Below are 115343 nucleotides of genomic sequence, written 5' to 3'. Positions count from 1 at the left end.
GAATGGGAGAATCCGATAGAGCCGACAAAAACATCAGATGAGCGTGATAAAGAACAGATACTAAGGCAATACAAGGAAGCCAAACGCAGGAAGGATAACCTTACCGAAGACGACGACGATAAAAAGAAGAATTAAAGAAACTTAAAATACACAAAAACTAAAACTATGAAAAGTACCAAAAAACCATCAATCAGTAAATTAGTTGCCAATTTTGATAACCAGTTAAGAAAGATCATCATGAACGATCTGAAAGCTATTAAAAGCAGAACACCTTTATTGCCAACTGCCGCTTAATCATTACAAACTAAACACTTACCTACAACACCAACACAAGCTATGAAAAATTATAAAACACCATCTGCAAGTAAATTGATAACCCGCTTTGATAACCAGTTGTTAGATATTTTATTAGAAGATCTTAGAAATTTCAGAGCGAAGAACAGATTTAAACAAAGCAATCAACAGACAGCCACACGACAAACATTGTCAGCTGCCTGATCAACATATATACATCATACCTATGAAAAGATAAAGCCCTGTGTAAGCAGGGCTTTATTTGTTTTGAGCGTATTTAACGATCAGGCCGGCTGTTTTTTCTGAGGCGCCTGGCTGGCCCATGCGCTGGTCCAGTTCGTTATAATCGGCCAGTACTTTTTGGCGGTATGCTTTATTATTGATCAGCAGGTTAACCTCCTCGCTGATCCTGGCAGCTGTACAATCTTCCTGTATCAGCTCTTTAATAATGCCACGGCCAACAATCAAATTTGCCAGCGATAAGAATTCTACCTTGATTACCATGCGGCCAACGGCTATGGTTAGCGGATTGGCCTTATAAACTACCACCTGTGGTACATGAAACAAGGCCGTTTCTAATGTGGCTGTGCCCGAGGCTACCACTGCGGCCTGGGCATGGCTCAATAAATTGTACGTAGTATTAAACAGCACCGGGATATTTTTACCTCCTAAAAACTGATCGTAATAATCCTGTTTAAAGGATGGCGCACCGGCTATTACTAACTGGTGATCCGGAAAACGATTGGCAATGCCTATCATTTCGGGCAGCAGGTTGCTGATCTCCTGCTTACGGCTGCCGGGTAGCAACGCGATGATCTTTTTGCCGTTGAGCTGATGCTGCTGCAAAAAGTCGGGATCGGGTTTAAAAGCGGCGATAGCATCCAGCAGCGGATTGCCCACATAATCAACCTCCATGCCCCAGCTTTTGTAAAAATCAACCTCAAAAGGCAGTATGCAGAAAAGATGGTTCACTAGCTTTTTGATCTTTAACACCCTTTTCTGGTTCCAGGCCCAAACCTTGGGCGATATGTAGTAATTTACCTTTAACCCGATGGTTTGTGCATAAGCGGCAATTTTAAGGTTAAAGCCGGGTATATCAATAAGGATAAGCACATCGGGCTGCCAGTCATGAATATCCTGCTTGCACTCTTTGATGTTTTTGAGAATGGCCGGCAAATTTACGATCACTTCTACCAGGCCCATATAGGCCATTTCGCGGTAGTGTTTTACCAGGGTGCCGCCTTCGGCGAGCATCAGGTCGCCGCCAAAAAATCGGAACTCCGCATCGGGGTCGAGCGTTTTTAGGGCCTTCATTAAATTGGCCCCATGCATATCGCCCGAGGCTTCGCCGGCTACCAGGTAATATCTCATCGTATAGGCTGCAGTTTAAATACAAATATGGCCAGCATAAATATAAAAGTAACGGCTGCTATACCGATCACGGTTTTATCCAACTTTTTTCTGGCATACCATCTGATAATCAACAAATTTAAAGCAATAGCTATCAGATACGGCGTACCTGGTTTATTGAACAATAAAAAATTGCCTTTTAACAGGTACAGAAAAATGAACAGACTTATGGCCGGTAATATGGCGCCATAAATGGTGCCTGCCGTTACGGTATTGTGCTTAAACATTGAATTTCCAATTATTTAGATAAGGAATAGCATGGTGCGCCGTCATATCAAACTGAACAGGGACTACCGATACATAGTTGTGCTCCAGTGCCCAAACGTCGGTATCTTCGCCACCATCATTTAGTTGAAAAACACCGGTTAGCCAATAGTATGGTCGTTTATGCGGATCAACCCTTTCGTCAAATTCCTCGGCCCATTTGGCAGCCGCCTGGCGGCATACTTTAATTCCTTTTAGGTGAGGGGTATTCGGAAAATTTACATTGAGCAGGGTAGCCTGCGGCAGGCCATTGGCCAGAACCTGTAAGGCTAATTCCTTAATATATTTTACGCAGTGACTAAAATCGGCCTGTAGGGTATAGTCATCTAAAGAAAAACCTATGGAAGGGATGCCTTCTATTGCGCCTTCCACAGCGGCCGACATGGTGCCGGAGTACAATACATTGATGGAGTTATTTAAACCATGGTTGATGCCGGATACACACAGATCGGGCTTTTGACCTTTAAATATTTTATTTACGGCCAGCTTTACACAATCAACTGGGGTGCCCGAACAGCGGTACATTTCAATACCTTCGTACAGATCCACCTTATCCAAACGCAGTGGCTTACCTATAGTAATGGCGTGACCCATGCCCGATTGCGGACTATCAGGTGCTACTACCACTACCCGGCCTATCTCGCCCATGGCTTCCATCAGCACTTTTATACCAGGGGCAGTTATGCCATCGTCGTTTACAACAAGTATGGTTGGTTTCGCTTTATTCATGCTGCGAAATTACTGATATTTGAGGGAAAACCTCTCCTAAATCCTCTCCAAAGGAGAGGACTTTAAACGTTAACCGTAATAAACTTTGTCATCCTGAACGCAGTGAAGAATCTGCTTACCGCTATACTTATTCAATAATAGATCCTTCGTTCCTCAGGATGACAAATGAATTTTTCCCCTGTCGTCTGTGCCCTCACAGACAACAATGCAAATCGTTTGTGAGGACACAGACGATGGTTAAAGCTTTAAAACGTTAACCCAAATAAACTTGTCATTCTGAACACAGTGAAGAATCTACTAACCGCTATGCTTATGCAAGAATAGATCCTTCGTTCCTCAGGATGACAAATGAATTTAGCTGTTAGCCGTTTTACTCCTCCGTCAGGATAGTAAACACAAAGTCAAGCGGTTCAAAATGGCGTACGAGTTCATCAACAAATGATTGTCCCCATTTTACATACATTAAACCAAAATTTTCGGTACGTTCCTGCAGGCTGTCTTTAGGGAAAAGCTCGGCTTTTACTACGGATAGCTGCTCCAGTCGAACATCATAATTGCGCTTTTCGGCACGGATGAGTTTCTTTTCCAGGTTATCAACGGCGTGTTTCAGGCGGGCCTGCACGGCAGCTGCTGAGGGCGATAGTGTTGGGTCGATCTTATAAGAGCGCAGTTTGATCTTTTCAAAAACGGCGGTCAGTTCGCGCCATTCACCTTCCAGCGAAAGATTATGATCGCTGTGTTTTTTGATCCATTCGGTTTGCAGGGCATCTGTTTGTTTAAACAGCGCCGCCACATCCAGATCCATGCGCTCAATTTTGGCAGCCTGCTCTTTACGAACCACCAGGGCCGAGTTACGCAAGATGAGAATAGGAAAGTCAACCTTATAAAAATCAAAATTTGATTTCAGTTCCAGCCAGTACACCACTTCGGCGCCACCACCGATGTAGGCGATGTTGGGTAAAATACACTCCTGGTAAAGCGGACGCATCACCACATTGGGACTAAAGCGTTCGGGTGCTGTCGCGATCTCCTCCTTGAGCTCGGCCTCGGTAAAGCGAATATCGGTATTCATTACCTGGTAGCTATCCTGTTCAAAAACAATACGTTCGCGCAGTTGGTCCTTCAGGTAAAAAAAGTTGATCTCGCGTGGATTAACCTGTATATGTACCCCCAGTTTCTGCAATTGCTCGTTGGTGGTGCTTATATTTTTAAAGCTGTTTTGGTGGATGATATCCTGCTCCATGATGGGAGCGAACTGCTGTTTAAACTCATGATCGTCGGCATCAATGATCACCAGGCCGTACTGGCCAAACAGCGCATTGACCAGATAGCGGGTGGCATCGGCCAGTTTATCAAATTTGGTGTAGGCGGTTTCTACAATTTCGGCCAGTTCTTTGGAGTGACCTTCCATGCCCAAAACACCTTTATATTGGTTGAGGGCCTGCCGCATAGTATCGGGGTTGATGCGTCCGGTAGCGCCGGAAGCCTCGTACCACCAGTGTACCTTTTTGCCGCCAATGTTGGTATAATTGATCTCGGCAAAGTCATGATCTTCGCTGGCCATCCAGTAAACGGGTACAAAGTTTTTATCGGGATGGGCTACTTTTAATTGCTGGGCCAGTTTTATAGCGGTAGCAATTTTGTACAAAAAATATAAGGGACCGGCAAAAATATTAAGCTGATGACCTGTGGTTATGGTATAGGTATTATCCTCTTTCAGCAGATCGAGGTTGTGTTTTACGATGGATGGATAAGGCTCGTTATGGTTATACTGCTTTGATAGCACACGATGCAGGATCTCCCGGTTGGCAACAACTTTTTTGTTTTTCAACAGCTCGGCAAAACCGGTCATATCCGGGCGGTAGCTGTAAAAAGGTTTCAGGTCTGCCCGGTTTTCGAGGTAATCAATAACCGTTGGCGAAAAAAAGCCGGTGTTTTTATAACTTGTACAGGAAGCTTCCATCTGTAAGCAATTGTTGAATTAGTGATTTAGCGAATTAGTGATTTAACTAACTCTCCGTATACGTCAAAAAACGTATGGAAGCCAAATGTAAAATCATTAGTGGTAACGCACCACAAATTAACATTATTTTACAATTTGTCCATAAAGATCAAAGTCTTCGGCGCTGTTAACTTTCACATTTACAAAGCTTCCAACGGTGGCATAATCAATGCTGGCATCAATCAATACTTCGTTATCCACCTCTGGCGAATCAAATTCGGTACGGCCCACAAAGTAATCACCATCTTTTTTATCGATCAGTACTTTGAAGGTTTGACCCACTTTTTCCTGGTTCTTATCAAACGAAATACCCTGTTGAATTTCCATAATGGCATCGGCACGGTCCTGTTTAACTTCTGCAGGTACGTCATCCACTAAAGAGAAAGCATGTGTTTTTTCTTCGTGCGAGTAAGTAAAGCAGCCCAGGCGGTCGAACTTGGTTTCCTCTACCCATTCCATCATTTCTTCAAAATCGCGCTCGGTTTCGCCGGGATAGCCGGTGATAAGCGTGGTACGCATAGCTATGCCCGGTACCCTGTCGCGGATCTCGTTGACTACGTCGATAGTTTTTTGTTTGGTAAGCCCACGGCGCATAGATTTCAGCATATTATCGCTGATGTGCTGCAAAGGCATATCCATGTATTTGCAAATATTGTCGCGCTCGTTCATCACATCCAAAATTTCCATCGGGAAACCAGAAGGGTAGGCGTACTGCAGCCTGATCCATTCTACACCGTTTACATCACTCAGGCGGCGCAGCAACTCATCAAGGTTACGTTTGCCGTACAAATCCAGACCGTAATAGGTGAGGTCCTGGGCAATCAGTATCAGTTCCTTGGTGCCGTTTTTAACCAGGGCCTGCGCATCTTTAACCAATTGGTCGATAGGCGTGCTCAGGTGCTTGCCGCGCATCAAGGGGATAGCGCAGAACGAGCAGGGACGGTTACAGCCTTCGGCAATTTTAAAATAAGCGAAGTGTGATGGTGTGGTGAGCAAACGCTCACCAATGAGTTCGTGTTTATAATCGGCTCCTACGGAGGTTAATAAATTCTGCAGGTCGTTGGTGCCGAAATAGGCATCCACGTTGGTGATCTCGGCTTCCAGCTCGGGTTTGTAGCGCTCGCTGAGGCAGCCGGTTACAATTACTTTGCCTACTTTGCCTTGTTCTTTCAGTTCGCTGTATTGCAAAATGGTATCGATAGATTCCTGCTTGGCATTATCAATAAAGCCGCAGGTATTGATCACCACGATATCGTTTTTACCAACTTTATCCGCCTCATGCACCACATCAAACTGATTGCCCTTAAGCTGACCCATCAATATCTCCGAGTCGTATATATTTTTGGAGCAGCCCAAAGTAACTACGTTTACACGTTGTTTAACAGCTTTAGCTATCGGCTTTGAAATTTCTTTTGTTTTCATAACACACTAATCATTGCAATAACCATAATGTCATTGCGAGGAACGAAGCAATCGCGAACTATGTATAAGAATGCAAGGGAGGAGATTGCTTCGTCGTTCCTCCTCGCAATGACATATTTTATATTATTGTTTGAATAGAGAGTCCACGAAGGCCTGCCTGTCAAACAACTGCAAATGTTCTACGCCTTCACCTACACCTATATACTTTACGGGAATCTTAAATTGATCCGATATGCCGATCACCACACCGCCTTTGGCTGTACCATCCAATTTGGTTAAGGCCAGGGCGTTTACATTGGTGGCTTCGGTAAATTGCTTGCATTGCTCAATGGCATTTTGCCCGGTTGAGGCATCCAGCACCAGCAGTATCTCATGCGGAGCGCCGGGAATTACCTTTTGCATTACGTTTTTGATCTTGGTGAGCTCGTTCATCAGGCCAACTTTATTGTGCAAACGGCCTGCGGTATCTATAATGGCTACATCATCGCCTGCCGCCACTGCCGAACGCAGGGTATCGTAAGCTACAGAAGCCGGATCGGAACCCATGGCTTGTGCCACTACTTTTACACCAACACGCTCGCCCCAAAGTTTGATCTGATCCACCGCAGCGGCACGGAAGGTATCCGCAGCGCCTAAAACCACCTGGTTACCTGCTTGCTTTAGCTTGTGGGCCAGCTTGCCGATGGTGGTAGTTTTACCAACACCGTTAACACCAACCACCATAATAACGTATGGTTTGTGGTTACCATATTCAAAATTCCGGAAATCGTTGCTGTTGTTTTCGGCCAGGAGTTGTTGTATCTCGTCTTTCAGCAGGTTGTTCAGCTCGCCGGCGCCTACATATTTATCGCGGGCCACGCGGGCTTGTATACGCTCGATGATTTTGAGGGTGGTGCTTACACCTACGTCTGATGTTACCAGAACCTCTTCCAGCTCATCCAAAACGTCGTCGTCAACGGTTGATTTACCGGCAATTACCTTGGTGATCTTTGAAAAAAAGTTATCCTTGGTTTTTTCTAAACTGGTATCAAGCGCCTGCTGTTCCTGCTGCGTATTTTCCTTTTTCTTAAAAAAATCAAATAATCCCATAGTGATCAGAATTTTCAGAATTCTAGAATTCTCAGAATTAAAATATATTACTCAGGATAAAAGAATCAACTTACTTGACATTCTGTCAATTCATTAATTCTGTAAATCCTGATTCAGACTAGCCTCAACAAAAAAAGCCCTCTCGTAAAAACAAGACGGCTTCGTATATTTTGATCGGCAGTGATTACAGTGTTTTACCTGCAATTGCATCCTTAACAAAATCGTTAGGGACAATTTGTGTTTTGAATGAATAAGCACCAGTTTTTGGTGATTTATTCATGGTGATCACTTTTGAATATTCTTTGCCTTTACCTGCTACTTTCAGTGTTGCAACTACTTTCTTTGCCATGTTGTTTAATTATTGAGTTAGTGAATTATTGAATTAGTGATTTCAGCTTAAAGCTTAATCAATCATCAATTGAATCAACTAATTATTTAATCTCTTTGTGAACGGTTACTTTACGTAAAACCGGGTTGAATTTTTTCAATTCTAACCTTTCAGTTGTATTTTTTTTGTTTTTGGTGGTAATATAGCGAGACATGCCTGGCATACCGCTTGTTTTGTGTTCAGTACACTCTAAAATTACCTGAACCCTGTTGCCTTTTTTTGCCATTTTCTTTTTATGTTGTACGTGTAGCCTCACGGCTTACGCAATTTTTCAAATTATTCTGCACGCTTTCCATTTCACGTATAACGCAAAACCTCAAACGTACAACCTACTAAATGTATCCTTTTTTAACAAATTTATTGATACAGGCAGTAATACCGTTTTTGCTGATAGTTTTAACAGCTGATGTAGATACCTTTAAGGTAATCCATTTATCTTCTTCAGGGATATAAAACTTTTTAAGTTTTAAGTTAGGATGAAACCTGCGTTTTGTTTTAACGTTTGAGTTAGAAACGTTATTACCTACAATAGATCCTTTTCCTGTTAGATCACAAATTCTTGACATGACAAATATTTTTAATTATCAACCCTTTATTCAAAAAGAGTTTGCAAATATCAGACTTTTAAATCAAATATTCAAGCACGTTTTTAAAATATTTCAAATTCTTTTAAAAAGAGGGCATTGGCTTTGATCTCAACCCGTTACCGGCCATGAAATTACTTCTTAAATTTTTTTAATAAGTAGTGATTTTAATTTATACTTAACACATAAATTACTAATTTACGCCCTCCATTAAACCATTATGAAGATTACATCATTTGACGAATACAAGCAGGTTTACCAGCAGAGTGTTGAACAGCCTGAGCAGTTTTGGGCCGGCATTGCCGATAATTTTTACTGGCACAAAAAGTGGGATAAGGTGCTTGACTGGAACTTTAAAGAACCAAACGTAAAATGGTTCCAGGGTGCCAAACTCAATATTACTGAAAACTGTTTGGACCGTCACCTGGAAACCCAGGGCGATAAACCCGCTATTATATGGGAGCCCAATGATCCGCAGGAAGATCACCGCGTATTAACCTACCGTCAGTTGCATGATAAGGTTTGCCAGTTTGCCAACGTGCTCAAAAACAACGGCGCTAAAAAAGGCGACCGTATCTGTATCTACATGCCCATGGTACCCGAGCTGGCCATCGCTGTTTTGGCCTGTGCCCGTATTGGTGCTATTCACTCTGTAGTATTTGGTGGCTTTTCGGCCCAGTCTATTGCCGACAGGATCAATGATGCCGAATGTAATATCGTGATCACTGCCGACGGCGGTTTTCGTGGTAATAAGGATATCCCTTTAAAAAATGTAATTGATGATGCCCTGGTTCAATGCAAATCCGTTAAAAAAGTAATTGTATTAACCCGCAGCCGCACACCGGTATCCATGATCAAGGGCCGCGATGTATGGTGGGAGGATGAAGTAAAAAAGGTAGAAACCCAGGGCAATCCACAATGCCCGGTTGAAATAATGGATGCCGAGGATATGCTGTTCATCCTGTATACTTCGGGCTCAACCGGTAAACCCAAAGGTGTAGTGCATACCTGCGGCGGATACATGGTGTATGCCGGTTATACTTTTGCCAACGTGTTCCAGTATAATAAAGGAGAGGTGTATTTTTGTACTGCCGATATAGGCTGGATCACCGGGCACTCTTATATAGCCTACGGGCCGCTATCACAAGGTGCTACTACCTTGATGTTTGAAGGAGTGCCTACCTACCCGGATGCAGGCCGTTTCTGGGAAATAGTTGATAAATACAAAGTAAACATATTATATACCGCGCCAACCGCCATCCGCTCCTTAATGAGCTTTGGCGAAGAGCCTTTGAAGGGTAAAGATCTGAGCTCATTGAAAAAACTGGGATCCGTAGGTGAGCCTATTAATGAAGAGGCCTGGCATTGGTTTGATGAAAAAATTGGTCATGGTAAATGCCCCATTGCCGATACCTGGTGGCAAACAGAAACCGGTGGTTTAATGATATCGCCTATTTGTAATGTAACCCCAACTAAACCGGGTTATGCTACCTTGCCGCTGCCTGGCATTCAGCCCATATTGGTTGATGAAAATGGTAAAGAGGTGGAAGGTAACGGCGTAAGCGGTAACCTGTGTATAAAATTCCCGTGGCCCGGTATGCTGCGCACTACTTATGGCGATCATGAGCGTTGCCGCACCACTTATTTCGCTACTTACGAAAACCTGTATTTTACCGGTGACGGCTGTTTGCGTGATGAGGATGGTTATTACCGTATCACAGGTCGTGTGGATGATGTGCTGAACGTATCCGGTCACCGTATTGGTACTGCCGAAGTGGAAAACGCCATCAACATGCACAGCAGTGTGGTGGAGTCGGCTGTGGTTGGCTATCCGCATGATATCAAAGGACAGGGTATTTACGCTTTTGTAGTATGCCCTAAGCATCATGCCGATGATGACCTCACCCGTAAAGATATCATGATGACCGTATCGCGTATCATTGGCGCTATTGCCAAACCCGATAAGATCCAGTTTGTAACCGGGTTGCCTAAAACACGCTCGGGCAAGATCATGCGCCGCATATTGCGCAAGATTGCCGAAGGCGATACCTCTAATTTAGGCGATACTTCTACACTGCTTGATCCGGCGGTGGTTGATGAGATTAAGGCAGGAGCTTTGTAGCATTTTGAGAAGCAAGAAATAAGAATCAGGAATCAAGACAAAACAAATGCAAATGTAATACTGCCGCGGGCTTTCAGCCCGTGGTGATCATGGCTCAGCTTCCTGCTGATGTAGGCTGGAAGCTTACTACATACCCCCACGAGATACGCTACACTAATCTCGCGGGAGCGAAAGATAAAAAAACAGATTTGTCATGCTGAACGAAGTGAAGCATCTATTATTAAACTTTTCAATTTGTAGAATAGATCCTTCGCTCCTCAGGATGACAAAAATAAAATGCAAACCCCTCTATGCGCGAAGCGGAGAGAGGGGTGACGAGCGCAGCGATGTCGGGGTGAGTCGATGTGGTCAAGGAACAAGGACTCTTTTGAAAATCAGAAATTAAAGACAGATGCAAGGAATCAGGAGCAATAGATCGGTAAAAATAAAGCGCTGGGCTTTTCTCCTGGTTCCTTGCATCCTTATTTTTTTATCATTTTCTAACCTGGCATTTACGGCAAAGCCATCCGGCAAGTACCGGCTTGATTTTTTTACCAAAAGCAACCAGTTTTACCTTTGCGATTCGGCTTATAAAAGTAATACGGGTTCCAATACCTTCTGGACACCCGAAGCTTATCACGACAGATTAGGCGTTGACTATGACATCCTCGGCATCAGTATCGAAAGCTATGGACATGTAAAAGCCGACCTGGAAATATTGGACAGTGCCGATCCTGAAAACGATTTTAGCCGGTATGATCATGTGGTTGAGGCTGGCATCACCGTACAATCGGGCCTGTTGCAGGTGCTCAACTTTCCGGATTATAAATCATATCTCAAGCTCATCGTCACTCCCGGAAAATACCGGGTACGGGTTTATTCTTCAGGATTAAACAACGTAGATCCCGAAGCCGACGAAGGCCAGGATCATTATAAAATTACGATGTGGCCCGATAGCCGCATGGCACGCAAAGTATTAAAGCAGTTTGTGAAAAAATAACTACAGCAAACAGCTCCAGTAAACCCAGGCTATAAACAAAAGCTGTAAGGGTATCCGGAACCATAAGTACTCAGGGCCAGGGCCATCAAACGCGGCTTTTTCCATGTTGAGGTGCTTTATGGCTGCATGTATATTGGCCGGGGTAAGCACCACAAAAAACAGGATAAGGCACCATGCGGTAAGCGTACGGGCAGCAGGAATAAGCAAACCTACGGCGGCTGCTATTTCTATCACCCCGGTAATATATACTATCTGTTTTTTGTAGGGGATAAATGCAGGCAGCATCATGGCCATGCCCTGGGTAAACTTAAAATGCCCAAGAGCGGTAAACGTCGTCATCACGGCCATAGCTATCTGGGCTGATAGTTTTATATTAAAGCCACCGGTTAATTTGGTAACGATGAGGCCTATGCCAAATGTGGCCAGTAGTACGATCAATACTTTCATATGTGTGTTCTCCTGATGCAAAGTTGAGGATATACCCAACAGCAAACAATGAACCTAAGTTAAGTAATGCGGCGGCGTATCCGGCTCAATCCCTGTGGGGTAACGCCTATATATGATGCAATATATTTAAGGGGGATCTGCCTGATGAGATGCGGCTGCTCGGTAAACAAGTTCAGGTAACGCTGTTCGGCGCTGTCATTTAATAAGGATAATTCTCGTTTGGATTTGTTGAGGAAAATGGCTTCGCTGGCATGGCGGCCGATAGTCTGGCCAACTGCTGTTTCTTTATAGATAGTCTGCAAATCATCATAAGTTAGCCGCCATAAAGTGGTATCGGTTAATGCCTGAATCTGGTAGTGCGATGGCTGCCGGGTTAAAAAGGAATCGTATGCGCTGATAAAGTTGTTGGCAAAAACAAAGGTAAAAGTAAGGTCATTCTCTTGTTTGGGGATGTAGTAGCGAACGATGCCTGTTTCCATAAATGAAAGGTAATTCTCAGCTTGCCCCGTTTTTAAAAGCACCGCCTTGTTCGGAAACTCCTGCCTGGTCAGCTTCGACGAAAACAGCTGCCAGTCACCATCGCTCAGGGGAACAATCCGCTCAAAGTATTCCCGTATTTTTTCCATGGGATGAAGATAGGGACTTGGGATTATATTTTGCCATTGTACTGGTGTTATGCTGGGATTTAAAGTTCTTGCTTATTGAAATAAAAAACTGCGGCAATCGCTCGGCAGGAGCCGACAGGTGTTGGGAAGACATAAATTTATACCGAACGTTGTCATTTCGATGAGCAGAAGCTGAGGCCTGGGCGGGAGGGCGAAGAGAAATCTTGTACGATTTGCTTATCTCAGCGTATAAGATTTTTCGCTGCGCTCAAGAGATAGTTTCTCCTCGTACCTCGTCGAAATGACAACTTTTTCTTCTTCCCAACACCTTTGGGCTGGAGCCGAGCGACTGCATGAGGTGTAATGGGAGAGAGGGGTTTCTACGCGCGATGATTATCCTGTTCCATGAACCCCTTCCTCCCCTTCCCGAGGTAAGGAATCGCACAAAGGCCTTGGCTCTTTTGATGGCTGTCATGCTGAGCTCTGTCGAAGCATAGTGGGCAGACCTTTGCGCGCGCGTCTTCGACAGGCTCAGACTGACAAGTCACCCTGAGGCTTACATCATCCAGCCACAGGTTCCATCATATTTTTCATATTGCGCGCCACCTCTATATCAGGGCTGCGGTATTTATACTCAGGAATTGAGGCCAGCGACGAGTCGTGCACCTGTTCTCCCAAGCCGTAAAACTGTTGGAAACTCATGATCAGCGGGCGCCACTTGTCGGGATCAACGCGGTTAGGATCGCCATTCATAATGATGGATTCTTCCAGGTAAACCTGTACTATTTTTAATTCCATGGTTACAATGCGGCCGCGTTGCAGGTCGTTGTCTTCGCCAATGGGATGTATTTGGGCTACATGGGCTTCCATTTGCACCGGACATTCTATGGCGCGTGGGGCGGCTACTTTTTGCGAGGGTACCGGGGTTAGTCCGGCAACGCCAAATTTATCGGGCTCATAATAATAACCGCGGCCTTGTTTGGCCTCAGGCACGGGATTCATGCCGGTTTTCAGGGCCAGGTTATTTACGGCCTGCACTTCATTAACCGATGGCAGGTTTAAAACACACTGGCCGGTGCGTTGAAGGTTCTGTACTGTTTTGGAGGTAGTGGCCATACCGATGATACAACGCCAGCCCAACCAGAAAACCGATGATATAGGCGCTAAATTATAGGATCCATCCTCGTTCAGTGTACTGATGAGTACTACCGGGGTGCCGAAGTACAGGATGGCGGGTTCGCTTATTTTATGCATGATGATACGTTTTGATAATTGTTGAATACGCTTATTTGCTTATTCAAAATTGTCAAATCATACAGCCCAATGAAACCCGGAACTTGCGGTGTTTGGTCAGCCTGGCGTCATGCTGATGATACGTTAAAACAGGGGTGTCATGCTGAGCCCCGTCGAAGCATGGTGGGTAGGCCTCTACGCGCGAGTCTTCGACAAGCTCAGACTGATGTTTTTAATTCCCTCCCCACGGGAGGGGCGCGTAGGGGAGGTGTAATGGGAGGGAGGGGTTTCTACGCGCGATGATTATCCTGTTCCATAAACCCCTTCCTCCCCCTTCCAGAGGGAAGGAATCGCACAAGGCTTTGGCTTTTTGATCGGCTGTCATGCGGAGCCCCGTCGAAGCATGGTTGACTGGCCTCTATGCGCTAGTCTTCGACAAGCTCAGACTGACAGGCTAAAAATCATCCGTGTGCCTGCTTACTATCCTGCGGAGCTTCCTTCCTATCGAACATGCCGTAATCACGTACCACATGAGCTATCCGTAAATGGTAATCTTTAAATACATAGTCGCGGCCTTTGGCCTGGGCATCCCGGTGCATTTCCACATTGCGCCATTGCTTTACGGCTTCCTCGTCGCGCCAAAAGGAGAGGGACAATATTTTACCCGGATCGGTGAGGCTCTGGAACCGCTCTATCGAAATAAAACCATCAATAGTTACCAGCTTGGGTTTCAGATCGGCGGCTATATCCAGATATTCCTGTTTTTTGCCCTCTGCAGGCATCACTTCAAAAATTACGGCTACCATTTTATTTGCTTTTGATGATGTAATAAATGTAAAGGTAGGGTAGTTTGAGGAGGGATATTTCGGGCTGGGATGAAGTGTGGGGGGAATAAAAAGACACGTCAATTGCGAGCGCAGCGTGGCAATCCCCGATATGCAGATCCGCTCTGTAAGTAGGGGATTGCCACATCGTTCCTCATCGCAATGACGTGTGAAGAGAAAGGGAGGCCTCCTTTTCGTATAGGGTACGGACGAGGCGAGTCTTCGCCGTAGGAGCAATCTCCCGGTTTTATCGCGAAGACTTAGTGTATCAATTTTACGCTTGTTTTTGCCGATTTGTTAAAAAGTGTTAAAATGGAGTTTTTTTGAACGTTTTCTATCAAAAAACGGCTGAAAAATAGCCGTTTTGGTGTTAAAAATTGTTAAAAACGCCCTTGTTTACTTAGTTTACAAAAAATCTGCGCATAACTTAAAGTAATCGAAACATCATGCCATCCATTTCCTCGCTGAGGTGGATCTGGCAGGCCAGGCGGCTATCCGGACCGGCGTTGGGCAGGGTGTCTAGCATATCGAGCTCATTGTCGGTCGGCGTAAAATATTGTTCGGGACCTTCCACTACCTGTACATGGCAGGTGGCGCAAAGGGCCATACCGCCGCAGGTAGCCAGTATCTCGTATTCAGATGCTTTGAGCACCTCCATCAAGCTCAGGTTGATACCCTCGGGAATTTCGACCGGAGCACGGTGACCTTCACGGTCTTCAATAATTAAGTTGATCATGGCTAAAACTCGGTTACGCCGTAAACGGTAGTGTATTTAAAAGTTAGTTTTTGTTCTGGATAAACGTATTTGAACGCACCCTGGGCCATCATTGCGGCCTCGTGAAACCCGCAAAGGATCAGCTTTAATTTACCCGGGTAGGTGTTGATATCGCCAATGGCATAGATGCGTTCTACACTGGTGCTGTAATCGCGGGTGTTCACCACAATGGCCGAAAAATCAATATTGAGGCCCCAATTGGCAATTGGTCCGAGTTTTGGGCTCAAGCCAAACAGCGGTATCAGATGATCGGCGGCGATATGGCTTACGTTGTTATTGCGATCTAATAAAGTAACTTCCTGCAGATGCCCTTCGCCGGTTAAGGCTACCACGTTTGATTTGAGCACCAGGTCTATCTTGCCTTGTTTGGCCAGTTCAAAAACCTTTTCGGCAGCGTCGGGTGTACCACGGAAGGTATCGCCGCGGTGCACCAGCGTAACCCGTTCGGCCACATCAGCCAAAAATATGGCCCAGTCCAGCGCCGAATCACCACCACCGGCAATAACCACCTTGTGACCGCGCAGGGCTTCGGGGTTTTTAACCATGTAGGCCACGCCTTTGCCTTCAAATTCCAACAGGCGGTCAATTTCCGGTTTGCGGGGTTCAAAGCAGCCCAGGCCACCGGCAATTACCACCACCTGGCAATGTACGGTAGTGCCATCATTAGTTTGTATGAGGTAGGAGCCATCGTCATTCTTGGTCAGGGTTTCTACCCGCTCGCCCAAACTAAAAGTAGGGTGAAAGGGCGCTCCCTGCTCCATCAGACGGTCAATTAGTTGTTGGGCGGTGATGTCCGGATAACCCGGGATATCGTAAATAGGTTTATGTGGGTATATTTCAGAAAGCTGACCGCCAACCTGCGGTAGCACGTCAATTAAATGGCAGCGCATTTTGAGTAAACCCGCTTCAAAAACAGCAAATAAACCCACAGGACCTGCACCTATAATGCAAATATCGGTATTGATGTGTTCCATAAAAGTGCTTTTTAATAAGCACTCAAATGTGGTTATAGGTCATTCAAAAATCAAATGATATTTAGTAATGTGCGATTACTTTAGGTTATAATTGGCGAGGCAAAAACGCTTAAAAAGATCAATCAGTTTGCTGTTTTTCCCGTGGAGCTGGATGAACTGAAAAGTTCGGAAAATTTCCATTCCTTTTATTTCAATAATGCTTAACTCATTGTATTTCAGTTCGCTTAATACCGATTGGATGGACAAAAAAGCGGCGGTGTCTGAGTAGAGTAAATATTGTTTGATGGCAATGCTGCTTTCCAACTGGATTTCTATATTCAGGTCCTTAGGGTTGATCTGTACATTGGCAAGGGCATTAAATATCACATCCAGTGTTCCCGAACCTGCCTCACGCAGCACCAGCGGAATATCCGGTAACTGTTTAGGACTGATCTCCTGTTTTTTAGAAATTTTATTATTGGCCCGGGTTACTAATACAACCTCATCCTTAGCAAAGGGAGAGTAGGCCAGTTGCGGCGAATGCGCTGCACCCTCTACAATGGCCACATCAATTTTTTCGTCGAGGATAAGTTGCGAAATATGATCGGTATTACCCTGTATAAAATTGAAGGTAACATCGGGGTAGGTCTTTTTGAACAGCGCCAGTATTTTGGGTAAAATAGTTTGGGCCACCGTAGTGCTGGCGCCAATGTGCAGCGTACCAGCTTCCATATTGTTCAACTGGGCCAGTTCGGTTTCAAGTTCGGTATAGGTTTGGAAGATCTTTTCGGCGTATTGAACCAGTACTTTACCGGCTACGGTAAGCGCTATATTATTGCCATTGCGCTTAAATAACTGCACGTTGAGCTGTTGCTCCAGTTCCTTAATATGCTTGGTAACTGCCGGTTGGGTAATGTACAGTTCATGGGCTGCCTTAGTAAAACTAAGCCTTTGAGCTACCGTATAAAAAACCTTTAACCTGAAATCAAAAATCATTGGGCTAAAATTAGCGGTTTTATTCTGAAATCAGGATTTGGCTTCCGCGCATTTAAGCAAACCTGCCAATGGAGTTGCTGTGCAGGCAATAACAGCCATACAACATACCGAAATGATTCTTGTAGTAAGGTAGATGAATGTTTCCATACCAATGAGATTTATTTTGGAGGGAAATGTTACAGGGGAAATTGCTTAATTTTCCCGCTAAACAACCACCCATGCAAAACAACCTGCAGCAAACTTTTGGCAATATCGATATCTATTTATTTGATCAGTTGTTAAAAGGCCGCTTTGACCATTGCGAAACCATATTGGATGCCGGCTGTGGTGGTGGGCGCAACCTGGTATATTTTATGCAGAATGGCTTTGATGTATATGGCATCGACCAAAGTGTGGAAGCTGTGGAGGTGGTAACGCAGCTATCGGCAAAACTTTCATCCACACATGCGCTCAATAAATTTCGGGTATCGGGAGTGGAGGATATGCCCTGGGCTGGTGATTTTTTCGACTTGGTGATCTGCAGCGCCGTATTACATTTCGCCAAGAATGAGCAGCATTTTGATAGCATGGTGCGTTCCCTGTGGCGCGTGCTGAAACCAGGCGGTTATTTGTTCGCGCGACTGGCATCGGATATCGGTATCGAAGAACTGGTAGTAAGCAGAGGCGATGGCCGTTACCTGCTGCCGGATGGCTCCGAACGTTTCCTGGTGAACGAACAAACGCTGCTCAATTATACCGCCGAATTAGGCGGCTCCCTTTACGAGCCCATAAAAACCACCAACGTGCAAAACCTGCGTTGTATGACCACCTGGTGTATCCAAAAGCAATAGAGTTTAATTCAAACTAATAACAAATAACTATTTATACCGATTACTAATCTTAATGCAGGTACATTTATCTTATGCATCACGAACAACATTTACAAAGCTCAGACACCATCAGGGATATTGTTATTGGTATGTCTGATGGGTTAACGGTACCCTTTGCACTGGCCGCGGGTTTAAGCGGGGCGGTAAATTCATCGGGTATTGTGATTACGGCCGGTATAGCCGAAATTGTGGCCGGTTCCATCGCCATGGGGCTGGGTGGGTTCCTGGCCGGTCGGACCGAAGTTGATCATTATGCCTCCGAACTGAAACGGGAGTATGAGGAGGTTGAAAAAGTACCCGAGCAGGAAAAAGCGGAAGTAAAGGAAGTGTTCGCGGCCTTTGGTCTGTCCGAAAAACTACAGAACGAAGTTGCCGAAGAAATGGCGAAAGACAAAGATAAATGGGTTGATTTTATGATGCGCTATGAGCTGGGACTGGAAGAACCCAAAGCCAATCGTGCAACACAAAGTGCCATCACCATTGGCTTATCTTATATTGTTGGTGGCATTATCCCGCTCTCGCCCTATTTTTTTATCGCCGATTCTACACAAGCTTTGTATTACTCCTGCGGTATCACCATGATCTGCCTGTTTGTGTTTGGTTATTTTAAAAGCAAGGTAACCGGGCAACCCGCCATCAAAGGGGCGCTGAAAGTATTATTGATAGGAGCCCTGGCTGCAGCTGCTGCGTTTGGTATGGCGAAGTTGATCAGCGGGTAAGGTTATGATGTAGAGACGCATATTTGCGTCTCCCGATTGCAATGGATACTTGACTTGTTTGGAGACGCAAATATGCGTCTCTACGACTAAATGATGATCAGAACTTAATAAACTTATCTATTTGCTCGTCGGTAAACTTTAAAGTATCGGCATTTAAAAGATTGCCCTCTTTGTCCATTTCTTTATTGATGGAAGCAATATGGATCTTTAACGACATGATATTGAGGTGCATATAATGACAAACCCCTGTAAAATGATCAATTCCCCTGATATTGCCATATTTACCTGATGACAGGCCTACCAGGGCCGCTTTCTTATCATAAAAAGTACCTGGGAAATCGCAGGCATCCATAAACACTTTCAGTACGCCGGGGAAACTGCCGTTGTATTCGGGAATGATAAATATAAATTTATCGGTGCGGTTGATAAGGTCCTGTATGGGTTCAAACTCCGGACTACGTTTGCCGTAAAGATCGGTTTGTATAATGTTTGCTGGCAGATCGGCCAATGAAAATATGCCCGCCTCAACGCCTTTCTCGCTCAATTTTTGCTGATAATAGGTAGCAAGCTTAAGCGTATGGCTCCCGGGGCGATTGGTTGATGATATAATAGTGATCATGTTTTTAATTAATGAATTATTGAATTAGTGATTTAGTGAATTATTTTTTTTTGTTGAAACGGTGATTTTTTAATTAATAATAAATTCAACGTCTTAGGTATTAATAATCAGCCATTAAGGCTATCACTAATTCGCTAAATCACTAATTCACTAATTGAAATTTGTTTGTAAATTGCCAAAACCTGTGGATTTCGGAATAGTTTTAAATCCGTATCTTTACCGTTGGACAAAAACTTTTACGAAAGTAGAAATTTCCGGTTCTATTTTTCGTTGTTATAAATCATAGTAATATAAATTTTGTAAGGATATAGAATGAGTAAAATAATTGCTTTAGCCAACCAGAAAGGTGGCGTAGGAAAAACTACATCATCTATAAATCTGGCCGCAAGTTTGGCCGTATTAGATTTCAAAACCTTGTTGGTTGATGCGGATCCGCAGGCTAATTCAACATCGGGTATCGGTTTCGATCCCCGTAACATCAAGAATAGTATTTACGAGTGTATCATCAACCAGGTTGACCCGCATGAGGCTATCCAGAAAACGGATACCCCTAATCTGGATCTGCTGCCAGCCCATATTGATCTGGTAGGTGCCGAGATAGAGATGATTAACCTGAGTGGCCGCGAGTATAAAATGAAACAGGTATTTGAAGCCATACAAAATGAGTATGACTTTATTATTATCGATTGCTCGCCTTCATTAGGTTTGATCACCATCAACGCGTTAACCGCCGCTAACTCGGTAATTATACCTGTACAATGCGAGTACTTCGCTTTGGAAGGTTTGGGTAAATTGCTCAATACCATCAAAATTGTACAATCACGACTTAATCCGCAGCTGGAAATTGAAGGCATATTATTAACCATGTACGATGTACGTCTGCGTTTATCAAACCAGGTGGTTGATGAGGTGAAAACTCATTTTGAGGATATGGTTTTTGATACTATTATTCAGCGTAACACCCGTTTAAGCGAGGCGCCAAGCTTTGGCGTATCGGTAATTATGCACGATGCCACCTGTAAAGGCGCCATCAATTATTTAAACCTGGCCCGCGAAATTATTGAGAAAAACGGCCTGACTAAGAACGAGTCGGAAGCCGCGACAGCAACAGTGTAACCCATGAGTAGTGAAAGAAGAAATGCCCTGGGCAAAGGATTAAGTGCGCTGTTGAATGACTCTGTAAACGTACAACCTTATAATAAAACTAAGGATAAAGATAAAGAAGCCTCCACATCGGCTGTGGAGGTTAACAGCCTGGGCTCGGTAAATGAGATACAGCTGGCCGAAATTGAGGTAAACCCTTTTCAGCCCCGTACCGATTTTGACGAACAGGCCCTGGCCGAACTGGCCGACTCCATTAAACTGCAAGGGTTAATACAGCCCATTACGGTAAGGCGCATCAACGCGCACAAATACCAGCTTATATCGGGCGAGCGCCGTTTCCGCGCTTCAAAAATAGCCGGGTTAACACAGGTGCCCGCTTATGTGCGCACCGCCAACGACCAGCAAATGCTGGAAATGGCCCTGATCGAGAACATTCAACGCGAAAACCTGAATGCCATTGAAGTGGCACTCAGCTTTCAGCGCATGATAGAAGAGTGTAACCTGAAACAGGAGGAATTGGGCGATAGGGTGAGCAAAAACCGCTCAACCGTAACCAATTACCTGCGCCTGTTAAAGTTGCCGCCAAGCATCCAGGCATCCATCCGCGATGGGGCCTTAACTATGGGCCATGCCAAGGCTTTGATCACCATTGACGACCCCGCCAAACAATTATATTTACATCAACATATCATTCAGCAAGGTTTATCCGTTCGTAAAGCTGAAGAACTGGCTCGCGATATGCAGAAGTCGCCGGTAAAGAAGGAAGGTAAACAACCCGAACCGGTATCATACCAGCTGCAAAAAATACAGGACGATCTGGCTTCAAAGTTTAGTACAAGGGTAAAACTCAAGGTAGGCAGCAAAGGAAGTGGTGTTATCGAAATACCTTTTCTTTCAGATGATGATCTGGGCCGTATCCTCGAGATGCTGGATTGGTAAGACCGAGATCCAAGAAGTTAGAGTCAGGAATCAAGACATGAAGATAAATCTACGATTATCACTTTTTTCTTGATTCTTGTCTCTTGATTCTTGCCTCTTAAATAATATAAAGATGTATAAATTCCTGCTTGTTATTGGTTTGATCACGATATTGGCTGTAACAGCAAAAGCACAAGGGTTTGGGCCAGATACCGTGAAAAGCGGTAAAAATGATACTTTAAAAAAAGCGTCGAACACAGCCCCCGGTTCTTTTGCGCCACCCATCAAAAAAGAAAAAGCTTACCACCCGGATAGCTTACATAGCCCGCACAAAGCGGTAATGCACTCTTTAATGGTACCAGGTTGGGGGCAGCTATACAATCATCGTTGGTGGAAAGTGCCTATTGTTTATGGTGGTATCGGGCTTTTAGTTTCGGCTGTAATATTTAACCAAAAATATTATAACCAGGATATCGCGATATATAATTACCGGAAACAGGGTATAGCCCCTACACCTGGCCAGCCATATTATAAGGAATACCAGTTGTATGCCCAGTATAATGTGCCTGATGCCAGTATCATCAGCGAAATGGATGGTTACCGTCGTAACCGCGACCTGAGCATCCTGGGTATATTAGCTGCCTGGGGTATCCAAACCATCGACGCCTATATTGATGCCAAGTTCATACATTCCTATACGGTTGATAATAACCTGGGCATGAACATGAAAATCACCCCTGGTTTAATGAATCAGCCGCTTTACGCGCAAAGTGCCAATTCTTCTTATATTCCGTCGATAAAAATTACCTTTACGTTTTAATAGAACTGGTGGGTAGTGAGTGGAGAGTTGTGAATAGTGAAACAATCGAAGACTTGGTATAAAAAACGCAGTCATTCGGATATTCATCTCTCATTACTCACCACTCACTACTCTCTACTCACCACTCACTAAATTATGAAAATAGCATTACTGGGTTATGGAAAAATGGGCAAGATCATCGAGAAGATCGCCATTAGCCGCAAACACGAAATTGTATTAACTATTGATCACGATACTATGGATGATCTGACGGTTGAAAACCTGCAGAAAGCCGATGTGGTTATCGATTTTACCATGCCGGCATCGGTATTGGGCAACATTAAGCATTGTTTTGACGCGGGCATACCCATTGTAGTAGGTACAACCGGTTGGTACGATCAGATCCCCCAAATAAAACAACTTTGCGAGCAGGGTAATAATACTTTGCTGTACGGATCAAACTTTAGCGTTGGGGTAAATATATTTTTTCATGTTAACCGCCTGCTGGCCAAAGTAATGAATAACTATCCGTACTATGATGTGCAGGTTGAGGAAATTCACCATACCCAGAAGCTCGATTCGCCAAGTGGTACCGCCATCACCATTGCCGAAGGCATCCTGGATAACCTGGAAACCAAATCGGAGTGGGTTAATGTTTTAACTACGGATGATAAACAGGATGATGATACCGTTTCCAACAACCAGCTACTGATAGAATCTTTACGCATCGATAGTGTGCCGGGCACGCATACCGTTATTTACGATTCGGAAGTAGATACCATCGAATTTAAACATACCGCTCATAGCCGCAACGGCTTTGCCCTGGGCGCGGTGCTGGCCGCCGAGTGGATACAAGGTAAAAAGGGTTTCTACTCGGTTGATGCCATGTTTGATTTTAAATAGCTGGGCTATTTTTAAATGAATATAGCAACCGATATCTTTCTTTTTACCATTACAGCGCCTTTGGGAATATTAATAACCATAGGCTTGTGGAAGCTGTTTCAAAAAGCCGGTCGCCCGGGTTGGGAGTCACTCATTCCGGTTTACAATATTTATATCATACTCAAAATCAGCGGCAGGTCCTGGTGGTTACTGTCGCTATTGCTTATACCCGGCATCAACCTCATTGTGGGTTTGGGTATCATGATTGATTTTATCAAATCATACGGTAAATTCAAAATGAGCCAGAATGCGGCTGTAGTGCTGCTGCCATTCATCTATCTGCCTAAATGGGGCTTTGATAAAAATACCCGTTACCTGGGGCCATCAGCAAGCGACGATTTTTATGAAGAGCATCACGGTGATCTTAAAAAATCGCCCGCCCGCGAGTGGACCGAGGCCATTATTTTTGCCGTGGTTGCCGCTACGCTGATCAGGTCGCTTTTTATCGAGGCTTATACCATCCCTACGCCATCAATGGAAAGCTCACTGCTTGTGGGCGATTTTTTGTTTGTGAGCAAAATAAATTATGGCGCCCGCCTGCCTATGACACCCGTTGCCTTTCCCTTCGCGCACCACACCATGCCGCTTACCGGGGGCAAAGCCTACTGGGACGGCATCAAACTGCCATATTTCAGATTACCCGGTTTTGGCGATATTAAAAAAGGCGATGTGGTGGTATTTAATTACCCTATGGATGCTGATTCGCCCCTTTACCGCCCGGTTGATAAACGCGAAAATTATATCAAACGCTGCCAGGGAATTCCCGGCGATACCCTGAGCCTGCTTAACGCGCGGGTATATGTAAATAACAAGGCTGCTATTACGCCGCCCAGAGGCGAAATGGAATATATGGTGCGTAACAATGGCGGTAGCTTTAACTGGCAACAGGTTTATGATCTGCACCTGTCAGACATTCAGCAATTTACCAACCAGGATTTTATACTGAACACAACCGCGCGATCGGCCGCTTTGCTAAAACAGCAATCCGATGTGCAATCGGTGCGGGCAAACGTTCGGCTCAGAGGCGTTTATGATCCGGAGATATTTCCGCATGATCCTCATTTCCGGTGGAATGTAGATAATTTTGGTCCCATCATTATCCCCAAAAAGGGTTGGACTGTAAAACTCGATAGTCTTAGCCTGCCCATCTATCGCCGTGTCATTGAAGTTTATGAGCATAACAGGCTCCAGGTAAACGGTAATAATATCAGCATCAACGGCAAGGCAGCCAACAGCTACACCTTTAAGCTCAATTATTATTGGATGATGGGCGATAACCGCCATAACTCCGAAGATTCGCGCTTTTGGGGTTTTGTGCCCGAAGACCATATTGTAGGCAAAGCCCTGTTTGTATGGATGAGCTGGGACGCCGAAACCCATCGCATCAGGTGGAGCAGAGTGATGAGGATGATTTATTGATCTGCGAATGTGCAGATGAGGGAATAGATATGCAGATATGCAAATGTGTAAATGAAAAATTATATAGGGGAATTATAGATGTGCAACTCTAAAATCATCTGCACATCGATACCTCATCTGCACATTTGCACATCCGCATATCTGCACATCAGTTTTTAGTAACATATAGCTTACAAAACAGTCATAGGAATAAAAAAATAATTATATACTTTTAAACCAATCTGCACATTTCAAATCTGCACATTTGCACATCCGCATATCTGCACATCTGAAATCTGCACATCAGAAACATATGAACTGGAAATTCTGGAAAAAAGATAAAAGCAAACCCAAAAAGAAAAAGAGCGCGCTGCGCGAATGGGGCGATGCTATTATTTTCGCGGTGATTGCCGCTACGCTGATACGTACCCTTTTTATTGAGGCTTATGTTATCCCCAGCGGATCGATGGAAAGCTCCCTGCTCATCGGCGATTATTTATTTGTAAGCAAGGTTAACTATGGTGCCCGTATGCCTATCACGCCCGTGGCCATACCCTTTATGCATCATACCATACCCTATACTACCAATGCCAAAGCTTATTGGGATGGTATCCAATTACCGTATTATCGCCTGCCGGGATTCAGCGATATTAAAAAGGGCGACATCGTGGTTTTTAACGCGCCGATAGAGGCCGATTCGCCCTACTACCGCCCGGTTGACAAACGTGAAAATATCATTAAACGCTGCCAGGGTACACCCGGCGATACACTGAGCCTGGTGAACGCCCAGGTTTACATCAACGGCAAACCCGAAATAACAGCCCCTAAAGGCGAAATGGCCTATGTGGTAAAAACAGATGGCAGCCAGATAAACCCGCAATTGATCAACGAGCTCCATTTAAGCGATATTGGTATTATCGACAGCACCACATTTAAAACCAATACCACTATCGAGTCGGCTAAAACATTAAAGGGCTATTCCAATATCAAATCGGTTACGGCCGATATTGCCCCAAAAGGTATTGCCGACGATCTGAACCCGGTTTACCCCGCCAAATATCCGCGTTATAAAAACACACCCAACTTTCCGCATTATATCTGGAATGTAGATAACTTCGGGCCCATCATTATCCCCAAAAAAGGCTGGACAGTAAAGTTGGATAGTTTAACTTTTCCGGTTTATGGACGTGCTATTGAGATTTATGAGCATAATAAAGTAAAAGTAGTAGGCCATGATATTTATATAAACGATAAAAAAGCCGATACTTACACTTTTAAACTCAACTACTACTGGATGATGGGCGATAACCGCCATAACTCCGAAGATTCGCGTTACTGGGGCTTTTTACCCGAAGATCACGTAGTAGGCAAGGCCTTATTTACCTGGTTGAGTGTTGACAGTACTGCATCATTTGTAAATAAAATACGCTGGAGCAGGTTGTTTAGAGGGATACATTGAGCGTGCTCATAAGGGAGGGTGTCACCCTGAGCTCCGTCGAAGGGTAGAGCGCAGAGGCCTGCCACCATGCTTCGACGGGGCTCAGCATGACACCCTGTTAGAAATGACGTTATTAATAATTAGAATTTAAATACAAAAAAGTGAACATTATACTTGCTATTATACTACTGGTTATACTGCCTTATGTAGGGTTATGGAAATTGTTTGAAAAAGCCGGCAGGCCAGGCTGGGAGGGCGTTGTGCCTTTATATAATATTTATGGCATGATTAAACTGAGCGGCAGGCCCGCCTGGTGGTTTGTGCTGGTATTGATACCGGGCCTGAACCTGCTGGTGCTGATTGGCCTCACCGTTGATTTTATCAAGTCGTTTGGTAAATTCAGCCTGCTCGATCATATTTTGGGCGTGGCTCTGCCTTTTATCTATCTACCCAAATGGGGTTTTGATAAGGATACCAAATATCTGGGCAAATCGGCCAGCCCGGAGTTTAGGGAAAAATATAAAATAGCATTGAAAAAAACGGCAGCCCGCGAATGGGCCGATGCTATCATTTTTGCGGTGATAGCTGCCACGCTGATCCGTACCTTGTTTATTGAAGCCTACGTAATCCCCAGCGCATCTATGGAAAGCTCGCTGTTAATTGGCGATTACCTGTTTGTAAGCAAAGTGAATTATGGTGCGCGTCTGCCCATGACACCCGTTGCTTTCCCGTTTGCGCACCATACTATGCCGCTCATCAATACCAAAGCGTATTGGGACGGCATCGAACTGCCTTATTACCGTTTACCGGGCCTAAGCGATGTGAAAAAAGGCGATGTGGTGGTATTTAACTACCCTATGGACGCCGACTCGCCTTTATACCGCCCGGTTGATAAACGCGAAAATTATATTAAACGTTGCCAGGGTACACCCGGCGATACACTGAGCGTGGTAAATGCGCAGGTAGTTATTAACGGTAAACCAGCTATTACACCGCCGCATGGCGAAATGAACTACCTGGTGCAATCAGATGGAAGCGAAATTAACCCGCAGTTGGTTAATGAACTTCATTTGGAGGATATTGCACCCGGAAATAATAATGCTTTTACTACCAATACAACGCTGGCATCGGCCAATACATTAAAGGGATATTCAAATATTAAATCGGTCAGGCCAAATATTACGCCTGCCGGTGCACGCGATCCGCTGAATGATGTTTACCCGGTAAAGTTCCCCACTTATAAGATCACTGCCAACTTTCCTAATTTTACGTGGAATGTAGATAATTACGGCCCTATCATCGTACCTAAAAAAGGCTGGACCGTAAAACTGGATAGTTTAACCTTCCCGGTTTATGGCCGCGCTATTGAAATTTACGAAGGGAATAAAGTACAGGTATCCGGCAAAGATATCCTGATCAACGGGAAAAAAGCTGATACCTACACCTTTAAGCTCAACTATTACTTTATGATGGGCGATAACCGCCACAACTCCGAAGATTCACGTTTTTGGGGATTTGTACCCGAAGACCATATCGTAGGTAAGGCCCTGTTTATATGGATGAGTATTGATGACAATGCCAGCTTCCTGAGCAAGATCAGGTGGAGCAGGTTGTTTAACATTATTCATTAAGCCCATAACCCCCTGAAGGGGGAATAAAAGATTTGCATAGCCCGCCCGGTTTACCGGGTGGGCTTTTTTGTGACTATAACACTGATGAAGACTCAGCACGGCAATCGACCATCTTCGCCTTTGACCCTTCTTTCCACACGTCATTGTGAGCGTAGCGTGGCAATCCCCGATAGACACAGCGTTCTCTGTAAGTTGGGGATTGCCACGTCGTGCCTCCTTGCAATGACGTTTTTTATTAATTTGCTATCGCGGGAAGTTTTCCTTGCTACCGCGAGATTAGAGCAGCGTATCTCGTGGGGGCATGTGGTAAGCTGGAAGCTTACCACAGCTGAAAGCTGAATAATCTACACCACGGGCTGAAAGCCCGCGGCAACATAAGTAGGAACACTTTTTAAAGTTTTTAAAACGGCTCAAAATGGTGTTGGAATTTGTTAAAAGGATTAAAAACGGTGATTCGACATCTTTTTTGAGCAATTTTTGCCGGTTTTTGGACAAAAAAATGTTAAAATTTGAGGTTTAAAAAGTTTCAGGAAGGTCCAAATGTTAAATTATAATCCCTGCAATGGTTCCACACCAAAACGTTCAGCCAGGATATGCAGATCGGCTACAACGGCATCAACCAGGGGTATACCATGAGCATCGCGATGGTGTTCGGCTTCCAGTTCCGGTTCGCCGGGGATAACCACTTTTTGGGTAGGGTCAACCGTGGCAGAGGTCTTGAACCGGGCTATCCAGTTATCCAGGTGACTCTTAAATTCATCAACCGGCCGGAAACCATCCACCCGCATAGCGCCCACAAAATGACCGATACCTTGCCCCACCGGGTTAGCCGGCGGATCCAGAAAAGCTACAAAAGGAGGTACCCAGGGCCCATAATTGGCACCAGACAGTACTGCCGATAAAATATCTACGGTGGCGCTCAGTCCGAAACCCTTATGGCTGCCATGGTCACGGTCGCCACCCAGGGGTAACAATGCCCCACCCGTTTTGAGGGCATGAGGATCGGTAGTATACTGGCCATGCTGATCCTGTATCCAGCCCTCCGGCACCTGCTTGCCCAGGCGCTGGGCAATTTCCAGCTTGCCATTGGCTGCCGCAGAAGTAGCCAGATCAACCACCACAGGCGGATAATGCCCCGCCGGGAAGGCATAGCACATAGGGTTGGTGCCCAACAATCGCTCGCTCGAAAAAGTAGGCGCCACCAGCGGACTGGCATTGGTCATGGCAAAACCTATCATGTCTTTTTCAACCGCCATCAGCGCGTGGTAACCTGCAATACCAAAATGGTTAGAGTTACGTACAGATACCCAGCCCGAGCCATATAATTCGGCTTTTTTGATAGCCACTTGCATGGCGAAGGGAGCAACAACCAGGCCCAGGCCTGCATCACCGTCAACGGTGGCCGTGGTGGGTGTTTCGTGTACTATCTGGATGTTGGGTGTGGCATTAATGCGGTTCTTTTCCCAGAGGCGTACATAGCCGCTCAGTCGGGCAACCCCATGCGAGTCTATCCCCCGTAAATCGGAACGCAGCAAAACATCAGCGGCAAGTGTTGCATGTTCTGTACTGCAGCCAATAGCCTTGAAAATATTTTCGGTAAAAATGCGGAGGACAGATGGACTTACAAGCATGATGTACGAGTCTTATAATAATAAAAAGCGTCATTGCGAGGTGCGAAGCACTTAAAATGCTTGTCATTCTGAGCATAGCGAAGAATCTATTCGGCGATTAGATACTTCGCTATGCTCAGAATGACAAGTTGGAGATACTTACTTCGTACCTCTCAATGGCGGATGGTTTTTGAACGTGATAAATATATCAATTATCCAATTGCTTCAGCAACTCCAATCCCTGGGGCCACTCGCCAAAGCCCGATGCTAAGTTGATATGACCGGCGTCGCCTATTTCTACCAGCTGGCTACCCCAGCTATTGGCAAATAAACGGGCACGCTCGCTGGTTACATAATAATCATTGCTGCTGGCTACGGTGATGCTTTTAAAAGGGAGTTTGATCAATGGTACGGGTGTAAAACCGTTGGTGCCCGAGGGATAAGTATCGGCTTCGGTATCGCTTGGGGCAACCAGTAAAGCCCCTTTGATATGTATGTTGTACTCCTGTGCCCAATAGGCTATAGTAGTACAGGCCAGGCTATGACCAACCAGGATCACATTTTTAGGGTCGTGTTGCTGCACATAGCTATTGAGTGTTTGTATCCAGTCGCTGCAAACCGGGGTTTCCCAATCCTGTTGTTCGATACGGCCAAAATTAAACTGTTTTTCCCAAAGTGATTGCCAGTGCGCCGGACCGGAATTTCCCAGTCCTGGGTGAATAAGAATAGTTGATTTAAAGGTCATTGTATAATCGTGTTAGTATAACCATCAAATTTTAGTTCTCCCTTTAGGGAGTTAGTGGGCCTCTGCCACTTCCTTGATCACCAGGTTGCGTTTTTCCAAAAGCCTGCGCATATAGTTTTGCAGGAAAACAAGGTCGAATATAGTGCCGTATGGCGATTCATACCGGAAGATATCCTTCATCAGGGTTTCATCCTTGATCGCAAAAAAGTAATGCTCATGTCTAAAATTTTTGAAGGCACCCTGAACCATTTCGTCGGTGAAAAAGTTGGGATATTCCATTTCGGTGATTTTGGAGGTGAGCGTTTGCCAGATGCCAAAGTGTTTGGCCCGCCAGGTAACCCATTCTCCCAATTCAATTAAGCCGCTGGTACGGCCCGCGATGGCGGTTTCGCCGGTATGCCGGGTCGAGGCCACATGCACATCGATGTTCCGGGCCAGGTCGAAGCATTTGCCGATAGGCGCGTTGATGTGGGTGGCTAATTCAATTACAGGCATACTTTTGACGAATGATTACACCGATTCTATAGAATGATTACACCGTTTTTTTGATAGATGATTACACCGATTTTATGATAAATGATTTCACTGATAGATCCATGTGTGTTAATCAGTGAAATCATCCCAAAATCGGTGTAATCATTATAAATTAGAACTCCGCATTTTTCGGGAACCTTGGAAATGGGATCACATCGCGGATGTTGCCCATACCGGTTACAAACAGCACCAGGCGTTCAAAGCCCAGACCGAAACCAGCGTGCGGACAAGCGCCAAACCGGCGGGTATCCAGGTACCACCAAAGTTCGTCTTTAGGGATGCCCATTTCGTCCATACGCTGTTCCAACTTATCCAAACGCTCTTCACGGGCCGATCCACCCACAATTTCGCCAATACCCGGGAACAGGATATCCATAGCGCCAACGGTTTTGCCATCGTCGTTCTGGCGCATGTAAAATGCCTTGATCTCTTTGGGATAATCGGTCAGGATCACCGGTTTTTTGAAATGTTTCTCTACCAGGTAACGTTCGTGCTCGCTTTGCAGGTCGGTTCCCCAGCCCTCAATAGGGTACTGGAACTTTTTCTTTTTGTTCGGGGTCGATTCTTTCAGGATCTCGATAGCTTCAGTATAAGTAAGGCGTTCAAAATCATGGTTTAAACAAAACTGCAGTTTTTCCAACAGCGTCATTTCTGAGCGCTCGTTCTGCGGTTTTTGTTTTTCCTCCTCTGCCAGGCGCTGGGTTAAAAACTCGATATCATCGGCGTTTTTGTCCAGGGCGTATTGGATCACGTATTTCAGCATGTCCTCGGCCAGGTCCATGTTATCGGTCAGGCTGTTAAAGGCCACTTCCGGTTCAATCATCCAAAATTCCGCCAAGTGACGTGTAGTATTGGAGTTTTCGGCACGGAAAGTTGGGCCGAAAGTATAAATATCGCTCAGGGCCATCGCACCCAGCTCACCTTCCAGTTGTCCGGATACGGTAAGGTTGGTTGGGCGACCAAAAAAATCCTGTTTAAAATCGATCTCACCTGTATCTGTTTTAGGGATATTATCCAGATCAAAATTAGTTACGTGGAAAGTTTCGCCCGCCCCTTCCGCGTCAGACGCGGTAATTACTGGTGTATGCAGATAAACAAAACCACGCTCCTGAAAAAACTGATGCACCGCGAATGCCAGACTGTTGCGCACGCGGAATATCGCCCCAAAAGTACTGGTGCGGAAACGCAGGTGAGCGTTCTCCCGCAAAAATTCCAGGCTATGTTTTTTGGGCTGGATAGGGTATTTCTCCGGATCGCTGTCGCCCAGTATCTCGATGTCGGTAGCTATAACCTCAACCGTTTGACCTTTGCCTTGTGAAGCGATCAGTTTACCGGCAACGCTTAAAGCAGCGCCCACGGTAATACGTTTGAGCAGGGCAGGGTCGGTATTTTCGAAATCGACAACAATTTGAATGTTATTATTGGTTGAGCCATCATTTAAAGCAATGAAACGATTGGAACGGAATGCACGCACCCATCCTTTTACCACTACATCAATTTCTGTTTGCTGACTTTGCAGCAATGCTTTAATCTTTACTCGCTGACTCATATAAATTATTTTTTTAGAGTCGCAAAAATACAATTAATTATGTAATGGCATGGGGAATTTTGGCCTTAATGATAAGCTATTTAACTAAATTTGCCCCTCATCTGTTACCCCTATGAACCCCAAAATCAGTCTGGCCATTGGTATTTTATGTATAGCCTTTTCGCCCATATTTGTAAAACTTTGTGGGGCGCCGCCTATTACCGCGGCATTTTACAGGGTATTTTTGGCCTGGGTGGTATTGGCTCCATGGTGTTTCTGGAAGGTTAATCTTAAAATTACGACTAAAGATCTGTTAACCGCTTTCCTTGGCGGACTCATCTTTGCATCAGATATTGCCGTATGGAATATTTCCTTAGGGCATATCAGCGCCACCATATCAACCTTGCTGGCTAACCTGGCTCCGGTTTGGGTAGGGCTCATCAGCTTTTTTATCCTACGTAAAAAATCGGGTATGTTATTTTGGGCCGGCACGGGTATCGCTATGGTAGGCATGATTATTTTGGTGGGTTATCAGAATATCCTGGGACTTCAGTTTAATATTGGTATTGTACTGGCCATTTTAGCGAGTATATTTTATTCGATCTATATTGTCATCACCAACAATATTTTGCAGCGGATAGGCACGCTGTCGTTTATGTTTTATAATATGCTGGCAGCGAGTATTTTTCTGCTCATCATTAGTTGCTGGCAGGGCAACAACCTGGTTGATTTTCCTTTAAACAGCTGGCTTTGTTTTTTAGGGATGAGCCTGCTTTGCCAGTTGACGGGCTGGATAACTATTAACTATTCGCTGCGGTTTTTGGAAAGTACCAAAGTAGCCATAGCGCTTTTGGGGCAAACGGTTATTGCAGGTATTATCGCGGTGATTTTACTGCACGAAAGTTTACAGCTCAAAGAAATAATAGGCAGTGTGATTGTGCTTGCCGGGATTGCGGTAACATTTTTAAAACCACGTTTGGTTAGTATCAAGTAGCTAGTATCAAGTATCAAGACAGCTTCACAATTGAAAATAAATTTTTAAAATCTTGATACTTGATACTAGCTACTTGATACTAAAACCTCGATGACCTACCTTTGCATTTTAGCTAATGATCATAAAATCCACTATCGACCGTATTATGGAAGCCACCGACATTGTGGAGGTGATAGGGGAGTTTGTGCAGTTAAAAAAGCGTGGTGCAAACTACGTAGGCCTATCGCCATTTGCTAATGAGCGTACGCCATCGTTCACGGTATCCCCGGCGAAGGGCATTTTCAAAGATTTCTCGACGGGAAAGGGTGGCTCGGCGGTTACTTTTTTAATGGAGCTGGAGAAATTCAGCTATCCCGAAGCCTTAAAATGGCTGGCCAAGAAGTACGGTATCGAGGTGGAAGAAACCGTTGATCACCCCGAAAACAAGGAAGAAGACCAGCGCCGCGAAAGTCTCATGATCGTGACGGCCTTTGCCGCCAAATTTTTCCATGAAAGCCTGCTGGATACCGATGAAGGAAAAAATATCGGCTTGAGCTATTTTAAAGAACGCGGTTTTACTACCGAAACCATCAAGAAATTTGAGCTCGGTTATTCACCCGATCAATGGGAAGCTTTCACCGGTACCGCTATCAATCAAGGGTATCAGCAGCAGTTTTTGGAGGAGAGCGGGCTATCGGTTAAGCGTGATAACGGTACGCTGTACGACAGGTACCGGGGCCGGGTGATGTTCCCGATACATAGCTTTACCGGTCGTGTGATAGCTTTTGGTGGTCGTACGCTCAAGAAAGATAAAAATGTACCCAAGTATGTAAACTCGCCCGAGAGCGAGATCTACCATAAATCAAACGTACTTTACGGCCTGTATTTTGCCAAAAAGGCCATCCGCGACGAGGATAACTGTTATCTGGTTGAGGGCTATGCCGACGTATTGTCGGTTCACCAGGCCGGGATTGAAAACGTGGTGGCATCGTCAGGTACATCGTTAACTACCGAACAGATCAGGCTGATCAGCCGCTTTACGCAGAATATCACCATCCTTTATGATGGCGACGCAGCGGGCATCAAAGCATCCCTCCGTGGGCTGGATATGATACTAGAAGCTGGACTCAACGTAAAAGTAGTTTCGTTCCCCGACGGGCATGACCCCGACTCGTATGTGCGCCTGGTGGGCACCAATGCCTTCAAAAAGCACATCGAGGAAAATAAAAAAGACTTTATTCTGTATAAAGCTACCCTGCTTTTAAAAGATGCCGGTAACGACCCGATCAAAAAAGCCGAGATCATCCGTGAGATCGTAGAGAGTATTGCCAAGATCCCCGACTCCATTAAGGCTTCGGTTTTTATCAAGGAATGCAGTTATCTGTTACAGATAGATGAGCGTTCGCTACTGTCCGAACTGAATAAAATGCGGCAGGCCAAAGCCAAAAAGGATGGTCAGCAGCAGCAAAATACCCGGTATTCACCCCAGCAACCTCCTGATGAGCCCAACTTTTTTGACGAGCCCGATGTTCAGGAAGCCAAGGATGAAAGTGCGCAGGAAAAAGAAATTATCAGGTTATTGCTCCTGTACGGCAACAGGATGATTGATTGGGATGGCATCGCCAATACCTATATCGGTCCGTTTATGATAGCGGAGCTGGGCGATGTTACCTTTGAGCACCCGGCTTGTAAAGTATTTACCGACTTGTACCGGCAGGAAGTAGAGAACGGCGTGCTGCCCGATGATGCTTATTTTATCCATCACAAGGATAAAGGTATTGTTGACCTCACCATCAACATGCTCACCACCAAGTATACACTTAGCGAAAACTGGTACGAGATGCACAATATACTGGTGAATGATGAGCAGGCTAATATGAAAGCCACTATCCTGGGGGCTATATTCCACCTCAAGAAACACAAAGTGGGTAAAATGCTGGAGGCCCTGCGCAACGAATTGCAAAAGGCCGAAACCGAAGCCGACCAGGAAATATTGCTGAACCAGTACATCCGCATGAAAAAGGTGGAGAAAATGATCTCCGACTTTTTAGGCTCGGTAATTATCAAATGATGCAGAATAGGAGTCAAGAGTTAAGAATCAGGAATCAAGAAGAGCGGGGAACTCCTCTTAGCCATGCCCTTGTTATTGCATTGTTTTACTATTGTCTTAATTCTTGGTTCTTGATTCTTAACTCTAAATAATGGCCACACACCTCGACCTGGGCCGCATCGGCGAAGCTTTAGCCAAAACCCACCTGGAAAATGCCGGTTATGAAATACTGGATGAGAACTGGACCCACGGAAAAGCCGAGATAGACCTGATTGCATATAAAGACAAGGTTATTATATTTACCGAAGTAAAAACACGCACGGGCAACGCCTTTGGTGAACCTGAGGATTTTGTGGATGCCCGTAAACAAAAATTACTGGCCGATGCCGCGGATGAATATATTTACCTCATGAACCACCAGGGCGAAGTGCGGTTTGATATTATCGCTATTTTGTTTGACAGGGATAAAAATTATATAATAAACCACATTGAAGATGCGTTTTGGCCTTCGGCCACCTGATATACTTATGAATAATAAAATAAAATTACTTTTTACAGCCTGTGCCTTATTGGCCTTTGGCTGTAGCTGCAATAATAAACCCAAAGATAACGGCGCCGATTATACCATCAGTCCCGAAGCTGGTACCTCTTACAAATCGGGTGATGAAGTAAAGGTTAAAGTAAGCCTGCCTGCCGATACAAAACCCGACTCCATTGTATATATGCTGGATGCCTTAAAATTGGGCGTGGCTAAAGATTCGGCAGGTATCAGCATCAAAACAGATACTATTCCGCTGGGTATAAAAGTGATTACCGCCAAAGTGTACGCCGGAGGTAAAGATCAGGAAGTAACCACCAATATTATTTTATTGGCGGCCAAAGCACCGGAATTGCTCACCTATAAGGTTGAAAAGGTATTCCCGCATGATACCAGTGCCTACACCGAAGGCTTGCAATATGCAGATGGCGTTTTATATGAAAGTACCGGCGAGCCAGGTCATTCCACCATCAGGAAAGTTGATCTGCAAACCGGAAAAGTGTTGATGCAGACCAAGCTTGGCGCGCAATATTTTGGTGAAGGATTATCTGTAGTGGGCAATAAAGTTATCCAGCTTACCTACCGGGAAAAGGTTGGTTTTGTGTACGATAAAAATACATTAAAGCTATTAAGCACCTTTACCAATAATGTGGGTGTAGAGGGCTGGGGAATGTGCTTTGATGGAAAAAAGCTATATACAGATGATAGTACCAACCGTATCTTTTTCCTGGATAAAGACACTTATAAGCAAACGGGTTTTATTGATGTTTATGATGATAAAGCCAAAGTTGATTCTGTAAACGAGTTGGAATACATCAATGGCAAACTGTATGCAAACGTTTACCAAAAAGACGATATACTGGTTATCGACCCCAAAACGGGAGCGGTACTGCAAAAGGTAGATCTGAAAGATATTTACCCCATGGCCAGCCGTCCGCAGGATAGGGATTGGGGTAACAACGTACTGAACGGTATAGCCTATGACGCCGCTACCAAACGCCTGTTTGTAACCGGCAAAAAATGGCCGCACTTGTACCAGATAAAGCTTACCCCAGCCCCCTAACCCACTAAAGAGGGAACTTTTGGTTTGCAGATTAACTCCGTTGAGGACTTCGCCGTTTCAGATGTGCGGATATGCAAATGATCTGCACTAAACAGAATATTAAAAGCATCTGCACATCTGAAATTCGCACATCTGCACATCAAAAAGCTTCCCCTTTAGGGGATTGGTGGGCTCTTAAAACAAAGAAAATTATGATGGCCGGTACCGCATAAATAGTGCTTAGTATGGCCCACATATTTAATATATCATTCCAGTTATGCCCGGTGGCGATAACCCTGCTTTCGAAAAAAGCTTCCGGAAAATCAACTGAAGCATGTGCGATGGCCAGTACAAAAATATTTCCGTTTACCCGTTGCCATATCCAGGTGAATATGACAGACATTGATAAATTGATTATCACGAAAGGTATAGCCACTTTGTAGCCGCTAAGCAATAATGGGAAATGCCACAATGCCCAAATGATAAATACTATCAATGTGGCGGATGTTAGTGTCCGGGTTTCGGAAAGTTTGGGCAATAGCCATCCCCGCCAGCCTAATTCTTCGCCTATACCAATCATCAGTGTTGTTAAAACCAGGTGCGCTAAAAAAAATCCCCAGTTTTTGCCAATCAGGTTAATCATTTCCGGGGCCGTAACTCCCTGGGGTATAAACGCCAATACAGTGAGCAATGTACCTGCCACAGGCAGAGCCAGCCACCAAATAAGATGTTTTGGATTTGGTTTTAATTGGCCAATCAGGGCTGTTATCCCGGCTTTACCAGATGTGACGGCGGTTACGATAATCGCCGCCAATGCCGGGCCAAAAACTATAAAAATTTTGGAGTAATAATTTAGCCCAAGTTCCTGCCCCCGAAATAGCTGATTAAGGATAAATAGTTTCAGCGGAAAACCGATCAGAAAACTGATGCCAAAAGTTAAAATAATAAACGCAGCTACAGGATATTTAGTAATAAAGGTTTTCAATGGCAGGTTTTAGGTTTAGATATTTTATGCTGAGCCATGTTACAACACACTTTTAATTAACTGATCAAAAGGTGACAGCCTTTTCTGGTAAATGTCAAATCATGGGCTATTACTCTCCCGAGGGAGGGAACTTAAGCTGCAAATAACCCGCTGTTATCTCATGGACTATTACTTTCTGGAAATTATAATGTTTAAATCCACGGTGTATGATGTGGATTGGCTTTTTCCCATTTATCGAGCTTATCGTTTACAAAATATAGCCAGTAAGCGTCACTAACGGGCCGGTTGGTATCGCCATTTTGGTAGTATTGCTGGCTGTATTGTACTACCTCGATAAATGTTTTAGTATCAGGATAATTTTTAGCGGCTATGGTATTATCCGGTTTTTTGTTTAAACATTGCTGCACTTCATCTTTGCTCATCCCTAATTTTAATACACTCAGATTTACAGGTCTTCCGGCATCTATGCTATCATGGATTGCTCCGCATGAGGTGATCATAATAGTCAACAGTACTATGATGATAGGTTTAAAAGGTTTGGTCATATTAATCACGCTTAAATTATATAAGTATAGAGATTGTTTTAGCCCTAAAGTTTAAACGTAAAAAAAAATAAAAAAGCAGAAGTCGATTAATTCAACTCCTGCTTTTAAATATGCTAATCAAAAAGCTCCCCCTTCAGGGACCTGGGGCCCTACCTCCAGGCTTTATACTGATTGATCAAACCGTTGGTTGATGAATCATGGCTGCTGATCTCGCTGTTATCTTTTAACTCTGGAAGGATTTTGCCGGCCAGTTGTTTGCCCAGTTCAACACCCCATTGATCAAAGCTGTAAATGTTCCAGATAATGCCTTGTACAAATATTTTGTGCTCGTACATCGCTATTAATGAACCCAGGCTGTGCGGGGTGATCTTTTTAAGCAGGAACGAGTTGGTAGGGCGGTTACCTTCAAATACTTTGAAAGGCGCTATTTCGGCAATCTCTGCTTCTGATTTACCGGCCGCTTTTAGCTCGTCGATCACTACCTCTTCGGTTTTGCCGTTCATCAAAGCTTCGGTTTGTGCAAAAAAGTTGGACAGTAACATGTTATGATGCTCGCCAAGCGGATTGTGCGATTGTGCAGGCGCAATAAAATCAGCAGGGATCAGTTTGGTGCCCTGGTGTATCAGCTGGTAAAAAGCGTGCTGACCGTTGGTGCCTGGTTCGCCCCAGATGATCGGGCCGGTAGAGTAATCAACTTCTTTACCGTTACGATCCACATGTTTACCATTGCTTTCCATGTCGCCCTGTTGAAAATAAGCAGCAAAGCGATGCATGTACTGGTCGTAAGGTAAAATAACGTTGGTTTCTGACTCGAAGAAGTTATTATACCAGATACCCACTAAAGCCTGTATCACCGGGATGTTTTGTTCAAACTCAGTGGTACGGAAATGTTCGTCGGTAGCATGGGCGCCTTCCAGCAGTTTTACAAAATTATCAAATCCAATGCTCAAAGAGATGGACAGGCCAATGGCGCTCCATAAAGAGTAGCGACCGCCAACCCAATCCCAAAACTCAAACATGTTTTTGGTATCGATACCGAATTTGCCAACCGCGGCAGCATTGGTTGACAGGGCCGCGAAATGTTTGGCTATATCAGCCTCTTTTGCACCGGCAGCCAGGAACCAGTCGCGTGCGCTGTGCGCATTCGCCATAGTTTCCTGTGTGGTGAAAGTTTTGGAAGCGATAAGGAATAAAGTAGTTTCCGGATCAACCACTTTCAGCGTTTCGGCAATGTGGGTGCCGTCAACGTTGGATACAAAGTGCAGGGTAAGGTGATTTTTGTAAGCCTTTAATGCTTCGGTAACCATTACCGGACCCAGGTCAGATCCGCCTATGCCGATATTCACCACATCGGTGATCGGTTTGCCGGTATAGCCTTTCCAGTCGCCAGATATAATGGCGTGGCTGAAATCCTTCATGTGATCCAACACTTTATTTACATCGGGCATTACATCTTTGCCGTCAACATAAATAGGCCTGTTGCTGCGGTTACGCAGGGCGGTGTGCAGCACGGGGCGGTCTTCGGTAACGTTAATCCTTTCGCCCGAGAACATGGCCTCAATTGCCTTATTTAGTGAACATTCCTTAGCTAACTGTATCAATAAAGCGATAGTTTGCTCGTCGATCCGGTTTTTGGAATAATCAAACAAAATGTCTTCAAACTGGATAGAGAATTTCTTAAAACGCTCTTTATCAGTATCAAATAGCTCTTTCAGGCTTTTTGATACGATATCGATGTAATGGTCTGTTAAATATTTATAACTCTGGGTGGTGGTAAAATCGATATTTGGCAGCATAATTGAAGTGTTTTTTAACAAAAGTAACAAGTTAATTGTTAGGTGGATATTAAATATGAAACTAACAATTCTTAGTGTTGTTTTAACACGGTTTACATAGTGTTTGTTTTACACCTAAAAATTACGAAAATTTTAAAAATATTTGACAATTGTTTGGAGATTTCAAATAGTTATTTGATATATTTGTCTTGTTGATAATCAAATGATTGATTTATCATCAATTTGTAAATTTAAAAGTAAAAATAAAAAAGGTCATGTTTGAAAAACTTTTTTTGCTTGTAAAAAATAACGCCGGGACGGCTGTTGTTAACAACCCAGTAATACCTGCTAAGCACCGCGAAGCAGTGATGATTGAAGCATCAAGTTCCATCATTGAGGTTTTAAAAGGCCAGATGGAAAATGGTAAGTTGAAAGAACTTATTAAGTATTTTCAGTCGTCGGGTATTTACAATCATTCATTAGTATCAAGCATTGTTAACCGCTTTGCCAATCGTTTAAACACTTTTTATCATATCGATCCGGTACAGTCACTGGCTGCTGCCAACGCGTTGATACCACAGGTGATGCAGGAATTGGTAAAAGCATCAAAAAGCGAGCAGATCAAAGAATTTGGCTTAACTAACATGTTAACCAAACTAAACGGTAACAAAGCCGACCTGAGCTTATTGGTAAATAAACTGATGGTAGCTTAACAAAATATAACTGACATAGTTAGGCCCGCGATTTCGCGGGCCTTTTTTGTTAGTGCCAACGCTGGGAATTTACTTTAACCGATGCCTGCTGTAAGTTATGTAATGGTAACATGGACAAAATTATGGTTTACATTTTTGGGAGGTGAATTTAAATAAAATTCTGTATATCAATTAATTAAATTGAATTTAACCCTAAAAAGTGTAAACCATGTAAACCCACTTTTTGACAAAATTACGCTCCTATTGAGTGTAAATAGTCCAAGGTTAGAATGGCTTTTAAAGCTTAGCATTCGTATAACCGACTCACCCCGTCTGCGCTTCGCTGGGCCACCCTCTCTCCGGCTTTGCCGCAAAGAGGGTAGGGGAAAAAATAAAAAACATTTGCAGTCGCTCGGCTCCCGCCGAGTGACGACTATTTGCAGGCCTCTGACCTGCGAGTTAAATGTAGCTGTGCTTTTTACATTGGCCGGAGGCCGGGTTATAATGGTCACTCGGCTGGAGCCGAGCGACTGCACCGGGGGGCAATCTTTCTCTTATTTTTTGTCATCCTGAGGAACGAAGGATCTATTCTACAATTGAAAAGTTCAATAATAGATGCTTCACTCCGTTCAGCATGACAAATCTTTTTTACCTGCTTGCGCAGTGTAGGGGTCACGAGCGCAGCGATGTCGGGGTGAGTCTACTTTTTTATTTATGCCGATGAGCAAATTACCTATATTTGCCGCATGACTAAAGAACAGATTCAGGATTTAAGGGATAGATTAGTTTCCCTGAGGAGGCATCTTTGACATCGACAAGAAGCTTGACCAATTAAAAACAGAACAGGAAATAACTGTTGGCCCTCATTTTTGGGATCACCCCAAAGAAGCTGAAAAAGTGCTGGCATCCATCAAAACCAAAAAGGTATGGACAGATGAGTTTCAGAAAGTATCCTCAGTAATTGATGATACCGGCGTGCTTTTTGAATTTTACCAGGGCGGTGATGCTACCGAAGCAGAAATGCAGGAGCAGTACAACACCGCCATCAAGGTAGTTGAGGAGCTGGAATTTAAAAACATGCTTTCGGCCGAGGAAGACCAGTTTAACGCCGTATTGCAAATTACAGCCGGCGCCGGTGGTACCGAAAGCTGCGACTGGGCAGGTATGCTCATGCGTATGTACATTATGTGGGGCGAAAAAAATGGCTACAAAGTTACCGAGCAGGATTATCAGCCTGGTGATGTGGCCGGTGTAAAAACCGTTACCCTGCAATTGGAAGGCGATTTTGCCTATGGCTATTTAAAAGGCGAAAATGGTGTGCACCGTTTGGTGCGGGTATCGCCATTTGATGCCAATGCCAAGCGCCATACGTCGTTTGCCTCGGTATATGTTTATCCTTTGGTTGATGACACTATTGAGATCGATATTAACCCCGCCGATATCGAGTTTGAAACCTTCCGCTCTGGTGGTGCCGGTGGGCAGAACGTGAATAAGGTAGAAACCGCCGTACGTTTATACCACAAGCCATCGGGTATCATTATCAAAAACCAGGAGTCGCGATCGCAGTTACAAAATAAGGATAACGCCATTCGCTTGCTCAAATCGCAATTGTATGAAATTGAGATGCGCAAACGTATGGAGATCACCAATGCCATTGAAGGCAATAAAAAGAAAATTGAGTGGGGCTCACAGATCCGCAACTATGTATTGCACCCGTATAAACTGGTGAAAGACCTGCGTACCGATCATGAAACCTCCAACGCCGCCGCCGTACTGGATGGCGATCTGAACGATTTCCTGAAAGCTTACCTCATGGAATTTGGCGGACCAAAGAGTTAAATTGTTTATCTGCTATAAAAAAAACGGCACTATATCATATAGTGCCGTTTTTTGTTTTAAACAGAAATTGTAACTTACCAGCCCATATATAAGCTTTTTATGAAACCCATTTTATCAGTCTTTATTTTAATGATAGCAACAGCTGCGGCATATAGTCAGGAAAAAGCGATCCCCTTATATCCAAAAGGAGTACCCAATTCCAAACCAACACCTGCCACTTACGTAGAGGTTACCGAAAATAATTGGATAAAATATGTAAGCCAACCTACTATTACACCTTATTTGCCGGCCAAGGGTACTGCAAATGGTACTGCTGTTGTTGTTTGTCCGGGTGGGGGATATTCTGGCCTGGCCTCTGCTCATGAAGGCTCTGCTATAGCCGAGGCTTTTAATAAAATAGGTGTTACTGCTTACCTGTTAAAATACCGTTTGCCCAGCGACGAGATCATGAAGGATAAATCGATCGGCCCCCTGCAGGATGCGCAAACAGCTATCCTCATGGTACGCAAGCACGCTGCCGAGTGGGGGATCGATCCAAACAAAATAGGTATTATCGGTTTTTCGGCAGGGGGGCACCTGGCTTCAACAGCCGGAACGCATTTTGATAAACCGGTGATTGAAACTGGTGGCATCAGTGTACGTCCGGATTTTATGATACTGGCTTACCCGGTGATTACCTTTGGTGAGTTTGCTCACACAGGCTCGCGCGAAAACCTGATCGGTAAAACACCATCGGCGGCACAGATCGACTTGTACTCCAACGAAAAACAGGTTACTTCCAATACCCCGCCAACTTTTATCATGCATTCGCAGGATGATGATGTGGTGCCGGTACAAAACAGTCTGCTGTTGTATGACGCCCTGCTCAAAAACAAAGTAAAGGTAGAGATGCACCTGTTTCAGCAAACAGGATCGCATGGCATCGGCTTAAATAATCCAAAAAACAAAGGCAAATGGTTTGATTGGGCCGCCAACTGGCTAGAGCAAAACGGGTTTTTGAAGGGGAAGTAGGATTGAGGTAAAATTTATGAGTCGTTCAGCCGATTTTATTGCTGAATTAGAATATCTCACGACAGAAGAAGGTGGAAGAGTAACACCCGTTCATTCGGGTTACAGACCCCAACTTAAGTTTGCGTTTGCAGAAATGCAAACATCTGGTCGGCAAATATTTGTAGGTAGAGACTTGGTATATCCGGGTGAAAAGGTTCTGGCAGAAATTACAATTATAGCTGTGCCTTTTTTTGCCGGGAAATTATATTCAGGTCTTCAGTTTGAGTTTAGGGAAGGAGCCCGGATTATAGGTTCAGGAATTATAACAGATATTTTAAATAAGGATCTGGAAAGATAAATCTTAACGCTATGCCTCGTGTAAAAAAATATACTCTATCCCATCCACTTCATCCATCGCCTCGCCAATTTTTGTGAAGCCTAAACTGTTGACCAATTGAAGTGAGGGATTGTTTTCCGGCGATACCGAAGCAACAAATTTATTAGCTCCAAATTCAGTTTTTGCCCAGTTCATCATGGCTTTGATAGCTTCCGTGGCGTAACCAAGCCTCTGGTAGCCTTTAAATATCCAATAACCTAATTCAACAGCATCGCGTATATACGCACGCAAGTATTCAGGATCGGGCCGACTATGAAAACGGATCATGCCGATCATTACCTGTTCCTCAGGTAGTATCACTGCGCGTGCCGACCATGGAAAGTAATCCGGATCTGCACTTAGCTCACGCAGGCCATGTTCAAAGCCGCTGGTATGCTCCAGTAATTCGTTGGGAATGCTGGCACCAAGCAGGCGACCGGCATTACGCAAATTACCAGCTAAGCATGCATCAACAACATCATTGCTCATGAGCCGAAGTATCAATCGCCGTGTAATGATATCATCCAAAGGTGTATGCATCAATGAGGGTAGGGGATAGCGGTTATTCTAATATGGCCAGCAGTTCGTTCATCTCATCAACCTTTTCTGCCGAGCCTAAATTCTCGTACGCGCTGATCAGGTTACGGATCACCCTGCGGATGATGTCGGTATTGGAGCAGGGTTCATAAAACTGCTTATCAGCTTTCAGATTCAGCTGTTTCAAAAACATATCTACATCCCGGCGGCCAAATATAAACCCTTTATTAAAAGCGTTGATGTAAAACAGGATACCGCTTTCAAATTCGCCTTGCTGACTCTCATCCAGGTAAGCCAAAATAAAATGCTGCGGCAGATTTACACCATATACGGGGATATCCAATTTTTGGGCAACTATCGAATAAATGATGGCCAGTGATATCTGATTACCTTTTTTACTTTCCAATACCTGGCTCAGGTAGCTATTCTGCGGATCGAGATGGTTGGAGGTATTACCGCTAAAGCCATATATGTTATAAAATACATGGTTAATCAACTTGATCTGCTCTTTAGGGCTGGCTTCATGCATCATCTGTATCCAGATATCACGCTTAATGCCTTCTATCTGGTTAATGATCTTTTGCTCATCCAGATCAGGGTATTGGTAGCGGTTGATAATAAGTATACCCTGCAACAGGTCAAATGCACCGCTTTGGTGCCAGAGTTTCAGGTCGTTTTTAAGGGTGATAAACTGAATTTCATGAACCAGGTTGGCTATACGCTCCTGTTGTACCGCGTCAAAAGCCTGCTCAAAAGCAGCTTCAAGATAGGCTATCGCTTCCACACCGTATGATAACAGCTTATCGTGTACATGGTCATATATCTCACTATCAGGATCGTCAAGTAAGCGGATCAGGGAATTTACTTCAGTTGGATTAATCATACGCCGTAATGCTAAAATACTAAACCTTTATTTATTTTTACAGCGATGTTAAATTTTAGGTTTGTTAAGGATTACCTGTGGCACCGCATCCGGGCAAAAAACAGGCACGGCTTACACTCTCCGTTTGTTTATCAGCTGGTTGATTCAGTTATTTACGATCACACCGCCCAAAAAACATACCACGAGATCGAAAATATCCGCGAAAAATTACTTGTTGACAATCGCGTGATCACCGTGACCGATCTGGGCGCAGGATCGCATTTGAATAATAACCGACAGAAGCGAATAGGCGACATCGCTGCCAACGCATTAAAGCAACCCAAGCTGGCCCAACTGCTTTACCGCTTGGCGGCACGCTTTAAACCACGCAATATTATTGAGCTGGGTACCTGCCTGGGTATCACCACCCTTTATCTGCAGGAAGGTGCGCCAAATGCCCATATTTATACCATGGAAGGCTGCCCGCAAACAGCCGGAGTAGCCAAAGAAACATTTGCACAAGCAGGCTTTAAAGAGATTGAACTGATAACCGGGAACTTTGATGACAATCTACCTGGCGTCATCCGCAAAATCGACCAGCTTGATTTTGTGTTTGTGGATGGCAACCATCAGAAAGATGCCACTTTGAAATATTTTGAATGGTGCCTGCCAAAAGTGCATGAAGATACCCTGCTGATATTTGATGATATTTATTGGAGCAAAGGCATGAAGGAGGCCTGGGATCAGATCAAAGCGCATCCGCAGGTTACCGTAACGGTCGATCTGTTTTGGATAGGCCTGGTATTCTTCAAATCAGGCAGAGCCGGGAAGGAGCATTTTTTGATCAGATATTAATTCTGGGACTTTGAGATTATGGGATTTTAGGATTATGGGAGCATTGATTTAGGGACTTTGGGACTATGGGATTTTAGGATTATGTGAGTAAGGAATTACGCTTTTAAAGTAAGGTTTGAAACCGTGCGTTTTATTCTTTGTCCCAAAAATCTCTATTACCTGTTATAGATATCTCTACTTCCTATAGTCCAAAAGTCCTATAATCCTAAAAATCCCATAGTCCCCAAATCCCATAGTCTCAAAGTCCCATAATCCTAAAACGCTTGTCCTAATCCTACATAAAAGCCGCTTTGGCGTTTTTCGCCGGCAATTTTTTGGCCAATGCCGTAGTCGGCACGGATGCTCAGGCCTTTTTCTATATCGAAAAAGTAGCGGAGACCGCCGCCGTAATTTGGTTTGAGGTCGCTAAAGCTAAAATCTTTGTTGAAAACCTCGCCTGTGCCTACAAAGCCTACTACGCCAATACGCTCGGTAAGGCGGTAACGAAGCTCGGTTTGACCAACTGTAAGATTACGGTCGCGATAACGACCGTTATAATAGCCGCGCATAATTTCGTCGTTACCCAGGTTCGGCATCATAAAAAATGGCGACTGGCCGCCTATCAGGCTCTGGTCCTGAATGTCGATACCTAATACCAGTTTTTTACTCAACGAGAAAAACTGGCTATATTCAATGTTTAAAAAACCCCCCTTGTAATCAAATCCGGATAAGCCTTTAGTTAATTGCAGTGAGCTGGTGATCAATGCGCCACGGGTAGTGTAAGTATTGTTGTTACGGCTGTCGAAAATAAGGCTTGGCCCTACATAAACGCTGGTACCACCACTTCTGAACTGCACGCGTGGATCGGTATAAAAAATACTGTTGGGTTGTCCGTCGCTAAAACTGTAATGATCGCCGCCGGCAACAAGGCCTACATAAAAATTCTCGGCTACTTTTTTTTCGGCGGCAAAATTTACTTTAAGGCGTTTCTGGCCTATACGATCGGTGTTGGCTTTGAGTGTATTATTACCGATGCCATAAAAATCAAAAGGGAAATTGATATAGCCAATACCTGCTGTGAAATGATATTTGTTTTGCGGGGTCCAGTAGCTGGTGCTCAGGCTGAGCCTGTTTTGCCCTTTGGTAGTTATAGTGGCATATCCAAAAATGTTGGATACTCGTGTGTTTTTACTTACGGTATCAGTATAAAAAGAATACAAGCCAGCGCCACCGGCTTCAACCCCAGTTTCCGGAGCTGAGCTTAGTACAGGTAAAATAACGAAGCTGCTTTTTTTGGTGGTGTCTTTATCAAAATACATTTTCCTGATAAATTTGGGCAGGAGATGTGTTTGCGAAAATGCGGATGGAACGCAGATCAATATAAATAGAACGGTAATAAGTTTTTTCATATATAGTGTGCCGCAAATATATGATTTCAGATGTGCAAATGTGCAGATGTGCGAATGTGCAGATTCGCACATCTGCATATCTGCACATTAATAAAACATCAGCACATCTGAAATTTGCACATTTGCACATCTGAAAAATGTCTACTTTTGCACCGAATTTTTATTGATACATTATGAGCATCACAAGAGGACCTATTTCGCAGTTTATTGAAAAAAACTATCTGCATTTTAATGCGGCAGCATTAATGGATGCAGCAAAAGGATATGAAACACACCTTGCCGAAGGTGGCAAAATGATGGTTACCCTTGCCGGTGCCATGAGTACTGCCGAGCTGGGTATTTCGCTGGCCGAAATGATACGTCAGGATAAAATCGCTATTATTTCCTGCACTGGTGCCAACCTGGAAGAAGATATCATGAACCTGGTAGCGCACTCACATTATAAAAGGGTACCTAACTACCGCGACCTGAGTCCGCAGGAAGAGTGGGATCTGCTTGAGAACCATTATAACCGTGTTACCGATACTTGTATCCCCGAGGAAGAAGCCTTCCGTCGTTTGCAAAAACATATCCATAAAATATGGAAAGATGCTGATAACAGCGGCGAGCGTTATTTTCCGCATGAGTACATGTACAAAATATTATTAAGCGGCGAACTGGAACAATACTATGAAATTGACCCTAAAAATTCCTGGATGCTGGCCGCTGCCGAAAAAAACCTGCCTATTGTTGTACCGGGATGGGAAGACAGCACCATGGGTAACATCTTTGCTTCTTATGTGATCAAAAACGAGATCAAAGCATCAACCATGAAGAGTGGTATTGAATATATGGCCTGGCTGGCCGATTGGTATACCAAAAATTCATCGGGCAAAGGAATCGGATTTTTCCAGATCGGTGGTGGTATAGCCGGAGACTTCCCGATATGTGTTGTGCCTATGCTTTACCAGGATATGGAGATGCATGACGTTCCGTTCTGGAGCTATTTTTGCCAGATATCAGATTCAACCACCTCGTACGGCTCTTACTCGGGCGCGGTACCAAACGAAAAAATAACCTGGGGCAAGCTGGATATCCATACCCCTAAGTTTATTGTAGAAAGTGATGCAACCATTGTTGCACCATTGATATTTGCCTGGATATTAAAACAATAATTTAAAATTCAAATATGCCGGCGATGCAATTTAGGGTTTCAAAAATCGCATCGCTGGCCAAAAAGCCCCCCTGCGTTGTTTAAAAGGCTTTTTGTAGTTATTTAGAACGATTATAAATTATAGGTTACTGTCATTTATGTGTCAGCGATACTGTAATAAATTTTACTTTTGTGCCTGAAATAATGAGATGGAGCGTACATCTTTACAGCGGTTTCAAACATTAATATAAAAATTATTTAGCATAAATACACTTTATGAGAAATTTCTCATTGATTTTTAAACAATTCTCAAGGTCGGTTCTAATTATTGCCGGGTTTGCTTTTTGGGGTTTTTCAAATGCTTACGCTCAGGCCGATCCGGCTAAAGGCGAAGCCATCTTCAAGTCCAAATGTACAGCCTGTCATAAGATCGATCAGCAATTAATCGGCCCGGCGCTGGGTCCGCAGCTTACCGAAGAAACTGATGATAAGTATCTGATCCAGTGGATCCAGAACAACCAGGCTCTTATTGCTGCTAAAAACCCTAAAGCGTTAGCGATCTATAACAAGTTTAACCAGGCAGGGATGACGGTATTTACCGAACTTTCTGATGCTGATGTAACTAACGTTATAGACTATGTGCGTACCGAATGGAAAACTATACAATCTGCTCCTAAGGCAGGTGCTGGCGATGGCAAAACTGCCGCAGCTGAAACTGGTCCGAGCAGTATGGTTATCTGGGGTTTGGTAGCTGTTATTATTATAGCCTTTATAGTAATACTGGTATTAAACAGGGTAGTGGCTACTTTAGAGCGCCTGCTGTTAAAAGGTAAAGGTGTTGTAATTGACGCGGAAGCTGAGCCAACTGCCGAAGAAGTAGCTGAGGCTAAGAAAAAAGACCTGATCAAAAGGATCCTGAAAAATAAGAAACTGGTATTCTTTATTATCCTTTGCGGTACCATTGCTATGGGCAGCTGGGGTTGGACTACCTTGTGGAACACTAACGTGCACACAGGTTACCAGCCGGTACAGCCTATCAAATACTCACATGAGTTGCACGCTGGTACTATGAAAATTGATTGTCAGTATTGCCACTCTGGTGCTTACAAATCAAAGAACGCTTCTATTCCTTCGCTTAACGTTTGTATGAACTGCCACAAGGTTGTTAAAACCGAGTCGCCGGAGATACACAAAATATACGATGCTTTGGGTTACGATCCTAAAACGCAAAAGTATGACAGCACCGCAGCTAAACCTATCCAATGGATACGCGTTCACAACCTGCCTGACCTGGCTTACTTTAACCACTCACAGCACGTAAAAGTTGGCGGCATCAAATGCCAAACCTGCCATGGTCCGGTTCAGACTATGAAAGAGGTTTACCAGTATTCACCATTAACTATGAAATGGTGTATCCAGTGCCACAAACGTACCGAAGTTAACGGTAAAGGAAACGCTTACTACGATAGCATACTTGCTGCTCACGATAAGATCAAGAAGGGCGAGAAAGTTACAGCCGCGGTGTTAGGCGGTATCGAGTGCGGCAAGTGCCACTATTAATAAATAAGAATTTTAGCATTACAGTTTATATAACTTAAATGGACAGCAAAAAAAAATACTGGAAAGGTTTAGAAGAACTAAACAGAACACCAGAATTTGTTGAGAAAAATAAAAACGAATTTGCCGAGCCTATTCCTATTGAGGATGTGCTCAGCGGAGATGGTTTATCTGCTAAAACCCCTCGTCGCGACTTTTTGAAAGCGCTTGGGTTTGGTGTAGGCGCGGTTACCCTGGCAGCTTGTCAGCGTGTACCTGTACATAAATCAATTCCTTACCTGATTAAGCCTGAAGAGGTTACACCTGGTGTGGCCAACTACTATTCTTCAAGTTACGAAGGACAGGCCATTTTGGTTAAAACACGTGAAGGTCGCCCTATTAAAGTAGAAGGTAACCCTAATGATCTGTTTTCAAAAGGTGGTTTAAGTGCACAGGCTCAAGCATCAGTTCTTGATCTGTATGATGTAAACCGTTTAAAAGATCCTAAACTAAAAGGCAGCGAAGCCGGTTGGTCTGAGATCGATGCTTTTGTGATCAAAGAATTGGCCGCTATTAAAGCTGCTGGTAAAAACATCCGTTTGGTGACCTCAAGCATCAACAGCCCGTCTACCTTAGCCGTAATTGCTGAATTTATTAAGCAATACCCAACTGCTAAACATGTTACTTATGATGCAGTATCTTATACCGGTATTATACAAGCTAACCAAAACAGCTTTGGTAAAGCCGTAATACCTCACTACAATTTTGACAAAGCAGACGTAATTGTAAGCTTCGGTGCAGATTTCCTGGGAACCTGGATCTCTGGCGAAGAGTTTACCCGTCAGTACGTATCAAACCGTAACAACAAATCGCTTGAAAGCAAAAAGATGTCACGTCACATCCAGTTTGAAAGCGGCATGAGCCTTACAGGTACCAATGCTGATAACCGTTTAGCGATCAAACCATCAGAAGAAGGTATCGCTATCATCAACTTATACAATGCTATTTCTGGTACTACTTTACCTGGCTCTAAAAAATTAAGCAGCAAAGCAGCAGAAAATGCTATCACTATTGCCGCTAAAGAATTGGTTGCCGCTAAAGGAAAAGCTTTAGTAGTAGCAGGTTCAAATGATGTAGCAACACAGGTTCTGGTAAATGCTATCAACTCCCTGCTGGGCAGCTACGGTACTACTATCGATCTGGACAATCCATCAAAACAATATGCCGGTAACGATGCTGAGTTTGTTGAGTTTGTAAATGAATTAAGTCGTGGTGATGTGGCAGGTGTATTATTCCTGAACGTTAACCCTGCTTACGATTACTTCAAAGCAAAAGAATTTACAGATGCGCTGGCTAAAGCACGCCTGAAAGTATCTTTTGCCGATCATGATGACGAAACAGCTTTATTATCAAACGTAATAGCACCAAACCACCATTACCTGGAGTCATGGGGTGATGCTAACGCGGTTGAAGGTTACTATACTGTTATACAGCCAACCATTAACCCGGTGTATAATACCCGCCAGGCCGAGCATAGCTTATTGGTATGGGCAGAAAACCCCGTTAAAGATTACTATACATTCGTTCGCAACACCTGGAACGAAAGCCTGTTGGCAAAAGGCGGTTTATCTGGCCAGAAAGGTTGGGAAACCCTGTTGCAAACCGGTATGATCAAAGCTACACCGAATACCGCGGGTACTTACACCTTTAACCGCGACCTGAACGCAGTAGCACAAACTATCCTTACACACAGCGCTTCCATTGCAGCTGGTGATGGCAAGTTTGAATTACAGGTTTATCAGTCGCCTGCTATAGGTGATGGTAAGCGTGCCAACAACCCATGGTTACAGGAATTGCCAGATCCGGTTTCGAAAGTTACCTGGGATAACTTTGTGGCTGTTTCTGTTGCAGATATCAAAAAATTAAAATTAAGCGAAGGTGATGTAGTTAAAGTAACCGCCAATGGTTACACTGTTAGCTTGCCAGTATTGGCACAGCCAGGCCAGGCACAAGGTACTATATCTATAGCGGTTGGTTACGGCCGTACAAATGCTGGTCCGGTAGGTGATAACGTGGGTAAAAACGCGTTCCCTTTCTACAGCTTCCGTAACGGAACTTTCCAAACTACTGCTACCGTTACTGCTTTTGAAGTAACATCAATAAAAGCGCCGCTTGCTCAAACACAAACGCACCACTCTTACGAAGGTCGTAGTGTAATTCGCGAAGCTAAGTTTACCGAATACAAAAAGAACCCTGCTGTACACAGCGGGAACGAAAAAGGCCATAAGAACTACGACGAGGAAAGCTTATGGGATGTGCCAAGCCACGACCGTCCGGTTTATGACTGGGTTATGGCTATCGACCTTAACGCTTGTACTGGTTGCGGTGCCTGTGTGGTAGCTTGTAACGCCGAGAACAATATCCCGGTTGTTGGTAAAGACGAGGTTCGCCGCCGTCGTGAAATGCACTGGATCCGTATCGACCGTTACTATAGCTACGAAGAAAAAGGTGAAAGCATTACCGAAGAGTACGAAATAGATAAATTAAAGGATGATGCCTTTGATAATGTAACTGTAGTGCATCAGCCAATGCTTTGCCAGCACTGTGATCACGCTCCGTGCGAAACAGTTTGCCCGGTATTGGCAACCGTTCACTCATCAGAAGGTTTAAACCAGATGGCTTACAACCGTTGTGTAGGTACCCGTTATTGCGCAAATAACTGCCCATACAAAGTACGCCGCTTTAACTGGTTCAACTACTGGAACGATTCACGTTTTGATAACTACCTGAACAATGAGCATACGCAACTGGTATTAAACCCGGATGTTGTTACCCGTTTCCGCGGTGTAATGGAAAAATGCTCTATGTGCGTACAACGTATACAAGCTGGTAAACTGAAAGCTAAAATTGAAAAACGCCCATTGAAAGATGGCGAGATCAAAATGGCTTGTCAGCAAACATGTTCTGCAAACGCTATCGTTTTCGGTAACAGGAACGATCCTAATTCCGAAGTTTCAAAAGCATTGAAGAGCGAAAGAACTTACTATGTGCTTGAAGAATTAAACGTACAACCAGGTATCGGTTACCAGGTTAAAGTTAGAAACGCAGTTGAATTAGAGGCTTAAAATTTTTATATACAGAGATTAAAATATGGCATCTCATAGTGAATCAATAATAAGGGAACCGTTAATAACGGGTAAGGATATTACCTATGGTCAGATCACTGACGATATATTACGTCCCGTAGAAAATATGCCGAGTAAGGCTTGGTGGATCGGTTTTACCGTAGCCTCATTAGGAGCATTACTTTGGGTATTCTCCATCAGCTACACCTTCTGGTACGGTATCGGATCATGGGGCTTAAACAAAACAGTAGGATGGGCATGGGATATCACCGGTTTCGTATGGTGGGTAGGTATCGGTCACGCTGGTACGCTAATCTCGGCTGTATTGTTACTGTTCCGTCAAAACTGGCGTAACTCCATTAACCGCTCGGCCGAGGCGATGACCATCTTCGCGGTAATTTGCGCGGCCACCTATATCGGCGCTCACATGGGTCGCCCGTGGATGGCTGTATACTCATTGCCTTTACCAAACCAGTATGGCTCATTATGGGTTAACTTTAACTCACCGCTTATCTGGGACGTATTCGCGATATCAACTTACTTCTCGGTTTCACTGGTATTCTGGTACACTGGTTTATTACCAGATATGGCTTCAATCCGTGACCGTGCTACAGGCTTACGCCGCCGTATTTATTCGGTAGCATCATTCGGTTGGACAGGCTCAGTTAAAACCTGGCAGCGTTTTGAAACCGTTTCATTGATATTGGCAGGTTTATCAACACCGCTGGTACTTTCGGTACACACCATTGTATCTATGGACTTTGCCACATCCCTTGAACCGGGATGGCATACAACCATTTTCCCTCCTTATTTCGTTGCGGGAGCTATCTTCTCAGGTTTCGCCATGGTGCAAACCCTGTTGCTGGTAACCCGTAAAGTATTAGGTCTGGAAAACTATATTACCATGTTCCACATCGAATCGATGAACAAGATCATCCTGGTAACAGGTTCGGTAGTAGGTGTAGCATACATCACAGAGTTCTTTATCGCTTACTATTCTGGTGGCGAGTATGAGCAGTATACTTTCTTAAACAGGTTTATCGGTCCGTACTGGTGGGCTGCCTGTATGATGTATGGCTGTAACGTATTGATGACCCAGATGATGTGGTCGAAAAAAGTTAGAACCAACATTCCAATTTCATGGGTACTATCTATCATTGTAAATATAGGTATGTGGTTTGAGCGTTTCGTGATCATCGTTGTTTCCTTACACCGCGATTACATTCCATCAAGCTGGGCTATGTTTTACCCAACCTGGATAGATGTAGGTGTGTTTGTTGGATCTATCGGTATATTCTTTACCATGTTCCTGTTGTTCATCAGGGTAATGCCTTCTGTAGCGATTGCCGAAGTGAAATTACTGTTGAAGAGCGCGAGTGAGCAGGCTAAGAAGAAACAAATTGCCGAAGGGCACCTTGATCCATCTCACGTAGAGTTCTATAAAGCGAATTTGATCAAATTTGATAGTGTTGACCAATCTGAATACGAAAAAGCATAATAACCGATGAGTAGCACCAAATATATATTAGGCATTTTTGATGATCCCGATGATCTGATGCACGGGATTGACAACCTACAAAAAAATAGTGTCCCTATTTACGATGTTTACACGCCAATGCCTATCCACGGTATCGACGCTAAACTGGGTATCAAGGACTCCAGATTAGGATACGCGGCCTTCATGTTCGGCTGTATGGGTGGTACAACCATTTTTACACTGGTTTATTACTTCCTGGTACATGACTGGCCAATGGACATCGGCGGTAAAAACTTTTTTGCCATTCCCGATTTTATCCCGGTAACCTTTGAGTGGACGGTATTATATGCGTCATACGGTATGGCATTTACTTTCTTTTTCGCTACGCACCTTTTCCCGGGCCGTGCACCAAGAGTAATGGACCTGAGAGCGACTAACGATAAGTTTGTGATCGCCATTGATGCAAAAGGAAATATACCACACGAAGATATCAACACAATATTAAAAGAAGCAGGGGCAAGTGAAGTTAAGCATAACGACAGAAAATATGTTAGCTATGAATAAATTTAGAATATTAGGAACAATAGTTATCATTATCGCTGCTTCGATTGTAGTAACGTCGTGCAAAGATAAAAGGAGTACCGGATGGGAGTACGCGCCTAATATGTACGAGCATATCGCGTACGATCCGGATCAAAAGAACCCGAATTTTAAGGATGGAAAAACCGCGCAGGTACCACCAGCCGGAACTATCCCGGTAGGCTTTACCAAGTTTGATTATCCAAATACAAAAGATGGATATGAACTGGCAAGCGTTGAGGTAAAAAGTGTACTGGCTCAAACCCAGGCAAACTATAAAGAAGGAAAGATCTTGTTTTTACACTTTTGCTCTCCATGCCATGGTGAAAATGGTCAGGGTGATGGTTTGGTAACACAACACGGATATCCGCCGCCGCCATCATATTCAAAAGGCCAGTCATCACGTGGTGGTGCCATGAAAGACTTAACAGACGGTAAAATATACCATACCATTACTTACGGTGTAAATGCAATGGGTTCATACGCTTCACAGCTGGCCCCTGAAGAACGCTGGAAAGTGATCATGTATGTTCACCATTTACAAACTTTATAAGAATTAGAACTGAATGAATACTCATAATAGTTTAGACGAGCAATTTGTTTTTACCGGCAAGGCAAAAACATGGAGTTTAGTTGGCATAGTTGTTGGCTTAATAACCATAGCCGGTGGTTTTTTATTCGGTTACGGTGAACGCACATTTGCCAACTTATTGCTGTGTGGTTATTACTTTGCCTGCGTTTGTACGGCTGGTGTATTTTTCTGTGCCCTGCAGTATGTAGCACAAGCTGGCTGGTCAGCTTCTTTGTTACGGGTGCCACAGGCATTTGCCAAGGTATTACCCATAGCGGCGGCAATATTGTTTATCATCATATTTGCCGGGTTAAATTTAACCCACCATACCGAAGTTGGTGAAGGTAAAGAAGCAGTAGCGCCTTATTTATATAAATTATGGCACCTGAATGGTGTTACCGTTAAGGGCAGTGAAAATTACGATCCTGTTTTGGCAGGTAAAGCCGGATTTTTGAACATGCCTTTCTTCCTGTTCCGTATTTTCCTGTTTTTAGGTGCCTATGCTACATTTGGCTATTTATTAACTAAATATTCCAATACAGAAGATGAATTGGGCGGCTTATTTTACTATAAAAAGAGCTTTACTATTTCGGCAGCATTCCTGGTGATCTTTGGTTTTACTCAACCTGTATTTTCTTTTGACGTGGTAATGTCATTAGAGGCACATTGGTTTTCAACCATGTTTGGCTGGTATAATTTTGCAGCCATGTGGGTAAGTACTTTATCAATCATTACCTTAACCATTATTTTGTTAAGAAAGAGCGGTTACATGCAATGGATCACACAAGATCACCTGCATAACCTGGGCCAGTTAATGTTTGGCTTCTCGATATTCTGGACTTATGTATGGTTTGCACAATTCCTGTTGATTTACTATGCTAACATCCCCGAAGAAAGTGTTTACTTCCTGAGAAGATGGGAGCCTGAGTTTAAACCATGGTTCTGGTTAACCATTATCCTGAACTTTATGGCACCGTTACTGATCATCATGTCTCGGGATTCAAAACGCGCAACAAGCGTATTGAAAGCTACCTGTATCATTTTGATCGTAGGTCACTGGTTAGATTATTTCATCATGATCATGCCTGGTACTATAGGTGCGCATGGCGAATGGTGGTCACAAATAACTCCAATAGAAATTGGTGTTGCTTTAGGATTTGCAGGATTGTTTAGTTACCTGATGTTGAATGCTTTAAGCAAGTTTAAATCGCTTATTCCTAAAAAACATCCGTTCCTGCAGGAGAGCCTTCACCATCACATATAATAATTGTTATTTTTGCAACAAAATACAGAATACCAAACTGACATTAAAATGGGATTCAGAAAACTTATAAATTCTAAAACATTACTATCGTTTGTCACAGCGTTTATGCTTTTGGGCACAAACCTGTTGATGGCGCAAACAGAGGCAGCGGCAACTACCGGAGGGCAGGCTGATGCTCCCCAGGTTGATTGGACTGGTGTTGCGTACTACTTACTTTTATTTTTCCTGGTATGTCTTGGCGTAGCGGTAATAGGTAAAATTTTAAAGATATACGACCTTACACTTCAGATACAAGGTAAAAAAGGAATGAAATGGAACACGATAATGGCTGTAGTTTGCCTTGTGTTCCTGGTAGCAGGTTTATACGGTGCTTACTGGTCGTTCACGGTACAAGGTAGCATGACCTTGCCAGAGGCTGCTTCTAAACATGGTGTTAAAATTGATGAGATGTTCACCGTCACTACGGTTTTAACCATGATCGTGTTTTTTATTACCCAGATATTGTTGTTTACATTCTTATTTAATTACAGGCATTCAGACAAACGCCGTGCGCATTTCTTACCGCATAACAATACTATCGAGAAAGTTTGGACAATAGCTCCTGCTATCGTTTTAACTATATTGGTGGTGTTTGGCTTTTTTACCTGGCAAACAATAATGAATACTACTGATACTAAAGGCGATATCAATATTGACATCACCGGCCATCAGTTTGCTTGGGAACTTCGTTACCCTGGTAAAGATGGTGTGTTAGGTCCTAAAGATTTCAAATTGGTTTCTGCGGCTAACAAATTGGGGGTTAACTTCAAGAAACGTAGCAGCTTTGATGACTTGCAGGTTGATACCATGTACCTGCCTGTAAACAAATCGATCAGGTTAAATATCCAGGCATTAGACGTAATACACTCTGTTTACATGCCTCACTTCAGAGTTCAGCTTAACGCGGTTCCGGGATTACCAACTTTCTTTAAGTTTACCCCAACTATTACTACCGCGCAAATGCGTACCCAGCTTGACGATCCTAAATTTGAATACTTAGTTTATTGCAACAAAATATGCGGTGGTGGTCACTACAACATGCAAAAAGTTGTACGTGTAGTTACCGAGGCCGAGTATCAGGCATGGCTGTCAAGGCAAAAACCTTATTTGAGCGATGCTTTAAGAAAGGAATTGCATTTTGCCGCTGCGGATCAGCCAAAAACAGAGTTACAAAATAGGTTAGCGTTAAATAATTAATATAGAAAGAGAAACGATATGTCAACATTAGCAGTTCACGACCACGGAGTAGCACACCACGACGATCACGGTCACGAACATCATCATAACCAATCGTTCCTGTCTAAATACGTATTTAGTATGGATCATAAAATGATTGCCAAGCAATTCCTGATCACAGGGATCACCATGGCAGTTATTGCAATGATATTGTCTATTTTGTTCAGGATCCAGTTAGCTTATCCTGATAAAACTTTCCCATTGTTAACTACATTGTTAGGGCGTTTTGCACCTAACGGCCGTATAAGTGCCGATTTTTATCTGTCGCTGGTTACCATTCACGGTACCATCATGGTATTCTTTGTGTTAACAGCCGGTTTGAGCGGTACTTTTGCCAACTTGCTGATACCTTTGCAGGTAGGTGCACGTGATATGGCGTCTCCGTTCATGAACATGTTATCTTACTGGTTCTTCTTTTTAGCCAGTGTGATCATGTTATCATCATTCCTGGTTCAAAAAGGTCCTGCCAGCGGTGGTTGGACAATTTATCCGCCACTATCCGCATTGCCAAAAGCAATGCCCGGTTCTGGTGAAGGTATGACGCTTTGGCTCATCAGTATGGTGCTGTTCGTAGCATCATCATTAATGGGTGGTATCAACTATGTAAGTACCGTGTTAAACATGCGTACAAAAGGTATGGACCTTTGGAAAATGCCTTTAACTATCTGGGCTTTATTCCTTACCGCTATATTAGGTATCCTGGCGTTCCCTGTATTAGTTGCAGGTGTGGTGTTATTGATATTTGACCGTAGCTTTGGTACCAGCTTCTACCTGTCAGACATTGTGCTGAACGGTGTACAACAACCATTTGAAGGTGGTAGCCCAATCCTGTTCCAGCACTTATTCTGGTTCCTGGGTCACCCGGAGGTGTATATCGTAATTATGCCGGCGATGGGTATTTCATCAGAAGTAATGTCTGTAAACTCACGTAAACCTATCTTCGGTTACCATGCGATGGTTTACTCTTTAATCGGTATCACCGTATTATCATTTATCGTATGGGGGCACCACATGTTTGTTACGGGTATGAATCCGTTTCTGGGTGGTGTGTTCATGATCACTACTTTGATCATCGCGGTACCATCGGCGGTAAAAACATTTAACTGGCTGGCCACATTATGGCGCGGTAACATCAGGTTCACACCTGCTATGCTGTTCGCTATAGGTATGGTGTCATTCTTTATATCAGGCGGTTTAACAGGTATATTCCTGGGTAATGCGGCACTGGATGTTAACCTGCACGATACTTACTTTGTGGTTGCTCACTTCCACCTGGTAATGGGTTCGGCGGCTATATTTGGTATGCTTGCTGGTGTTTACCACTGGTTCCCTAAAATGTTCGGAAAAATGATGGACGAGAAATTGGGCTATCTGCACTTCTGGTTAACCTTTATCGGTGCTTACCTGGTGTTTTTCCCAATGCACTTTATGGGTCTGGATGGTGTACCACGTCGTTACTATGCCTTTACCGAATTTGTAAGCATGCAACGCTGGTTAACCGTAAATACCTTTATTACATGGGCGGCTATCATGGCGGCTTGTGCTCAGGTAGCTTTCTTGTATAACTTCATCTCTTCTATATTCATTGGTAAAAAAGCCACGCAGAACCCATGGGAGTCAAATACCCTGGAATGGACTACACCTGTTGAACATTTACATGGTAACTGGCCTGGCGAAATACCAACCGTTTACCGTTGGCCATATGACTACAGCAAGCCTGGTGCCGAAGAAGATTATATTCCTCAAACAGTTCCTTTCTCTCAAACCATGAGCTCAAACTTACCTCATGACTTTGAAGATAACCCTAAAGGTTTAGAAGAACTGAACAAGTTTAACAGTACGCTGAAAGCAAACGAACAAGTAAAATAATTTTAGTGGTAAGTAGTGAGTGGTGAGTAGTGAGTTATGAGTTTTTAATCGAGAACTCACCACTCGCTACTCACCACTCACTGTTATCTACTCACCATTCATGGGTATATCTGCATCAAAAATCCGGTTCCAGAAAGTCACGCTCATAACAATAATTATACTTTTTGTTTTGATACTGGCTGGTGGAGTTGTGCGTAGCTCAGGCTCAGGAATGGGTTGCCCCGACTGGCCCAAATGCTTCGGCAGATATATTCCGCCCACCAGCAGTGCCGATCTGCCAAAGGATTACAAGCAAAAATATGTAGATCAGCGTTTGGCCAAAAACCAACGCTTTGCCAAAACATTGGATGTATTTGGTTACAGCGATCTGGCTAAGCGAATCCGCGAGGATAAATCCATTTTAGTTCCCGAAGAATTTAACGCTGAAAAAACCTGGACTGAATACATCAATCGTCTTATCGGTGCCATATCTGGTTTATTCCTGTTTCTATCAGCTGTATATGCTTTTAGTTATTGGAGTAGCAGTAAACGTATACCCCTTTTAAGCCTGTTTAACTTTGTATTGGTAGGTTTTCAGGCCTGGTTAGGATCTATCGTAGTATCAACCAACCTGGTTGCCTGGATAGTTACGGTACACATGCTGCTGGCACTGGCGATATTAGCCATATTGATATATACTTATCACCGGGCTAAAGTATTGGACACAAAAAAATTAACTACCGGTACGCTGGTTTACATTATTACATTAATTGCTTTGATCGCCAGTATTTTCCAGATAGCTTTCGGTACCGAGGTACGCGAAGAGATTGATGCTGTAGCTACTCATTTCCAGGGCGGATATCGTAATAACTGGATCAGCAGCGTAGGCGAAATATTTGCCCACCATCGAGACATGGCAGTATTGGTATTGGTACTCAACGTGATGTTATACGCCCTGATACGGAAAAACTTTGGCCGGCATTCGGTTCATCAGCAACTGATGAGCTTTACCTTTTTAATGATCATGCTGCAGATAGTTACCGGTATACTGTTATCATACTGGGCATTGCCGCCAGCAGCACAGGCTACACACATTGTACTGGCGAGCCTTATTTTTGGAGCGCAGTTTTATTTGCTTTTAAATTTATATAAACCGGTTAGTGTTAGGGGGATAAGCAAATGAACATGAAAGATTTTTCAAAGCTGATTAAAACACGCCTTACCGTATTGGTGGTGTTCTCGGCTTCTATTTCTTTTTTAATAGGAAGCAAGGTAGCCAACGGGCATATCGACTGGCTCAACTGGGTGAAACTTATTGTTGGTGGTTTTTTGGTAACGGCTGCTGCGAATAGTTTCAACGAGATCATCGAGAAAGACCTGGATAAGCTGATGAAGCGTACCATGGATCGTCCCATTCCATCAGGTAAAATGAATACCGGTCAGGCACTTGTTTTGGGTTTGGGTATGGGTATGGCTGGTACCTATTTGCTGGGTAGCCTTAATCTGTTAACCGGCATACTATCTGTATTTTCGATCTTATTATATGCGTTTGCTTATACTCCGCTAAAGCGCAAATCGCCAATTGCGGTTTTTGTGGGCGCTATACCGGGTGCGTTGCCACCACTTATAGGTTATGTGGCTGCTCACGAAAAAATTGACGAGATCGCTTTGATCCTGTTCGGGATACAATTTGTATGGCAGTTTGTGCATTTTTGGGCTATTGCCTGGGTGCTTGATGATGATTATAAGCTGGCAGGCTTCAGATTGTTGCCTACCGGAAACCGCAATACCGGAAGTGCCGTAATAACCTTTATATTTGCAATCATATTGGTGCCAGTGAGTTTGCTGCCAACTATTTATGGTTACGGTGGTTACTATGTTGGCGCTGTATCGTTAATATGCAGTTTAATATTTTTATACCAATCTTTTGGCTTGTTGCGCATGCAGACCATTGAGGCCGCCCGTAAATTAATGTTCGGCTCATTTTTATACCTGCCCATAGTGCAGTTAATGTTTTTATTTGATTTTATAGGAAAAGTGAAATGATGGCTCAGATTCAGAAAGATAACGACAGGCTTGATCTGGCTCCCAAAAAATTCAACATGTGGATATTTATATTCACTTCGTTTATGTTTTTTGCGGCCTTAACAAGTGGTTTTATCGTTTATAGCGGAGGGAAGGGCCATGGCCTTAATGTAATTATGCCCAACGCTTTTTTATATAGCACCATTATTATTGTGTTGAGCAGCGGTACTTTATTTTTGGCTTCCAAAGCCTCAAAAACTTTGCAATTTGCAAAGCAACGCCTATTTTTATGGCTTACATTTGCACTGGGCCTGGCGTTTTTTGCTATGCAACTTTACGCAATGTACGTTTTGGCCTACAAAATGCAGATTCATTTTGTAGATGATAACGCCTCCCGCTCATTTGTTTATGTGTTTGCGGGGATGCACTTAGTACACATTATTGCAGCTATATTGTTATTATTGAACACCCTTTGGGGTTCATACAGAAATATTCCACAGGTACGTAACCTGTTTAAAATGGAAATGACCTCTATTTTTTGGCATTTTCTCGGAATTATATGGATTTATCTGTATGTTTTTTTACTTTTGAACCAAAATTAATACACCCATATTTAAGTACAAATGAGTACAGCAGTATCACAAATTGATGAAATAAAAACAACTCCATGGTCTGGAGGGAGATCACCCTTCAATGTGGAGTACGGAAAAATAATGATGTGGTTCTTCCTCCTTTCGGATGCATTTACCTTTTCATCATTATTGATTTCTTATGGTGCATTACGTTTCAGCGCAAGCGTGTGGCCGGCGGCCGATAAGGTTTTCCAGTCGGTACCGGGTATGATTGACCACGGTGCGCCACTGGTTTTCGTAGGTATCATGACGTTCATCCTGATCCTGAGCTCTGTTACCATGGTATTAGCTGTGGAAGCAGGTCATCGTAACGCCAAAAAAGAAGTGATCTGGTGGATGATAGCTACCGTAATTGGTGGTTTCATGTTCCTGGGTTGCCAGGCTTTGGAGTGGGCTCACTTACATCATGAAGGTTTCTGGTGGGGAAGCACTCCGCCACTGCATGAACTGAAAGAGTTTTTTACCGAAGGTGCAGGTACTGATGCAACCCGTCATTTAACCTCGCAGGAATTTGCCAACTTATTCTTTACCATTACTGGTTTCCATGGTTTTCACGTATTTACCGGGGTTATCATCAATATCATCATTACCGTTAACGTACTGTTGGGTACTTACGAAAAACGCGGCAGCTATTTAATGGTTGAAAAAGTAGGCCTTTACTGGCACTTTGTAGACCTTGTTTGGGTATTTGTATTTACATTCTTTTACTTAGTATAAAAAATATTTATATGTCATCAGATTCACAAGAAGTTCACCACGAAGAGGGCGATCACGCAACAATGACCAAAGGAAGAATCATTAAAGTGGCTCTTATACTTTCGGCTATTACAGCAGTTGAGTTTATCATTGCTTTAATATTGGTGCCTAAAGGTATTTTAGCCTTACAATATGCAAACCCTGTATACATTGTTTTAACCTTGTTTAAAGCGTTTTATATTGTGGCTTTCTTCATGCACTTAAAGTTTGAGAAAATGGGTTTAGCCCTGTCTATCATCGTGCCGATATTATTCATTATAGGTTTGATACTGGTATTGACTAACGAAAGCCATCACTGGATTACGTTGAGGGGATAATGGCCGCTATAGCGAAAAAAATTGTAATCCTGGTGCTCATATTAGCGGTGCCAGGATTTTTGTATTATTTACTCACCGCTAAAGGCAAAAACAGGTATAAACCCCTGGCAATTTACGGGCAAAAAATAGTGGCCAAAACCGGGCACAAGTTTCACGGCAAGTATATACCAGATACTATTTATCATCACCTGCCGGCCTTTACACTTACAACGCAGGATGGTAAACAGGTGAGCGACTCAACCTTTAAAGGAAAGATATTTGTAGCCGGGTTTTTTTATACTCATTGCCCTGCGGTATGCAGTACCATTAACCGTAACATGAGTTATCTGGTGGATACCTACCGTAAAAATAAGATGGTATATTTTACATCCATCACGGTTGATCCGCAGCGCGATTCGGTATCGGTATTAAAAAAGTATGCCGACAGCTTTAAACCGGCCTCAAAGCGCTGGTTGTTTTTAACCGGTGATACTACGTCTATATACAGCCTTGCCCGTCAGGGTTTCCTGGTAAACGCGCTGAAGGAAAGTGACGACGACTTTATTTACAGCGATAACCTGGTACTGATCGATGCCGAAAAACGCATCCGCGGCTATTATAAAGGCGCAAATACCAATGATATAAATCGCTTGACTGACGAGATCAAGGTATTAATTGCCGAGGAACTGCGCAAAGTTGATAAACCGCTTTATTAGAAGAAAGAAATAAGATGTAAGAATCAAGAACCTTACATTAAAGATAGAATAAAAAATGAATCTTGACTCTTGTATCTTGATTCCTGACTCTTAAAAAAATGTCTGATAAATTTATATTTCGCTTTGTAGCCGTTGTTACCATAGTGGTGATTGGGCTGGTAGTTTTACTTAACCGGCACCTGATACCCGGCCCGGCTGTAGCACCGGCTTTTACACCGTATTTGCCTATGCTTAACGCCATATTAAATGGCACTTGTACTATTCTGTTATTGGTATCGCTGTACTTTATCAGGCAGGGGAATATCAAAGTGCACAAAAATCTCAATATTCTCACCTTTAGCCTGTCGGCATTGTTCCTGGTGTCATACGTGTTATTTCATTACCTTATGCGTAACGAGATCATATACGGCGATATCAATGGCGATGGCGTACTTTCAGCTGCAGAGAAAACAGCCGCCGGAGGGATGCGCACGTTGTATCTGAGTATACTTACTCCGCACATTATACTGGCAGCAGGTGTATTACCGCTTATTTTGCTCAGCTTTCACCGCGGTTTGCAGATGCAGGTAGCCAAACATAAAAAACTGGTTCGCTGGACCTTCCCGATATGGTTGTACGTAACAGCATCGGGTGTTATTGTTTATTTAATGATACGGCCATACTATCATTTTTGATAAGATAGTATCAATTAGCTGGTATCAAGTAGCTAGTATCAAGTTTAAAGACCAGGGATATACAGTTTTAAACATTGTACATAAAAGAATCCAAGTATAAAGGTGCCAGTAACTCAAGTAAAAAGTCGTGATACTTGATACTAACTACTTGCTACCAATAAACCACTTGCTACAACATCAATAATTAGCTAAATTTGCCTTTATGAAAACAGGTTTTAAAGTTATATTATTTGTATTTGCCCTGGGCCTTTTGGTTTGCAGCAGGCAACCTGTCAAAGCACAATGCGCGCAGTGCGCGGCCACGGTTGAAACCAATTCCAAAAACGGGGGTAATGCCGCCAAAGGTTTAAACAATGGTATTTTGTTTTTGCTGGGTGCACCTTACCTGGCAGCCGGCGTTGTAGGTTTTATCTGGTACAAAAAATACCGCCGTAAAAATGTCGATCTGAACATCCGCAAAGAGAAACTGCATTTGAATTAAATTTAATAGTTCATTAGTTCACTGGTTCAATTGTTCATTGGTTCCAGAGCGGCAACTATGCTAAGACTAATAAACTAATGAACCATTGAACCAATAAACTAAGATGCCTCCAACCTCCAAATCATGGGCCATGCTTCACTGTAAATGCCCGCGTTGCCGCAGGGGGGATATGTTTCAGGGAGGGCCCTACAGTTTTGCTAATAAAATAAACCTTAACTGTCCGCACTGTAACTTATACTTTGAAATTGAGCCAGGGTATTTTTACGCGGCCATGTATGTGAGCTATGCCTTAAACGTAGGCGAAGCACTGGGCCTCGCCTGGCTCACCTGGCTTATCACCCATAATGCCGATTCGCCCTGGTTGTATCTAAGTGTCATAATTTTGGGCTGTTTTGCTTTGGCTCCCATAAATTTCAGATATTCGCGGGTACTATTGTTATATTGGTTATCGCCCAAGATACATTATCAGTCATATTTAGATACCGATGATAAACCAGGAAAGTCTTGAATTTTTAAAGGATCTCGCAGCAAACAATAACCGGGAGTGGTTTTCAGAGAACAAGGCCCGCTATGAAAAAGCCCGTGAAAATGTAATTGAGTTTACGGTTGAACTACTGGGCGAAATGCACCGGGTTGACCAGGCAATTGACGAAACGCTCGACCCCAAAAAGTGCGTAATGCGCATTTACCGCGACATCCGTTTCCGGAAAGATAAAACACCTTATAAAATCAACTTTGGCATCAGTCTGCCCACACAAGGCACCAAGCTTGGCGGAGCCGAATATTACTTACAGATACAGCCCGGTGGCAACTCCTTTATAGCCGGCGGATATTGGATGCCCGAAGCCGCACATCTGAAAGCCATACGCCAGGAAATTGATTATAACGCGCATGAGCTGAAAGAGATTATTGATGCGCCGGAATTTATAAAGCTATTTGGCGATTTCAGGGCGCAGGAGCAATTAAAAACCGCTCCGCAGGGTTACACCCCAGATAATGAAAATATCGACCTGCTGAAGCTGAAAAGTTTTATAGCCTGGCATAAGATAAGCGACAAGGACATCGTTAAAAAGAACGCGGCAGCGCAGATTGCCCAGGATTGCAAGCTCATTTACCCGCTCAACGTTTTTTTAAGAAACGCAATGGCGTAAGTGGTTCAGTTGTTCATTGGTACCATGTTGGCAACCATGGATGGATATAATGCAGACTAATGAACTAATGAGCAATTGAACTAATGAACAAATAAATATATCACAATGAAGATCACCTACTATCTGTTGGCCCTGGTTCTGAGTCTTACCTTTTATTCTTCCTGTAAGATCATGTCGCCAAAGGCCTACAAAGCTTTGATTGCCGAACGCGATTCTTTAACCACCCGTACCGAAACATTGGAAACCCAGGTTTTTCAGCTCAGGGCCGATACCATGCGCCTGCACCGTGAACTGGCCAACCTGAGTAATAACAACAGTGCTCTGAACAGTAACCTGAGCACCAGCTCGTCAAAACTAAAACGCCTGGCTGCCGACCTGGAAAAACGCGAAGCCCGCTTAAAAGAGGTGGAAGATATCTTGCGTAAACGCGATGAGGCCGCCAACGCGCTCAAAAATAAATTGCAGCAGGCCTTGCTGGGCTTTCAGCAAAGTGGTTTAACGGTTGATATCCGTAACGGCAAAGTATATGTATCATTGGCCGATAAGCTGCTGTTCCCGTCGGGCAGTATTGTGATTGACGATAAAGGCAAAGCCGCCCTGAAACAACTGGCTGTAGTACTGAACAAAGAACCCGATATTAACATGGCCATTGAAGGGCATACCGACGATAAAAAGGTAATTAACCTGGGCCAGATCAAAGATAACTGGGACCTGAGCGTACTGCGAGCCACTTCCGTGACCCGCTACTTAACTGAAGTTGAAAAAGTTGACCCGCACCGGTTAACGGCTACAGGTAAGAGTGAGTTCCAACCCATCGATCCTGCCCCAACCAATGAGGCCCGTGCCAAAAACAGGCGCATCGAAATTGTGCTCACCCCACGATTGGATGAGTTGTATAATTTGATCACTAAGTAAAGGCCCCCTAAAGGGGGAACTTTTTGATGTGTGGATGTGCAGGTTTTAGATGTGCAGATAATCCCGGTACTGTTACCGCAAGTGTCCTTCCAGACCCAGACTTACGAAGTTTTCAAAACTTCGTAAGTCTTTAAATATGATGGCCTGTCATCCTGAGCTTGTCGAAGGACGTGCGCACAGGCCTGCCCACCATGCTTCGACGGGGCTCAGCATGACACCCTTTTTAAAAGGCGGATAGTTTGTGATTGCCACGAAAATTCCGTATATTATAATACAAAACAGCCCGACGTTCTGCAAATAAGAACGCCGGGCTGTTTTATTTAAGGGGGGAAAGTGAAGAAATAAACTATTTATGTCATTATTTGACAGCCAATAAATTAAAACTTTTTAAAGTTTAAAAAGCTGCTCAAAATTGCGCTGGAATTTGTTAAAATGAGGGTTCCCAAACAGTTTCCGAGTAATTTTACCCCGTTTTTGGCTACAAAAATGTTAAAATTTAAGGTTTAAAAAGTTTTTATTCTACCTCTTTCATCAGGGTATTGAACATCACAAATTTCTCATCAAACTGCTGCTGATGGATAGCCTGAAACTTATGCAGGTGGTTCATGTAAAACTGCTGGAACTGTTCAATGCTATCGGCATTATACTGGATGCAGTAGGTAACTCCCTCGTTAGGCGAGTCTATAACAGTCAATATCTTGTATGACCGGAAACAGCCCGTAGCCATTATAGCAGGTATATGAACAGTCTTGATCCAGTTAAGCCACTCATCGTGAATGCTTTCTTCAATTATTATGGTGTCGTTGTATACAATCATGGTGCTGCAAAAGTAGTTAATTGGTTTATTAGTTCATTGGTTCAGTTGTTCATTAGTTGAACGGGTACTGCCCGATGAACTTAAGCAGTTCAGGTTATTTAAGGGTTTCCTGAGTACTTTGCTTAAAGCTGATCAATGTAAACCTTATTATTTATGGGTTTACACTGTAAACCGGTTTTTTTGATAAAAAATATTTTAAATAATTGATTTTCAATTATTTAAAATAATGTAAACTATGAAAAGTGTAAACCATGTAAACCCACTTTTTAACATAATTTACTAATAAATCAATAAACCAATGAATCCTCAGGAATCCGCCTTATCGCCCCTTAATAGTCTGAAACGCTTACGGGCTTCATTGATCCAGAGGCTGCCAGGGTAGTTTTTGACTATCTTTTCGTACCAGACTTTGGCGCTGGCTTTATCGTCAAGGCGGTTTTCATAGATATCACCCAGCATAAAAACGGCATCATCGGCCCAAAGGTCATTAGGGTGGCCGTCGGCTATTTTTTTGAGGAGGGGCACGGCGGCGGCATAGTTTTTTTGCTGTATCAGTATCCTTGATTTCGACATCAGGATATCATCCCTCAGACTATTGTTCGGGAATTTTTTATCGATGCTGTCCAGCGTCATCACAGCCTTTTCGGGTTGTTCGGCAAATATCAGCAGATCGGCCCGGGCATATATTTTCAGGGCATTGCCTACGCTGTCGGCAGTCGTATTATCGTTGATCAGCAATTGTAAATTGAGGGCATCATTGGCAATTAATTGCGATGTGGCGGCCTTCAATACATTAAGCTGTCCTTTGGCCCAGGTAAAATCGCCGGTATAATAAGCCAGTTTGGCGTTCCGGAATTTGGCATCCTGGTTAATATCGGTGTTCGGAAAATCCTTCTCTACCTGGCTGTATAAGAGGGTGGCCTCCCAGGGCTGTTTGTTGATGAGGTATATATCGCCCAAGTCGAGTTTGCAGGAAGCCAGCAGTTCGGGCCTGATGTTGGGAATATTTACGGCGTCTTCCAGCAGTTTTTGGGCTTCGTTAAGTTTATGCAGTTTGAATGCCTGCAGGTTAGCCAGTTTCTGCATGGCAAAAACGGTACTGTTATTGCGCCCAAATTCGGTCAGGAGGTCATTATAATCCTGCTCCAAACCGGTCAAATCGGCAGGGAGGTATTTACCCGAGGTTACTTTTAAATTTTTAGTGTTGATGAGCTCAATTTTGGCGGGGATGTACATGGGTGATGTTTTACCCTTGCTAATGATATATTCATATCCACGTATAGCAGCGTCATAAGCTTCGTTGGAGCTTAGGGTGCGGCAAAGTTCAAAAATGTTGGTGCCATCGTCATTTTGCCTGCGGCTTAAGGCCAGCGCCTGGTTTAGGGCCAGGTCAAATTCCTTTTGTTGCATAAATTGCCAGGTAAGCAGTTCGGCATATATCGTTTGCTGCGGATCTTTTTGTATGCGTCTTAGCAGGTTTGATTTTAGCATGTTATAATCCACATCACCCTCATAAATGGTGGCAAAAGCGTTTTCGGCCTGGGCAATGAAATTGGGATTCGCCGGCAAAAAGTTCAGATATTCTTCGGTAAGGTTTATTTTATCCCTTTTAAAACGGTAAAGATTGATGAGCTCATAGGTGAACGCTTCGTTGCTGTTGAGCGTTTTGCGGCCCTGCTGAAATATCTTGATGGCATAATCCAAATTAGCGCTCTGGTAAAACTGACCGGCCAACATAGCTATTTCATTACGATCGGCGGGCAGGTTTTTGATCAGGTTGTCATAAATGGCGTCGGCCTTGCTCAGATTGCCCTCTTGAGTATAAACTGTGCCCAGGGTTATCTGGTACTGATTTTCATTGGGGTGTTTGCGTACCAGCTTTTTTACCACACTTTCGGCCTCATCAAATTTTTTAAGACTGATTAGGGTATTCACATAGTAGGAGTAATAGCCTTCGTTGTTCTGTTTGTATAGTTTCTGGTATATATCCAGGGCTTTTTGCGGCTCGCCATTGCTGGCATATTGTTTGGCTAATTGCAGGTCGTTATCCTGGGCAAAAAGCCGGGTTGCCATTACCAAAACAATAATAACAGTATTTAATAAAGCCCTCATCTGCTCAAAAATAGTCAATTAATAATTACCACGTTTCGGCGAAAGTATTTTAATAGTATATAACGTTATAGGTGGGTAAAATTGTAGTGACATTTTGATAACATTAAGTTATTTAGCTAATTTGACCAGAATAATAAAATTGGGGTGATTACCATGTTGGGCCGATTGAGACATCTATTGTTAATTGTTTTTATACTAACCTTATATTCCTGCAAGAATAAAGCGAGGCAAATTCCTATTGCCGATTTTTTTAAAGCGCCGGAAAAGATGTTTTATAAACTATCGCCCGATGGTAAGTATGTATCCTATCTAAAATCATACAGGGAAAAGAGGAACCTTTTTGTGCAATCGCTAAGCGACGGTAAGGAGCATATGATAACCTCTTTTGATGATTTTTCCGTACGCCCCGATTATTTCTGGACCTATAATGATCAATTGGTATTCAGCCATGAAGCTATCGATTTCGACAGTTTCAAAATGTACGCTATCGATGTGGATTCGCTTAAATTGCGCACGGTGCTCAGCTTAAACAGGGTAAAGGTGGGCATGCTTAACCGCAGCAGGAGTGAACCCAATGTGATCACCATTAAAATGAATAAACGCGACCCTGCGAATTTTGATATCTATCGCCTCAATATAAAAACAGGTGAGCTGAAACCTTACCTGATCAATCCCGGTAACCTAACGGAATGGTTCCCTGATGCTGATGGCAAAATACGTCTGGTTAAATCATCAGATGGGGTAAATGAAACCATATCATACCGACCCAGTGATGATACTCCATTTAAACCGATCATTGAGAATAACTTTAAAAACTCCGTAAAGCCAATTGCCTTTACGGGAGTGAAAAACTATTTCTATGCCCTGTCAAACGTTAATCGTGATAAAACGGCTTTGGTAGAGATTAATGCTGAAGACGGTAAGGAGCAAAAAACAATTTTTAGCTGCGGCAAGGCCGATATATTGAATGTAGAATATTCCAGGAACAAGCACAGGGCTGAATTTGCCTCCTGGGAAGATTCAATACCACATAAACATTTTCTGATACCCGCTGTTGAGCAAATATATAATAGCTTATTGCAGCGGCCGGAACTCAAAGGCAATGAAATAAGGGTGATAGATAGGGACAGTGCCGAAAATAAATTTATCCTGAATACTTATACCGACCGTAACCCGGGATCCTTTTATCTGTATGAAAAAAGTACGGATAAACTAACCAGGCTGGGCGATGTTAATCCTGGTTTATTGCCCGAAAAACTTTGTGCCATGAAGGCAATCTCCTACAAAGCGCGTGATGGTTTGCTGCTCAACGGATATTTAACCTTACCACAGGGTAGTAAACATACCAATTTACCAGTAGTAATTATACCACATGATGAGCTTTGGCGCAACCGCGACTCCTGGGGATATGATGAACGCGTTCAGTTTTTAGCCAACAGAGGATACGCAGTATTTCAGGTTAATTATCGTGGTTCAACAGGATACGGTAAAGCCTTCCGAAGTGCAGGGTTTAAGCAGGTTGGTGGTAAAATACAGGATGATATAACCGACGGAGTGCGCTGGCTTATAGCTCAAAAAATAGCCAACCCAAAAAAGATAGCCATTTTTGGTAATGGTTTTGGTGGTTTCTCGGCATTGTACGGTATTTCATTTCATCCCGAGCTTTATAATTGCGCTGTGGTGCAAAACGGGCTTATTAACTTTTTTACTTTTATTAAGGATGCACCACCATTCTTAAAACCCTATTTAAAAATGATATATGAAATGGTTGGCAATCCCGAAACAGATGCCGATCAACTCAGAGCTATTTCGCCCGTGTTTCATACTGATAAAATAAAAGCCCCTCTAATTATTTTTCAGGGAGCTAAAGATCAACGCGCCAATATCAGTGAGCTTAACCAGTTTGTGCGCGAACTGCGTAAACGCAATGTTGATGTAAAATACTTTTTAAAACCCAATGAACGGGCTTTTTTCAGAAATGAGCATAACCGCATGGAAATGTACGCCGAGATTGAAAAATTCCTGGATTACAATATGCGGGTTAAACCTTAATACCCCTTATGCCTGTATATAAAAATGTTTACCGCAAAAGCTTTTTGCTGATCATCATATTTTTGGTGCTCATATCGGTAACTTTTGTAGTGGCTCTTTTTGTATCTTATAACTTAACGGCAAAATATGTCGAAAACGAGTTTGGTTCAAAAAAAATTGAGGTATTGGAGCAAACCATAAAGCCATATAATGATTTTTTTCAGAATAAGATACCGGAGATCACCTCATACCAGGGTTTTTTAGATTCTGTCTCGGCGGCTAAGTACGCGGCATCTGTTTTTCATGATTATGCTTTTGTGCGAAGTATTGTTTTTTATGATGTACTGATAGGAACTAAAACCCCTATCACCATCCGTAGAAACAATCTGGATATATCAGTACGGTCGATATATCAATACTGGTATAAAAAAGGGAAGGTTTTTGGGGCTAAAAGGATCAGCCCTTCTGATGAGTCGGACTTTAAGGAGATGGCAGTTAAGCTTAATAATTATATCGCTTTTTCCGATACAAGCCGGGTATCCAGTCAGGATGAACTGTTTAAAACATTTTGGGATGTAAAACCCAATAAAATCAGTTACACCAATATATTACGGCGCGAGGATATCAAAATATACCGCGACTTACAGCAACGCAATACCGTTAAGGCATCGTACAAACAAAATATGATGAGCTTTCATCTCGATCCGTACCGGTTAAAAATAAAGAACACAAGACATGAACTGTATCAGAATGTATCCATACAGCCTGTTGTTTATGATCCTGTGGACAGCGAAGGAGATAAGCTGATAACCGAAGTTTCGTTCCCGGGCTCGTTTTCCGATTATAAGCTGTATTTCAGTTCAGAGCGAGGTTACCTGGCCAATGAAATTAACCGGCGATTTATGCCCATAGGCGCAGTGGTGCTGTTGATATCGCTTTTTCTGGTACTTATCGGCTGGCTTATTTACCGCAACCTTAATGTCAACATCAAGCTGTTTAAGTTACAGTATGACTTTATCAATAACTTCACCCATGAATTTAAGACACCGGTAAGCGTTATAAAAATAGCGGGCTCCAACCTGCGTGGCGACGGAGAGCTTACCGAAAGACAGCGTAAGCATTATGGCAAAATACTGGATGAAGAGGCGGATAAGCTCAATGATTTGATGAATAAACTCTTGTCATTTACCCAACTGGAGAATAAGTCCATCACGCTCAAAAAGGAAGAAATAGTTGTAGAGGATTTTGTAGGCCGATACACCGAGACCTTTAAAATAAAATATCCCGACTTTAAATTGAGTTGTAAAATAAACGGAGTACAAACCTTTTATACCGACCCTGTTTTGTTGGGCAGTGTGTTTCAAAACCTTATCGAAAATGCTTATAAGTACTCCCATCCGCAAAAAAAAGAACTGAACATCAATATTATGCATAAAAAGGGTGATATTGTATTTTCATTTGTTGACCGGGGGATAGGTATACCTAAAGAAGAGCTGAATAATATATTTAAAAAATTTTACAGGATAGAGAATCAGTATAACCAAAACGGAAGCGTTGGCCTGGGTTTGGCATTTTGTAAAGAACTGGTTAATTTTATGGATGGCGATATCATAGTTCACAGTAAAGTTAATGAGGGTTCGGAATTTATAGTTACGCTTCCATATGAAAATTAAAATATGAACAAAGAAATTAAAATCGCGCTGGTTGAAGATGATGAAAACCTGCGTTTCCTGGTAGCAGAGCGTTTGCAATCAGAAGGATATAAAGTATTGGAAGCTGATAATGGCGACGATGCCGAAAATATTATTCTGGACGAGCAACCGGATATCGTGTTGTTGGATTGGATGCTGCCCGGTAAACCCGGATCGCAAGTGTGTAGCAATATCAGGGAAAAGGGATATGATAAGTTGATTATCATGATGACGGCCAAAGCCCAGGATGTGGACAAAATAGAGGCGTATAATTTTGGTGTATCCGATTATATTACCAAGCCATTTAATATGGATGTGCTGGTAGCTATGATCGACAATAAGATCAAATTCTCCCTTAACAGCGAAAAAACAGAATCATACCGTTTTGCCAATATGGAGCATTTGCCCAATACGCACCTCCTGATCAGAGATAACCGCAAAATTGAACTAACCATACTGGAGAACCGGATATTGCTTTACTTTCTGAAAAATAAAAACAAGGTAATCAATCGCGAAGAACTGATGATGGAAGTTTGGGGTTATAATGCCGATGTAAATACACGCACCCTGGACATGCACATTGTACGCTTACGTAAAAAGATCGAAACCAATGCCGATTCGCCGCAATACCTGCAAACCGTAAGAGGAATAGGCTACAAGTTTGTATATAATCAATAGTACCCCCAACCTCCTAAAGGGGGGCTTATGTGCTAATTAGTGGGTTTACATGTAAACCATGTTATTTAGTTCTTCGGAGTTTCTTTACAAGGATCTTGGGAACTTTACGCCTTTGGGTAATTCTGTGCGGCCTAGAATGCTAAGTGCTAATAAAAGATAACTCGTTGTCCCCCCTTTAGGGGATTACGAGATTTCTTCTATACACGCTGGCCACTATAAAATTATTAAAAAAAGTCTTTTCATCTACCATGGTATAGTTATCAGTGGTAAAACAACTTTTTATCTCTGGTAATTTACTTGCCTCAATGCCGCAGATCAGCCGGAAAAAAACAAACATGCTTTTCAATAAAAACCGCTGCCACCACCTGCCGGTAAGTTGAAAATCGGCATTAAGCCAAAGACCCTGTGGCTTTAGCAAGGCATGGATATGGGTAAATACGATACGTAAAGTTTGCTCGGTGAAATTGTCGAACAGAAAAGGGGTTATCACCGCATCAAAACCGGGTGCTAAGTTTACCTGTTCAATTGCATTTTGAACATAAATTACTGTATTACCGCCAATGTCTCTTTTTTTTGATAAAGCCATCATCGCTGGTGCTACCTCCACATAAGTGATATATAGGCCGGATGAGTGTATTTTTGTAAGTTCTTCCAATATCCATCCGGTACCGCCACCCACAATAAGTACCCGGGAGCCCGGCTCAATAAAACTAAGCAGATATAGCTGGGCGCTCACCAGGGCATTACCATATACCAGGCGCGAAAGGCGGTCATAGAACCAGGCTGAATTGTTGAAGCTAGCCGCCATAATTATTTAATGGCCAAAAGCAAAATGGAATGCCATCAATATCACATATTGTAATATGAGCACCCCATCCATATAAAAGAAATAGTAGTACTCATTCTTTTCCCAGGCCGATTTGAATATGAGCCAACCTGTTAATATTACAGTGAAGGTTAGCGCCCAAAAATCGGTACTAAAACCATTATTCCTGAAAAGGAATAGCAAAACAACATAACCAGCTAGCAGAACCTGGCAAAATATATAGGCCTTTTTTTCGCCCAAGGCAACGGGAATGGTTTTAAGACCCTGTTGGCGGTCGTCAAACAGATCGCGGATATCAAAGGGGATAGTAAGCGCGCCGATAAACAAAAAGCGTTTGGCTATTAGTATGGTAATATTGTGCATGGAGATATCATTGGTATGCAGGTGTAATATCTCCAGTACGGGGAATAATACACAGCTTAATGTCCATACCAGGGTGATTAGGAATGGTTTTAAACCGGGTATATTGCGTAACCCAAACTTATGATCGCCAATAGTGAAAAGCGGCAGGCCATAGCTAAAAGACAGCCCCCCCAAAAAAATAAGCAGGATTTTTGATTCTGTAGTGATTAAGAAAAACAGAGGGATTAGGGACAGCAGGGATACAATGGTAAAGGTTACCATAAGCCGGTAATGCCCAAAAAACCAGCGTACGCGTTTATAGGATGAAGTTTCCGGGTGCTTGGGGCGTGTAATAAGGATACAAAAATTGTAAATGCCCAGGGTTGATGTAAACAGCAGTCCTAAAACCGGAAACATTGGTTTTTCGCCGATGAGTTGGAAAGTGAGCAAAGCCTGGGCGACAGCGCAAAGCGACATGAAAATATTACTGAACAGCAGAAAATCAAAAACAGGTTGAAATATTTTTTTCATTTGTTATGAATGTCCGCCTGCATTTTGATCTGTTATGATCGGTATCCCGAAGGGTCCTGGCCGGCTTTTAATGTAAATATCGTAATCTCCGGTAATATTCCAACTCTACCGGCTAATCCAACAAAACCGTATCCTACGTTTACATATAGCTGTTGTTTGCCTTCCTGGTACAGGCCTGCCCATTCTTTATAAATATACTCTATGGGGCTCCATTGCAAATGTTCGGTACGAACGCCAAACTGCATGCCATGGGTATGGCCCGAAAACATAGCATCTATTTGTGGGTACTGCGGCAGCACTTCTCCGCGCCAATGCGAGGGATCATGAGACAATAATAGTTTTACCGGTAAATCATCGGTATTTTTAGTGGCCAGATCCATGCGGCCATATTTGGGAAAAATACTCAGCTCGCCCCAGTTCTCAACTCCTAAAATGCCTATTTCTTCGCCATCTACTTTTAATCGGCGGTGTTCGTTAAGCAACAGGTCCCAGCCCATACTTTTATGAGTGGCTATCAGATACTCATGATCTTTCTTTTTATCAGCGAGGGAAGGCCATTTTCCATAATCACCATAATCATGGTTGCCGAGCGAACTATACACGCCGAGCGGTGCTTTTACTTTAGCGAAAATATCCCGGTAATGGATCATTTCGTTGGCCTGCCCGTTTACCAGGTCGCCCGTGAAAAATATCAGATCGGCTTTTTCTTTAAGCAGCATTTCCACACCACCCAATACCGCTTTTTTATTGTAAAAGCTGCCCGAGTGTATATCTGATATTTGACCCAACTTGATGCCGTCAAAAGCCTTAGGCAAATTGGGCAGGTACATGGTTTGATATTTTACATGATAATCATACAATCCTTTAGGCATACTGATCCTGATAGCCGCCAGCGGAATGGAACCAGCTAATAAACCGGCCTTCATCAGGAATTCTGAACGGGGGATGGCATGTTCCTTTGGTGGTATGCTGATGTCTTCAGGTTTTCTTTTTAGTCGATCCCGTCTCAAAATCAGCATTCGTCGCAGATCATCGATCATCAAGAAGGGTAAAAAAGATATTTTACCTAAGAAGATCAGGAAAAATATCATCAATGTCGCGGCGCGTGCGCCCATACCCAACTTGATGTAAACAGAAAATAATAAACCGGCTATTAGTAAAACAGAAACTAACCAGTAAAAAAAAGTAAAGTCGCCCGAGTGAGGCAACTTCCATTTTTTAAAGGCGCCGCGTATGCCGTGCAATACATACAGATCAATAAGCAGCAGTATAGCAATGATGAGTATTATGTTGAGTGCCTGTTCCCTCATTTTATCTTTAGTATCAAGTAGTTAGTATCAAGTATCAGGATTTTTGACTGGTTTATGAAAAACTGAAGCTGTCGTGCTACTTGATACTAGCTACTTGATACTTAACTTTTGTTCAAATTAGTAACGATCGTCATCTAAATCCAGATCATCTTCGTCATCAGGCTGCAAATTAAACAAACTGTTGAACATATCTGAGAATGCAAAGCCATTATCCAGGAAACCTTTATTCAATTGTGAAAATTCCGACAGGCCATGCAATACAAACTCCATCAATAGTAACTGTTGATTTTCAGCAAGGCGCGGATGTGTCTTTTTAACCAGATCTTTTAAGCCTGCCACCTCATTAAGGGCTTTTTTGTAATCCTGCAGCGGCATATCATCAACCAGCGCCAGGTTATTGCCTTCGCCAAACCAGTTGATGATGCTGGCGTAAGGGTTTACACCTTTTGCTTTTTTAGCCTTTTCCGGATCAGGGAAAAACTCCAGTAAAGATGATTTGATGGCCTTACCGATAAGGATGTTGGCCACTTTACCGGGGCCTTCCAGCTCACCCTCGTATACCAGTTCTATTTTGCCGGTAATGGCTGGGATAACACCTAAAAAGTCGGTAATACGTACAAAAGTGCTGGTTTCGTTATTGATGATCATGCGGCGTTCGGCATTGCTGATCAGGTTTTCAAATGCCGAGATGGTTAAACGTGCCGATACACCCGATTTTTTATCAATATATTCGGAATTACGTGCTTCAAAAGCGATCTGCTCGACCAGGTTTTTTACCAGGCTGTCTGCCTCGATATTGGTTTTCTGCTCATCAGTAAGTGATGCTTCCTGCTGGGTGATCTTACGTGAAATTTCAACCGTGCGGGGATAATGCGTTAATATCTGGCTTTCGATCCGGTCTTTTAAAGGTGTAACAATAGAACCACGATTGGTATAATCCTCGGGGTTGGCGGTAAATACAAACTGGATATCCAGGGGCAAACGTAGTTTAAAGCCTCGTATCTGGATGTCTCTTTCCTGCAGGATATTAAATAATGATACCTGGATACGTGCCTGTAAGTCGGGAAGCTCGTTGATCACAAAGATGCCGCGGTGTGCTCGGGGGATCAATCCGAAGTGGATAACCCGCTCGTCAGAATAAGTTAATTTTAGGGTAGCTGCCTTGATAGGGTCAACATCACCAATCAGGTCGGCAACGGTAACATCGGGGGTAGCCAGCTTTTCGGTATAACGTTCCGAACGATGGATCCAGCCGATAGGGGTAGCATCGCCCAATTGAGTGATGGCGTTATGCCCATACCAAGAGATCGGGTTATACGGATCATCAAACAGGTCGGAACCCTCAATGTAAGGGATGTATTCATCTAAAAGGTTCACCAGCAAACGTGCTATGCGGGTTTTAGCCTGACCGCGTAAACCCAGTAGTAGTATATTGTGCCTGGATAGGATGGCAGTTTGCAGATCGGGTATAACAGTATCTTCAAAGCCAACAATACCTTCAAAACCACCCTCGCGTTTTTTTAATTGGGTTATGAGGTTGGCACGCAATTCATCTTTTACCGATCGGCTTTTATAATCAGTTTTTTTTAACTCACCGAGGGTTTTTATGTCTGTTTTGTTCATTCGTTCAATTGTTCATTAGTTCATTAGGGATTAGCACATCCGCCCATTAACGAACCGTTTTTCTTCTGTTCTTAATATAGTCTTCAAAAATGTATTCACCCAGGCCTGTTAATGAGCTGTAAAAAGCTTTGCCGCCGTTGGTTTCCGTAAATTTACGAACAAACTGCTGCAGGTACGGATCCTTAGCTATCATAAAAGTGGTGATGGGTATTTTTAAACGCTTGCATTGGGCTGCCATATTTAGTGTTTTATTTACCACTTTTCTGTCCAGGCCGATGCTGTTTTTATAGTACCGGGTACCTTCCTTTAAACAAGTAGGTTTACCATCGGTGATCATAAATATTTGTTTGTTATGCGTTTTGCGCCTGCGGAGCAGATCTGTCGCGAGTTCAAGTCCGGCGTAAGTGTTGGTATGATAAGGGCCAACCTGTAAATAGGGTAGATCCTGCAGGGTAATGGGCCAGGCATCGTTACCAAAAACAACAATATCCAGGGTATCTTTAGGGTATTTGGTGCGAATCAGTTCGGCCAAAGCCATAGCCACTTTTTTGGCCGGGGTTATTCTGTCTTCTCCGTACAGGATCATGGAGTGTGATATATCGATCATCAGCACCGTAGAAGTAAGGGTTTTATAATCCATTTCCTCTACTTCCAGATCGCGCTCGGTCATCATAAAATCGCCGATGCCGTGATTAACCTGTGCGTTGTGGATAGATTGGGTCATATCTATCTGATCCAAACTATCACCAAATTCAAATTCGCGGCGTTCGGCATTTTTCTCATCACCCTGACCCGATTGAGGGCTGCGGTGATTGCCTTTGCCCGATTTTTTGAGCTTGCCGAAGATTTCCTCCAGCGCCGATTGCCGGATGCTTTGTTCTGTTTTGGCGGTGATGTTGAAACCGCCGTTCTGACGATCCTCATCCAGGTAGCCTTTTTGTTTCAGTTCGTCGATAAAATCACCCATGCCATAGTCATCATTGGTGAGATTATATTGTTTATCTAATTCATTAAGCCAGGCCAAAGCTTCGCCTGCATCGCCCGAAGTATAGTTGAGCAATTCCAGGAATAATTTTAATAATTCGTCAAATCCGCCTTTAGGGATCTGGTTTGGCTTAAATTTGGAAAATCCAAAACCGCGCATATCGTGTCCTTTCTTACATAAAGAAACGGATAATTATTCTTAAAAGTTTGGATTGCCGTATACTAAAGCAAATTGTTAGGTAAGTATGACAATCTGTTAGATGTGCGGATGTGCAGATTACAGATGTGCTGATGAGCGGGCCTTTCTCCGCGTGTCATTATGAAATGATTCTTCGTTTCTCAGGATGACAATACTTAAAAGATGCTTAGAGTTTAGAATTTAGTTTTTAGAGTTTTAACGACTTTACAAATACGCCAGGCTGTTCAGTAATTCTGATGGGTAAACCGGATTAGCACCACGCTGACTGGCCACAAAGGCACCTACGGAACATGCTTTATCAACAATGGTTTGCATAGGGTGTTTAGCGAGTATACCAGCTACAAAAGTGGCCAGGAAGGCATCGCCGGCTCCTACCGAGTCGCTTACCTTTACGGGGCATCCGGGGCTTTCATAAAACTCGTGATCATGCCATACAATCGCTCCACGTTCACCACGGGTTACGCAAATGGTTTGGTTATGATATTTAGAGCGAAACTCAATGATCTGATCACGTAGTGAATCGCTACTGCCGCCTATCAAAAGGGTTGCTTCTTCTTCGTTCATTTTTACGATGTGGGCGCGGGCCGCAAGTGTTTCTATGGTAGACAGCGTATAATGCGGCGGGCGGAGGTTTACATCAAAAATTTTTAGCGCAGGTGTCTCATCGAGCAGGTTAAGCAGTGTTTCGCGGGTAGCGGTTTTGCGACAGGCAAGGCTACCATATACAATGGCTGAGGCTTTTTTGCCAGCTTCCGTTAATTCGGCAGTGGTTTGGATATTATCCCAGGATACAGGCTCTGGTATAACGTATGTAGCCTGGTTGTTTTCATCTAATTGCACAGTTACCTCACAGGTAGGTAAATCATCTTCGCGCTGAATAAGAGGAGAATTAAGACCGCTTTTTTGTAAAAAATTTACCAGGCCATCGCCGCTGTTATCCATTCCTACAGAACTTGCAAAGGCAACATTAACCCCTTGCTGTACCAGGTGCCTTGCCACATTCATGGGGGCACCACCAGCTTTTTTACCATCGCCAAAAGCATCCCACAAAACTTCGCCGAAGCTTAATACCTGATTTTCCATAAAGTTGATGTAAAGTTTGGTGTAGTATATTTCAAATATAACAGGATTTATTGATTTGAGGGATTAAACAGCTTGTCTGAACCATGATTTACCCGATTTAAGGATTCGTAGGATTTTATCGTGGTAATCCTTTAATCCCACTAATCAAGGTTCAGACAAAAAATCAGACGAAACCATTATCTTTAATTTATGAAAAAATATATTTTATCCTGCCTCCTGATCCTTGTTGCTTACCTCTCTTACGCGCAAGACAGGCAAGCTATATTAAAAGTAATGCACAATCAGGAATTGGCCTGGAACCGGGGAGATATTGATGGCTTTATGCAGGGATACTGGAAATCAGATTCATTGCTGTTTGTTGGCCAAAAAGGGCCGGTTTATGGCTGGAAAAGTACTATTGAGCGTTATAAAAAGACCTATCCTGATAAGGCAACCATGGGGCAGCTTACTTTTACTATACTACAAGTAAAAGTGCTGGATGGTACCAATGCTTTTTTATTTGGTGGCTGGAAATTGAAGCGTGATAAAGATGAGCCCGGCGGTTATTATACCCTATGGTTCAAAAAAATAAAAGGTGAGTGGAAGATTGTCTGTGATCATACCTCGTAGAGGTTGAGACGTAAACAAAAATAGCGATGATTTCAATCATCGCTATTGCATATTTTAAAAGGTACAATGTAATACGTATAACTTACAACCTTAAAAAGGTTTTCCGGCTGCCAATTCACGGTTGGCCCATTTTATGGCCAGTTCTTCGCGGAATTTGGCATATTTCTCTTTGAAGGCCATTTTCAATACGCTGTCGACTCCGCCTTTAATGGCCAGGTTATACAGGCTGGCTGCTTTACGACTAATAGAGGCATCCCAGGCCCGCAGGCTCAGGGAGTATGATCCGTCGATATATTTCATCCAGTGCCAGTAGCCGGTAGGCATAAACAGGGTATCGCCATGTTCTAAAAATACTTCAATACCTTCTACACCATCGAGGGCCGGGAATTTTTTGACATCGGGGTTTAATACATCATAATCCTCCAAAGCATAGGTAGCGTTTGGTATGCAGTATAAACGGCGTTTCCACTTGTTTTCGAACAGGATCACATGCTTGCGACCGCCAAAGTGCGTATGGAAAATGTGTGGCAAATCAATATCGTAATGTAAAAACGTAACGGAATTGGAGCCGCCGAAAAACATGGCAGGCATGCTTTCTAAAAAGCCACCCATCAGGTCTTTTGGTAAAACAATATCATCCAAAAGTTGCGGAGCTTGTTTAAAAATGTTGAAGAAAAATATCCTCAGCTCAGTGGGCTGGCTGCGAATCATATCTATATACTCATCAAAAGGCATTTCGGTTGCCGAAGAGTTGATGGGTTTTGAAGGATCGGCTTTTGAATTATCATATAGCGGCACTACCTTTTTGCCTACTACCTGCTTTAAATATTCCGGGGTCCATTTTTCGCGGGCGGGCCAGCTTTTGGTCAAGCCTTTTATAACCAACGGGCGGCGAGGATCTAAATAGTTCTTCTTAAAATCTTCAGGAGAAATATTTTCAACAGTATCAATAGGGTGGAGGATAAAACTCATATTGTATTTGCTTTCCGGCTGTTTTATTTAAATTTAATTTAACTTAAATACCGAAAAGCAAACAAAATAACGAAATAAAACCCCAAAAGGTATAAGCTTTTATGTTAAAAAGTGTAATAGATATTAAGGTTTGCCAGCTATTAATGCATTTTCAGCACGCTTGATAGCCAGTTTTTCTTTCCAGTCCATATAATCTTTCTTAAACCGGGCTTTCATCATATTATCAAACTTGCGTTGGATGGTTAAATTATACAGGCTTTTGGCTTTGATAGCCCATGATTTATCCCAGGCACGCAATGAAATGGAGAACGATCCGTCCAGATATTTCATCCAGTGCCAATACCCTGTAGGCATAAATAGAGTATCACCATGCTCCAAAATAGCTACCTGCCCCTCAATACCATCCAGAGCAGGAAATTTTTCAAAGTCGGGATTTTCTATATCATAATCCTCAAGCGCATAAGTAGCAAAGGGAATGCAATACAGTCGCTCACTCCATTTATAATCAAACAGGATCACTTTTTTGCGCCCGTTAAAATGGGTGTGGAAGATATGGGCAAGGTCGATATCATAATGTAAAAACGTAACCGAACCAGCACCCCCAAAAAACATATTAGGATATTTATCCAGGAAACCACCCATCAAATCAGTAGGTGAACGGTAATCATCCAGCAGGTTTGGCGCGTGTTTAATGGGGTCGAACAAAAATATACGAAGATCGGTAGGTTGTTTTTGTATGAGGTCGATATAATCGGCAAATTTCATTTCACTTGCCGATGCATTGATGGCTTTTGATGGATCGGCCTTTGAACTATCATACAGCGGTACGGTTTGGTCGCCAACAGTTTCCTTTAAATAATCAAAGGTCCATTTTTGCAAAGCGGGCCAGGTTTGAGTGGCTTTTCGAATAATAAGAGGTTTACGCGGATTTAAGTAATTGTTAACAAAATCGGCTCTGCTTATATTATCAACGGTATCTATGGGCGTTAGGTGTAAACTCATATTCACAATTAATTAACATGCAAAATTAATTAATTGAAAAAAACACCCAATTGTTTAACGGTTTTTTTAAAATTTTCTGACAAAAAGAAAACCCGGCATTACCGGGTTTCCTTTTTGGGTTTGCGATAAACAGTAGGCAGTTTGCAGCTTTTTTATGAGTTAGCAAACTGAAAAACTGAACACTGCAAACTACTTAATTAGGCATTAAAACTGCATTAACTACATGTATTACGCCATTGCTTTGGTTTACATCGGCAATGGTGATCCATGATTTACCACCTTTTTCATCAACCAGGTATAATTTTTTTCCTTGAGCCATAACGGTTAATGTACCACCACTTACAGTGCTCAGTTCGGCTTTACCATTCCCTTCTTTTACTTTTGCCCATAAATCGGCAGCGCTTAATTTTCCGGAAACCACATGGTAAGTTAAAATCTTAGTTAAAGCTACTTTATTTTCTGGTTTAACCAGCTTATCAACAGTACCGGCTGGTAATTTATTAAATGCTTCGTTAGTTGGTGCAAATACGGTAAATGGGCCAGCAGATGATAATGTTGGTACTAAACCTGCGGCTTTAACGGCTGCCACTAATGTGGTGTGGTCTTTTGAATTTACAGCGTTTTCAACAATATTTTTTGTTGGATACATGGCCGCGCCACCTACCATTTTTGTTTGGGCGTTGACTTTAGGCGATATGGCAGAAGCTGCTAATACTAACGCCGCGATGATCAGTTTTTTCATGATGTGATTAGTTTACAAATTGTTTTTAAATGACACCCAAAGGTGTTGGTTTGTTTTGTTTTTCAATGTAACAAAACTATCACGAGCTCTTGATAATTTTATTACGTTGATAATAGGCGCTATTTGTAAGAAGATACGGGAAGCATTCCATAACGGTTTTTGTTGACCCTATAAATTTTTACAACTTACTGATTTAAATACTATAAATTAATTAAAAAAACAGGCCAGCCGCTATGTTATCGGCATAAAGTTTACCTGTTGCAGTAAGATATAAAATATTATCCTGTTGCCTTAGCCATTCCGTATCAAAATAGGGGCGGGCAGCAATCAATAGTTGGGTTGCCGATGCTTTGGCTATGCTATTTAATTTATCCAGATCGAGCCCCCACATGGTGCGGATGGAGGTCATGATATATTCGTTCAAGCGGTTCTCTTCGGTAAGTGTTTCTGTTTCGGCAGGTAACTTACCACTTTCAATACCTTGAATATATTTGGCATTATTGGCAATATTCCATTGACGGGCTTCAGTATTATAAGAATGAGCCGATGGACCTATTCCCAGATATTTTACCCCCTGCCAATAGTTGGAATTATGCCTGGAATAATGCCCGGGTTTGCAAAAGTTCGATATCTCATAATGATCAAAGCCATGATCGGTCATGGCATCCATCAATACCGTGAATTGTGCGGCGCTTTGCTGATCATTCATAGGCTGCTGCTTTTTTCTACTGATAAAAGCAGCAAGCGCAGTTTGTGGCTCAACCGTCATGGAGTAGGAAGATACATGAGGGATGGATAGCTCAAATATTTTATCCAGGTTTTGTTTCCATTTGGTATCGGTTAATAGCGGGTAGCCGTAGATCAAGTCGGCAGTGATATTTTCAAAGCCAGCATCCTGCACTCTTTTTACAGACGCTTCAGCATGCCTGCTGCGATGGGCCCGGTTCATCCAAAGTAGGTCCTCATCAAAAAACGATTGGATTCCGATGCTAAAGCGGTTTACATCGGTTTGGCGCAATGCTTTTACTTTGGCATCATCCAAATCATCGGGATTAGCCTCCAGAGTTATCTCGGCAACGGACGATACCGTGTGCAGTTCTGTAATGGTATTGATGAGCAGGTTGATTTCATCAGCCTCCAATAAAGATGGGGTACCTCCTCCAAAATAAATGGTTTCTACAGTTTCATTATCCAGATAGTTTTTTTGGAGCTTGATTTCCTTTACCAGCGCTTGTAGCAGATCATCTTTGTATTTAAGTGAGGTGCTGAAATGGAAATCACAGTAATGACATGCCTGTTTGCAAAAAGGAATATGTATGTAGATGCCGGCCATTTGGCAAAGGTAAACACTTTGTACTAAAACCCCGGGGCGAATAAGTTTGCCCTGATTGTATTTAGGATTTAAATAACTCTCAGATTGTTTTTAAACTTGGTTTTAATACCGGCCGTTTCAACATCCAAAGGGTAATTAATATAACCAGGAGCTCAATAACCGCGCTACCCCAGAAAATACTGTTAACACCAAAAAATACCGGAAGTATCAATGTAGCCGGAAGATAAAAAAATAACTGCCTGAACATAGCCAGCTGACTCGCCTTTTTGGCCTGGTTAATAGCCGGGAAATAAGCTAGAGCCATTACAATAACTGGTAAAAATGGCAATACCGATAAATAAATGCGCAGATTTAAAATGTGCACTGCTGACAGAACCACATGCGGAACCATCCATGCCCATAATGCATTGGGAAAAAACAGCGCAACGATCCAAAATGGCAAAATGATCACAATACCTGCGGTGATGGCGATGAGCAGCGACTTTTTTGCCCTTAGCATATTGCCGGCTCCATAGTTTATGCCGGCCACAGGTTGCAGGCCCCGCATCAGGCCAAATAATGGTGTGAGCAATAGTAAATAAAAGCGATTCACAATGGTGTAAAAAAGCAGATCCTGCTGGGTGCCATACCTGGAAATGGCTTGCAATATAAGCATACTTTGTACTACTGACATGATAGAAAACAGCATTTCGGGAAAGCCCAGTGTTATTATTTTTTTGGCTACAGCTTTAGTCGGTTTTAATGAATACCATTCATCCCGGAAGGGGCTTTTATTGCGGGCAAAGTAAATGAGTCCCATGGCCGAGTAGATGAACATGGCCGTATTGGTTGCCCAGGCAGCCCCGGCTACGCCCCCGTGGAGAACAAGAATAAAAATAGGTTTTAATATAATGTCGATCAGGAGCCCGATACCTATCATACAGGCGGCTGTTTTCATCTTTCCTTCGCCCCGGATAAGCATATTGACAGAAAACCCATGGATCCAGAATACCGAACCTATGAGCGTTACCCTAAAATAACTGGCTGCTATGACAACCAGTTCGCCTTTAGCGCCCATGAGTGCAAGCAAGGCTTCGGCAAAGACATAAGCAGGGATAGCAAAGATGGCGGCGCAAACAATAGCTAATACGTTGAGGTTGCCGAACAATTGTTTAAGCTTTGCCGAATCATTAGCACCCAGCCAGATACTGAGTGCTGCCGAAGCCCCGGTACCAATCAGTCGGCCAAAGCCCATTACAATTTGCGACAGGGGATAGGCCAGGCCTACAGCAGCTAAGGCTTGCGGGCCAACCAAACGGCCAACCAGTAAGGCATCCAGAAAGTTGTTCAACCCATATAGCACAATAGCAGCTACGGCGGGCCAGGAGGTTTGCCACATGACCTTGCGCAGGTTCATGGTAAGTATAAAATCTTTACGGTTATCCATATAGATTTTGGGATTAATAAGACAGATGTAATGCGTCTCTACATTTATTTTTTGTAGAGGCACAACATGTGTCTTCTGAATTATATACTAAACTGCTGAAAAGCGATCCGCTGCTCAACCTTATAAATTTCCCGGCCGGTAACCTGGTTAATGATGCAGGAATTGCGGTAGGCGCCCATGCCCAAGTCGGGTGTTACAAAGCCGTGGGTATGCAATTCTGCATTTTGTACAAAGATCTCATCGTTATTGATATCAATACTGTAATTGCGTTTTACATCAAAAAGACCATCCTCATTAACGGCAATGCGCTGTTGAATGCTATTGATGAACGCCGGCGTATTGTACTTGTATCCTGTTGCCAGTATCACGTAATCGGCCTGGTGCGTGAAAGCTTGCTGTTGCTGTACATGGGTAAATTGCAGTTCATTTGAACCATCGGAATTTACTTTGATATTATCCAGCTGCGAATTGGGACGTAATTGAACATTTAAATGGGCACCATCAACACTCATTTCATAAAGCGTATCAAATATCTGGTTGATGAGATCGAAGTTGATGCCTTTGTACAGTGGTGGCTGTTTGGCCAATACGGCTTTACGTTTTTCTACAGGCATGTTATGAAAGTAATCCACATACTCGGGCGAAGTGAGCTCAAGAGTCAGTTTCGCATATTCCATCGGGAAAAATCGATCCGGGCGACTAAACCAGCTGAGCTGCAAGCCATCTTCAATATGAGGCAGTAGGTCCTGGAAAACCTCGGCCGCGCTTTGTCCTGATCCAATTACCGCTACCGACCTGCCTTTCAATACATCGACTTTTTTATATAGATAATTAGAAGTATGCAATATGTTTGGCGCTTCTATATCCTTCATGAAATCCGGAAAACGAGGCTCTGTACCAGTGCCCAACACAATTTTTTCGGCATAGTAAACCTCGGGTTGATTGGTTAAACTATTAATAACCTTAATTTTATAATGCTTTGCAGCCTCTAGGTATTCCACAGCCTCAACCGACCTGGAGAACAAGCAGCTGGATAATTGCGCAGCGACCCATTTGCAATAAACATTATATTCCTTACGCAGGATAAAAAAGTTTTCGCGGATAAAAAATTTGTAAAGCCGGTTGGTTTCTTTTAAAAAATTAAGGAAGCTGTATCTGCTGGTTGGGGCGGCCATGGTCACCAGGTCGGCCATAAATGGCACCTGTAAAGTAGCGTTACTGAGCATTAAACCCGGATGCCAATCAAAAGCCGGCGAACGATCCAAAAACAGGGTAGTGAGTTCGTCTATCGGCTCCGTCAAAGCGGCAAGCCCCAAATTGAAAGGGCCTATGCCAATACCGATGAGATTATATATTTTTTTCGTTTTCAATTTTTTTAGATTAAAGATTAGGGGACTGTGGGATTTTTGGACTATTTAACCATGAGACGTTCGAATTCACATATTAACTCTCATAACCCCATAATCCAAAAGTCCAAAAATCTCATAGTCCCAACGTCCTATTGTCCTGCAATCCAGATTTCTTTTGTCCCGGGATTTTTTTCCCAATACCATTCGCGATATAAAAAGGTAAGATTGGCGCTTTTATGCGGCATATCTATCACCCTTTGCTGCTGGTAACCAATTCTGTTGGCCAGCGCACGCATCGCTCTGGATTCTACCGCCGCCTCGCCTATGCATTTTCCAACCTCAGGCTGGGCAAACAAATAGTCTAAGGCTACCTGAAGCGACTGATAAGCAAACTTTTTCTCCTTTTCTGCTGGGGCCACCAGTAAGTGGGTGCCGTAATCTGTAGGCAGGCATTCGTAATAGGCACCCACCAGGTCGCGGGCCGGCCAGTAGGGTTCAAAAGTAAAGTTGGGTACACCATTTACTTCACCAATAAAACTATGGGTAGCGTCGCCGGGGATAATTGTTCTGTAAAACAATTCCAGTCCGCGTATCGGGCCATCCATTTTCCAAATGGGTTTGGCTTGTTCCTGATTAAACCATTCGTGCACCATTTCCAGGTCGCGGTCAATATCAAAGGGGCGGATGCTCAGGGTTACATCCTCCTTAGGGAAATAACGGGAGTAAACAATATCTTTTCGTTCCGGTTTGATCAAGTTTTTGCAGAAGAAAAATTTGTTGAGCGGGTTTGGATGATCTACATAAACTGCCGGATATTCCAAGGAAACATTAGCCTCGTTCATATTATGCAGACTGGTAAGCAAGTTGCCTTTCACACTCCAGTCGCGGCTGTTGATAATATAGTTCACCAGTCCGGTTTCGTCTATCGCTTCCAGGCTTTTCAGCTCTTTATAAACAATATCCAGCAGGCGTTTTTCATCGGCGAGGCCGTTCACCCCAAACGCGTTTACTACCCCCAACAGGTTATTCATCATGAGGTAATAGGTGTATTTAGGGGCGATATAATCCTCGTCGATGATTGATTTACTTTCATCAGCAATGCCCGGGATAGCCGCTAAAATATCATCAGCTTTACCCGTGCGGAAGAAAAATCCCTGGTTATCCCTGAAATAAAGCTTTGCCGGGAACAGGTTCTTGTCCAACTCCACCATCACATTCTGTTGATGAAACTCGCAGGCCAGTCCATATTTATTTAAAATGGAAACCATGGGCCTGATACAGATATGCAGGTATTGTTTAAACCAGTCTTCGGCCACGCGGGTAACCAGTTTGTTTGATTTTTGGGCGGCGGTTTTAATGATATTGGTGAGCCTTGACGGTTCGCCCAGGATGCTATCCTGACAAAGCGCGGCTATTAAGGTTACATTTTTATGCTGTGCCTCGTTCTTAAAAGGATTGCGACGGATGCTGATATTAAAACCGTTGATCACCTCTCCGTTATTATCGGTAACGGCGATAAAGGCCGGGTCGACAATAAAATCAATTTCAGGGAAATCTTTCTGCAGATTTTGCCCCCATGGAGTTTTTAACAGGCGCGAAATATCATAACCTCGGTGCAATTCGGGATACAGGTTGATACGCTCGGAGTTGGTGATCTTAACATGCAGGGAGAATTTAAACATCCAGTCACACTCTTCGTTATAAACGGTACGTACCGAAGACGTTGGTGTAAACTCAGCTCCCCAATCACCCAGACTAAACAGTTTGCCATCCTGCTGTAAAGCCAAAACATCATCCTGTTGTAGTAAATAATTCGCTTCCCATGGATGCATAGGTACTACGATAAATGTGGGGTGAGTATTTAATAATTCCATCACCCTGGCATCGTTGGCAGCAAGAGGTAATAGTTCATTTTTTAACTGAACTGATGGTAAAATATCGTCTGCGGTTTTTTGAATAACATGACTGGCATCTATCAAAAAATAATGCAGCTGGAAACGTCCCGCAGTTTCGGGCGAATACTTAAACAGGTCATCATTATTAAAACCCTGTTTCGATTTGGGTAATGGGTGTACACTATGACCTAAAATAAGCGATTGCTCAGCCCGGATAAAACCCATCTCTATGTCATTGGCATTCAAATCGTGTTTGATGAAATTTTCGAGATATTTTTCCAGGTTTTCAATGCTGTTCGACAAGCGATCCCGGGTAATATCTGCGGCTATTTCCGGATATTGTTCTTGCGCATACTGAACTATTATGCCTATCATATCAACAGGGCTCAATTCGGTGATCTCATCTGTTAACAGATCGCGTTTTACGATCGGGAAATGGAATATATGCCTGCCGCTTTCCGAATAATAATCCAGGGGTGCATATACCTCTGAACCGATAGATGAAAAATCAATACGGATATGAAAATCATACCCGGTCGACCGGAAATGAGAGGCTAATGCCTCGTCATATTTAGGTACGCCCAGGTAACGGCTCCAATTGCTAAACTCACGCAGATAACTGTTGAGCATTGCGGTGTAATTTACCTGTTCAGCCTCTTCTCTAAGGTTAATTAAACTTAATGAATTCGTTTCCATGTTTTTTGATGTTTAATAGAATGTTTTTAATATGAGCGGTAGTAGTAAGCGGATTGAGCAGCGTGAATTTGAGATAGAATTCGCCATGAACCTTGGTGCCAGCTACCAACGCGTCGCCATATTTTAAGAGCTGGGCTTTTATGTATTGGTTCATTTGGGTGAGGTTGGCCGTGTGCAAAACCGAAGGGTTATACCGGAAAACCAATGCCGATAGGTCTGAGTAATTCAGCAGGTCAAAATCACTGTCGGTGCTGATGATATGCGCCACATTTTCGGCTGTTTCAATGATCTTTTCTATGTAGCCACCTAATTTCTCCTTACCCATAATACGAAGGGTGAACCACAACTTAAGGGCATCAAAGCGGCGGGTGGTTTGGATGGATTTATTTACCTGGTTCGGAATTTCGTCTGAGTGCTGATCTTTCGGATTCAGGTAATCGGCATAATGTGTTATCAGTCCCAGGTACCGTTTGTGGTTTACCAAGAACGCGCTGCTGCTAACCGGTTGAAAAAAGGCCTTGTGATAATCGGCAGTAACGGAATTAGACATTTCTATACCGTTTAGCAAATACCGATGCTTGTTGCTGAGTAATAAACCGCAGCCATAAGCCGCATCAACATGATACCACAATTTGTATTTGGCTGCTATGTTACCTATAGCTTCCAGCGGATCAAGGTTGCCAAAATCGGTGGTGCCTGCAGTAGCTACAACAGCTATGGGGATATTGCCTTGTTTGAGCTCCCGCTGTATGGCATCTTCCAGCAAAACGGTATTCATCCGGAAGGTACGATCGGCTTTAACCTTCACTACGGCCTTTTCGCCAAGGCCCAGTATTGCGGCATTTTTCTGGATGCTGAAATGCCCTGCCTCAGAAACAAAAATCCGGAAGCGGGATGCTTCGGGTGGCAATCCGTTTTGTTTGATATTGTGCTTCAGGTATTCTACCGAATAATGATCACGGGCCAATAGTAAACCCATCATGTTGCTTTGTGAACCGCCACTGGTAAACACGCCATCGGCATGCTGATCAAAACCAATTTCGTTGCAGGTCCACTCAATCATTTTTTGCTCTATCAGCGTTCCCCCTGCGCTTTGATCCCAGGTATCCAGCGAGGAGTTGATAGCGCTGATCAATACTTCGGCAGCAATAGCTGGTATTACCACCGGGCAGTTTAAATGCGCCACATATTTGGGGTGATGGAAGGTAACCGCGTGTTTGGTGTATAATGATTCCACCTCGCTCATCAGGCTTTCATAATCGGGCAGGGGAGTGCTGAGATCTACAGATTCAAACTGCGGGCGTAATTGGGCCGCTGTTACACCGCTGAACGGTTTTTTATTATCGTGCAAAAAATTAACTACCGATTGGCTGGCCAGGCTCATGGCCTTCAGATATTCCTGGGACGAGCCTTCGTAAAATATATCTTCAAAAGACGTACCGGTGCTTAAGGCCTCTAATAGAGCCTCATCCTGATGGGGGGTGTTGGATGGTGTTATCATAGGTATCGATGTTTTTTAATTTAGTATCAAGTATTAAGATCTCTGAAACGATATGCCGTTTTAAGAAAGTCGTGATACTTGATACTAGCTACTTAATACTGTTTATATATTAATAACTGATGGTATAGGTTAAAGAAAATGTTCTGCCGCGACCGTAGTACTGGTACAGTTTGGCCGGGGCGCCGTAAAATAGAACGGAGCGTTGTCCCCAGAAGGTCAGATACTGCTTGTCCCAAAGGTTTTGGATGCCGGCAGATAAAGCGCCTAATGGTAATTTTACGTTACCTACAAGGTCAAATGTGGTAAAGCCTTTAAGCTCCAGATTTTGATAATCTTTCAGATCGAGTGAACGCACGGCTTGTAACCTCACCGAGAAATCCTGACTTTGCCAGCCTGCGAAGCTCACAAATTTGGATGGATTGGTGGTTATGATAGAATTGCGCTGATATCCTTTATCTGTCTTGATATCCGAAATAATAAACTGACCAGAAACGCCAACTATTAAGCCTTTTGGCTGCTGGCTGTAGCTTAGTTCGCCCTCAAAACCATAATTGCGCACTTTTTGATCGGTAACAGATATGGTGAAATTGCTGGTATTGATGAGGATAGCTTTATCTGATACGGAATAAAAACCTGCTATTTGGCCTTTAAAACCGCTTTCGTCACTTAGCCTGCCGCCAAGTTCATATTGGTTGGTTTTAATGCCACTTAGTGGGGCATCTTTTACGTTGATGCTATTAACCAGTTTCCAGTTATCGGCATCGCGTACATAAGAGCCGGTACCGTAATATTTGGTGGGATCTGGTACCGAAAAACCTTGTGAGTAGTTTGCCCATAGTTGAGCCTTGTTACTGAATTTATAGATCAAACTACCGTTAAATAAGGTCACATTATAGTCGTTTTTACCCCCGGGGATTTTATCTGCCGAGGTACCCACGCCGTAGTTCACAGATACCTGCTGCTGAAAGCGTACAAAATCATCAACAGTTACATTCATATGCTGCTGGCGTATCCCTCCGGAAAGGGTAAGGTTATTCACAATTTCCCAGCTGGCTTGGGCAAAGCCCGATATGCCCAATATGCGGTTTCCTGGATAACGCTCTAAAGTGCTGGCCGTTTTATTGATCAATCCACCCGAGCTATAGCTTAAGTCGGTATCAAAGAAGGCCTGTTTACCTACAAATTTTTCGTGGTCAAGATCGGCGCCGTAGGTTACTTTTACTTTGTCCCACTGTTTGGCTAAAACCGCCTTAAAGCCGTATACATCGGTGTTTTGGCGCGATGCTGCCAGTGGTAAAGGTTTTACATTACCCGGCGCAACGGTAAGATCGCGCGATTGTACGATGCCTTCCGGAAATGAGGGGCTGAAATCTAATCTTTCAGACCGTACAAAGGCCTGGAACTGAAAGCTCTGACCACCTAATATGTTACCAATACGGTATTGGCCATTGATAAATATGCGTTTACTGCGTGGCACCACATCGGCATCAAAACCTTTGCGTACATTCAATAGTGATGGATCGGGAGCTACGTTATTATTGGCATTAGCCGGTAATGCGCCTGCCAGGTTGTTCCCTAAGAATAAGCCATGATCGCTGTTGTATTTAGAATTGTAATATTGCGCATCCAGACTGATGCTCTGGTTATGTTTCAGTTTAACGTCGATATTGCCAAACAGATCAATACTGCGGTTGTATTGCAGATCGCCTTGCTTGGTATCAATAATAATCTGGTGCCCGTCGCCATCATAAGCCGCTCCATTTTGTTGATAAGCAAAGCCTAAGCGGCCTTTTACAAAATTGTTACCACCCGCGATAGACTGCGCTACGCGTAAGTCATGATCGTCGCCATGGCCTAAGCCGCTGCGCCCGCCTACTTCGGTTTGGAAAGCCAGTTTCTCTGATGTTGATTTTTTGGTTACGATGTTGATGATACCACCGGTGGCATCGCCGCCATAAACGGAGCTTGCTCCGGATAGTACTTCGATCTTTTCGATATTGAATGGATCGATAGCATCAAACTGGCGGCTGGTGTTACGGGTGCTGTTGATAGATACCCCATCAATCATCACCAATATATTTCGACCGCGGATGTTTTGCGCGTAATTGGAGCGTCCCTGGTTACCAATGTCCAGGCCCGGGATTAGGATACCCAAAGCTTCTTTAAGCGGTACACCTGCTTTGATCTGAGACTGTAGCTTGGCGCTGTCAACAATCCAAACAGTTCCTGGTATTTCGCTGATATGCTGCGGCGAGCGGGAAGAAACTACTACTACCTCATTCAGATTATTATTTAAGTTGATAGAAGTTACCGGTTTGTTATCGGTTGTTTGAATAGTGATCACACTGCCTTGTACCTTTAATTTAAGGTTGGCGCCCATTAGATCATGTAATATTTTTTTGACGGGTTGATTGGTGGCATCTACGTTTACGATCTTTTGAGCATCGAGCCTGGTATTGCTGTAGGAGATACTTACAGCTGCTTTATCGCCAATGGCCAGCAAGGCATCGGCCAAAGTAATGTTACTTAATTTAATGGTTAGGGGTTTATCAAGTACATCCTGTTGGGCAAATAAATTAGCGGTGTTAAAAAGTGTTAAAGCAATAATAAATAATACTTTAGAAGCAACTTTTAAGTGTTTGTGAGCAAAGCTGGAAGAATATTTAGTTAAATTTTTGAGGTAAGTAGGTACCTGTTTCATATTTTCGTTTAAATGTTTAATTAATTAAGGATTAGTTGAGCAAATCCCGATGTTGTAGTTTGGCGATGAAGCATCGGGAATTTTTATTTCTATATTTTTCTACATGGGCATAGTGCTTGATTAATAAATGGTTACAATGTTTCCGGTTACTTGATAATGAAGGCCTACAGCAAATTCCAGGCTGTTCAATACACTTTTTATATCGGGATTGTTAAATCGTCCGGTATAACGCTCATTTCTTAATAAGCGATTATTAATAAGCACCCTTACATTATACCAGCGTTCCAGGGTGGATGCTATATCACTAAGTTTCTGATCTCTGAATTGCAGCTGATTAGTGCGCCAGCTATAATAGGCAGCGGCGTAAACATTTTGTTGTTTTAATGACTGATCGTTATCATACACGCCTTGCTGATTAGCAGTAAGTATTAAAGAGGTCTTTTTTGTTTTTGGAGAAAACATTACACGCCCTTCTTCAACTACTACATCGGTTTTATTTTCTTCGGGGTAGGCTCTCAGATTAAAATGAGTCCCCAAAACCCGCACAAGCACCTGTTTGCTATTGATGGAAAAAGGACGTTTTTTGTCTTTAGCTACGGTAAAAAAAGCTTCGCCTTCAAATTCTACAACTCTTGATGTGTCTGTAAATTTTTCGGGATACCGCAATTTGCTATCAGAGTTTAGCTGGATAACTGTTCCATCGGGTAGGGTACAAGTGGCTTTTTTACCTCTGGGGACTTTTACTTCATGATAACTTATGAGGTTACTATCTTTTTGTTGATGACTCCCTGAAGAATGATAAATATAAAAGGTAATGCCCAGCACCAAAATAGTACTTGCAGCTGCGCTGATCAGCCATGTCCAGTTTGTTTTGTGGGTTTTTTTCTCAAGGAATATCCGGCTGGATAATTCTATCCAGGTTTTATCCTCAACACCCTGTACATCAATAGGGGGCGATATGGTAAAATCGCTTTCTGTTATGTTTTGCAGCCATTGTTTAATTGCAAACTGCTCATCTGTAGTACATTTACCCTGATGATATCGTTCCAGTAATTCCTGTGTTATTTCTATTTTCATTTAATGAAATGCGGGCTACGTGCCGCATTCATTAACATAGCCGATTAATTCTTTATTTTTCCTAAGACTAATTCTAAATAATATATAAGTGGCAGATAGTCAGCAGGGAAAATTTTAGAGAGGAATAGGGTGAGCAAATATCCTGACTGCTTTTTTGATTTATTTAATCAACGGCTAAATTTTCCCGGAGAAAATTCAGGGCTTTATAGAGGTGGTATTCAACCGTTTTTTCGGATATAAGCAAGGTGGAAGCTATCGACTTTTTATCCAATCCTTGTTGCTGACTTAAACGATAAACTTCCTGCGATTTATAAGGTAGCCTGTTAATGAGGCCGTTAATGGTTTTGTACAGTTCGTTATAGTTTAGCGTGTCTTCCGTGTAAGTGCCTTCTGTTGCCTGGTTTTGAACAACATTTTGCAGGTGTTTTTGCCGGTTTGATGTGGTACGGCAATACTCAAACACTTCAAGCTTAGCCGATCTGAAAATGTATTGTTCTATAGAGGCATTTATCTGGAGCGTGTTTCTTCGTTTCCATAAAGATTCAAATATATCCTGAGAAAGCTCGGCAGCTATATCTTCATCCTTCAACGTGGCATAACAAATAGTAAAAACCTTTTTCCAATACGTCCGGTAAAGCTGCTGAAAGGATTGCTCGTTTAAGTGAAAAACTACTTGGGGGTATTGGTTATTGCCTGACACTGGACGCTAATTTTGGACAAATATAGACAACTATTTAGAATCATTATAAATAAAAGCAATTAAATATAATATTTTGATTAAAAATTTAGTTCGCTGTCCTTAATTATCGTGTAGCAATTCCATTTAGTGGTGTATCCACTTCTTTTTATCATTCAAAACGCTTCAACTTATAGTATTTCTATAAATCCATCAGTTCCATTTACCTTGATCCGTTGCCCATCCTTGATCAGTTTGGTTACATTATCCACCCCAACGACAGCGGGTAAGCCATATTCACGTGCGATAACGGCACCATGGGTCATTAGTCCGCCAACTTCAGTAACCAAACCTTTGATGGATACAAACAAGGGTGTCCAGCTGGGGTCAGTAAATGCGGTAACCAATATATCCCCATCTTCCAGATCGGCATCTTCCATGTTTAAGATAACACGTGCCCGTCCTTCTATAACCCCCGAAGAAACAGCCAGACCAGCAATAGCACCGACCGGTAGATCTTCATGACTGTACTTGCCGTTAACGATCTCACCATCAGACGTCATAATACGCGGAGGTGTCAGTTTTTCAAATAACTTATACTCATCTTTTCGTTTATTGATGATCTGGTAATCCAGTTTATGGGTATGTACCACCTCTCTGAGTTCTTCAAAGCCGAGGTAGTAAATATCTTCTTTTTTATGAATGACACCGGCTTTTACAAGCTGCTCTGCTTCTTTCATTAAAGCCTGCTTGTAAACAAAGTAACGGCTGATTATAGCATATTTTGGATATTCACGATAACCGGCAAAATTCCTGATCAGGTCGATCATTCGTTTGGTTTCTTTCATCTTGTGTTCGCCATCTGGTAATGCAGCCAGCCGGAGTAATAGTTCCTGTTCTTTTCTCCATGCCTCCTTATGCCCTTGTTCAAATTTTCGGCTGCCGGCACCAGGCTCAAAGTTTTTGATATTATTGAGTATAATAGGGACAAGCGTCGATGGTTTTTCTGTCCAACGGGTTTTCGTGATATCAATTTCTCCGGCACATCGCATTCCATATTTGTTGAGATAAGTATCGATAGCCCCCCGGACTTCCTGCCCGCCATCAAATCGGATCAATTCATCCAAAAAGTTATCATCCTTTACTTGTTTTAAATACGCAATTACCTTGGGGTAAGGGCGAATCACATCGGCAACATGCAAAAGTTCCAGTCCCATTTCCGATGTAATATTGTTGGGTACCGATTGGGCAAGCGTATCCGCCGCGTTTTTCTCACCTAACCACTCGTTCATTTTTTCATTAACCCATGCCGAAGCATTCATGCCAGTCATGATTACATTAAAGCTTTGCGAATCGGCTGAGGTCTTTTTGAGTTGCTGAATATCTTCCAGGATAAAATCAAACAGATCTGTGCCCGATTTTCGTTGGATGTTTTGCTTTAACGATTCTATCAGATTTTGACTACTCCTGATCAACTCAGAAACGATCGCCGGATCATAGTCATTCAGTGCCTGATAATCTCTATGCATCGCATTTGCAGGGCTTTTAGCAGGAACTGGGTTTTGTTTATCCTCCGATAATAATTTTATAAAATCTCCCCGATCTATGATGCTTGTAAGCGCACCTTTAATGAGCGGATCAGATTTTCCAAGAACATTCAATAAGGTATGTCTGCCAGCCGTAGAAGACAGCATTTGTGTAATATCAACAAATAACCTTCCGCCGGCTGTGCGCATGGTTGCCGGGGTGGTTAACAGAAAAAAGGATAACCCTAATGGTTTCATGGCATCGGTCATCATTTGTTGATGGCCGACAGATACATAAACGTGATTTTCCTGGTCGTCCACTTCCGGGATCGGATATAAGGTGGTGATCGGCCGGCTTTGTACAATATAAAAACTATCCCCGGCCAAACACCATTCAATGTCCTGCGGGTTGCCGAAATGTTCTTCAACCTTTCTGCCTATGCACTCAAGCTCCAGGATCTGTTCATCTGTCAGTGCTTGTTTTTCCTGCTCTTCGTGTCCGATCTCCTGTTCATGGGTTCCTCCATTTTTTAAGGCATAAATAGCCATTTTTTTGGTTGATATCTTTTTGTCGATAATCTCCCCGTTATGTACCTTATAAAGGTCGGCGCTCACCAAGCCTGATACCATGGCCTCGCCAAGCCCAAAGCCGGCATCAATGGATAACACTTTCCGGTTACCGGTAACGGGGTCGGCGGTAAATAGAATCCCTGATGCCTCGGGGAAAACCATTTTTTGAACAACAACCGACAGGTGAACTTTACGATGGCCGAATCCGTTTTGGATACGGTAAATTACTGCCCTATCCGTAAATAATGATGCCCAGCATTTACTTATATGCTTCAGGACAGCTTCTGTTCCGATAACGTTCAAATAGGTATCCTGCTGGCCCGCAAAAGAGGCTGAAGGCAGATCTTCGGCCGTAGCGCTGGAGCGTACGGCAAAGGCATCTTTTACACCGAACTTTGTGAGATAATTTGCAATTTCATTTGCTATATCTTCAGGAATAGATGCTTTTTCAATGGCTTTGCGAATCTCGCCGCTGAGGACACCAATTTTAACTCGGTCTTCTACGCTTAGGTAAGATAACTGATCAAGCAACTCATTAATCGATGGCATCTCTGCTATGGTCTTGATAAAAGCTTCGGTAGAAATACAAAAGCCATCGGGTACATTGATTCCTTTAATCCCGGCAAGTTCACCCAGGTTGGCACCTTTACCCCCAACTGTTGCCAGGTTTGTTTTGTCGGTTTCCCGGAAACTTAGCACATAAGAGTTCGTGTTTTTCATTTTTTGATTATTTACTGTTGAGACCCGTTGTTGTTTCATTCATGATATCAATCGCTTTTAAAAAATAGTTTTCAAGAATTTCAACTTCTTTTTCGGCAAATGAAGCTATTAGCTCTTCCGATTTATTCCTGAATTCTTTATAAAGCGGGGCCATCAGGTCCATTATGTTTTTAGTGTTTGGTTCAATGATAACCTTCCGTCTGTCGTCTTTGGAAAATTTTCTTTTCACCAGTTTTTTCTTCTCAAACCGGTCTATTAACCCTGTAACAGCACCGGTAGTTAATCCGGTTAAATTGGAAAGCTCACCGGCGGTCATCGATCCCTCTTTCAAGAAAAATCCAAGGTATTTATGGTCAGTTCCAGAGAATCCTGCCTTTCGGGCAACTGCCTCGTGCATCTGAATGGAGGTGTATGCATATTGTTGGCTCAGTCTTCGTATCCGTTGTAGTACTTCCTTATCCATTTTTATCTTATTTAATAAGTATCTTAGTAGCAAAGATATTATTTAATTCAGAAAACATCCAAATAATTTTTTGAATGAAATATAAAAACTACCTGCTGCTCAATGGGTACCTGGGTGGCCTTAAACAGGAACGATAGTTAAAAGATGTTAAAGGCAATTAAATTTTTGAAAAATGTGTTTTCATTTGTTGCGCTGCTCCTGCGAGCTCCGTATTACGGAAAATTTTAAAGCAGTTAACCCCTATTACCATGACCATACTTTCAAAACATTTTATCAAGGTATTAATAGCCCCGATTTTCGGGATTATTATTGCTGCATCGTTCACAGCATGTAAGAAAAATAAAAGCGACGATACCCCTGGTAAGTCTAACCTGTCTGTTGTTGACGCGTCTGCCGGCACCTGGCAGCTTGATTTTAAAATTAACGGCGTAAAATATAATCAGGCACCACTGAAATATGACACCGTTTTGCCGTATGCCAGCGTGACGGCGGGTTCTCAAACTTTTTCTATTAGTTTAAAAAATGAATCCCGGGTGTTGATCAATGCTTCTGTCAACCTCAGAAAAGACCGTTATTATACGGCTTTCATAGCTTCGCTTAAAGAATTGCCATACGCGCCTCTTTTTGTGATTACTCAGGAAGATCTGACACCTGTTAATGATAAAGCCAGAGTCCGGTTTATCAATGTGGGGGCAGATACGAAGCCTGTAAATTTGTATGTAAGCGGGACGGATGCCGCCTTATTTGAGCAATTGCCATTCAGGGAAGCTACTCTTTTTAAAACGCTTCCAGCCGGCGAGCATTACAACTTTCAGATAAAGGAGAATGCGCAGGCAGCTGCTATAGCTACCCTTAATGATGTAAAACTTGAAAATGGTAAATTATATACGGTTTATGTCAAGGGCTTTAAATCAGATAATACTTCTATAGGGAAATTAAAACTCAGCATCATCAGCAGTAAATAGTTTGCTGGTAATGCGTAAATGTTCAGCTGTCCCCAAGTTACTTATCTATATAGAATCCTTGTGATCAAACCTGTATTGAAATTCCAGGAATTAATTCTCAAATGTGTCAATAATGACTCGAAAGCTCAGGAGCTGCTGTATAAATCGTTCTACGGGTTTTTAATGGGAATAGCCGTTCGTTATGTGGCCGGACATTATTTAGCCGAAGAGGTGGTTAATGACAGCTTTGTTAAGATTTTTAATAATCTGAAGCATTTTGTGATGCCAGAGGACACAGAGCAGCAACATAAGCTTTTTCGCGGCTGGGCTGGTAAGATAGTGTCAAGAACAAGTATTGATTGCATGAGGGCTAATAAGAAACATATTTATGCTGATTATCCTGATGAAGCAACCCTTCCTTCAGACCATATAATGGTGTTAAGCAGGCTTCATGTATCAGATATTTTGAAGTTGCTTAATCAATTGCCGGCTTTACAGCGTATTATATTTAACATGTATGAATTAGAGGGCTTTACTCATGAGGAAATAAGTGATGAATTAAACATCTCCCAAAGCCACAGCCGTGTTGTGCTGGCCAGGGCAAAAAAAAACCTTCGGACATTTTATCAGGAACAATCAATAAATGATAGCTATGAAAAAAGAATTAATTGATATCATCAAAGATGAGCTCAATGATTTTGAGCTGGATTATAGAACGGGTGCCTGGGAAGATTTTTACAAACAGGAGAAAAAGAAATCACCGCGTATCATTTCACTCAAACGTTTTGCCATTGCTGCCGCGGTTATTTTAGTAGCCTTATTTTTATTCTTGATTGCTGGTAAATATTTACAAAAAAAACAACAAAATATAATTGTTTTAAAGGTGCCCTTTAAGAACATGCCTGTTATTAAAGTTTTGCCGCAAAGCCCGGGCAAGTATGTGCAGTATAAACACCGGCAACACTATCAACCTAACCCGGCTGTTCATCCGGATAAAGGACTTGCTGATATTTTATCAGCCATGCAACTAAAAAGGATACCGCCAACTATAGGTGATACTATCAATACCAATCCGGGCATACAATTTTTGGCGGTATTGCCAACATCGTTGGTACCTCCGGCAAATACCCTTGCTAAACATTTGCCAAGCCATCAAAATAGTGAATTTAGAAAAAGGTGGCAATTGGGGCTATCGGTTGGTAATGGGGTAAGTTACGGGCAGGAGCATCAGTTTGGTGCAGGAGCGTTTGTTACATATCAGCTTTCGCACAGATTGGCATTCAGTTCTGGTTTTTATTTTAATCAGTTAGGTGCGCTTAAAAATGTTGCTCATGATAATAATTTTTCTGATCCGGAAAAGGTGCTTACCAACATAAAGGTTAATCTGGGAGGGTTGGAGATTCCGTTTGAGCTGAAGTATAAATTAACCAGGCGCTTTTATACCAAATTCGGGGCCTCGTTATATTCTATCAAATCCCAGCAGCAACAACTGATTTTTACACGGGCCGAGAGCAGTATCGTAAATTATATTGACCCGACGGGTACTGCATTTTCTGAAACGCTGGTAACCGCCGGTTATGCGGTTGCTGAGGCGGTGCCACCCAGTCAGCTCGAAAAGAACAAGCTGATTTCTATTTATAATTTCTCAGTAGGTTATGAATACCCAATACTGCACGGGCAAAAGCTATTTATCGAGCCTTTTATTAAATTACCTAATAAAGAATTTTCGGTATACCGGGTTAATCTTGCCCAAACAGGTATACGGCTTAACGTAAGTTTTTAATATCATTGAACTATTTGTTAGCGTATATTGATTAAAAAAGGAGATAATCATCACTGAACATCTCCCTGAAATACCTTGAGGGAGTTTTACGCCCTTATCACCGATAAATAATACATTCCTGATTCACGAAGATTAAATCAGGAATGTATGACTTGCTGATTTATAGCTTTGACACCAGCTCTGCTATTCGGTTGGAAATCCCTACCTCGTTATCATACCAGGCAACCACTTTTACTAATTTTCCGAGCGTTTTAGTTAGACTGCCGTCTACAATAGAAGAGTGTGTGTTTCCGAGTATGTCTGATGATACCAGGGGCTCTTCTGTATATTCCAGTATACCTTTAAGCGAGTTTTCTGCATAAGATTTAAATAAATCATTCAGCTCGTTAACAGACACTTCCTTTTTCAAGTTAATGGATAAATCCACAATTGAAGCATCAATCACCGGGACACGGTAAGAGTAGCCGTCCATTTTTCCTTTCAAGTTTGGCAGTACATCGCCTATTGCTTTAGCAGCGCCGGTTGTTGTTGGAATAATGGAGTACGACGCAGCCCGAGCTCTTCTTAAATCTTTGTGAGGGGCATCTTGCAGATTTTGATCAGCGGTAAACGCATGTACGGTAACCATGTATCCAGATTCGATCCCAAATTCCTTGTCGAGTATATACAAAACCGGGGCAATACTACCTGTGGTACAGGAGGCGGTTGAATAGATCTGATCGTTCTCTATAAGTTCGTTGTTAATGCCGTGTACTATGGTTTTAACCCCACCAGTAGCTGGTGCGGTAATCAATACTTTCTTCGCGCCGGCATTAATATGCGCCTGGGCCGCAGCTTTGTCTGTAAATCGTCCGGTTGATTCTATAACCGCATCAATGCCTAGATCTTTCCAGGGAAGTTTTTCGGGATCTCTTTCACTTAGCAGAAGTATTTTTTTACCGTTTACCACAATGGCATCGGCATCACTGGTAACTTCTCCCGGAAAGCGCCCGTGTGCGGTATCATATTTTAATAGATGGGTGAGTGTTTTGATATCGGTAAGGTCATTAACCGCGACAACTTCTATCTCCGGCTTGTTTTGCAAGGCCCGGAGTGTCATTCTTCCAATGCGGCCAAATCCATTAATTGCTATTTTCATTTTATTATATATTAATTTGTGCTATGTGATGTGCGGAATGTGCGCCTGTAATCGGATGGTGTGGTCATTAAGTGCCTCAGAAAGGTACGCCTCATAGAAACCAGGCCACCCAGACCACACTTTTCGGCTATACCTTCTATAGACATATTTGAGTCCTCCAGGTATTTCCGTGCGGTTTCGACCCGGAGTTTTTCAATAAATTTGGCAGGTGGCACACCTGTTTGTTTATGGAATACACGTGTAAAGTTTCGAGGACTCATATTCAAATGATTTGCAATCCTGACCACATCCAATGGTTCGTGCAGATTTTCCATAAACCAATTCTGCAGTTTGCTGGCGATATTGGAACTCTCATAAACCGGTAACAAATTGGCAAACTGAACCTGAAAACCCGGTCTGTTTAGATAAAAAACTAATTTTCTGGCAACCTGTATAGCAATATCTTTTCCATGATCTTCCTCTACCAAAGCCAGCGCAAGATCAATTCCTGAGGTAACGCCGCCAGATGTGTAGATATGCCCATCTGTGGTAAGAAAAGCACTACTATCTACATCTATTAAGGGATAGTCTTTTTTTAACCGTTTGCTGAGATCCCAATGTGTGGTGGCTTTCCGGCCGTTTAATATTCCTGCCCTGGCTAATGCAAAAGCGCCGCCGCAAACTGAGCCTATCCGGCGCGTATTATTTTCGTTTAAAGACGATAGCCAGTTAAAAAAATCATCATATTCCGGATTTTTCAAGGCTTGAAAGTCGTTACCAGCTACGATAAGCGTGTCAATAGGGGTTTTAATTTCCATTGCACAAAATTGACAAGCTATCTCAATCCCAGTTGGGCAAATAATTTTCTTATCTATAGTGGGTGCTACAATCAAAACATTATAACCCATTGCTGATCCGGATAAACTTAAAACTTTGTCGGCATGAGTAAAAACATCGGCTGGGCCTGAAAAATTGATCAGGGTTGTTCCTGCCGTCGCTACAATTATTACTTGTTTTTTTTGTGGGCCATTGTCCATATATCAAAATTACAGCTTAATGTATTTGGCTCAAAGGACATAAATTATACATTTTAGGCCACGTAAGATTATGGCTTTATGTTAATCGGAAAACTGAGCGATAAGTTAATGGTGGTGCTAGCAATTAATCCAAGTGAGTATTAAGGATCTAAACTTATCTGGATGGTTTGCCTTATCCTAAGTGGATTTATAATCAAAAAAGTTGAGTAGCTTGGAGTACTACTCGACTTTTTCCTGCGGAGAGGGAGGGTTCTGAACATTTCTACATAACCACCTCATTATCAATATGTTAACATTGTCATTTTTTCAAACGCAACGAATCACGCAATGGGCAAATAACTCTAATTGTTACCCGAAATTAAGAATAATTTATTAAAAACAAGCTTACCAGAAAACGTGATAATGACATCTGCATTCTGCAACTCGTGTAAATACTTGGATATCTGAACGCCATGACCATTAACGTAAATCTGCGTTAATCTGCCCGACTAATGTATTTACAACTCATTAATAACATCAAATGAATGCTTATCATGTCTGCAATCTTTTATAAAAGAGCGGCAACATTAACAATGGGCTGATCAGCGCTTTAGTATTTGGATAACCAAAGATTTATTTAACAGCGCTGCATCTTTATTACCCGTCGCCTGTGCAACGACCATTGCCCCCAGGATGAGACTTAGTAGCTGCGGCAGCAGCATTTTCGCTTGTGCCGGTTCGGCCAATTGATCTAAACGTTGCTGTATAAATATCGCTGCTTTTTTAAGGTGCTGATCCACCTTCGCCCGAAGCTGTTTCTCCTCCTCCGTGCTGAAATCACTCAAGCCCCTCGTAAACACACAACCATTAAAATCCCGGTCGGCGATCCAGTCATTCACCGCATCAAAGGCCGCCAGCAACTGGGCTTTAGGATCGTCGCCCGCAGCCGCTACTCGTTTTTCCAGGATATTGAAACGGAACGCATCCCAAAAGTCAAGGTAAGCACCGATGAGATCAGATTTTGAAGGGAAGTAGCTGTAGAAAGTCCTTTTAGACACCAAACTTTCCGCGATGATGCGGTCAATACCTATCGTATGCACGTCATGCTCATTAAATAGCCTGATCGCGGTCTTCAAAATACGTTCGCGAGGTTTCAAAGTGTCGATCTTTTCTGAACGCAGGTCACGGAACGGGCTCATTATGTCTGCCATATCCAAAATTAAGGCTTTTAACTGCTTGAAATATCAGGCAATTGTCAAAGTAGACAGATTTGTATACTTTTTATTGTTAAAGTAGACAGACCTGTATACATTTGATCCATAAAATTTAAAGACATGACAAATTTCAGCCAATTCGAATTCAGGAACTTGTCCGGGTTCGACCAAAACACTTTTGATGGTTTTGATAAAGCCATCCCGATGAAAACACTTGTGATCTATTGTTTTGATCCCAGAGCAGCAGAGATCCCAAAAGCCGTAGCCGATTATTTGGGTGATGAAGTTTACCCGGGCGAGAACATCACGGATGAGAATGGTGTGCGAATCGGTCATACAAGGACTTTATTCGCTTTATCGAACGGAGGTGGCCGCGCGTTACAATCGTTGCAATCCATCGCCACGATGGACTATCTGTTCCATTATCAGAATGTGGTCATTGTTCACCACTCTTTCTGTGGCATGACCTCTTATACACCGGAACTGCTGATCGAAAAATTCCACACGCATCACCATACGGATATTTCCGGACTGTGGGACCACGAGGACATGGCTATTGAAGATTATGAGAAGACCATCAAACATGACGTAGATCTGCTCGATCATAGCCCGCTTGTACCCAAACACCTCAATCTCTATGGTTTCTTTTATGAGATCAATTCGGGTGAGCTGACCGAAGTGGTACGTGTACCTGCCAGCGAAAGGTCGGCATCATGATCGCAGGTATCAAAGCGCCTGACTCAACCATCGCACGCCAAGCGGAGCAATATGCACGTGAGTATTCAAGCGACGTACTCTTCAACCACGTGATGCGCTGCTATTTTTTCGGAGAGCTGTTCGCCCGGAAGAGGGGTGTTAAAGTTGATCATGAGCTCATGTTTGTATCCGTAGTTTTGCATGACCTGGGTTTTACCGAAGCCGGGAAAGGGCCCCAGCGGTTCGAAATAGAAGGTGCGCACGCGGCAAGACGCTTCCTGTTGGACAACGGTATTACCGACGACCGGGCTTGGCAAGTGTGGCATAACATCGCCCTGCACGTAGGAGACTTGAACCTGTTTAAAGATGAACCGACGCGTTTGATGCAACAGGGTATCCTGTACGATCTCACGGCATTACCGCCCGAGCTGGCCCTCGATCCTAAAGATGTTGCAGATGTACTTCGCCATTATCCGCGACTGGGATTTAAACAGGGTTTTTTGGAGCTCTTTACCAGGGAACTGGACAGCAAACAGCCTTACCCGCACCGCTTTCATTTCTGCAGTTGTATTGAGCATCACCGTTCAAATACGTTGAATATCCCGAAACCGGAAGATTTTTTAGGTAGCGCCCCATTCGCCGACTGATGAAAAAAGAACAACGATACATAGGGGCACTCGCCCTGGCGATCAATGGGTTGATTGCCCTCTCCGTTTTCTTACCCAAAACTGCCCTGCCTGCCGGCATCAACGTTAATTTGCTGCCAAAGGTCAACGCCGTCCTTAACGGCCTGACCTTTGTGGCTTTACTGGCCGCGCTGCTTGCCATCCGACGTCATCGCCGCGACTGGCACCGGCGTTTCATCGGGGTCGCGTTTGCTGCAACCAGCCTGTTTCTGGTCAGCTACCTGGCCTATCATTTCACCACGCCATCGGTCCGGTATGCAGGTACCGGCTACCTGCGTTATTTATACTATTTAATTCTCTCTACACATATCCTGCTGGCCATCATCATTGTGCCGCTGGCTATGTACACGATGGCGCTGGCCCTCAAGAACGAAATCGGCCGCCACCGGAAAGCGGCCCGCTGGACGATGCCCATCTGGCTTTACGTCAGTCTCACAGGTGTGATCGTCTATCTGATGATCTCGCCTTACTACGTCAATTAGTGTCAGTAATTGGCCGTTCCGGGTTAGCAGCCCGGGTTAAACCCGGACTACCTTTGAGTATTCAATTCAAAACAAATGAAAGATCAGATCAAAGTACTCATCACCGGCGCGACCGGCAAAAGCGGCGGGGCCGCTATCGATGAGCTGTTAAAAATGGGCTATCCCGTGCGGGCGCTCGTCCACCGGTTGGATGAACGTTCGGCACAACTGGCCGCCAAAGGTGTTGAGGTGGTCGCTGGTGACCTGTTAAACTTGGATGACATCTCGGCCGCCATGCAGGGTATCGACACCGCCTACCTGTGTTACCCTGTGCTGGTGCCCGGCGTATTGCAGGCCACCGCTTATTTCGCTATCGCAGCTAAAGAGAACGGCCTGAAAGGGATCGTTAATATGTCGCAGATATCAGCCAGGCGGGAAGCCAAAAGCAACGCTGCCCAGGATCATTGGGTAGGCGAACAATTGCTCAGCGCTACCGGCATCCCCACCGTACACTTAAGGCCCACCTTTTTCGACGATTGGTTCCTGTATATCCGCGACCTGATCAGGGACAATAACGAGCTCGCCATGCCTTTCGGGGACGGACGCTGGGCACCGGTGGATTCCGCCGACTTGGGACGCGTGGTCGCCAAAGCAGCGACGAATATCAACGCCTATGCCGGGCAAATCCTTAAGCTTTACGGCCCGCAGGAATACAGCGTGGCAGAAATGGCTACCGTCATATCCGGCGAACTCGGCCGAACGATCCGGTACCAACCCGTAACCATCTCCGAATTCTTTGAACGTAATGCCAAAAGACCGGCCAGTGAACATTTCATCCAGCACGTGACCCACGTGGCCGAAGATTGTGTGAACGGCATTTTCGCAGGGACGAATCGCCTGATCGAAACGATCACCGGTCAGCAGCCGGAAACATTGGCAGCCTTCTTCAGAAAGAATAAATCAGTATTCAGCTAATGTAAATCTGTGTTAGTATTCGTACAATACGGGTTAGCAGTACGGGCGGGCACGGGCCTACCTTTGGTGTATCGAAACAAGTAATTCATTTAAAATAAATAATCATGAAAAAGAAAATTTGGCTGGTCACAGGTGCCGGCAAAGGCTTCGGCCTCGAAATCGTTAAAACCGTCCTCGCAGCGGGCGATAAAGTGATCGCTACGGTGCGCAATGATGCCGCCGGCTTGCAGGCAGCTTTGGGGAACCCGGCAGACCTGCTGGTCGTCAACCTGGATGTTACCAACGAGATTGAAGTACAACAAGGGGTCAGTGAAGGCCTGGCGAAGTTCGCACAGATCGACGTCCTGGTCAATAATGCCGGTTTCGGCATTGTCGGTGCCATTGAAGAAGCTTCAGCTGAAGAAGTAAGGCGGCAGTATGATACCAACGTGTTCGGCGTACTGAACTTGGTACGCGCCGTATTGCCCGGAATGCGGGAAAGAAAGGCCGGACAGATCATCAACATTTCGTCGCTCTTCGGTTACGGTGCCTTAGCTGGCTGGGCTTTATATGGTTCAACCAAATATGCGGTTGAAGGCTTATCCGAAGGTTTGGCCCTGGAGCTTGCACCGTTTAACATCAAAGTCACTGCCCTTGCGCCGGGCCTGTTCCGCACACAGTTCCTGAATTCGCAAAGCTATTCCCTGACCAAGCAGTCGATCGCAGACTACCAGCCTACCGTGGTCGGCCAAATGAAGGCTGTTCCGGAAGCGCTCCACGGCAACCAACCCGGCGATCCGGCGAAACTGGCGCAAGTGATATTGGAACTGGCGAATACCGAAAACCCGCCGCTTCATTTACCGGTCGGACTGGATTCCCTGCAAACCTACCGGACTAACCGCGATAAAACCAGCCAGGAAATTGAGGCCTGGGCCAGCAAATTCACGCCTACAGAGATCTAAGGTCATGAAACGCAGGCTCATCAATAAGGAACTCTGGTATTCCTTTATCGCCATTCTTAAATATTTCCCCAAAGCCCTGATCAGGCCACAGGTAGACGGGCTATTGTTTTACGAACCGGAAAAACAGGCGGAATTCCGGCGGCGGGTGCAAAGCCTGACGCCCGGTTCCAAACGGGTCTGGGGCACGATGGTTGCAGCGCAGATGCTGCACCATCTCAACCTGTCGCTGGGTGGTGCGCTGGGTTATTTCGATCTTTGGGACGAGAGTTACGGATTGAGCCGTACGGTATTCAAATGGCTGCTGGTCGATTTCTTCCCGGAGCAGCCGCGGGGATTGCGCATGCCGCTTAACTTTGTGATACCACATGACGCGACATATGATTTCGAGCAGGAGCAAAAGCTATTGCTGGGGATCCTGGATAAGGCCTGGACCACACCGACCGAAGCCCTGGGGGCCGCATCCGCTGTTCGGCAGGCTGACCCGCAAACAATGGGGTAAACTGGCGCTGATACATATCGATTACCATTTAAGGCAATTTAGTGCCTGATCTTTTGTAAATTAGACCTGATGAATCACTACCGTTCCTTAAGCGAGATGCACCGTGACAACGGCCTGCCTGAACCGGAGCACCCGATGCTGAGCCTGATCAGGATCACACCCGGCCTGGTGCTGAATTTCCAGGAATTCACGTGCGATTGCTATATGATAGGGCTAAAACACATCAAAGCTGGGCATTGGCTTTATGGTCGCACGCGTTTCGACCACGAAAAAGGTTCGATGGTGTTCTGGAAACCGCGTCAGGTTATCGAGATCCATGACTTGGAATTGGAAGAGGGCGGCTATATCCTGCTGTTTCATGAAGATTTCTTATTGGGCAGCGCGTTGCAACGCGAGATCGGTCGATATACCTTTTTTGACTATGAAGCGGACGAAGCCCTACACCTCGCGCCTAAAGAAGAAAAGATCATCATGCGCCTCTTTGAATCCATCGACACCGAATATGATAATAACCAGGACGAGTTCAGCCGGAATATCATCCTGGTCAATATCGATTCCTTGTTGAAATACGCCGAGCGTTTTTATAAACGGCAGTTCATCAACCGCCGGGAGCTCAGCGGTAAGACGGTCACGACTTTCCAAAGGCTGCTGGACGATCTCGTCAGCCAGGATAAGTTAATGAAAGAGGGGCTACCGTCCGTGTCCACACTTGCGGCTGAGCTAAATATGTCGCCCCGTTACCTCAGCAATGCGCTGAAACTGGAGACCGGCAAAACCGCACAGGAACTGATCCATATCGCGCTGATCTCGGTCGCCAAGAACCGCTTGCGGGAATCCGGCGACCATGTTTCCGAGATCGCCTATTCCCTCGGTTTTGAAAATATGTCGTACTTTGCCCGGTTATTCAAAAAAGAGGTCGGGACCACCCCTAAAGATTTTAAAAAGCGGTTGGTAAATTAATGCAGTGAACATCCGTGCCCATACTTAATCCACCGGAATCTCCGGGTCATCGGCTTTGTTTTTTTCTTGTGCTTTGAAACTTTTATTCATCGGAATTGGCAAATTTGCCTTCCTAAGCCAGCTTCAAGTACCGAAAATTACCTGATTTTTCTTGTAATATACATCTGCCCATCAATGATCATCTCATTCGCGGAGGTGTCAAGATCCGTATCGCACATACGCCAGTAAAAGTAAATGATTATGACAGAGCCTGCAGCTATAATGATGATGGGCGCCCTAACTTTTGCAGCAATTTATAGGATATGATAAGGTCAAAACCGCCAGAAATGGCACCGGGTATATTTAATTTGTATAAACAAACTAGATTTACTTCGCATTATTCGAAATAGCTCCCGATTCAAGAAATTCGCGCATTGATAATAAATAGTTATCTGTTATTGCTGTTTAAGCATCGGCCGGAATTAATCAACTTCTTCAGGAATTTTGTAGTGGTTATTATTTGCAATTAAATGAAATTCAGCTTTTTTCTCAGGATTATCTATGAATAACTTTCTTACACGGTCACCCAACCAATGATCATATTTTGTCCTTGTGTACATATCGCACAAAACCTCTACAGTTTCCTGTTCTAGTGGATACTTTTCAACATAGTAGGTCAATAAATCAGCTCTCGGTTGGACAAATTTATACCAGTCCTGAAGCCTATCTTTTACTATTGCTCTTTGGAATAATGCGTCGCCGAATCCATTTGATTTTAAAATTTTATGAGTTCTTTCGTCCTGGGGGCGATACCCGGTACAGTGATCAATCACAAATTGGTTGGCTTCATTTATTTCATCTTGAGGTATTAACTCATGGTCTAAAAGCGTAGCATAATTACTAAATGCATTGTATTTGTCATTCCAAATTCGGAGGCGCCATATTTCTCGAATTTGTTTCGGACTATAGTTGAAATTTTTAATAGAGTTAGGATAGTACGTAATTACAGTTAGATCATTCTGCCTCTTTATTAAAAAATCAGCAAGGTTCTCTTTTGTATTCGTGCAACAAAGTTCAAATACACGGTTAACTATTTTCAACGCAATATTGTCGTGATGAAAAAGAAATCCATAGATGTCTGTTCTGTTTATTAATTGTTGCCAAAAATCTGTTAAATCGTTTTGTTCAACAGTATCATCTATTTCTTCAACAAGATGACTGAAATCCGCATTAACAGGTTTATAAGTCGGATTAAAATGATCCGAAAATTTGTTCAACAAATTTTCTTTGCCCCCCTCAATTGTAATCTTGGGCAAATTACTTTTTAGGAAACTCCAAAAGGATTCTGTATGATGAGCTTCTATTTCATTGTCTCTATAGTGTGCACAGTCATTTCTTCGATCTCTCCAATATTTAATTTGATCTCGTATATCATCAGAAATATTGAATATGCCACTGTGTTTATTAGTTAACTCTGAAAAAACGGCTTTTTCCCAAGCTTCGTTAATTTGAATTTTGTTAATTACAGCATCCCATTTTTCCTGATTGATGTTATTTGGTTTTACAGTACGATTAATCAGTTCTTTAATGCTAGTTAGAAAAGATAAATAGCTAAAGTGCAAGGAAGCTCTGTAAGCGCCATTTTTATAGCAAGCAATAGACTCAGTAAACATTTGAAAAACGTTATTACTGAATTTCTTTTCCGAGAGCCATGTTTCAAATGGTGATTTCATTTAGGCAGTATTTAATTTTAGGATTTATCAATTTATTTAAATAAATGTTCATAATTATTTCATTATTGATAAATAGAAAAGGAAAGATAGTTGCTTAAGGTTTGAATTTATGATATTTGTAAGGGTTAATCTTTAAATTCCTCCTAAACGTCAAATTGATGACCGAAGATATCAAATTTATACTATCCGAAATAGAAGACCAATACCTACACGATGACAATCCCCGTCCTTGGATAATTGGTTTTAGTGGAGGGAAGGATTCTACTATGCTTTTGCAACTAGTTTGGCTTGCAATTAGGGCGCTACCTAAAGAGTTACGGACGCGTAGAATTTATGTAGTTTGCAACGATACATTGGTTGAAAACCCTAAAATTTCATCATTTATCCACAAAACGTTGCAGGACATCCAAGCAGAAGCGGTCAAACAAGCTATGCCGATTACTGTCCACCAAACTACTCCGAGACTTGAAGATACTTTTTGGGTCAACTTACTGGGCAAGGGGTATCCAGCGCCTAATAATACATTTCGTTGGTGTACGGATCGACTTAAAATAAACCCTACAACAGAATTTATTAAAGCTAAAATTAGTGAAGTTGGAGAGGCCATTATTCTATTGGGAACCAGAAGTGATGAAAGTGCAACGAGGGCACGCAGTATCGAAAAAAGTAAAATTCACATAGAAAGTCAACGTTTAAGGAAGCACATGCTTCCTAACGCATTTGTTTTTGCACCAATTTCTGATATTCTTACAGACGACTTGTGGCAATATTTATTACAGGTAAATCCACCTTGGGGTGGTACTCATCGGGATTTAATTACACTTTATAGAAATGCCAACGGAGGAGACTGCCCGTTAGTTATTGATACAACAACTCCCAGCTGCGGTAATAGCAGATTCGGGTGCTGGGTTTGTACAGTCGTAAAAAAGGACAAATCGATGGATGCGTTAATCGATAATGGCGAAGATTGGCTTGAGCCTTTGG

At 43.3% G+C, this 115343-nt stretch carries 111 protein-coding genes (2 of these 111 only partly in view); 59 read left to right on the top strand and 52 right to left on the bottom strand.

The genetic code is table 11. The annotated features are described in order from the left end of the window. The 3 genes in view from FHW89_RS14125 to FHW89_RS14120 are tightly spaced (at most 42 nt apart) and all read left to right on the top strand, a layout consistent with a single transcriptional unit that may run on beyond the window. Positions 1–135: the 3' portion of a hypothetical protein gene (locus FHW89_RS14125; protein ID WP_172335692.1), read on the top strand. It extends 39 nt beyond the left edge of the window; only the last 135 of its 174 coding nucleotides appear in the window; the start codon falls outside the window, past its left edge; it ends in the stop codon at positions 133–135. A gap of 30 nt (positions 136–165) precedes the next feature. Further along, positions 166–294: a hypothetical protein gene (locus FHW89_RS28985; protein WP_256367798.1), complete on the top strand. Its 129-nt coding sequence runs from the start codon at positions 166–168 to the stop codon at positions 292–294. Positions 295–336: 42 nt separating this feature from the next. Beyond that, positions 337–498, top strand: coding sequence for a hypothetical protein (locus tag FHW89_RS14120; RefSeq protein ID WP_172335691.1), 162 nt, complete (start codon positions 337–339; stop codon positions 496–498). A gap of 54 nt (positions 499–552) precedes the next feature. Here FHW89_RS14120 and lpxB read toward each other — a convergent pair whose 3' ends face one another. The 9 genes from lpxB to rpmB all read right to left on the bottom strand — a co-directional run bounded on the left by lpxB (position 553) and on the right by rpmB (position 8164). Then, positions 553–1665: a lipid-A-disaccharide synthase gene (lpxB, locus tag FHW89_RS14115; RefSeq protein WP_172335690.1), complete on the bottom strand. Its 1113-nt coding sequence runs from the start codon at positions 1663–1665 to the stop codon at positions 553–555. After that, positions 1662–1931: a hypothetical protein gene (locus FHW89_RS14110; protein ID WP_172335689.1), complete on the bottom strand. Its 270-nt coding sequence runs from the start codon at positions 1929–1931 to the stop codon at positions 1662–1664. The genes lpxB and FHW89_RS14110 overlap by 4 nt, the downstream gene beginning before the upstream one ends. Beyond that, positions 1924–2697 (bottom strand): 5'/3'-nucleotidase SurE, encoded by a 774-nt coding sequence (gene surE, locus FHW89_RS14105; protein WP_172335688.1) that lies wholly within the window; start codon positions 2695–2697, stop codon positions 1924–1926. The genes FHW89_RS14110 and surE overlap by 8 nt, the downstream gene beginning before the upstream one ends. 370 nt (positions 2698–3067) lie before the next feature. Continuing rightward, on the bottom strand, positions 3068–4660 hold the full coding sequence (bshC, locus tag FHW89_RS14100; RefSeq protein ID WP_172335687.1) for a bacillithiol biosynthesis cysteine-adding enzyme BshC: 1593 nt from the start codon (positions 4658–4660) through the stop codon (positions 3068–3070). A gap of 123 nt (positions 4661–4783) precedes the next feature. Beyond that, positions 4784–6121, bottom strand: coding sequence for a 30S ribosomal protein S12 methylthiotransferase RimO (gene rimO / locus FHW89_RS14095; protein WP_172335686.1), 1338 nt, complete (start codon positions 6119–6121; stop codon positions 4784–4786). A gap of 123 nt (positions 6122–6244) precedes the next feature. Further along, positions 6245–7210: a signal recognition particle-docking protein FtsY gene (gene ftsY / locus FHW89_RS14090; RefSeq protein ID WP_172335685.1), complete on the bottom strand. Its 966-nt coding sequence runs from the start codon at positions 7208–7210 to the stop codon at positions 6245–6247. Positions 7211–7394: 184 nt separating this feature from the next. After that, positions 7395–7559, bottom strand: coding sequence for a DUF4295 domain-containing protein (locus FHW89_RS14085; RefSeq protein ID WP_076376000.1), 165 nt, complete (start codon positions 7557–7559; stop codon positions 7395–7397). Positions 7560–7641: 82 nt separating this feature from the next. Next, complete coding sequence (gene rpmG, locus FHW89_RS14080; RefSeq protein ID WP_022830075.1) at positions 7642–7824, bottom strand: 50S ribosomal protein L33; 183 nt, start codon at positions 7822–7824, stop codon at positions 7642–7644. A 106-nt stretch (positions 7825–7930) separates the two neighbouring features. Then, the gene (rpmB, locus tag FHW89_RS14075; protein ID WP_022830076.1) at positions 7931–8164 is read right to left on the bottom strand and encodes a 50S ribosomal protein L28; all 234 of its coding nucleotides are present in this window, start codon (positions 8162–8164) and stop codon (positions 7931–7933) included. Between the two features lie 238 nt (positions 8165–8402). Here rpmB and acs point away from each other — a divergent pair, with 238 nt between their 5' ends. Together acs and FHW89_RS14065 are read left to right on the top strand one after the other, a co-directional pair. Further along, entirely contained in the window at positions 8403–10304 is a 1902-nt protein-coding gene (acs, locus tag FHW89_RS14070; RefSeq protein ID WP_172335684.1) for an acetate--CoA ligase, read from the top strand. Positions 10305–10695: 391 nt separating this feature from the next. After that, on the top strand, positions 10696–11283 hold the full coding sequence (locus FHW89_RS14065) for a hypothetical protein (protein WP_172335683.1): 588 nt from the start codon (positions 10696–10698) through the stop codon (positions 11281–11283). Here FHW89_RS14065 and FHW89_RS14060 read toward each other — a convergent pair whose 3' ends face one another. From FHW89_RS14060 to FHW89_RS14030, 7 genes are all read right to left on the bottom strand, one after another. Further along, positions 11284–11730 carry a DoxX family protein gene (locus tag FHW89_RS14060; protein WP_172335682.1) on the bottom strand — a complete coding sequence of 149 codons (447 nt, stop codon included), beginning with the start codon at positions 11728–11730 and terminating at the stop codon, positions 11284–11286. 59 nt (positions 11731–11789) lie between these two features. Then, positions 11790–12356: a Crp/Fnr family transcriptional regulator gene (locus FHW89_RS14055; RefSeq protein ID WP_172335681.1), complete on the bottom strand. Its 567-nt coding sequence runs from the start codon at positions 12354–12356 to the stop codon at positions 11790–11792. Positions 12357–12896: 540 nt separating this feature from the next. Then, positions 12897–13589: a flavin reductase family protein gene (locus FHW89_RS14050; RefSeq protein ID WP_172335680.1), complete on the bottom strand. Its 693-nt coding sequence runs from the start codon at positions 13587–13589 to the stop codon at positions 12897–12899. A 440-nt stretch (positions 13590–14029) separates the two neighbouring features. Beyond that, entirely contained in the window at positions 14030–14374 is a 345-nt protein-coding gene (locus tag FHW89_RS14045; RefSeq protein WP_172335679.1) for an antibiotic biosynthesis monooxygenase, read from the bottom strand. Positions 14375–14819: 445 nt separating this feature from the next. After that, positions 14820–15128 (bottom strand): 2Fe-2S iron-sulfur cluster-binding protein, encoded by a 309-nt coding sequence (locus FHW89_RS14040; protein ID WP_172335678.1) that lies wholly within the window; start codon positions 15126–15128, stop codon positions 14820–14822. A gap of 2 nt (positions 15129–15130) precedes the next feature. Beyond that, the gene (locus tag FHW89_RS14035) at positions 15131–16141 is read right to left on the bottom strand and encodes an NAD(P)/FAD-dependent oxidoreductase (protein ID WP_172335677.1); all 1011 of its coding nucleotides are present in this window, start codon (positions 16139–16141) and stop codon (positions 15131–15133) included. 75 nt (positions 16142–16216) lie between these two features. After that, positions 16217–17116, bottom strand: a complete 900-nt coding sequence (locus tag FHW89_RS14030; protein WP_216650570.1) for a LysR substrate-binding domain-containing protein — start codon at positions 17114–17116, stop codon at positions 16217–16219. Positions 17117–17334: 218 nt separating this feature from the next. On the opposite strand from FHW89_RS14030, the gene FHW89_RS14025 reads away from it, so the two are divergent. Together FHW89_RS14025 and FHW89_RS14020 are read left to right on the top strand one after the other, a co-directional pair. Next, entirely contained in the window at positions 17335–17946 is a 612-nt protein-coding gene (locus tag FHW89_RS14025; protein ID WP_172335676.1) for a bifunctional 2-polyprenyl-6-hydroxyphenol methylase/3-demethylubiquinol 3-O-methyltransferase UbiG, read from the top strand. Positions 17947–18017: 71 nt separating this feature from the next. Beyond that, positions 18018–18704: a VIT1/CCC1 transporter family protein gene (locus FHW89_RS14020; protein WP_172335675.1), complete on the top strand. Its 687-nt coding sequence runs from the start codon at positions 18018–18020 to the stop codon at positions 18702–18704. A gap of 97 nt (positions 18705–18801) precedes the next feature. Here FHW89_RS14020 and FHW89_RS14015 read toward each other — a convergent pair whose 3' ends face one another. After that, the gene (locus FHW89_RS14015; RefSeq protein WP_172335674.1) at positions 18802–19323 is read right to left on the bottom strand and encodes an NADPH-dependent FMN reductase; all 522 of its coding nucleotides are present in this window, start codon (positions 19321–19323) and stop codon (positions 18802–18804) included. Between the two features lie 312 nt (positions 19324–19635). Here FHW89_RS14015 and FHW89_RS14010 point away from each other — a divergent pair, with 312 nt between their 5' ends. The 7 genes from FHW89_RS14010 (at position 19636) to lepB (FHW89_RS13980) (ending at position 27553) form a co-directional block, all read left to right on the top strand. After that, positions 19636–20439 carry a ParA family protein gene (locus FHW89_RS14010; RefSeq protein WP_076376030.1) on the top strand — a complete coding sequence of 268 codons (804 nt, stop codon included), beginning with the start codon at positions 19636–19638 and terminating at the stop codon, positions 20437–20439. A 3-nt stretch (positions 20440–20442) separates the two neighbouring features. Continuing rightward, a complete protein-coding gene (locus FHW89_RS14005; RefSeq protein ID WP_172335673.1) occupies positions 20443–21366 on the top strand; it encodes a ParB/RepB/Spo0J family partition protein in 924 nt (307 codons plus the stop codon). Between the two features lie 112 nt (positions 21367–21478). Continuing rightward, positions 21479–22165 carry a DUF5683 domain-containing protein gene (locus tag FHW89_RS14000; protein WP_172335672.1) on the top strand — a complete coding sequence of 229 codons (687 nt, stop codon included), beginning with the start codon at positions 21479–21481 and terminating at the stop codon, positions 22163–22165. A gap of 135 nt (positions 22166–22300) precedes the next feature. Next, positions 22301–23047 (top strand): 4-hydroxy-tetrahydrodipicolinate reductase, encoded by a 747-nt coding sequence (dapB, locus tag FHW89_RS13995; RefSeq protein ID WP_172335671.1) that lies wholly within the window; start codon positions 22301–22303, stop codon positions 23045–23047. Between the two features lie 15 nt (positions 23048–23062). Further along, a complete protein-coding gene (gene lepB, locus FHW89_RS13990; RefSeq protein ID WP_172335670.1) occupies positions 23063–24505 on the top strand; it encodes a signal peptidase I in 1443 nt (480 codons plus the stop codon). A 292-nt stretch (positions 24506–24797) separates the two neighbouring features. After that, positions 24798–25943, top strand: coding sequence for a signal peptidase I (gene lepB / locus FHW89_RS13985; protein WP_172335669.1), 1146 nt, complete (start codon positions 24798–24800; stop codon positions 25941–25943). A 140-nt stretch (positions 25944–26083) separates the two neighbouring features. Then, on the top strand, positions 26084–27553 hold the full coding sequence (gene lepB, locus FHW89_RS13980; RefSeq protein ID WP_371742454.1) for a signal peptidase I: 1470 nt from the start codon (positions 26084–26086) through the stop codon (positions 27551–27553). Between the two features lie 548 nt (positions 27554–28101). Here the strand turns inward: lepB (FHW89_RS13980) and FHW89_RS13975 are convergent. The 4 genes from FHW89_RS13975 to asnS form a co-directional block, all read right to left on the bottom strand. Beyond that, a complete protein-coding gene (locus FHW89_RS13975) occupies positions 28102–29184 on the bottom strand; it encodes an Ldh family oxidoreductase (protein WP_172335668.1) in 1083 nt (360 codons plus the stop codon). 187 nt (positions 29185–29371) lie between these two features. After that, complete coding sequence (locus FHW89_RS13970) at positions 29372–29908, bottom strand: alpha/beta hydrolase (RefSeq protein ID WP_172335667.1); 537 nt, start codon at positions 29906–29908, stop codon at positions 29372–29374. Between the two features lie 51 nt (positions 29909–29959). Further along, positions 29960–30403, bottom strand: a complete 444-nt coding sequence (locus FHW89_RS13965; RefSeq protein ID WP_172335666.1) for an SRPBCC family protein — start codon at positions 30401–30403, stop codon at positions 29960–29962. 151 nt (positions 30404–30554) lie between these two features. Continuing rightward, positions 30555–31991, bottom strand: a complete 1437-nt coding sequence (gene asnS / locus FHW89_RS13960) for an asparagine--tRNA ligase (protein ID WP_172335665.1) — start codon at positions 31989–31991, stop codon at positions 30555–30557. 112 nt (positions 31992–32103) lie between these two features. Between asnS and FHW89_RS13955 the strand changes: the two genes are divergently transcribed. The 4 genes from FHW89_RS13955 to FHW89_RS13940 all read left to right on the top strand — a co-directional run bounded on the left by FHW89_RS13955 (position 32104) and on the right by FHW89_RS13940 (position 36594). Beyond that, positions 32104–32964 carry a DMT family transporter gene (locus FHW89_RS13955; protein ID WP_172335664.1) on the top strand — a complete coding sequence of 287 codons (861 nt, stop codon included), beginning with the start codon at positions 32104–32106 and terminating at the stop codon, positions 32962–32964. A 115-nt stretch (positions 32965–33079) separates the two neighbouring features. Next, positions 33080–35014, top strand: coding sequence for a DNA primase (gene dnaG / locus FHW89_RS13950; protein ID WP_172335663.1), 1935 nt, complete (start codon positions 33080–33082; stop codon positions 35012–35014). A 130-nt stretch (positions 35015–35144) separates the two neighbouring features. Next, entirely contained in the window at positions 35145–35513 is a 369-nt protein-coding gene (locus FHW89_RS13945; RefSeq protein ID WP_172335662.1) for a YraN family protein, read from the top strand. A gap of 7 nt (positions 35514–35520) precedes the next feature. Next, on the top strand, positions 35521–36594 hold the full coding sequence (locus FHW89_RS13940) for a glutaminyl-peptide cyclotransferase (protein ID WP_172335661.1): 1074 nt from the start codon (positions 35521–35523) through the stop codon (positions 36592–36594). Between the two features lie 139 nt (positions 36595–36733). On the opposite strand, the gene FHW89_RS13935 is transcribed toward FHW89_RS13940, so the two are convergent. The 3 genes from FHW89_RS13935 to pgi all read right to left on the bottom strand — a co-directional run bounded on the left by FHW89_RS13935 (position 36734) and on the right by pgi (position 39899). Then, on the bottom strand, positions 36734–37558 hold the full coding sequence (locus FHW89_RS13935) for a CPBP family intramembrane glutamic endopeptidase (protein WP_172335660.1): 825 nt from the start codon (positions 37556–37558) through the stop codon (positions 36734–36736). A 191-nt stretch (positions 37559–37749) separates the two neighbouring features. Then, positions 37750–38103: a hypothetical protein gene (locus FHW89_RS13930; protein WP_172335659.1), complete on the bottom strand. Its 354-nt coding sequence runs from the start codon at positions 38101–38103 to the stop codon at positions 37750–37752. A gap of 149 nt (positions 38104–38252) precedes the next feature. After that, positions 38253–39899: a glucose-6-phosphate isomerase gene (pgi, locus tag FHW89_RS13925; protein ID WP_172335658.1), complete on the bottom strand. Its 1647-nt coding sequence runs from the start codon at positions 39897–39899 to the stop codon at positions 38253–38255. A 254-nt stretch (positions 39900–40153) separates the two neighbouring features. Here pgi and FHW89_RS13920 point away from each other — a divergent pair, with 254 nt between their 5' ends. The 4 genes from FHW89_RS13920 to FHW89_RS13905 all read left to right on the top strand — a co-directional run bounded on the left by FHW89_RS13920 (position 40154) and on the right by FHW89_RS13905 (position 43757). Next, positions 40154–40591, top strand: a complete 438-nt coding sequence (locus tag FHW89_RS13920; protein WP_172335657.1) for a hypothetical protein — start codon at positions 40154–40156, stop codon at positions 40589–40591. A gap of 725 nt (positions 40592–41316) precedes the next feature. Next, a protein-coding gene (gene prfB / locus FHW89_RS13915) for a peptide chain release factor 2 (protein ID WP_172335656.1) occupies positions 41317–42409 on the top strand; the annotation gives its coding sequence in 2 pieces (ribosomal slippage) (positions 41317–41376 and positions 41378–42409; 1092 coding nt in all). Positions 42410–42538: 129 nt separating this feature from the next. Then, complete coding sequence (locus FHW89_RS13910; RefSeq protein WP_253952233.1) at positions 42539–43420, top strand: alpha/beta hydrolase; 882 nt, start codon at positions 42539–42541, stop codon at positions 43418–43420. 16 nt (positions 43421–43436) lie between these two features. Beyond that, the gene (locus FHW89_RS13905) at positions 43437–43757 is read left to right on the top strand and encodes an elongation factor Tu (RefSeq protein WP_172335654.1); all 321 of its coding nucleotides are present in this window, start codon (positions 43437–43439) and stop codon (positions 43755–43757) included. Positions 43758–43766: 9 nt separating this feature from the next. Here the strand turns inward: FHW89_RS13905 and FHW89_RS13900 are convergent, their stop codons facing one another. Further along, positions 43767–44315 (bottom strand): GNAT family N-acetyltransferase, encoded by a 549-nt coding sequence (locus FHW89_RS13900; protein ID WP_172335653.1) that lies wholly within the window; start codon positions 44313–44315, stop codon positions 43767–43769. Positions 44316–44337: 22 nt separating this feature from the next. Then, positions 44338–45195 (bottom strand): transglutaminase-like domain-containing protein, encoded by an 858-nt coding sequence (locus tag FHW89_RS13895; protein ID WP_172335652.1) that lies wholly within the window; start codon positions 45193–45195, stop codon positions 44338–44340. Positions 45196–45240: 45 nt separating this feature from the next. Here FHW89_RS13895 and FHW89_RS13890 point away from each other — a divergent pair, with 45 nt between their 5' ends. After that, positions 45241–46029, top strand: a complete 789-nt coding sequence (locus FHW89_RS13890) for an O-methyltransferase (protein WP_172335651.1) — start codon at positions 45241–45243, stop codon at positions 46027–46029. 254 nt (positions 46030–46283) lie between these two features. On the opposite strand, the gene FHW89_RS13885 is transcribed toward FHW89_RS13890, so the two are convergent. Beyond that, positions 46284–47417, bottom strand: a complete 1134-nt coding sequence (locus tag FHW89_RS13885) for a BamA/TamA family outer membrane protein (protein WP_172335650.1) — start codon at positions 47415–47417, stop codon at positions 46284–46286. A 173-nt stretch (positions 47418–47590) separates the two neighbouring features. Here FHW89_RS13885 and FHW89_RS13880 point away from each other — a divergent pair, with 173 nt between their 5' ends. From FHW89_RS13880 to FHW89_RS13785, 20 genes are all read left to right on the top strand, one after another. Continuing rightward, a complete protein-coding gene (locus tag FHW89_RS13880) occupies positions 47591–48571 on the top strand; it encodes a deoxyhypusine synthase family protein (RefSeq protein WP_172335649.1) in 981 nt (326 codons plus the stop codon). 254 nt (positions 48572–48825) lie between these two features. Beyond that, complete coding sequence (locus tag FHW89_RS13875; protein WP_172335648.1) at positions 48826–50109, top strand: cytochrome c3 family protein; 1284 nt, start codon at positions 48826–48828, stop codon at positions 50107–50109. A gap of 38 nt (positions 50110–50147) precedes the next feature. Further along, positions 50148–53210: a TAT-variant-translocated molybdopterin oxidoreductase gene (locus FHW89_RS13870; RefSeq protein ID WP_172335647.1), complete on the top strand. Its 3063-nt coding sequence runs from the start codon at positions 50148–50150 to the stop codon at positions 53208–53210. Between the two features lie 25 nt (positions 53211–53235). Continuing rightward, on the top strand, positions 53236–54708 hold the full coding sequence (nrfD, locus tag FHW89_RS13865; RefSeq protein ID WP_172335646.1) for an NrfD/PsrC family molybdoenzyme membrane anchor subunit: 1473 nt from the start codon (positions 53236–53238) through the stop codon (positions 54706–54708). Between the two features lie 6 nt (positions 54709–54714). Continuing rightward, positions 54715–55251: a DUF3341 domain-containing protein gene (locus tag FHW89_RS13860; protein WP_172335645.1), complete on the top strand. Its 537-nt coding sequence runs from the start codon at positions 54715–54717 to the stop codon at positions 55249–55251. After that, positions 55235–55819 carry a cytochrome c gene (locus FHW89_RS13855; protein WP_172335644.1) on the top strand — a complete coding sequence of 195 codons (585 nt, stop codon included), beginning with the start codon at positions 55235–55237 and terminating at the stop codon, positions 55817–55819. The genes FHW89_RS13860 and FHW89_RS13855 overlap by 17 nt, the downstream gene beginning before the upstream one ends. Before the next feature lie 13 nt (positions 55820–55832). Beyond that, the gene (locus FHW89_RS13850; RefSeq protein WP_172335643.1) at positions 55833–57101 is read left to right on the top strand and encodes a quinol:cytochrome C oxidoreductase; all 1269 of its coding nucleotides are present in this window, start codon (positions 55833–55835) and stop codon (positions 57099–57101) included. A 48-nt stretch (positions 57102–57149) separates the two neighbouring features. Further along, complete coding sequence (locus FHW89_RS13845) at positions 57150–58337, top strand: cytochrome c oxidase subunit II (protein WP_172335642.1); 1188 nt, start codon at positions 57150–57152, stop codon at positions 58335–58337. 18 nt (positions 58338–58355) lie between these two features. Continuing rightward, positions 58356–60245: a cbb3-type cytochrome c oxidase subunit I gene (locus FHW89_RS13840; protein ID WP_172335641.1), complete on the top strand. Its 1890-nt coding sequence runs from the start codon at positions 58356–58358 to the stop codon at positions 60243–60245. 100 nt (positions 60246–60345) lie between these two features. Continuing rightward, positions 60346–61407 (top strand): heme A synthase, encoded by a 1062-nt coding sequence (locus tag FHW89_RS13835; RefSeq protein WP_172335640.1) that lies wholly within the window; start codon positions 60346–60348, stop codon positions 61405–61407. Then, positions 61404–62270 (top strand): heme o synthase, encoded by an 867-nt coding sequence (gene cyoE, locus FHW89_RS13830; protein ID WP_371742453.1) that lies wholly within the window; start codon positions 61404–61406, stop codon positions 62268–62270. The genes FHW89_RS13835 and cyoE overlap by 4 nt, the downstream gene beginning before the upstream one ends. Next, on the top strand, positions 62267–62851 hold the full coding sequence (locus FHW89_RS13825) for a heme-copper oxidase subunit III (RefSeq protein ID WP_371742452.1): 585 nt from the start codon (positions 62267–62269) through the stop codon (positions 62849–62851). Before cyoE ends, FHW89_RS13825 begins: the two co-directional genes overlap by 4 nt. A 21-nt stretch (positions 62852–62872) precedes the next feature. Then, a complete protein-coding gene (locus tag FHW89_RS13820; protein WP_172335638.1) occupies positions 62873–63598 on the top strand; it encodes a cytochrome c oxidase subunit 3 in 726 nt (241 codons plus the stop codon). Positions 63599–63609: 11 nt separating this feature from the next. After that, a complete protein-coding gene (locus FHW89_RS13815; RefSeq protein ID WP_172335637.1) occupies positions 63610–63954 on the top strand; it encodes a cytochrome C oxidase subunit IV family protein in 345 nt (114 codons plus the stop codon). Beyond that, positions 63954–64649, top strand: a complete 696-nt coding sequence (locus tag FHW89_RS13810) for an SCO family protein (protein WP_172335636.1) — start codon at positions 63954–63956, stop codon at positions 64647–64649. Before FHW89_RS13815 ends, FHW89_RS13810 begins: the two co-directional genes overlap by 1 nt. Before the next feature lie 98 nt (positions 64650–64747). Beyond that, positions 64748–65323, top strand: coding sequence for a DUF420 domain-containing protein (locus FHW89_RS13805; protein WP_172335635.1), 576 nt, complete (start codon positions 64748–64750; stop codon positions 65321–65323). A gap of 202 nt (positions 65324–65525) precedes the next feature. After that, positions 65526–65804, top strand: a complete 279-nt coding sequence (locus FHW89_RS13800) for a hypothetical protein (protein WP_172335634.1) — start codon at positions 65526–65528, stop codon at positions 65802–65804. Positions 65805–65907: 103 nt separating this feature from the next. Further along, complete coding sequence (locus tag FHW89_RS13795; protein ID WP_172335633.1) at positions 65908–66312, top strand: DUF983 domain-containing protein; 405 nt, start codon at positions 65908–65910, stop codon at positions 66310–66312. Continuing rightward, positions 66290–66955: a DUF2461 domain-containing protein gene (locus FHW89_RS13790; protein WP_172335632.1), complete on the top strand. Its 666-nt coding sequence runs from the start codon at positions 66290–66292 to the stop codon at positions 66953–66955. Before FHW89_RS13795 ends, FHW89_RS13790 begins: the two co-directional genes overlap by 23 nt. 105 nt (positions 66956–67060) lie before the next feature. Next, positions 67061–67870, top strand: a complete 810-nt coding sequence (locus FHW89_RS13785; RefSeq protein ID WP_172335631.1) for an OmpA family protein — start codon at positions 67061–67063, stop codon at positions 67868–67870. 514 nt (positions 67871–68384) lie between these two features. Here FHW89_RS13785 and FHW89_RS13780 read toward each other — a convergent pair. Together FHW89_RS13780 and FHW89_RS13775 are read right to left on the bottom strand one after the other, a co-directional pair. Then, the gene (locus FHW89_RS13780; protein WP_172335630.1) at positions 68385–68687 is read right to left on the bottom strand and encodes a DUF4286 family protein; all 303 of its coding nucleotides are present in this window, start codon (positions 68685–68687) and stop codon (positions 68385–68387) included. Between the two features lie 306 nt (positions 68688–68993). After that, on the bottom strand, positions 68994–70799 hold the full coding sequence (locus FHW89_RS13775) for a tetratricopeptide repeat protein (RefSeq protein ID WP_172335629.1): 1806 nt from the start codon (positions 70797–70799) through the stop codon (positions 68994–68996). A 267-nt stretch (positions 70800–71066) separates the two neighbouring features. Here FHW89_RS13775 and FHW89_RS13770 point away from each other — a divergent pair, with 267 nt between their 5' ends. The 3 genes from FHW89_RS13770 to FHW89_RS13760 are packed head-to-tail and all read left to right on the top strand — an operon-like array spanning position 71067 to position 75199. Continuing rightward, the gene (locus FHW89_RS13770) at positions 71067–72851 is read left to right on the top strand and encodes a S9 family peptidase (RefSeq protein WP_172335628.1); all 1785 of its coding nucleotides are present in this window, start codon (positions 71067–71069) and stop codon (positions 72849–72851) included. An 8-nt stretch (positions 72852–72859) separates the two neighbouring features. Then, positions 72860–74503: a sensor histidine kinase KdpD gene (locus FHW89_RS13765; RefSeq protein ID WP_172335627.1), complete on the top strand. Its 1644-nt coding sequence runs from the start codon at positions 72860–72862 to the stop codon at positions 74501–74503. 3 nt (positions 74504–74506) lie between these two features. Further along, complete coding sequence (locus FHW89_RS13760) at positions 74507–75199, top strand: response regulator transcription factor (protein ID WP_172335626.1); 693 nt, start codon at positions 74507–74509, stop codon at positions 75197–75199. Positions 75200–75374: 175 nt separating this feature from the next. Here the strand turns inward: FHW89_RS13760 and FHW89_RS13755 are convergent, their stop codons facing one another. From FHW89_RS13755 to FHW89_RS13730, 6 genes are all read right to left on the bottom strand, one after another. Then, positions 75375–76007: a class I SAM-dependent methyltransferase gene (locus FHW89_RS13755; protein ID WP_172335625.1), complete on the bottom strand. Its 633-nt coding sequence runs from the start codon at positions 76005–76007 to the stop codon at positions 75375–75377. A gap of 6 nt (positions 76008–76013) precedes the next feature. Further along, positions 76014–76898, bottom strand: a complete 885-nt coding sequence (locus FHW89_RS13750) for a hypothetical protein (RefSeq protein WP_253952232.1) — start codon at positions 76896–76898, stop codon at positions 76014–76016. Positions 76899–76930: 32 nt separating this feature from the next. Beyond that, complete coding sequence (locus FHW89_RS13745; protein ID WP_172335624.1) at positions 76931–78208, bottom strand: metallophosphoesterase; 1278 nt, start codon at positions 78206–78208, stop codon at positions 76931–76933. Positions 78209–78325: 117 nt separating this feature from the next. Continuing rightward, a complete protein-coding gene (locus tag FHW89_RS13740) occupies positions 78326–79831 on the bottom strand; it encodes a sigma 54-interacting transcriptional regulator (protein WP_172335623.1) in 1506 nt (501 codons plus the stop codon). Between the two features lie 46 nt (positions 79832–79877). Beyond that, a complete protein-coding gene (locus FHW89_RS13735; protein ID WP_166091302.1) occupies positions 79878–80975 on the bottom strand; it encodes a VWA domain-containing protein in 1098 nt (365 codons plus the stop codon). A 243-nt stretch (positions 80976–81218) separates the two neighbouring features. Further along, entirely contained in the window at positions 81219–82097 is an 879-nt protein-coding gene (locus FHW89_RS13730) for a carbohydrate kinase (protein ID WP_172335622.1), read from the bottom strand. A 189-nt stretch (positions 82098–82286) separates the two neighbouring features. Between FHW89_RS13730 and FHW89_RS13725 the strand changes: the two genes are divergently transcribed. Further along, positions 82287–82706 (top strand): DUF4440 domain-containing protein, encoded by a 420-nt coding sequence (locus FHW89_RS13725; protein ID WP_172335621.1) that lies wholly within the window; start codon positions 82287–82289, stop codon positions 82704–82706. 90 nt (positions 82707–82796) lie between these two features. Here FHW89_RS13725 and FHW89_RS13720 read toward each other — a convergent pair whose 3' ends face one another. The 13 genes from FHW89_RS13720 to FHW89_RS13660 form a co-directional block, all read right to left on the bottom strand. Next, positions 82797–83678, bottom strand: coding sequence for a cupin-like domain-containing protein (locus FHW89_RS13720; RefSeq protein WP_172335620.1), 882 nt, complete (start codon positions 83676–83678; stop codon positions 82797–82799). 123 nt (positions 83679–83801) lie between these two features. Beyond that, positions 83802–84680, bottom strand: a complete 879-nt coding sequence (locus tag FHW89_RS13715) for a cupin-like domain-containing protein (protein ID WP_172335619.1) — start codon at positions 84678–84680, stop codon at positions 83802–83804. A 193-nt stretch (positions 84681–84873) separates the two neighbouring features. Beyond that, positions 84874–85422 carry a fasciclin domain-containing protein gene (locus tag FHW89_RS13710; RefSeq protein WP_172335618.1) on the bottom strand — a complete coding sequence of 183 codons (549 nt, stop codon included), beginning with the start codon at positions 85420–85422 and terminating at the stop codon, positions 84874–84876. A 211-nt stretch (positions 85423–85633) separates the two neighbouring features. Then, positions 85634–86755, bottom strand: a complete 1122-nt coding sequence (hemW, locus tag FHW89_RS13705) for a radical SAM family heme chaperone HemW (protein ID WP_172335617.1) — start codon at positions 86753–86755, stop codon at positions 85634–85636. Positions 86756–86834: 79 nt separating this feature from the next. Then, positions 86835–88181, bottom strand: a complete 1347-nt coding sequence (locus FHW89_RS13700; protein ID WP_172335616.1) for an MATE family efflux transporter — start codon at positions 88179–88181, stop codon at positions 86835–86837. An 80-nt stretch (positions 88182–88261) separates the two neighbouring features. Then, on the bottom strand, positions 88262–89551 hold the full coding sequence (locus tag FHW89_RS13695; protein WP_172335615.1) for a lysine N(6)-hydroxylase/L-ornithine N(5)-oxygenase family protein: 1290 nt from the start codon (positions 89549–89551) through the stop codon (positions 88262–88264). Between the two features lie 128 nt (positions 89552–89679). After that, positions 89680–92121, bottom strand: coding sequence for a GNAT family N-acetyltransferase (locus FHW89_RS13690; RefSeq protein ID WP_172335614.1), 2442 nt, complete (start codon positions 92119–92121; stop codon positions 89680–89682). Beyond that, positions 92093–93622, bottom strand: a complete 1530-nt coding sequence (locus tag FHW89_RS13685; RefSeq protein ID WP_172335613.1) for an aspartate aminotransferase family protein — start codon at positions 93620–93622, stop codon at positions 92093–92095. The genes FHW89_RS13690 and FHW89_RS13685 overlap by 29 nt, the downstream gene beginning before the upstream one ends. Before the next feature lie 109 nt (positions 93623–93731). Beyond that, on the bottom strand, positions 93732–96323 hold the full coding sequence (locus FHW89_RS13680; protein WP_172335612.1) for a TonB-dependent receptor: 2592 nt from the start codon (positions 96321–96323) through the stop codon (positions 93732–93734). 120 nt (positions 96324–96443) lie between these two features. Beyond that, positions 96444–97400 carry a FecR family protein gene (locus FHW89_RS13675; protein WP_172335611.1) on the bottom strand — a complete coding sequence of 319 codons (957 nt, stop codon included), beginning with the start codon at positions 97398–97400 and terminating at the stop codon, positions 96444–96446. A 163-nt stretch (positions 97401–97563) separates the two neighbouring features. After that, positions 97564–98100, bottom strand: coding sequence for an RNA polymerase sigma-70 factor (locus FHW89_RS13670; protein WP_172335610.1), 537 nt, complete (start codon positions 98098–98100; stop codon positions 97564–97566). A gap of 167 nt (positions 98101–98267) precedes the next feature. Continuing rightward, positions 98268–100892, bottom strand: coding sequence for a phosphoenolpyruvate synthase (gene ppsA / locus FHW89_RS13665; protein WP_172335609.1), 2625 nt, complete (start codon positions 100890–100892; stop codon positions 98268–98270). Between the two features lie 7 nt (positions 100893–100899). Then, positions 100900–101355 (bottom strand): MarR family winged helix-turn-helix transcriptional regulator, encoded by a 456-nt coding sequence (locus FHW89_RS13660; RefSeq protein ID WP_172335608.1) that lies wholly within the window; start codon positions 101353–101355, stop codon positions 100900–100902. Positions 101356–101603: 248 nt separating this feature from the next. On the opposite strand from FHW89_RS13660, the gene FHW89_RS13655 reads away from it, so the two are divergent. From FHW89_RS13655 to FHW89_RS13645, 3 genes are read left to right on the top strand one after another with little or no spacing between them, the layout of a single operon-like run. After that, the gene (locus FHW89_RS13655; RefSeq protein ID WP_172335607.1) at positions 101604–102320 is read left to right on the top strand and encodes a DUF4397 domain-containing protein; all 717 of its coding nucleotides are present in this window, start codon (positions 101604–101606) and stop codon (positions 102318–102320) included. A gap of 60 nt (positions 102321–102380) precedes the next feature. Next, positions 102381–102971: a sigma-70 family RNA polymerase sigma factor gene (locus tag FHW89_RS13650; RefSeq protein WP_172335606.1), complete on the top strand. Its 591-nt coding sequence runs from the start codon at positions 102381–102383 to the stop codon at positions 102969–102971. Continuing rightward, positions 102952–104082, top strand: coding sequence for a hypothetical protein (locus tag FHW89_RS13645; protein WP_172335605.1), 1131 nt, complete (start codon positions 102952–102954; stop codon positions 104080–104082). Before FHW89_RS13650 ends, FHW89_RS13645 begins: the two co-directional genes overlap by 20 nt. Positions 104083–104242: 160 nt before the next feature. On the opposite strand, the gene gap is transcribed toward FHW89_RS13645, so the two are convergent. The 3 genes from gap to FHW89_RS13630 all read right to left on the bottom strand — a co-directional run bounded on the left by gap (position 104243) and on the right by FHW89_RS13630 (position 107426). After that, positions 104243–105220 (bottom strand): type I glyceraldehyde-3-phosphate dehydrogenase, encoded by a 978-nt coding sequence (gene gap / locus FHW89_RS13640; protein WP_172335604.1) that lies wholly within the window; start codon positions 105218–105220, stop codon positions 104243–104245. Positions 105221–105231: 11 nt separating this feature from the next. Continuing rightward, a complete protein-coding gene (locus tag FHW89_RS13635) occupies positions 105232–106236 on the bottom strand; it encodes a GlxA family transcriptional regulator (RefSeq protein ID WP_172335603.1) in 1005 nt (334 codons plus the stop codon). Positions 106237–106817: 581 nt separating this feature from the next. Further along, positions 106818–107426, bottom strand: a complete 609-nt coding sequence (locus tag FHW89_RS13630; RefSeq protein WP_172335787.1) for a TetR/AcrR family transcriptional regulator — start codon at positions 107424–107426, stop codon at positions 106818–106820. 123 nt (positions 107427–107549) lie between these two features. On the opposite strand from FHW89_RS13630, the gene FHW89_RS13625 reads away from it, so the two are divergent. From FHW89_RS13625 to FHW89_RS13595, 8 genes are all read left to right on the top strand, one after another. Beyond that, positions 107550–108146, top strand: a complete 597-nt coding sequence (locus FHW89_RS13625; RefSeq protein WP_172335602.1) for a carbonic anhydrase — start codon at positions 107550–107552, stop codon at positions 108144–108146. A gap of 158 nt (positions 108147–108304) precedes the next feature. Continuing rightward, positions 108305–108772, top strand: coding sequence for a hypothetical protein (locus tag FHW89_RS13620; protein WP_216650568.1), 468 nt, complete (start codon positions 108305–108307; stop codon positions 108770–108772). Next, a complete protein-coding gene (locus FHW89_RS13615; RefSeq protein WP_172335600.1) occupies positions 108772–109293 on the top strand; it encodes a DUF420 domain-containing protein in 522 nt (173 codons plus the stop codon). The genes FHW89_RS13620 and FHW89_RS13615 overlap by 1 nt, the downstream gene beginning before the upstream one ends. 75 nt (positions 109294–109368) lie before the next feature. Next, positions 109369–110247, top strand: a complete 879-nt coding sequence (locus FHW89_RS13610) for an NmrA family NAD(P)-binding protein (protein ID WP_172335599.1) — start codon at positions 109369–109371, stop codon at positions 110245–110247. 104 nt (positions 110248–110351) lie between these two features. After that, positions 110352–111188, top strand: coding sequence for an SDR family NAD(P)-dependent oxidoreductase (locus FHW89_RS13605; RefSeq protein ID WP_172335598.1), 837 nt, complete (start codon positions 110352–110354; stop codon positions 111186–111188). A gap of 4 nt (positions 111189–111192) precedes the next feature. Further along, complete coding sequence (locus FHW89_RS29150) at positions 111193–111687, top strand: hypothetical protein (RefSeq protein WP_371742457.1); 495 nt, start codon at positions 111193–111195, stop codon at positions 111685–111687. Continuing rightward, on the top strand, positions 111653–111736 hold the full coding sequence (locus tag FHW89_RS29145) for a hypothetical protein (RefSeq protein WP_371742456.1): 84 nt from the start codon (positions 111653–111655) through the stop codon (positions 111734–111736). The genes FHW89_RS29150 and FHW89_RS29145 overlap by 35 nt, the downstream gene beginning before the upstream one ends. 20 nt (positions 111737–111756) lie before the next feature. Then, positions 111757–112647 (top strand): AraC family transcriptional regulator, encoded by an 891-nt coding sequence (locus tag FHW89_RS13595; RefSeq protein ID WP_172335596.1) that lies wholly within the window; start codon positions 111757–111759, stop codon positions 112645–112647. A gap of 461 nt (positions 112648–113108) precedes the next feature. Here the strand turns inward: FHW89_RS13595 and FHW89_RS13590 are convergent, their stop codons facing one another. After that, on the bottom strand, positions 113109–114359 hold the full coding sequence (locus FHW89_RS13590; protein WP_172335595.1) for a hypothetical protein: 1251 nt from the start codon (positions 114357–114359) through the stop codon (positions 113109–113111). A 158-nt stretch (positions 114360–114517) separates the two neighbouring features. On the opposite strand from FHW89_RS13590, the gene dndC reads away from it, so the two are divergent. After that, positions 114518–115343 carry the 5' portion of a DNA phosphorothioation system sulfurtransferase DndC gene (gene dndC / locus FHW89_RS13585; protein WP_172335594.1) on the top strand. It continues 491 nt past the right edge of the window, so only the first 826 of its 1317 coding nucleotides appear in the window; it begins with the start codon at positions 114518–114520; its stop codon lies off the right edge, out of view.

Origin of the sequence: Mucilaginibacter sp. SG564 (assembly GCF_013149275.1) — a bacterium.
Taxonomy (GTDB): Bacteria; Bacteroidota; Bacteroidia; order Sphingobacteriales; family Sphingobacteriaceae; genus Mucilaginibacter.
This window is presented reverse-complemented; position numbering and strand designations above follow the sequence as displayed.

What these genes read in the sequence shown, in the direction of transcription:
- FHW89_RS28985 (WP_256367798.1), top strand. Translation starts at nt 166, where the DNA reads ATGAAAAGTACCAAAAAACCATCAATCAGTAAATTAGTTGCCAATTTT.
- FHW89_RS14120 (WP_172335691.1), top strand. Translation starts at nt 337, where the DNA reads ATGAAAAATTATAAAACACCATCTGCAAGTAAATTGATAACCCGCTTT.
- lpxB (WP_172335690.1), bottom strand. Translation starts at nt 1,665, where the DNA reads ATGAGATATTACCTGGTAGCCGGCGAAGCCTCGGGCGATATGCATGGG.
- FHW89_RS14110 (WP_172335689.1), bottom strand. Translation starts at nt 1,931, where the DNA reads ATGTTTAAGCACAATACCGTAACGGCAGGCACCATTTATGGCGCCATA.
- surE (WP_172335688.1), bottom strand. Translation starts at nt 2,697, where the DNA reads ATGAATAAAGCGAAACCAACCATACTTGTTGTAAACGACGATGGCATA.
- bshC (WP_172335687.1), bottom strand. Translation starts at nt 4,660, where the DNA reads ATGGAAGCTTCCTGTACAAGTTATAAAAACACCGGCTTTTTTTCGCCA.
- rimO (WP_172335686.1), bottom strand. Translation starts at nt 6,121, where the DNA reads ATGAAAACAAAAGAAATTTCAAAGCCGATAGCTAAAGCTGTTAAACAA.
- ftsY (WP_172335685.1), bottom strand. Translation starts at nt 7,210, where the DNA reads ATGGGATTATTTGATTTTTTTAAGAAAAAGGAAAATACGCAGCAGGAA.
- FHW89_RS14085 (WP_076376000.1), bottom strand. Translation starts at nt 7,559, where the DNA reads ATGGCAAAGAAAGTAGTTGCAACACTGAAAGTAGCAGGTAAAGGCAAA.
- rpmG (WP_022830075.1), bottom strand. Translation starts at nt 7,824, where the DNA reads ATGGCAAAAAAAGGCAACAGGGTTCAGGTAATTTTAGAGTGTACTGAA.
- rpmB (WP_022830076.1), bottom strand. Translation starts at nt 8,164, where the DNA reads ATGTCAAGAATTTGTGATCTAACAGGAAAAGGATCTATTGTAGGTAAT.
- acs (WP_172335684.1), top strand. Translation starts at nt 8,403, where the DNA reads ATGAAGATTACATCATTTGACGAATACAAGCAGGTTTACCAGCAGAGT.
- FHW89_RS14065 (WP_172335683.1), top strand. Translation starts at nt 10,696, where the DNA reads ATGCAAGGAATCAGGAGCAATAGATCGGTAAAAATAAAGCGCTGGGCT.
- FHW89_RS14060 (WP_172335682.1), bottom strand. Translation starts at nt 11,730, where the DNA reads ATGAAAGTATTGATCGTACTACTGGCCACATTTGGCATAGGCCTCATC.
- FHW89_RS14055 (WP_172335681.1), bottom strand. Translation starts at nt 12,356, where the DNA reads ATGGAAAAAATACGGGAATACTTTGAGCGGATTGTTCCCCTGAGCGAT.
- FHW89_RS14050 (WP_172335680.1), bottom strand. Translation starts at nt 13,589, where the DNA reads ATGCATAAAATAAGCGAACCCGCCATCCTGTACTTCGGCACCCCGGTA.
- FHW89_RS14045 (WP_172335679.1), bottom strand. Translation starts at nt 14,374, where the DNA reads ATGGTAGCCGTAATTTTTGAAGTGATGCCTGCAGAGGGCAAAAAACAG.
- FHW89_RS14040 (WP_172335678.1), bottom strand. Translation starts at nt 15,128, where the DNA reads ATGATCAACTTAATTATTGAAGACCGTGAAGGTCACCGTGCTCCGGTC.
- FHW89_RS14035 (WP_172335677.1), bottom strand. Translation starts at nt 16,141, where the DNA reads ATGGAACACATCAATACCGATATTTGCATTATAGGTGCAGGTCCTGTG.
- FHW89_RS14030 (WP_216650570.1), bottom strand. Translation starts at nt 17,116, where the DNA reads ATGATTTTTGATTTCAGGTTAAAGGTTTTTTATACGGTAGCTCAAAGG.
- FHW89_RS14025 (WP_172335676.1), top strand. Translation starts at nt 17,335, where the DNA reads ATGCAAAACAACCTGCAGCAAACTTTTGGCAATATCGATATCTATTTA.
- FHW89_RS14020 (WP_172335675.1), top strand. Translation starts at nt 18,018, where the DNA reads ATGCATCACGAACAACATTTACAAAGCTCAGACACCATCAGGGATATT.
- FHW89_RS14015 (WP_172335674.1), bottom strand. Translation starts at nt 19,323, where the DNA reads ATGATCACTATTATATCATCAACCAATCGCCCCGGGAGCCATACGCTT.
- FHW89_RS14010 (WP_076376030.1), top strand. Translation starts at nt 19,636, where the DNA reads ATGAGTAAAATAATTGCTTTAGCCAACCAGAAAGGTGGCGTAGGAAAA.
- FHW89_RS14005 (WP_172335673.1), top strand. Translation starts at nt 20,443, where the DNA reads ATGAGTAGTGAAAGAAGAAATGCCCTGGGCAAAGGATTAAGTGCGCTG.
- FHW89_RS14000 (WP_172335672.1), top strand. Translation starts at nt 21,479, where the DNA reads ATGTATAAATTCCTGCTTGTTATTGGTTTGATCACGATATTGGCTGTA.
- dapB (WP_172335671.1), top strand. Translation starts at nt 22,301, where the DNA reads ATGAAAATAGCATTACTGGGTTATGGAAAAATGGGCAAGATCATCGAG.
- lepB (WP_172335670.1), top strand. Translation starts at nt 23,063, where the DNA reads ATGAATATAGCAACCGATATCTTTCTTTTTACCATTACAGCGCCTTTG.
- lepB (WP_172335669.1), top strand. Translation starts at nt 24,798, where the DNA reads ATGAACTGGAAATTCTGGAAAAAAGATAAAAGCAAACCCAAAAAGAAA.
- FHW89_RS13975 (WP_172335668.1), bottom strand. Translation starts at nt 29,184, where the DNA reads ATGCTTGTAAGTCCATCTGTCCTCCGCATTTTTACCGAAAATATTTTC.
- FHW89_RS13970 (WP_172335667.1), bottom strand. Translation starts at nt 29,908, where the DNA reads ATGACCTTTAAATCAACTATTCTTATTCACCCAGGACTGGGAAATTCC.
- FHW89_RS13965 (WP_172335666.1), bottom strand. Translation starts at nt 30,403, where the DNA reads ATGCCTGTAATTGAATTAGCCACCCACATCAACGCGCCTATCGGCAAA.
- asnS (WP_172335665.1), bottom strand. Translation starts at nt 31,991, where the DNA reads ATGAGTCAGCGAGTAAAGATTAAAGCATTGCTGCAAAGTCAGCAAACA.
- FHW89_RS13955 (WP_172335664.1), top strand. Translation starts at nt 32,104, where the DNA reads ATGAACCCCAAAATCAGTCTGGCCATTGGTATTTTATGTATAGCCTTT.
- dnaG (WP_172335663.1), top strand. Translation starts at nt 33,080, where the DNA reads ATGATCATAAAATCCACTATCGACCGTATTATGGAAGCCACCGACATT.
- FHW89_RS13945 (WP_172335662.1), top strand. Translation starts at nt 35,145, where the DNA reads ATGGCCACACACCTCGACCTGGGCCGCATCGGCGAAGCTTTAGCCAAA.
- FHW89_RS13940 (WP_172335661.1), top strand. Translation starts at nt 35,521, where the DNA reads ATGAATAATAAAATAAAATTACTTTTTACAGCCTGTGCCTTATTGGCC.
- FHW89_RS13930 (WP_172335659.1), bottom strand. Translation starts at nt 38,103, where the DNA reads ATGACCAAACCTTTTAAACCTATCATCATAGTACTGTTGACTATTATG.
- pgi (WP_172335658.1), bottom strand. Translation starts at nt 39,899, where the DNA reads ATGCTGCCAAATATCGATTTTACCACCACCCAGAGTTATAAATATTTA.
- FHW89_RS13920 (WP_172335657.1), top strand. Translation starts at nt 40,154, where the DNA reads ATGTTTGAAAAACTTTTTTTGCTTGTAAAAAATAACGCCGGGACGGCT.
- FHW89_RS13910 (WP_253952233.1), top strand. Translation starts at nt 42,539, where the DNA reads ATGATAGCAACAGCTGCGGCATATAGTCAGGAAAAAGCGATCCCCTTA.
- FHW89_RS13905 (WP_172335654.1), top strand. Translation starts at nt 43,437, where the DNA reads ATGAGTCGTTCAGCCGATTTTATTGCTGAATTAGAATATCTCACGACA.
- FHW89_RS13900 (WP_172335653.1), bottom strand. Translation starts at nt 44,315, where the DNA reads ATGCATACACCTTTGGATGATATCATTACACGGCGATTGATACTTCGG.
- FHW89_RS13895 (WP_172335652.1), bottom strand. Translation starts at nt 45,195, where the DNA reads ATGATTAATCCAACTGAAGTAAATTCCCTGATCCGCTTACTTGACGAT.
- FHW89_RS13890 (WP_172335651.1), top strand. Translation starts at nt 45,241, where the DNA reads ATGTTAAATTTTAGGTTTGTTAAGGATTACCTGTGGCACCGCATCCGG.
- FHW89_RS13885 (WP_172335650.1), bottom strand. Translation starts at nt 47,417, where the DNA reads ATGAAAAAACTTATTACCGTTCTATTTATATTGATCTGCGTTCCATCC.
- FHW89_RS13880 (WP_172335649.1), top strand. Translation starts at nt 47,591, where the DNA reads ATGAGCATCACAAGAGGACCTATTTCGCAGTTTATTGAAAAAAACTAT.
- FHW89_RS13875 (WP_172335648.1), top strand. Translation starts at nt 48,826, where the DNA reads ATGAGAAATTTCTCATTGATTTTTAAACAATTCTCAAGGTCGGTTCTA.
- FHW89_RS13870 (WP_172335647.1), top strand. Translation starts at nt 50,148, where the DNA reads ATGGACAGCAAAAAAAAATACTGGAAAGGTTTAGAAGAACTAAACAGA.
- nrfD (WP_172335646.1), top strand. Translation starts at nt 53,236, where the DNA reads ATGGCATCTCATAGTGAATCAATAATAAGGGAACCGTTAATAACGGGT.
- FHW89_RS13860 (WP_172335645.1), top strand. Translation starts at nt 54,715, where the DNA reads ATGAGTAGCACCAAATATATATTAGGCATTTTTGATGATCCCGATGAT.
- FHW89_RS13855 (WP_172335644.1), top strand. Translation starts at nt 55,235, where the DNA reads ATGTTAGCTATGAATAAATTTAGAATATTAGGAACAATAGTTATCATT.
- FHW89_RS13850 (WP_172335643.1), top strand. Translation starts at nt 55,833, where the DNA reads ATGAATACTCATAATAGTTTAGACGAGCAATTTGTTTTTACCGGCAAG.
- FHW89_RS13845 (WP_172335642.1), top strand. Translation starts at nt 57,150, where the DNA reads ATGGGATTCAGAAAACTTATAAATTCTAAAACATTACTATCGTTTGTC.
- FHW89_RS13840 (WP_172335641.1), top strand. Translation starts at nt 58,356, where the DNA reads ATGTCAACATTAGCAGTTCACGACCACGGAGTAGCACACCACGACGAT.
- FHW89_RS13835 (WP_172335640.1), top strand. Translation starts at nt 60,346, where the DNA reads ATGGGTATATCTGCATCAAAAATCCGGTTCCAGAAAGTCACGCTCATA.
- cyoE (WP_371742453.1), top strand. Translation starts at nt 61,404, where the DNA reads ATGAACATGAAAGATTTTTCAAAGCTGATTAAAACACGCCTTACCGTA.
- FHW89_RS13825 (WP_371742452.1), top strand. Translation starts at nt 62,267, where the DNA reads ATGATGGCTCAGATTCAGAAAGATAACGACAGGCTTGATCTGGCTCCC.
- FHW89_RS13820 (WP_172335638.1), top strand. Translation starts at nt 62,873, where the DNA reads ATGAGTACAGCAGTATCACAAATTGATGAAATAAAAACAACTCCATGG.
- FHW89_RS13815 (WP_172335637.1), top strand. Translation starts at nt 63,610, where the DNA reads ATGTCATCAGATTCACAAGAAGTTCACCACGAAGAGGGCGATCACGCA.
- FHW89_RS13810 (WP_172335636.1), top strand. Translation starts at nt 63,954, where the DNA reads ATGGCCGCTATAGCGAAAAAAATTGTAATCCTGGTGCTCATATTAGCG.
- FHW89_RS13805 (WP_172335635.1), top strand. Translation starts at nt 64,748, where the DNA reads ATGTCTGATAAATTTATATTTCGCTTTGTAGCCGTTGTTACCATAGTG.
- FHW89_RS13800 (WP_172335634.1), top strand. Translation starts at nt 65,526, where the DNA reads ATGAAAACAGGTTTTAAAGTTATATTATTTGTATTTGCCCTGGGCCTT.
- FHW89_RS13795 (WP_172335633.1), top strand. Translation starts at nt 65,908, where the DNA reads ATGCCTCCAACCTCCAAATCATGGGCCATGCTTCACTGTAAATGCCCG.
- FHW89_RS13790 (WP_172335632.1), top strand. Translation starts at nt 66,290, where the DNA reads ATGATAAACCAGGAAAGTCTTGAATTTTTAAAGGATCTCGCAGCAAAC.
- FHW89_RS13785 (WP_172335631.1), top strand. Translation starts at nt 67,061, where the DNA reads ATGAAGATCACCTACTATCTGTTGGCCCTGGTTCTGAGTCTTACCTTT.
- FHW89_RS13780 (WP_172335630.1), bottom strand. Translation starts at nt 68,687, where the DNA reads ATGATTGTATACAACGACACCATAATAATTGAAGAAAGCATTCACGAT.
- FHW89_RS13775 (WP_172335629.1), bottom strand. Translation starts at nt 70,799, where the DNA reads ATGAGGGCTTTATTAAATACTGTTATTATTGTTTTGGTAATGGCAACC.
- FHW89_RS13770 (WP_172335628.1), top strand. Translation starts at nt 71,067, where the DNA reads ATGTTTTATAAACTATCGCCCGATGGTAAGTATGTATCCTATCTAAAA.
- FHW89_RS13765 (WP_172335627.1), top strand. Translation starts at nt 72,860, where the DNA reads ATGCCTGTATATAAAAATGTTTACCGCAAAAGCTTTTTGCTGATCATC.
- FHW89_RS13760 (WP_172335626.1), top strand. Translation starts at nt 74,507, where the DNA reads ATGAACAAAGAAATTAAAATCGCGCTGGTTGAAGATGATGAAAACCTG.
- FHW89_RS13755 (WP_172335625.1), bottom strand. Translation starts at nt 76,007, where the DNA reads ATGGCGGCTAGCTTCAACAATTCAGCCTGGTTCTATGACCGCCTTTCG.
- FHW89_RS13750 (WP_253952232.1), bottom strand. Translation starts at nt 76,898, where the DNA reads ATGAAAAAAATATTTCAACCTGTTTTTGATTTTCTGCTGTTCAGTAAT.
- FHW89_RS13745 (WP_172335624.1), bottom strand. Translation starts at nt 78,208, where the DNA reads ATGAGGGAACAGGCACTCAACATAATACTCATCATTGCTATACTGCTG.
- FHW89_RS13740 (WP_172335623.1), bottom strand. Translation starts at nt 79,831, where the DNA reads ATGAACAAAACAGACATAAAAACCCTCGGTGAGTTAAAAAAAACTGAT.
- FHW89_RS13735 (WP_166091302.1), bottom strand. Translation starts at nt 80,975, where the DNA reads ATGCGCGGTTTTGGATTTTCCAAATTTAAGCCAAACCAGATCCCTAAA.
- FHW89_RS13730 (WP_172335622.1), bottom strand. Translation starts at nt 82,097, where the DNA reads ATGGAAAATCAGGTATTAAGCTTCGGCGAAGTTTTGTGGGATGCTTTT.
- FHW89_RS13725 (WP_172335621.1), top strand. Translation starts at nt 82,287, where the DNA reads ATGAAAAAATATATTTTATCCTGCCTCCTGATCCTTGTTGCTTACCTC.
- FHW89_RS13720 (WP_172335620.1), bottom strand. Translation starts at nt 83,678, where the DNA reads ATGAGTTTTATCCTCCACCCTATTGATACTGTTGAAAATATTTCTCCT.
- FHW89_RS13715 (WP_172335619.1), bottom strand. Translation starts at nt 84,680, where the DNA reads ATGAGTTTACACCTAACGCCCATAGATACCGTTGATAATATAAGCAGA.
- FHW89_RS13710 (WP_172335618.1), bottom strand. Translation starts at nt 85,422, where the DNA reads ATGAAAAAACTGATCATCGCGGCGTTAGTATTAGCAGCTTCTGCCATA.
- hemW (WP_172335617.1), bottom strand. Translation starts at nt 86,755, where the DNA reads ATGGCCGGCATCTACATACATATTCCTTTTTGCAAACAGGCATGTCAT.
- FHW89_RS13700 (WP_172335616.1), bottom strand. Translation starts at nt 88,181, where the DNA reads ATGGATAACCGTAAAGATTTTATACTTACCATGAACCTGCGCAAGGTC.
- FHW89_RS13690 (WP_172335614.1), bottom strand. Translation starts at nt 92,121, where the DNA reads ATGGAAACGAATTCATTAAGTTTAATTAACCTTAGAGAAGAGGCTGAA.
- FHW89_RS13685 (WP_172335613.1), bottom strand. Translation starts at nt 93,622, where the DNA reads ATGATAACACCATCCAACACCCCCCATCAGGATGAGGCTCTATTAGAG.
- FHW89_RS13680 (WP_172335612.1), bottom strand. Translation starts at nt 96,323, where the DNA reads ATGAAACAGGTACCTACTTACCTCAAAAATTTAACTAAATATTCTTCC.
- FHW89_RS13675 (WP_172335611.1), bottom strand. Translation starts at nt 97,400, where the DNA reads ATGAAAATAGAAATAACACAGGAATTACTGGAACGATATCATCAGGGT.
- ppsA (WP_172335609.1), bottom strand. Translation starts at nt 100,892, where the DNA reads ATGAAAAACACGAACTCTTATGTGCTAAGTTTCCGGGAAACCGACAAA.
- FHW89_RS13660 (WP_172335608.1), bottom strand. Translation starts at nt 101,355, where the DNA reads ATGGATAAGGAAGTACTACAACGGATACGAAGACTGAGCCAACAATAT.
- FHW89_RS13655 (WP_172335607.1), top strand. Translation starts at nt 101,604, where the DNA reads ATGACCATACTTTCAAAACATTTTATCAAGGTATTAATAGCCCCGATT.
- FHW89_RS13645 (WP_172335605.1), top strand. Translation starts at nt 102,952, where the DNA reads ATGAAAAAAGAATTAATTGATATCATCAAAGATGAGCTCAATGATTTT.
- gap (WP_172335604.1), bottom strand. Translation starts at nt 105,220, where the DNA reads ATGAAAATAGCAATTAATGGATTTGGCCGCATTGGAAGAATGACACTC.
- FHW89_RS13635 (WP_172335603.1), bottom strand. Translation starts at nt 106,236, where the DNA reads ATGGACAATGGCCCACAAAAAAAACAAGTAATAATTGTAGCGACGGCA.
- FHW89_RS13630 (WP_172335787.1), bottom strand. Translation starts at nt 107,426, where the DNA reads ATGGCAGACATAATGAGCCCGTTCCGTGACCTGCGTTCAGAAAAGATC.
- FHW89_RS13625 (WP_172335602.1), top strand. Translation starts at nt 107,550, where the DNA reads ATGACAAATTTCAGCCAATTCGAATTCAGGAACTTGTCCGGGTTCGAC.
- FHW89_RS13620 (WP_216650568.1), top strand. Translation starts at nt 108,305, where the DNA reads ATGTTTGTATCCGTAGTTTTGCATGACCTGGGTTTTACCGAAGCCGGG.
- FHW89_RS13615 (WP_172335600.1), top strand. Translation starts at nt 108,772, where the DNA reads ATGAAAAAAGAACAACGATACATAGGGGCACTCGCCCTGGCGATCAAT.
- FHW89_RS13610 (WP_172335599.1), top strand. Translation starts at nt 109,369, where the DNA reads ATGAAAGATCAGATCAAAGTACTCATCACCGGCGCGACCGGCAAAAGC.
- FHW89_RS13605 (WP_172335598.1), top strand. Translation starts at nt 110,352, where the DNA reads ATGAAAAAGAAAATTTGGCTGGTCACAGGTGCCGGCAAAGGCTTCGGC.
- FHW89_RS29150 (WP_371742457.1), top strand. Translation starts at nt 111,193, where the DNA reads ATGAAACGCAGGCTCATCAATAAGGAACTCTGGTATTCCTTTATCGCC.
- FHW89_RS13595 (WP_172335596.1), top strand. Translation starts at nt 111,757, where the DNA reads ATGAATCACTACCGTTCCTTAAGCGAGATGCACCGTGACAACGGCCTG.
- FHW89_RS13590 (WP_172335595.1), bottom strand. Translation starts at nt 114,359, where the DNA reads ATGAAATCACCATTTGAAACATGGCTCTCGGAAAAGAAATTCAGTAAT.